General features: G+C 73.5%; 92 protein-coding genes, 5 tRNA genes and 1 pseudogene (1 of these 98 running past the window's edge). 53 read left to right on the forward strand and 45 right to left on the reverse strand.

The features are described from left to right. Positions 1-219: 219 nt before the first annotated feature. From ACFVHI_RS02255 to ACFVHI_RS02270, 4 genes are all read right to left on the reverse strand, one after another. Positions 220-894, reverse strand: coding sequence for a nucleoside/nucleotide kinase family protein (locus tag ACFVHI_RS02255; RefSeq protein WP_063349312.1), 675 nt, complete (start codon positions 892-894; stop codon positions 220-222). Positions 895-925: 31 nt separating this feature from the next. Continuing rightward, positions 926-1882, reverse strand: a complete 957-nt coding sequence (locus tag ACFVHI_RS02260; RefSeq protein WP_380334929.1) for an LD-carboxypeptidase — start codon at positions 1880-1882, stop codon at positions 926-928. A gap of 172 nt (positions 1883-2054) precedes the next feature. Then, positions 2055-3137, reverse strand: coding sequence for a tryptophan--tRNA ligase (gene trpS / locus ACFVHI_RS02265; protein ID WP_380334932.1), 1083 nt, complete (start codon positions 3135-3137; stop codon positions 2055-2057). A gap of 238 nt (positions 3138-3375) precedes the next feature. After that, the gene (locus ACFVHI_RS02270; protein ID WP_380334935.1) at positions 3376-4947 is read right to left on the reverse strand and encodes an APC family permease; all 1572 of its coding nucleotides are present in this window, start codon (positions 4945-4947) and stop codon (positions 3376-3378) included. A 321-nt stretch (positions 4948-5268) separates the two neighbouring features. Between ACFVHI_RS02270 and ACFVHI_RS02275 the strand changes: the two genes are divergently transcribed. Both ACFVHI_RS02275 and ACFVHI_RS02280 read left to right on the forward strand, forming a co-directional pair. Next, positions 5269-6384, forward strand: coding sequence for an ABC transporter substrate-binding protein (locus ACFVHI_RS02275; protein WP_380334938.1), 1116 nt, complete (start codon positions 5269-5271; stop codon positions 6382-6384). Between the two features lie 118 nt (positions 6385-6502). Continuing rightward, positions 6503-7726 carry a hypothetical protein gene (locus ACFVHI_RS02280; RefSeq protein WP_380334940.1) on the forward strand — a complete coding sequence of 408 codons (1224 nt, stop codon included), beginning with the start codon at positions 6503-6505 and terminating at the stop codon, positions 7724-7726. A gap of 126 nt (positions 7727-7852) precedes the next feature. On the opposite strand, the gene ACFVHI_RS02285 is transcribed toward ACFVHI_RS02280, so the two are convergent. Beyond that, positions 7853-8386: an NUDIX hydrolase gene (locus ACFVHI_RS02285; RefSeq protein ID WP_063349308.1), complete on the reverse strand. Its 534-nt coding sequence runs from the start codon at positions 8384-8386 to the stop codon at positions 7853-7855. A gap of 95 nt (positions 8387-8481) precedes the next feature. Between ACFVHI_RS02285 and ACFVHI_RS02290 the strand changes: the two genes are divergently transcribed. Continuing rightward, positions 8482-9435: an ATP-grasp domain-containing protein gene (locus ACFVHI_RS02290; RefSeq protein ID WP_380334943.1), complete on the forward strand. Its 954-nt coding sequence runs from the start codon at positions 8482-8484 to the stop codon at positions 9433-9435. 56 nt (positions 9436-9491) lie between these two features. On the opposite strand, the gene ACFVHI_RS02295 is transcribed toward ACFVHI_RS02290, so the two are convergent. Together ACFVHI_RS02295 and ACFVHI_RS02300 are read right to left on the reverse strand one after the other, a co-directional pair. Continuing rightward, on the reverse strand, positions 9492-13562 hold the full coding sequence (locus ACFVHI_RS02295; protein ID WP_380334945.1) for an ABC transporter transmembrane domain-containing protein: 4071 nt from the start codon (positions 13560-13562) through the stop codon (positions 9492-9494). A 345-nt stretch (positions 13563-13907) separates the two neighbouring features. Further along, positions 13908-14549 carry a TetR/AcrR family transcriptional regulator gene (locus ACFVHI_RS02300; protein ID WP_107452927.1) on the reverse strand — a complete coding sequence of 214 codons (642 nt, stop codon included), beginning with the start codon at positions 14547-14549 and terminating at the stop codon, positions 13908-13910. Between the two features lie 132 nt (positions 14550-14681). Between ACFVHI_RS02300 and ACFVHI_RS02305 the strand changes: the two genes are divergently transcribed. The 4 genes from ACFVHI_RS02305 to ACFVHI_RS02320 all read left to right on the forward strand — a co-directional run bounded on the left by ACFVHI_RS02305 (position 14682) and on the right by ACFVHI_RS02320 (position 21236). After that, a complete protein-coding gene (locus ACFVHI_RS02305) occupies positions 14682-16394 on the forward strand; it encodes a carboxyl transferase domain-containing protein (protein WP_380334948.1) in 1713 nt (570 codons plus the stop codon). Between the two features lie 187 nt (positions 16395-16581). Continuing rightward, a complete protein-coding gene (locus ACFVHI_RS02310; protein WP_380334951.1) occupies positions 16582-18891 on the forward strand; it encodes an acetyl/propionyl/methylcrotonyl-CoA carboxylase subunit alpha in 2310 nt (769 codons plus the stop codon). After that, positions 18888-19874: a hydroxymethylglutaryl-CoA lyase gene (locus ACFVHI_RS02315; protein WP_380334954.1), complete on the forward strand. Its 987-nt coding sequence runs from the start codon at positions 18888-18890 to the stop codon at positions 19872-19874. Before ACFVHI_RS02310 ends, ACFVHI_RS02315 begins: the two co-directional genes overlap by 4 nt. Positions 19875-20045: 171 nt before the next feature. Beyond that, on the forward strand, positions 20046-21236 hold the full coding sequence (locus ACFVHI_RS02320; RefSeq protein ID WP_063349303.1) for an acyl-CoA dehydrogenase family protein: 1191 nt from the start codon (positions 20046-20048) through the stop codon (positions 21234-21236). A gap of 170 nt (positions 21237-21406) precedes the next feature. Here ACFVHI_RS02320 and ACFVHI_RS02325 read toward each other — a convergent pair whose 3' ends face one another. Next, positions 21407-21886, reverse strand: coding sequence for a universal stress protein (locus ACFVHI_RS02325; protein ID WP_063351389.1), 480 nt, complete (start codon positions 21884-21886; stop codon positions 21407-21409). 72 nt (positions 21887-21958) lie between these two features. On the opposite strand from ACFVHI_RS02325, the gene ACFVHI_RS02330 reads away from it, so the two are divergent. Both ACFVHI_RS02330 and ACFVHI_RS02335 read left to right on the forward strand, forming a co-directional pair. Beyond that, the gene (locus ACFVHI_RS02330; RefSeq protein WP_380334958.1) at positions 21959-22522 is read left to right on the forward strand and encodes a hypothetical protein; all 564 of its coding nucleotides are present in this window, start codon (positions 21959-21961) and stop codon (positions 22520-22522) included. Between the two features lie 426 nt (positions 22523-22948). Continuing rightward, complete coding sequence (locus ACFVHI_RS02335; RefSeq protein WP_380334961.1) at positions 22949-24016, forward strand: HAD family hydrolase; 1068 nt, start codon at positions 22949-22951, stop codon at positions 24014-24016. 144 nt (positions 24017-24160) lie between these two features. Here ACFVHI_RS02335 and ACFVHI_RS02340 read toward each other — a convergent pair whose 3' ends face one another. Beyond that, complete coding sequence (locus ACFVHI_RS02340; RefSeq protein WP_380334963.1) at positions 24161-24961, reverse strand: GNAT family N-acetyltransferase; 801 nt, start codon at positions 24959-24961, stop codon at positions 24161-24163. 1015 nt (positions 24962-25976) lie between these two features. On the opposite strand from ACFVHI_RS02340, the pseudogene ACFVHI_RS02345 reads away from it, so the two are divergent. The 5 genes and pseudogenes from ACFVHI_RS02345 to ACFVHI_RS02365 all read left to right on the forward strand — a co-directional run. Then, a pseudogene (locus ACFVHI_RS02345) lies at positions 25977-26979 on the forward strand (helix-turn-helix domain-containing protein); the annotation flags it as partial. A gap of 907 nt (positions 26980-27886) precedes the next feature. Continuing rightward, the gene (orn, locus tag ACFVHI_RS02350; RefSeq protein WP_063349299.1) at positions 27887-28489 is read left to right on the forward strand and encodes an oligoribonuclease; all 603 of its coding nucleotides are present in this window, start codon (positions 27887-27889) and stop codon (positions 28487-28489) included. 127 nt (positions 28490-28616) lie between these two features. After that, positions 28617-28692 (forward strand) — tRNA-His (locus ACFVHI_RS02355). A gap of 133 nt (positions 28693-28825) precedes the next feature. Next, the gene (locus ACFVHI_RS02360) at positions 28826-29272 is read left to right on the forward strand and encodes a DUF4442 domain-containing protein (RefSeq protein ID WP_380334966.1); all 447 of its coding nucleotides are present in this window, start codon (positions 28826-28828) and stop codon (positions 29270-29272) included. A 109-nt stretch (positions 29273-29381) separates the two neighbouring features. Continuing rightward, a complete protein-coding gene (locus ACFVHI_RS02365; RefSeq protein ID WP_380334969.1) occupies positions 29382-30293 on the forward strand; it encodes a hypothetical protein in 912 nt (303 codons plus the stop codon). Positions 30294-30368: 75 nt separating this feature from the next. Here the strand turns inward: ACFVHI_RS02365 and ACFVHI_RS02370 are convergent, their stop codons facing one another. Together ACFVHI_RS02370 and ACFVHI_RS02375 are read right to left on the reverse strand one after the other, a co-directional pair. Then, complete coding sequence (locus tag ACFVHI_RS02370; protein WP_380334972.1) at positions 30369-31304, reverse strand: spermidine synthase; 936 nt, start codon at positions 31302-31304, stop codon at positions 30369-30371. Between the two features lie 154 nt (positions 31305-31458). Further along, positions 31459-31983, reverse strand: a complete 525-nt coding sequence (locus ACFVHI_RS02375; protein ID WP_208869100.1) for a hypothetical protein — start codon at positions 31981-31983, stop codon at positions 31459-31461. A 438-nt stretch (positions 31984-32421) separates the two neighbouring features. Here ACFVHI_RS02375 and ACFVHI_RS02380 point away from each other — a divergent pair, with 438 nt between their 5' ends. After that, positions 32422-34011 (forward strand): tetratricopeptide repeat protein, encoded by a 1590-nt coding sequence (locus ACFVHI_RS02380; protein WP_380334974.1) that lies wholly within the window; start codon positions 32422-32424, stop codon positions 34009-34011. Positions 34012-34032: 21 nt separating this feature from the next. Here ACFVHI_RS02380 and ACFVHI_RS02385 read toward each other — a convergent pair whose 3' ends face one another. Beyond that, complete coding sequence (locus ACFVHI_RS02385; protein ID WP_380334977.1) at positions 34033-34689, reverse strand: histidine phosphatase family protein; 657 nt, start codon at positions 34687-34689, stop codon at positions 34033-34035. Between the two features lie 287 nt (positions 34690-34976). On the opposite strand from ACFVHI_RS02385, the gene ACFVHI_RS02390 reads away from it, so the two are divergent. From ACFVHI_RS02390 to ACFVHI_RS02400, 3 genes are read left to right on the forward strand one after another with little or no spacing between them, the layout of a single operon-like run. Then, on the forward strand, positions 34977-36236 hold the full coding sequence (locus tag ACFVHI_RS02390; protein WP_380334979.1) for a hypothetical protein: 1260 nt from the start codon (positions 34977-34979) through the stop codon (positions 36234-36236). 55 nt (positions 36237-36291) lie between these two features. After that, positions 36292-37917, forward strand: coding sequence for a hypothetical protein (locus ACFVHI_RS02395; RefSeq protein ID WP_380334982.1), 1626 nt, complete (start codon positions 36292-36294; stop codon positions 37915-37917). Beyond that, a complete protein-coding gene (locus ACFVHI_RS02400; RefSeq protein ID WP_380334985.1) occupies positions 37917-39278 on the forward strand; it encodes an AAA family ATPase in 1362 nt (453 codons plus the stop codon). Before ACFVHI_RS02395 ends, ACFVHI_RS02400 begins: the two co-directional genes overlap by 1 nt. 30 nt (positions 39279-39308) lie before the next feature. Here ACFVHI_RS02400 and ACFVHI_RS02405 read toward each other — a convergent pair whose 3' ends face one another. After that, complete coding sequence (locus ACFVHI_RS02405; RefSeq protein ID WP_380334988.1) at positions 39309-39632, reverse strand: hypothetical protein; 324 nt, start codon at positions 39630-39632, stop codon at positions 39309-39311. Between the two features lie 250 nt (positions 39633-39882). Between ACFVHI_RS02405 and ACFVHI_RS02410 the strand changes: the two genes are divergently transcribed. The 3 genes from ACFVHI_RS02410 to ACFVHI_RS02420 all read left to right on the forward strand — a co-directional run bounded on the left by ACFVHI_RS02410 (position 39883) and on the right by ACFVHI_RS02420 (position 41127). After that, positions 39883-40257: a hypothetical protein gene (locus ACFVHI_RS02410; RefSeq protein ID WP_063349289.1), complete on the forward strand. Its 375-nt coding sequence runs from the start codon at positions 39883-39885 to the stop codon at positions 40255-40257. Positions 40258-40427: 170 nt separating this feature from the next. After that, the gene (locus tag ACFVHI_RS02415) at positions 40428-40985 is read left to right on the forward strand and encodes a bifunctional DNA primase/polymerase (protein ID WP_063349288.1); all 558 of its coding nucleotides are present in this window, start codon (positions 40428-40430) and stop codon (positions 40983-40985) included. Between the two features lie 68 nt (positions 40986-41053). Continuing rightward, positions 41054-41127, forward strand: a tRNA-Lys gene (locus tag ACFVHI_RS02420). 157 nt (positions 41128-41284) lie between these two features. On the opposite strand, the gene pgi is transcribed toward ACFVHI_RS02420, so the two are convergent. Continuing rightward, positions 41285-42946 carry a glucose-6-phosphate isomerase gene (gene pgi, locus ACFVHI_RS02425; RefSeq protein WP_380334991.1) on the reverse strand — a complete coding sequence of 554 codons (1662 nt, stop codon included), beginning with the start codon at positions 42944-42946 and terminating at the stop codon, positions 41285-41287. Between the two features lie 175 nt (positions 42947-43121). Beyond that, positions 43122-44705, reverse strand: a complete 1584-nt coding sequence (locus tag ACFVHI_RS02430) for a Na+/H+ antiporter (protein WP_167745871.1) — start codon at positions 44703-44705, stop codon at positions 43122-43124. Positions 44706-44898: 193 nt separating this feature from the next. On the opposite strand from ACFVHI_RS02430, the gene ACFVHI_RS02435 reads away from it, so the two are divergent. From ACFVHI_RS02435 to ACFVHI_RS02450, 4 genes are all read left to right on the forward strand, one after another. Further along, positions 44899-45807 carry an NADP-dependent oxidoreductase gene (locus ACFVHI_RS02435; RefSeq protein ID WP_380334995.1) on the forward strand — a complete coding sequence of 303 codons (909 nt, stop codon included), beginning with the start codon at positions 44899-44901 and terminating at the stop codon, positions 45805-45807. A 73-nt stretch (positions 45808-45880) separates the two neighbouring features. After that, positions 45881-45954, forward strand: a tRNA-Lys gene (locus ACFVHI_RS02440). A 140-nt stretch (positions 45955-46094) separates the two neighbouring features. Continuing rightward, positions 46095-47066: a GlxA family transcriptional regulator gene (locus ACFVHI_RS02445; protein WP_380334997.1), complete on the forward strand. Its 972-nt coding sequence runs from the start codon at positions 46095-46097 to the stop codon at positions 47064-47066. Then, the gene (locus ACFVHI_RS02450; RefSeq protein WP_380335000.1) at positions 47066-47701 is read left to right on the forward strand and encodes a DJ-1/PfpI family protein; all 636 of its coding nucleotides are present in this window, start codon (positions 47066-47068) and stop codon (positions 47699-47701) included. Before ACFVHI_RS02445 ends, ACFVHI_RS02450 begins: the two co-directional genes overlap by 1 nt. Here the strand turns inward: ACFVHI_RS02450 and ACFVHI_RS02455 are convergent. Together ACFVHI_RS02455 and ACFVHI_RS02460 are read right to left on the reverse strand one after the other, a co-directional pair. After that, positions 47698-48888, reverse strand: a complete 1191-nt coding sequence (locus ACFVHI_RS02455; protein WP_380335003.1) for an MFS transporter — start codon at positions 48886-48888, stop codon at positions 47698-47700. The genes ACFVHI_RS02450 and ACFVHI_RS02455 overlap by 4 nt on opposite strands. 62 nt (positions 48889-48950) lie before the next feature. Next, a complete protein-coding gene (locus ACFVHI_RS02460; protein WP_380335005.1) occupies positions 48951-50714 on the reverse strand; it encodes a chitinase in 1764 nt (587 codons plus the stop codon). 235 nt (positions 50715-50949) lie between these two features. Here ACFVHI_RS02460 and ACFVHI_RS02465 point away from each other — a divergent pair, with 235 nt between their 5' ends. After that, positions 50950-54153 carry a S41 family peptidase gene (locus ACFVHI_RS02465; RefSeq protein WP_167745870.1) on the forward strand — a complete coding sequence of 1068 codons (3204 nt, stop codon included), beginning with the start codon at positions 50950-50952 and terminating at the stop codon, positions 54151-54153. A gap of 36 nt (positions 54154-54189) precedes the next feature. Here ACFVHI_RS02465 and ACFVHI_RS02470 read toward each other — a convergent pair whose 3' ends face one another. Next, positions 54190-54423: a hypothetical protein gene (locus tag ACFVHI_RS02470; protein WP_063349281.1), complete on the reverse strand. Its 234-nt coding sequence runs from the start codon at positions 54421-54423 to the stop codon at positions 54190-54192. Between the two features lie 173 nt (positions 54424-54596). On the opposite strand from ACFVHI_RS02470, the gene ACFVHI_RS02475 reads away from it, so the two are divergent. The 3 genes from ACFVHI_RS02475 (at position 54597) to ACFVHI_RS02485 (ending at position 56286) form a co-directional block, all read left to right on the forward strand. Next, on the forward strand, positions 54597-55403 hold the full coding sequence (locus ACFVHI_RS02475; RefSeq protein WP_063349280.1) for a phosphoribosyl-dephospho-CoA transferase MdcG domain-containing protein: 807 nt from the start codon (positions 54597-54599) through the stop codon (positions 55401-55403). Positions 55404-55672: 269 nt separating this feature from the next. Beyond that, the gene (locus ACFVHI_RS02480) at positions 55673-56161 is read left to right on the forward strand and encodes a DUF5753 domain-containing protein (RefSeq protein WP_380335009.1); all 489 of its coding nucleotides are present in this window, start codon (positions 55673-55675) and stop codon (positions 56159-56161) included. Further along, the gene (locus tag ACFVHI_RS02485) at positions 56044-56286 is read left to right on the forward strand and encodes a DUF397 domain-containing protein (protein ID WP_380335230.1); all 243 of its coding nucleotides are present in this window, start codon (positions 56044-56046) and stop codon (positions 56284-56286) included. The genes ACFVHI_RS02480 and ACFVHI_RS02485 overlap by 118 nt, the downstream gene beginning before the upstream one ends. A gap of 163 nt (positions 56287-56449) precedes the next feature. Here the strand turns inward: ACFVHI_RS02485 and ACFVHI_RS02490 are convergent, their stop codons facing one another. Beyond that, positions 56450-57580, reverse strand: a complete 1131-nt coding sequence (locus tag ACFVHI_RS02490) for a protein-L-isoaspartate(D-aspartate) O-methyltransferase (RefSeq protein WP_380335012.1) — start codon at positions 57578-57580, stop codon at positions 56450-56452. A gap of 369 nt (positions 57581-57949) precedes the next feature. On the opposite strand from ACFVHI_RS02490, the gene ACFVHI_RS02495 reads away from it, so the two are divergent. The 3 genes from ACFVHI_RS02495 to ACFVHI_RS02505 all read left to right on the forward strand — a co-directional run bounded on the left by ACFVHI_RS02495 (position 57950) and on the right by ACFVHI_RS02505 (position 60229). Next, positions 57950-58486 (forward strand): hypothetical protein, encoded by a 537-nt coding sequence (locus ACFVHI_RS02495; protein ID WP_380335015.1) that lies wholly within the window; start codon positions 57950-57952, stop codon positions 58484-58486. Positions 58487-58564: 78 nt separating this feature from the next. After that, complete coding sequence (locus tag ACFVHI_RS02500; RefSeq protein WP_380335018.1) at positions 58565-59053, forward strand: hypothetical protein; 489 nt, start codon at positions 58565-58567, stop codon at positions 59051-59053. Between the two features lie 567 nt (positions 59054-59620). After that, positions 59621-60229, forward strand: a complete 609-nt coding sequence (locus ACFVHI_RS02505) for a multiprotein-bridging factor 1 family protein (RefSeq protein WP_380335021.1) — start codon at positions 59621-59623, stop codon at positions 60227-60229. Positions 60230-60431: 202 nt separating this feature from the next. Here ACFVHI_RS02505 and ACFVHI_RS02510 read toward each other — a convergent pair whose 3' ends face one another. The 4 genes from ACFVHI_RS02510 to snpA (ACFVHI_RS02525) all read right to left on the reverse strand — a co-directional run bounded on the left by ACFVHI_RS02510 (position 60432) and on the right by snpA (ACFVHI_RS02525) (position 65162). Continuing rightward, on the reverse strand, positions 60432-62507 hold the full coding sequence (locus ACFVHI_RS02510; RefSeq protein ID WP_063349278.1) for a phosphocholine-specific phospholipase C: 2076 nt from the start codon (positions 62505-62507) through the stop codon (positions 60432-60434). A gap of 207 nt (positions 62508-62714) precedes the next feature. Continuing rightward, positions 62715-63374, reverse strand: a complete 660-nt coding sequence (locus ACFVHI_RS02515) for a pentapeptide repeat-containing protein (protein WP_380335024.1) — start codon at positions 63372-63374, stop codon at positions 62715-62717. Between the two features lie 182 nt (positions 63375-63556). Next, a complete protein-coding gene (snpA, locus tag ACFVHI_RS02520) occupies positions 63557-64180 on the reverse strand; it encodes a snapalysin (protein WP_380335027.1) in 624 nt (207 codons plus the stop codon). Between the two features lie 340 nt (positions 64181-64520). Next, complete coding sequence (snpA, locus tag ACFVHI_RS02525; protein ID WP_063349275.1) at positions 64521-65162, reverse strand: snapalysin; 642 nt, start codon at positions 65160-65162, stop codon at positions 64521-64523. A gap of 260 nt (positions 65163-65422) precedes the next feature. On the opposite strand from snpA (ACFVHI_RS02525), the gene ACFVHI_RS02530 reads away from it, so the two are divergent. Continuing rightward, positions 65423-66397 carry a LysR family transcriptional regulator gene (locus tag ACFVHI_RS02530; RefSeq protein ID WP_244293453.1) on the forward strand — a complete coding sequence of 325 codons (975 nt, stop codon included), beginning with the start codon at positions 65423-65425 and terminating at the stop codon, positions 66395-66397. A gap of 136 nt (positions 66398-66533) precedes the next feature. On the opposite strand, the gene ACFVHI_RS02535 is transcribed toward ACFVHI_RS02530, so the two are convergent. Together ACFVHI_RS02535 and ACFVHI_RS02540 are read right to left on the reverse strand one after the other, a co-directional pair. Beyond that, positions 66534-67724: a low temperature requirement protein A gene (locus tag ACFVHI_RS02535; RefSeq protein ID WP_380335032.1), complete on the reverse strand. Its 1191-nt coding sequence runs from the start codon at positions 67722-67724 to the stop codon at positions 66534-66536. Between the two features lie 453 nt (positions 67725-68177). After that, complete coding sequence (locus tag ACFVHI_RS02540) at positions 68178-69881, reverse strand: ABC transporter family substrate-binding protein (RefSeq protein ID WP_363370159.1); 1704 nt, start codon at positions 69879-69881, stop codon at positions 68178-68180. A gap of 345 nt (positions 69882-70226) precedes the next feature. Between ACFVHI_RS02540 and ACFVHI_RS02545 the strand changes: the two genes are divergently transcribed. From ACFVHI_RS02545 to ACFVHI_RS02560, 4 genes are all read left to right on the forward strand, one after another. Beyond that, the gene (locus ACFVHI_RS02545; protein WP_063349271.1) at positions 70227-71207 is read left to right on the forward strand and encodes an ABC transporter permease; all 981 of its coding nucleotides are present in this window, start codon (positions 70227-70229) and stop codon (positions 71205-71207) included. 16 nt (positions 71208-71223) lie between these two features. Continuing rightward, positions 71224-72153 (forward strand): ABC transporter permease, encoded by a 930-nt coding sequence (locus ACFVHI_RS02550; protein WP_350882605.1) that lies wholly within the window; start codon positions 71224-71226, stop codon positions 72151-72153. Continuing rightward, the gene (locus tag ACFVHI_RS02555; RefSeq protein WP_380335036.1) at positions 72150-74222 is read left to right on the forward strand and encodes a dipeptide ABC transporter ATP-binding protein; all 2073 of its coding nucleotides are present in this window, start codon (positions 72150-72152) and stop codon (positions 74220-74222) included. Before ACFVHI_RS02550 ends, ACFVHI_RS02555 begins: the two co-directional genes overlap by 4 nt. Before the next feature lie 126 nt (positions 74223-74348). Further along, positions 74349-74422 (forward strand) — tRNA-Lys (locus ACFVHI_RS02560). A 101-nt stretch (positions 74423-74523) separates the two neighbouring features. On the opposite strand, the gene ACFVHI_RS02565 is transcribed toward ACFVHI_RS02560, so the two are convergent. Together ACFVHI_RS02565 and ACFVHI_RS02570 are read right to left on the reverse strand one after the other, a co-directional pair. After that, positions 74524-75405 carry an alpha/beta fold hydrolase gene (locus ACFVHI_RS02565; RefSeq protein WP_380335039.1) on the reverse strand — a complete coding sequence of 294 codons (882 nt, stop codon included), beginning with the start codon at positions 75403-75405 and terminating at the stop codon, positions 74524-74526. Then, positions 75402-76142 (reverse strand): DUF998 domain-containing protein, encoded by a 741-nt coding sequence (locus tag ACFVHI_RS02570; RefSeq protein WP_079136315.1) that lies wholly within the window; start codon positions 76140-76142, stop codon positions 75402-75404. The genes ACFVHI_RS02565 and ACFVHI_RS02570 overlap by 4 nt, the downstream gene beginning before the upstream one ends. A gap of 202 nt (positions 76143-76344) precedes the next feature. Here ACFVHI_RS02570 and ACFVHI_RS02575 point away from each other — a divergent pair. The 3 genes from ACFVHI_RS02575 (at position 76345) to ACFVHI_RS02585 (ending at position 80350) form a co-directional block, all read left to right on the forward strand. After that, positions 76345-76418 (forward strand) — tRNA-Lys (locus tag ACFVHI_RS02575). A 223-nt stretch (positions 76419-76641) separates the two neighbouring features. Beyond that, positions 76642-79077: a transglycosylase domain-containing protein gene (locus ACFVHI_RS02580; RefSeq protein ID WP_380335042.1), complete on the forward strand. Its 2436-nt coding sequence runs from the start codon at positions 76642-76644 to the stop codon at positions 79075-79077. Between the two features lie 187 nt (positions 79078-79264). Further along, entirely contained in the window at positions 79265-80350 is a 1086-nt protein-coding gene (locus tag ACFVHI_RS02585; RefSeq protein ID WP_380335045.1) for a DMT family transporter, read from the forward strand. On the opposite strand, the gene lepB is transcribed toward ACFVHI_RS02585, so the two are convergent. Continuing rightward, positions 80313-81122, reverse strand: a complete 810-nt coding sequence (gene lepB / locus ACFVHI_RS02590) for a signal peptidase I (RefSeq protein WP_079135864.1) — start codon at positions 81120-81122, stop codon at positions 80313-80315. The genes ACFVHI_RS02585 and lepB overlap by 38 nt on opposite strands. 157 nt (positions 81123-81279) lie before the next feature. After that, on the reverse strand, positions 81280-81615 hold the full coding sequence (locus ACFVHI_RS02595; protein ID WP_063349265.1) for a chorismate mutase: 336 nt from the start codon (positions 81613-81615) through the stop codon (positions 81280-81282). A gap of 279 nt (positions 81616-81894) precedes the next feature. Here ACFVHI_RS02595 and ACFVHI_RS02600 point away from each other — a divergent pair, with 279 nt between their 5' ends. Continuing rightward, the gene (locus ACFVHI_RS02600; protein WP_063351385.1) at positions 81895-82320 is read left to right on the forward strand and encodes an OsmC family protein; all 426 of its coding nucleotides are present in this window, start codon (positions 81895-81897) and stop codon (positions 82318-82320) included. 682 nt (positions 82321-83002) lie between these two features. Beyond that, entirely contained in the window at positions 83003-84934 is a 1932-nt protein-coding gene (locus ACFVHI_RS02605; protein WP_380335233.1) for a putative bifunctional diguanylate cyclase/phosphodiesterase, read from the forward strand. 88 nt (positions 84935-85022) lie between these two features. Here ACFVHI_RS02605 and ACFVHI_RS02610 read toward each other — a convergent pair whose 3' ends face one another. After that, entirely contained in the window at positions 85023-86114 is a 1092-nt protein-coding gene (locus tag ACFVHI_RS02610) for an LLM class flavin-dependent oxidoreductase (protein ID WP_063349264.1), read from the reverse strand. A 512-nt stretch (positions 86115-86626) separates the two neighbouring features. Between ACFVHI_RS02610 and ACFVHI_RS02615 the strand changes: the two genes are divergently transcribed. Further along, entirely contained in the window at positions 86627-87217 is a 591-nt protein-coding gene (locus ACFVHI_RS02615) for a DedA family protein (protein ID WP_244293667.1), read from the forward strand. Between the two features lie 377 nt (positions 87218-87594). Continuing rightward, on the forward strand, positions 87595-88875 hold the full coding sequence (locus ACFVHI_RS02620; RefSeq protein WP_063349262.1) for a hypothetical protein: 1281 nt from the start codon (positions 87595-87597) through the stop codon (positions 88873-88875). A 106-nt stretch (positions 88876-88981) separates the two neighbouring features. Here ACFVHI_RS02620 and ACFVHI_RS02625 read toward each other — a convergent pair whose 3' ends face one another. The 6 genes from ACFVHI_RS02625 to ACFVHI_RS02650 form a co-directional block, all read right to left on the reverse strand. After that, positions 88982-89887: an alpha/beta fold hydrolase gene (locus ACFVHI_RS02625; RefSeq protein WP_380335051.1), complete on the reverse strand. Its 906-nt coding sequence runs from the start codon at positions 89885-89887 to the stop codon at positions 88982-88984. Continuing rightward, the gene (locus ACFVHI_RS02630) at positions 89884-90969 is read right to left on the reverse strand and encodes a branched-chain amino acid ABC transporter permease (protein ID WP_347878547.1); all 1086 of its coding nucleotides are present in this window, start codon (positions 90967-90969) and stop codon (positions 89884-89886) included. Before ACFVHI_RS02630 ends, ACFVHI_RS02625 begins: the two co-directional genes overlap by 4 nt. Before the next feature lie 251 nt (positions 90970-91220). Further along, on the reverse strand, positions 91221-92087 hold the full coding sequence (locus ACFVHI_RS02635) for a branched-chain amino acid ABC transporter permease (RefSeq protein ID WP_063349260.1): 867 nt from the start codon (positions 92085-92087) through the stop codon (positions 91221-91223). Continuing rightward, positions 92087-92893, reverse strand: a complete 807-nt coding sequence (locus ACFVHI_RS02640; RefSeq protein WP_079136313.1) for an ABC transporter ATP-binding protein — start codon at positions 92891-92893, stop codon at positions 92087-92089. The genes ACFVHI_RS02635 and ACFVHI_RS02640 overlap by 1 nt, the downstream gene beginning before the upstream one ends. 59 nt (positions 92894-92952) lie before the next feature. Beyond that, positions 92953-93765 (reverse strand): ABC transporter ATP-binding protein, encoded by an 813-nt coding sequence (locus tag ACFVHI_RS02645; protein ID WP_380335056.1) that lies wholly within the window; start codon positions 93763-93765, stop codon positions 92953-92955. A 5-nt stretch (positions 93766-93770) separates the two neighbouring features. Then, the gene (locus ACFVHI_RS02650) at positions 93771-95045 is read right to left on the reverse strand and encodes a substrate-binding domain-containing protein (RefSeq protein ID WP_063349258.1); all 1275 of its coding nucleotides are present in this window, start codon (positions 95043-95045) and stop codon (positions 93771-93773) included. A 358-nt stretch (positions 95046-95403) separates the two neighbouring features. Here ACFVHI_RS02650 and ACFVHI_RS02655 point away from each other — a divergent pair, with 358 nt between their 5' ends. The 4 genes from ACFVHI_RS02655 (at position 95404) to ACFVHI_RS02670 (ending at position 101631) form a co-directional block, all read left to right on the forward strand. After that, positions 95404-96165 carry a CoA transferase subunit A gene (locus tag ACFVHI_RS02655; protein ID WP_363370186.1) on the forward strand — a complete coding sequence of 254 codons (762 nt, stop codon included), beginning with the start codon at positions 95404-95406 and terminating at the stop codon, positions 96163-96165. 4 nt (positions 96166-96169) lie between these two features. Further along, positions 96170-96889: a 3-oxoacid CoA-transferase subunit B gene (locus tag ACFVHI_RS02660; protein ID WP_079135861.1), complete on the forward strand. Its 720-nt coding sequence runs from the start codon at positions 96170-96172 to the stop codon at positions 96887-96889. Positions 96890-97512: 623 nt separating this feature from the next. Beyond that, positions 97513-99615 (forward strand): glycosyltransferase family 2 protein, encoded by a 2103-nt coding sequence (locus tag ACFVHI_RS02665; RefSeq protein ID WP_380335059.1) that lies wholly within the window; start codon positions 97513-97515, stop codon positions 99613-99615. A gap of 84 nt (positions 99616-99699) precedes the next feature. Continuing rightward, positions 99700-101631: a galactose oxidase-like domain-containing protein gene (locus ACFVHI_RS02670; protein ID WP_380335062.1), complete on the forward strand. Its 1932-nt coding sequence runs from the start codon at positions 99700-99702 to the stop codon at positions 101629-101631. 79 nt (positions 101632-101710) lie between these two features. Here ACFVHI_RS02670 and ACFVHI_RS02675 read toward each other — a convergent pair whose 3' ends face one another. From ACFVHI_RS02675 to ACFVHI_RS02690, 4 genes are all read right to left on the reverse strand, one after another. Continuing rightward, positions 101711-102808 (reverse strand): glycoside hydrolase family 6 protein, encoded by a 1098-nt coding sequence (locus ACFVHI_RS02675; protein WP_380335065.1) that lies wholly within the window; start codon positions 102806-102808, stop codon positions 101711-101713. 196 nt (positions 102809-103004) lie between these two features. Continuing rightward, positions 103005-103733: a uracil-DNA glycosylase gene (locus ACFVHI_RS02680; protein WP_350882645.1), complete on the reverse strand. Its 729-nt coding sequence runs from the start codon at positions 103731-103733 to the stop codon at positions 103005-103007. A gap of 78 nt (positions 103734-103811) precedes the next feature. Then, entirely contained in the window at positions 103812-105080 is a 1269-nt protein-coding gene (locus tag ACFVHI_RS02685) for a low temperature requirement protein A (protein WP_380335067.1), read from the reverse strand. 83 nt (positions 105081-105163) lie between these two features. Continuing rightward, positions 105164-105943, reverse strand: a complete 780-nt coding sequence (locus ACFVHI_RS02690) for an HAD-IIA family hydrolase (protein ID WP_063349252.1) — start codon at positions 105941-105943, stop codon at positions 105164-105166. A 186-nt stretch (positions 105944-106129) separates the two neighbouring features. Here ACFVHI_RS02690 and ACFVHI_RS02695 point away from each other — a divergent pair, with 186 nt between their 5' ends. After that, entirely contained in the window at positions 106130-107218 is a 1089-nt protein-coding gene (locus ACFVHI_RS02695) for a Gfo/Idh/MocA family oxidoreductase (RefSeq protein ID WP_380335070.1), read from the forward strand. Between the two features lie 98 nt (positions 107219-107316). Here the strand turns inward: ACFVHI_RS02695 and ACFVHI_RS02700 are convergent, their stop codons facing one another. Continuing rightward, on the reverse strand, positions 107317-107739 hold the full coding sequence (locus ACFVHI_RS02700) for a type II toxin-antitoxin system VapC family toxin (protein WP_380335072.1): 423 nt from the start codon (positions 107737-107739) through the stop codon (positions 107317-107319). Continuing rightward, positions 107732-108016 carry a type II toxin-antitoxin system Phd/YefM family antitoxin gene (locus ACFVHI_RS02705; protein ID WP_063349249.1) on the reverse strand — a complete coding sequence of 95 codons (285 nt, stop codon included), beginning with the start codon at positions 108014-108016 and terminating at the stop codon, positions 107732-107734. Before ACFVHI_RS02705 ends, ACFVHI_RS02700 begins: the two co-directional genes overlap by 8 nt. Before the next feature lie 209 nt (positions 108017-108225). On the opposite strand from ACFVHI_RS02705, the gene ACFVHI_RS02710 reads away from it, so the two are divergent. Continuing rightward, the gene (locus tag ACFVHI_RS02710; RefSeq protein WP_063349248.1) at positions 108226-108519 is read left to right on the forward strand and encodes a DUF6412 domain-containing protein; all 294 of its coding nucleotides are present in this window, start codon (positions 108226-108228) and stop codon (positions 108517-108519) included. 81 nt (positions 108520-108600) lie between these two features. Further along, positions 108601-109296 carry a YidC/Oxa1 family membrane protein insertase gene (locus tag ACFVHI_RS02715; protein ID WP_380335076.1) on the forward strand — a complete coding sequence of 232 codons (696 nt, stop codon included), beginning with the start codon at positions 108601-108603 and terminating at the stop codon, positions 109294-109296. A gap of 69 nt (positions 109297-109365) precedes the next feature. Here ACFVHI_RS02715 and ACFVHI_RS02720 read toward each other — a convergent pair whose 3' ends face one another. Together ACFVHI_RS02720 and ACFVHI_RS02725 are read right to left on the reverse strand one after the other, a co-directional pair. Next, positions 109366-110052 carry an HAD family hydrolase gene (locus ACFVHI_RS02720; RefSeq protein ID WP_380335079.1) on the reverse strand — a complete coding sequence of 229 codons (687 nt, stop codon included), beginning with the start codon at positions 110050-110052 and terminating at the stop codon, positions 109366-109368. 29 nt (positions 110053-110081) lie between these two features. Continuing rightward, on the reverse strand, positions 110082-110672 hold the full coding sequence (locus tag ACFVHI_RS02725; RefSeq protein ID WP_380335082.1) for an NUDIX hydrolase: 591 nt from the start codon (positions 110670-110672) through the stop codon (positions 110082-110084). Positions 110673-110933: 261 nt separating this feature from the next. Between ACFVHI_RS02725 and ACFVHI_RS02730 the strand changes: the two genes are divergently transcribed. Then, positions 110934-111701, forward strand: coding sequence for a CDP-alcohol phosphatidyltransferase family protein (locus tag ACFVHI_RS02730; protein WP_380335084.1), 768 nt, complete (start codon positions 110934-110936; stop codon positions 111699-111701). A gap of 31 nt (positions 111702-111732) precedes the next feature. Here the strand turns inward: ACFVHI_RS02730 and ACFVHI_RS02735 are convergent, their stop codons facing one another. Then, positions 111733-112128: an ArsR/SmtB family transcription factor gene (locus ACFVHI_RS02735; protein ID WP_380335086.1), complete on the reverse strand. Its 396-nt coding sequence runs from the start codon at positions 112126-112128 to the stop codon at positions 111733-111735. Positions 112129-112303: 175 nt separating this feature from the next. Here ACFVHI_RS02735 and ACFVHI_RS02740 point away from each other — a divergent pair, with 175 nt between their 5' ends. Further along, on the forward strand, positions 112304-112661 hold the beginning of the coding sequence (locus ACFVHI_RS02740; RefSeq protein ID WP_380335089.1) for a zinc-binding alcohol dehydrogenase family protein. 632 nt of this gene lie beyond the right edge of the window; only the first 358 of its 990 coding nucleotides appear in the window; it begins with the start codon at positions 112304-112306; its stop codon lies beyond the right edge, outside the window.

Genomic DNA, 112661 nt, shown 5'->3' on the forward strand with positions numbered 1-112661 from the left:
TGTCTTCTGCGGCTTGACGCCCCGTCCGACGTTTCAAACTCTAGCCGATCCCCGCTCCGAAAAGCGAATCGGCCGCAATCCAATAAAACGAGCACGCCGAATAGGAACCAAGCCGCGACAAGACGCGACCCAGCCCGAACCGGGAAATGGTGTTTCAAAAGGATTGGCCGCCCCGGGACCGTCCGCGCCGATGCGTGTCCGGTGCTCCCTGCCGAGCGACTAGAGAACACTACCCCTGGCCGGCGTCACGGGCAAGCCGCTGCCGGGGACGGTCCGGGTACACAGGGCGCGGCCGGCTTTCACGTACTCGCCGTTGGGGTGGTCGTTGCCGGTCACCCAGTGGCGGGCGGTGGCCTCGTCGCGGCCGCCGTCGCGGTGGCGGCGGAGCAGGCGCTCCTCGCGGAGGGCGTCGTCGGTGTCCACGTACCAGAGTTCGCGCAGCAGGCGGCGGGCCTCCGGCCACGGGGTGTCGGTGGAGGCGAGGTAGTTGCCCTCGGTGATGACGAGGCGGGTGTGCGGGCGGACGACGTGGCGGGCGGCGACCGGTTCGTCGAGGGTGCGGTCGAAGTCGGGGACGTAGATGTCCTGGAAGCGGTCGGCGGCGATGCGGCGCAGCAGGGCGACGTAGCCGTGGGCGTCGAAGGTGGCGGGGGCGCCCTTGCGGTGGGTCAGGGCGAGGCGGTCCAGCTGGGCGGCGGACAGGTGGAAGCCGTCGAGCGGGACGTACCCGGCGCTGCCGGGGCCTTCGGCGCGTTCGATCTCGGCGACGAGGTGCCGGGCCAGGGTGGACTTGCCGGCGGCGGGCGGGCCGGCAAGTCCGAGGATCGTACGGGCGTTGCTGCCCGGGCCCCGGAGGAAGCCGAGGGCGAGGGCGGTGAGGCGGTCCTCGTTCATGGCCGCACCCTACTCACCGCCGGCCCGGGCCTCACCGCTCGGCGAGGGCGGGCACTTCCAGGGTGAGGGTGCCGGCGTCGGCGTCGAGGACGGCGGGGACGCCGAGCGGGACGGTCAGGGTGGAGGGGCAGTGGCCGAAGCCGAGTTCCCAGATGACGGGTATGCCGAGCGGGCCGAGGCGGTCGAGCATGACGTCCCGGACGCGGTCGAGCCGTCCGCAGCCGTCCCAGGAGCCGAGCGCGATGCCGGCGACCCCGTCGAACGCGCCGGAGCGCAGGAACTGGGTGAGGAGCCGATCGAGCTGGTACGGGTGCTCGTTGACGTCCTCCAGGATCAGGATGCCGCCGGCGTAGGAGGGCCGGGCGGCGGGCGTGCCGCGCTCGGCCGCGAGGACGTGGACGCAGCCGCCCGCGGTGACGCCCCTGGCGCGGCCGGGGACGAGGGCGGTGGCGGTCGGTGAGGTGAGCACGGTGGTGGCCGTGGGCTCGAAGAGGGTGCGGCGCAGGTGCTCGGCGGTCGGTCCGTCGGCGATGAAGGAGCCGGCCGCGCTCATCGGCCCGTAGAGGGTGGCGATGCCGAGCCGCTGGGCGAAGGCCTCCTGGAGGGAGGAGACGTCGCTGAAGCCGATGAACGGCTTGGGCGGGGCGGCGCGCATGGCGTCCCAGTCGAGCAGGTCGACCATGCGGTGGACGCCGTAGCCGCCGCGGGCGCAGATGACGGCGTCGACGGTGGGGTCGAGCCAGGCGGACTGGAGGTCGGCGGCGCGGTCGGCGTCGGTGCCGGCGAGGTAGCCGAGGGTGGGGTGGGCGTCGAGGACGTGCGGGGCGACGGTGACTCGCAGGCCCCAGGAGCGGAGGATCGCGCAGCCGTCGGTGAGTCGCTGGGAGTCGATCGGGCCGCTGGGGGCGACGACGGCGATGTGGTCGCCGGGGCGCAGGTGCGGCGGGCGGGTCAGACCCTGGCCGGACGTGGTCGGGTGCTGGTCCATGGGTCGGGACGCCTTTCGGGGGAGGCCGGGTACGGGCGGCCTCGGTGTGGTCGAGGCCGCCCGGTGACGATATGCCCCCGTTTCGACGGGCCGATGTCCGCGAGCCGACGTCTTCGGGCCGGAGGTGCGCCGGAGGTACGCCGGAGGTGCCCCGACGGTGCGGGGCGGTTCTTCAGATCGCCCCCATCACCTTCCTGACCTCGTCGAGGGTGGCGTCGGCGACGGCGTTGGCGCGTTCGGCCCCGTCGCGCAGGACCTGGCGCAGGTGGCCTCGGTCGGCGGCGAGTTCGGCACGGCGGGCGCGCAGGGGGCGGAGGTACTCGTTGACGGAGTCGGTGACGGTGCGCTTGAGCGCGGCGGCCCCGCCGTCGCCGAGTTCCTCGGCGATCTCCTCGGGTGCGCGGTCCTGACAGAGCGCGGCGAGCAGGACGAGGCTGGAGACCTCGGGCCGGTTGGCCGGGTCGTAGTCGATCCGGCGGTCGGCATCGGTCCTGGCGCCGCGGATGATCCGGGCGGTCTCGTCCTCGGTGGCGCCGAGGGGGACGGAGTTGCCCCGGCTCTTGCTCATCTTGCCGCCGTCGGTGCCGAGCAGCAGCGGGGCGTCGGAGAGCAGTGCGCGGGGGGTGGGGAAGACGGCGCCGCCGTCGGCGTGCGGGTAGCGCTCGTTGAAGCGGCGGGCGATGGTGCGGGCGACTTCGAGGTGGGGCAGCTGGTCCTGGCCGACCGGGACGAGGTTCGCCTTGCAGAAGAGGATGTCGGCGGCCTGGTGGGCGGGGTAGGTGAACATCAGCCCGTTGACGGCGGACTGGCGGGAGTGCGCGATCTCGTCCTTGACGGTGGGGTTGCGGTTCAGTTCGGCGACGCTGACCAGGCTGAGGAAGGGCAGCAGCAGCTGGTTGAGGGCGGGGACGGCGCTGTGCGCGAAGATCGTGGCGCGGTCGGGGTCGAGGCCGGCCGCGAGGTAGTCGAGGACGAGGTTCTCGGTGTGCTCGGCGAGCCGGTCGGCGATGTCCCGGTCGGTGATGACCTGGTAGTCGGCGATCACGACGAACATCTCGACGCCCTGGTTCTGGAGCTGGACGCGGTTGTGCAGGGTGCCGAAGTAGTGGCCGAGGTGCAGCGGTCCGGTGGGGCGGTCCCCGGTGAGGACGCGGTGGCCGGCCGGGTCGGCGGTGAAGGTGGCGGTGGTGGCCACGGACGGGGTCGTCGAGGTCGTCGGGGTCGTCGCGTTGGTCGCGGTCGTCGCGGTGGTCATCGGGTTTCTCCTCGGTACGGCGGCGGTGGCGGCCGTCCGGGGCGGGGGCCCGTTCCGTGGGAAACGCGAAAGGGCCGTCCATTCCGGACGGCCCTGGTCGAGCGGGTGGGGTGGCCGTCCCTCAGGACGGCCACCAGCACTGGCCCGCGTAAAGCTTCATGCGGTCGAGGATAGCGTCGATGCCCGGCGGCGTGGTCGGTTTTCGGCGCTCCCGGTCCCCTCGGTCCTCCCGGTCCTCTCAGTCCTCGACGACCAGCGCGGGGGTGTCCTTGCGCAGCGTCTCGCCGCGGAAGAACTCCGGCCGGGCCAGCCCGTAGCAGGTCATCAGGACGGCGCCGAGCAGCAGGATGCCGACGCCGATGACGAACACCGAGCCGATGCCGAAGACGGCGCCGCTGCCGTAGTCCGGGCTCCAGGCGTCGGTGAGGGTCTGCAGGAAGACCCCGCTCAGCAGCACGCCGCCGAGCAGCGGGGCGATGCCCTTGAGGAACAGGTCGCGGGGGCCGGTGCGCAGCGAGCGGCGGAAGTACCAGACGCAGGCGAACGCGGTCAGCGCGTAGTAGAAGCAGATCATCAGGCCGAGCGCCAGGATGGTGTCCTGGACGACGTTCTCGCTGATCAGGCTCATGCCGACGTAGAAGACGGCGGTGGCGATGCCGGCCGCGACGGTGGCGTACCCGGGGGTGCGGAAGCGCGGGTGGACGGCGCCGAAGCGCGGCGGCACGGCGCGGTAGGCGCTCATCGCGAGCAGGGTGCGGGCCACCGGGATGAAGGTGGTCTGGAGGCTGGCGGCGGCGCTGGCGACGACGGCCAGGAAGAGCAGGACGCTCCACGGCGAGCCGAGGACCGGGCGGGCGAGCGCGGCGAAGACGTTGTCGGAGGTCTCCGGGTTGCTGAGGCCGGAGCCGGTGGAGCCGACGCCCGCGAACATCTGGGCGGAGATCGCGACCAGCAGGTACGAGCCGACCAGGGTGACCATGGAGACCATCGCGGCGCGACCGGGGGTCTTGGCGCTGCCGAGGGTCTCCTCATTCATGGTGAGGCAGGTGTCCCAGCCCCAGTACATGAAGATCGACAGCGACAGGCCGGCGGTGAAGGCGCTGAAGGAGCTGACCTGGAGCGGGTTGAGCCAGGAGAACGAGAAGCCGATCGAGTCGGGCAGGTCGCCGGCGGCGGCCTTGCCGATGGCGATGGCCGAGAAGAGCACCAGCACGGCGAGTTGGAGGCCGACCAGGCTGTACTGGAACCACTTGGTGGCGGTCATCCCCCGGTAGCTCATCGCGGTGGCGCCGGCGATCAGCAGGACGACGGTGAGCAGGTGGACGGCCTGGTTCTGGTCGAGTTCGGCGACCCAGCTCCTGCCGGTCATCTCGCCGAGCATCAGGTAGAGGAAGTCGGTCGCGACCCCGGCCAGGTTGGACAGCACGATGATGGTCGCGACGGTCAGGCCCCAGCCGGCCATCCAGCCGACCCGGGGGCCGAAGGCCTTGACCGTCCAGGTGAAGGACGTGCCGCAGTCCGGGAAGTCCTTGTTCAGCTCCTTGTAGGCGAACGCGACGAGCAGCATCGGCAGGAAGCCGGCCAGGAACACGGCGGGCATCTGGACGCCGACCGCGGTGACGGTCGGCCCGAGTGTCGCGGTCAGGCAGTAGACCGGGGCGACCGTGGAGACGCCCAGGACCACACTGCCCAGCAGGCCCACCGAGTTGCCCCGTAGACCCTTGTCCCCCGCTCCCCCAGCTGTCCCCTGGTCGGGGACTCCACCACTGATGCCACTGACCGGGGCACCCTGCGGAGCGTCGGGCGCCATTGCCCGGCCGCTGCTTCCGTGCTCTGAGAGCTGCTGATCAAACACCAGCGCACCCTAGGCGCGAGCATGGAAGGTTGAGTAGACCAACCCTTGGTGATCTAAACCACTTGCTTCGATTCGTTCTCGACGAAGGCCGTCAAGGTGCAGCATTAACGGCGCGTTAAGCGGTGTACCTTGGTTTCAAAGGATCAGGGTCAAGAGAATTTCTCCCTTATGTCAAGGTTTGAGATGGTTCGCCCTCGGCCCGGACGGGCCACTACGCCCCCCTCGGATGCTTCGGATAGGTTTGCCTCACCTAACCTCGATTCGAAGGAGCGTCGCGTGGCCCCCCACCCCGACGACCTGGTCCTCGTCCCCCGCACCCCCTCCCGCCGCAGGTTCCTCTCCGTCGGGATCGCCGGTGGGGCGGTCCTCGGCCTCGGCGGACTGCTCACCGCCTGCGGCAGCTCCGGCGGCTCGGGCGGCAACGGCGGCTCCGGCGGCGCGACCCCCGGCACCGGCGGCGCATCGCCCGACCAGAAGTCGGTCAAGCAGGGCGGCGACGACTACGCCACCGTGATCGAGAAGATGAAGGGCTTCGGCACCGACGCCGCCCCCGGCGTCTACCCGCGCACCGTCAAGCACGCCATGGGCGAGACCGTCATCCCCGCCAAGCCCACCCGGGTCGTGGTGCTGGACACCGGCGAACTCGACAACGTCGTCGCACTCGGCATCCAGCCGGTCGGCATCGTCTACACCGACGGCTCCAAGTCCCTGCCGTCCTACCTCAAGGACAAGGCCGGCAACCCGGCCAACGTCGGCACCATCAACAGCCTCAACCTGGAGGCCATCGCCGCGCTCAAGCCCGACCTGATCCTCGGCAGCCAGCTGCGCGCCCAGGACCAGTACGCGCAGCTGTCCAAGATCGCGCCGACCGTCTTCTCGCTGCGCCCCGGCTACCCCTGGAAGCAGAACTTCCAGCTCAACGCCAGCCCGTTCGGCCTGGAGGCCGAGGCCAAGACCCAGCTCGACGCGTACCAGGCGGCCGCCACCGCGATCGGCGCCAAGCTCGGCGACAAGCGGCCCACCATCACGCCGCTGCGCTTCATGCCCGGCCGGACCCGGCTGTACGCCGAGCTGTCCTTCATCGGCACCATCCTCACCGACATCCCGCTGCCGCAGCCCAAGATCGAACAGGTCAAGGAACTCGCGGTGGAGGTCAGCCCGGAACAGATCGACAAGGCCGACGCCGACTGGATCTTCTACGGCGTGTACGGCAGCCCCAGCTCCACCAACCAGGACGCGGTGCTCGGCGGCGCGCTCTGGAAGACCCTCGGCGCGGTCAAGTCCGGTCAGGCCCGGCCGGTTTCGGACGAGACCTGGTTCCTCGGGCTCGGTGTCATGGCGGCCAACGCGGTGCTCGCCGACCTCAAGGGCTTCGTCGCGCCCGGCACTTGAGCCGACACGGGGTGTAGGGGCGGGCAGTGGTCTCGCGCACACCCCCGGAATTGATGCTTGGAGCTGGTCGCGCGGTGCGGGAGGATCATCCGGACCGTCCGCCGAAGGGCCCGTGCCGATGACCTCGCTCCACCCCGCCGCAACCGACCCGTCCCTGCCCGGCCCGCCCGGGGACAGCGCCGGATCCGCGCCCCCGCACGCCGCACGCTGCTCCATCGCGACGGCCGCCGAGACCGGCCCGGCCGGCACTCCGGGCGCCGCCCCGTCCGGCACCGCCGGCGGGCCACGCCAGGCCGGCGGCTCACGCCACGACTCGGTGCCGCAGCCGCGCGGACGGGAGGACGGCGGGGCAGACGGCGGACTCGCGGCGGCGAGGGGCGAGGCGGCTGCGGACGATCCGACCACCTCGCGGCTGCGGGCGGCGCTCGCCGACCGGCTGCGGGCTGCCCGCGCCCAAGGCCGCTCGGTCGCCGACCTGGCGGCCGCGTGCCGGCGATCGGCTACGGAAGTCCGGGCGCTGCTGGGCGAGAGCGCCGAGGACGGGGACTGCGAGGACTGCGAGGACGGCGAGGTCCGTGAAGGCGGCGCGGGCGGCGAGGGTGTTGAGCACCGTGGAGACGTTCCGGGTGGCGGGGCCGAGACCGTGGGCGGGCGGACCGGGGCCGGGGTCGGCAGGTTCGGCCGGCCGGCCGTCGCGCCCGAGGGCGACCGGGCCGTGCCCGTGCTGCGCGCGGCGCGCGAGGAACTCCGGGCCGCCGGCTCCCGGCGCCCCGCGCCCTCGCGCCGGCTGCGCCGGATGCACCCGCAGGCCGACGCGACCGGGCAGGGGGCGGCCGCACGGGAGACGGCCGCGACCGAACCGATCGGGACAGCACCTACGACACCCGTGACCTCCGCCGCTCTCCCGGCCGAGGTCTGGGCGGCAGCCGCACCCGGTTCAGGTGAACTCATCGGAGGCACCGGGGCGGTGACGGCTCCGTCGGCCGCCGCCCCCGAGGCGGCGCGGGCCGAGACACCGCTCGGCATCCTGATCGGCGGCAGCCCGAACCAGCCCGAGGCCGTCGGCCGCCCGGAGGAGCGGGCGCCGGTCCGGGTGACGGCGGAACCGGTCCGGCTCGGCCGCGGCACCAGCCTGATCGTGCTGCCCTCCTGGCGCGCCGCCATCGCCGTCTCGGTGCCGACCGAGCAACTGCTGTCCGCCACCGGGCTCGCCTTCGAGCAGTTGGCCGACGCGCAACTGACCGTGCTGATGAACCCCTGCGCGCTGCACGACCGGGAGCTGGACCTGCACGGTTGGGAATCCGGCCCGGGCGGGCGGGCGCGACGCGGCGGGCGCCCGTAGGGGCGTGCGCTTGTAGCAGCGTGTGGCCGTAGCAGCGCGCTCTTGGGGCCCGCCGGTGACGGTCAGGAGACGGCGGTCAGGAGATCGCGGTCGGCCGTGCGTCGGGGAGCGGTCAGCGGGTGGCCGTCAGCGGGTGGCCGGGGCGTTCGGGATGAAGCCGAGGTCGACGGGTACCGGGGGGCGCCCATCGACGGCCCAGCCCTCGCGGACGGCGGCCAGCAGCTCCGGCAGCCGGGGCGGCCAGAGCGCGTCGGCGTGCTCGTCCGCCAGGTCGGCCGGGGTCCACCAGCGCCAGTCGAGGATCCGGTCCTCGGCGTGCACCGCGCTGACGTCACCGACCGGGCCGCGGTGCGGTCCGCCCGTGAGGTAGATGTGCTCGTGCTGACGGACCGGGGTGCCGTGCCAGGTGAAGTCGTGTTCCCAGGTACAGAGCAGCGGGCCCGGTTCGAGGTCACTCCAGCCCGTCTCCTCCCAGAGTTCGCGCCGGGCGCCGGTCCACGGGGTCTCGCCGGGTTCCAACCCGCCGCCCGGCATGGTCCAGTGGACGCCGACCTCGTCGTTGTCCGAACGGAGCAGGAAGACCGAGCCGTCCTCGTCCAGGACCACCGTGCGAGCCGCCTGCCGGGGGACACGTGTACGGAGTCTCAGCAGATTTCGCATCGGATCACTCTCCCAGCACCCGGCTGGGCCGTCGAGCGGGTTTGACGCGCCGAAAGCCGCCGACGCCGCCCCGCCCGGGCCTTACCCTGACGGCCATGCCCGTACCCGCGATCCTCTTCCCCGCCGACCCGCTCAACCCGCGCCGGCCCGACCCGCACTTCGCCTGGGAGGCCAGGCTGCTGCGGGAGTTGGGCGGCGAGCACCACCTGGTCGACCACGACGCGCTGCTCGCCGGGCACGCCGAGCAGGCGGTCCGGCGGGTGCCGCAGGACCGGGGTCCGCTCTGGTACCGGGGCTGGATGCTTCCGTCCGCCCGCTACGCCGGTTTCGCCACCGCGCTCGCCGCGCGCGGCTGCGCCCTGCTGACCAGCCCGGCCGGCTATGCGACGGCACACGAACTGCCGGGCTGGTACGACGTGTTCGAGGGGGCGACTCCGCCCAGTACGTGGATCCCCACCGCCGCTTCCGCGGTGCCCGGGCCGGAAGAGCTGGCGGCCGCCGTGGCCCGGCTCGGCGGGAGCGGGCCGGCGATCGTCAAGGACTACGTGAAGTCGCGCAAGCACGAGTGGCACGAGGCCTGCTACATCCCCGAGTTGGCCGATCTGGCGAGCGTCGGGCGGGTGGTGGCGCGGTTCGTCGAGCTCCAGGGCGAGTTCCTGACCGGCGGGGTGGTGCTGCGGCGGTACGAGGAGTTCGAGCGGCCGGCCGACGGGACGGGCGGCAGCTCGGGCGACGACTCGGGCGGAGGGTCGGATGACCGTTCGGGCCGTGGGAGCGGGCGGGCCGTGGAGGCGCGGGTGTGGTGGCTGGACGGCGAACCCGTCCTGGTCGGGCCGCACCCCGACGCACCCCACCACGGTGTCGAACCCGACCTCACCGGCGTCCGCCCCCTGGTCCGGATGCTCGGCTGCCGCTTCGTCACCACCGACCTCGCCAGCCGGGCCGACGGCTCCGGCTGGCGCGTGGTCGAGGTCGGGGACGGACAGGTCAGCGACCTGCCGCACGGGATCGACGCCACCGGCCTGCTGGCCTCGCTGATCGCCGCCTGACGATCAGCCTGGCGGGCCGTCGGCGACGACCCGCCAGGCTGATCGCGGGCAGTCGGCTACCCCGCGGCGACGGCCTCGACCGCCGGGTGGCCGTCCGCGATGAACGCCTGCCAGAGCCGGGCGTACGTGCCGCCCCGGGCGAGCAGTTCGGTGTGCGTGCCGTCCTCGACCACCCGGCCGTGGTCCAGCACGACGACCCGGTCGGCGCGCTCGGCGGTGGTCAGCCGGTGGGCGATGACCAGCGTGGTGCGGCCGCCGCTGAGCCGGTCCGCGGCCTGGTTGACCACCGCCTCGGTGGCCAGGTCGAGCGCCGCGGTCGCCTCGTCGAGCAGCAGGACGTCCGGATCGACCAGTTCGGCCCGGGCCAGCGCGATCAACTGCCGCTGGCCGGCCGAGAGGTTGCGGCCGCGACCCGCGACCTCGTGGTCGTAGCCGCCGGACAACCGGACGATCATGTCGTGCGCGCCGACCGCCCGGGCCGCCGCCTCCACCTCCGCCGGCGAGGCGTCGGGCCGGCCGTACGCGATCGCCTCGCGCACCGTGCCCGCGAACAGGTACGCCTCCTGCGGCACCACGCCCAGCCGGTGGCGGTACTGCGCCAGGTCGAAGCGGGTGAGGTCGACCCCGTCCACCCGCACGGTGCCCTCCGTCGCGTCGTAGAACCGGGCGACCAGCTTCACCAGCGTCGACTTGCCGGCGCCGGTCTCGCCCACCAGCGCCACCGTCTGCCCGGCCGGAATGTGCAGGTCCACACCGGTCAGCACGTTCGGGGCGCCGTCCGCACCGCCGTTGTAGGCGAAACCGACACCCTCGAAGGAGATCTCGCCGCGCAGCCCCTCGGGCACCGGCACGGGGTCGGCCGCCTCGGCCGTGGCGGTCGGGGTGCGCAGCAGCTCCCGGATCCGGCCGAGGCCCACCGAAGCCTGCTGGTAGCCGTCGAACACCTGGGACAGCTGGTTGACCGGCGCGAAGAACAGATCGATGTACAGCAGGTACGCGACCAGCGCGCCGACCGTCAGCGTCCCGGCGTCGACCCGGGCCGCGCCCACGATCAGCACCAGCGCGGCGGCCACGCTGGAGAGGAACTGGACGAACGGGAAGTACAGCGAGATGTACAGCTGCGCGCGCACCCGGGCCTCGCGGTAGGCGACGCCCCGGGCGACGAAGCGGTCCGTGTTGGTGTCCAGGCGGCGGAAGGCCTGGACGATCCGCATGCCCGCCACGTTCTCCTGGAGGTCGGCGTTGACGGTGCTGATGAGGTCCCGGGACAGCTCGTACTGGTCCCTGGACTTCCGTCGGAACACCAGCGTCGCGATCACCAGCAGGGGCAGCACCGCGAAGACCACCAGGGCCAGGCCGGCGTCGATGATCAGCAGCGCGGCGAAGATCCCGCCGAAGGTCAGCAGGCTGACCACGGCGGTGACCACGCCGGTCTGCAGGAAGGACGTCAACGAGTCCAGGTCGGTGGTCATCCGGGTCATGATCCGGCCGGACAGCTCGCGCTCGTAGTAGTCCAGGCCGAGCCGGTTGAGGTGGGCGAAGATCTTGAGGCGGAGCATGTAGAGCACCCGCTCACCGGTACGGCCGCTGACCCGGTTCTCGGCGCTCTGCACCAACCAGTCCAGCAGCACCACCACCAGCGCGGCGAGCGCGGCCACGGCGACCCCCGACATCAGGGCCTTGCTGACGCCCTGGTCGATGCCGTGCCGGATCAGCACCGGCAGCACCAGGCCGGAAGCCGCGTCGAGCGCGACGAGCAGCAGGGCCAGGGCGAGCGGGACGCGGAAGGGGCGCAGCAGGCGGCGGAGGGTGAAGTCCGGGTCACCGGCCTCGGCCTCGGCGCGCGGGACCGCCGGGGAGTCGGCGGCCGGCGGGAGGGCCGCGACCCTGGCCAGCAGGTCGGGGTCGGCGGTGCGGGCCGCCTTGACCAGGGCGGGGGTGGGGAGGTCGGGGGTGGCAGGGGCGGCGGGTTGCGAGGCGACGGGTTCCGGGGCAACGGGTTCCGGGGCCGGGGCCTGCGTGGGGGTCGGTTCGTCGACCTGCTCGGAGGTGGACCGCGCCTCGGTCTGCTCGGCGGCCTGCTCAGCGGTCTGCTGCTCGGGGGTCTGCTGCCCGGCGGGCTGCTCGAGGGTCTGCGGAGAGGTCTGCTCGACGGTCTGCGGGGCCTCGGACGACCGGGGTGTGCGGCCGGCCTCGGGGTCGGTGATCAGAGCCCGGTACTGGGGACATCGGGCGTCGAGTTCCTCGTGCGTGCCGATGTCCAGCAGCCGGCCGTGATCCAGGACGGCTATCCGGTCGGCGAGCTGCAGGGTCGAGCGGCGGTGGGCGATCAGCAGCGTGGTGCGGCCGGTCATCACCGAACGCAGCGCGTCGTGGATCTCCGCCTCGACCTGCGGGTCCACCGCCGAGGTGGCATCGTCCAGCAGCAGGATCCGGGGGTCGGTGAGGATCGCCCGGGCCAGCGCGATCCGCTGGCGCTGGCCTCCGGAGAGGGTCAGGCCCTGCTCGCCGACCTTGGTCTCGTAGCCGTCCGGCAGCGCGCGGACGAACTCGTCGGCCTGGGCGGCCCGCGCGGCCGCCACGACCTGCTCGTCCGTGGCGTCCGGACGGCCGTAGGCGATGTTGGTGCGGACCGACTCGGAGAACAGGAAGCTCTCCTCGGGGACGATGCCGACCGCCGACCGGACCGAGTCCAGGGTGAGGTCGCGCAGGTCGTGGCCGTAGAGGCGGACGGCGCCGGCCGCCGGGTCGTAGAAGCGCGGCACCAGCTGTGCCACCGTCGACTTGCCGGAGCCGGAAGCCCCGACCAGGGCGAGGGTCTCGCCGGGGGCCAGCTTCAGGCTGAGGCCGTGCAGGACGGGGGCGGGATGCTCGGGGTCGTAGCGGAACTCGACCTGGTCGAACTCCAGGGCGACATCGGAGGTTCGGGGGCCTGCGGTGGCACGGGTGTCTGCGGTGGCGCGGGGGCCTGCGGTGCTGCCTTCACAGACGCCGGTGGCGGCGCCTTCGCGGGTGCCGTCCCCGGTGAGGTCCAGGGTGAGCGCGTCCGGGCGCTCCTGGACCAGCGGGCGCTCGTCGATCAGCTGGAGGACGCGCTCCACGCCGGCCCGGGCCTGCTGGCCGACCGTGATGACCATGGTGAGCATCCGCACCGGTCCGGTCATCTGCGCGACGTAGGTGGAGAAGGCCACGAAGGTCCCGAGCGACACCTGGCCGTCGACGGCCAGCCAGCCGCCGAAGGCCAGCACCGCGACCTGCGCGAGCGCCGGGACGGCCTGCATCGCCGGGTTGTAGCGGGCGTTGAGCCGGATCGACCGGAGCCGGGCCGCGAACAGGTTGCGGGAGGCCCGCTCCAGCTTGTCCAGCTCCTGCGCCTCCTGACCGAAGCCCTTGACCACCCGGACACCGCCGATCGCGCCGTCCACCACACCCGCGACGGCGGCCGCCTCCTGCTGGGCGGCCCAGGTGGCGGGGAAGAGTCGCTTCCGACTGAGGACGGTGATCCACCACAGCGCGGGGGCCATCACCAGGGCTATCAGGGTGAGCGGCGGGGAGAGCCAGACCATCACGGCCAGCGACATGACGAACATCAGCAGGTAGCCGGTCATCATCGGCAGCATCGAGAGCAGGCCGTTGATCAGCTGGAGGTCGGAGGTCGCGCGCCCGACCACCTGGCCGGTGTCCAGCCGGTCCTGGCGGTGGCCGTCGAGCCGGCCGAGCGAGCGGAACAGGTCGCTGCGCATGTCGTGCTGGACGTCCAGGGCGAGCTGGCCGCCGTAGTAGCGGCGGACCTGGGTGCAACCGAAGACGACGACGGCGGCGAGCAGCAGCACCACCGCCCAGGGGACCAGCGAACGGGTGTGCGCGGTGATGACGTCGTCGATGATCAGCTTGGTGACCAGCGGCACCAGCGAGGTGACGGCCATGCCGACGAGCGAGGCGCCGAAGGCGAGCAGCACGCTGCGGCGGGAGCGCCAGCAGTAGCCGACCAGGCGGCGCAGCCAGCCGACGGCCTGCGGGTCGTTGCCGTCCGGCTGCTGGTGGGCGCCGTCCGGCTGCGGGCTCGCGCCGGGGGCCGGTGAGCCGCTCGGGGATTGCTCCACCGTGGATCCGTGAGTCTCAGGCATATTTAGGGATGCTAACCATTTCGTCGGGTGGCCGCCATGGCGTTTCCGGCCCGGATGGGGCCGGAGCGGGCCGGGGCGGCCCGGATCGTCCGGTCCGGCGGACTGGCCAACAGCCTGCGGCCTGCAGTGATTCCCGGCCGAACGAACGCACGGCCCGCCGACCCGCCCGCCTCCAGGGTCGCCCGCCTCCGGGGTCGCCTGCCTCCAGGGTCGCGGACGGGCCGCCGAAGGCCCAGCGGCCCGGGGCGGGCGGGCGCCGTCCTTTGGTCCTAGACCTCCGGCCTCGGAGCCGGAGCGCCAACCTTGGGCCTGGACTGCCGAGCGGGCCGTCCGGGCGCGCAGGACTCAGGCCTGCGCGGACACCGACTCGGCCGCCGCCGCGAAGGCGCCGTGGGCGAGGGCGTGCAGCAGGACGGCCATGCCGTCGCGCTGGAGGCCGGAGCGCTCGTCCTGGGCGGGGCCCGGGCCGAGGCTGTGCGGGGTCGAGTTGATCAGGCCGAAGACCGCGTGGACGGCGGCCCTGGCCACCGGTTCGGCGGCGGGGCCCGTCAGCTGCGGATAGACCTGCCGGACCACGTCCACCCAGAGCTCGACGTAGCCGCGCTGGAGCCTGCGGACGGTGCGGCGGTCCTCCTCCTTGAGGTTCAGCAGCTCACGGTCGTGGAGGGTGATCAGGTCGCGGTCGTCGAGGGCGAAGTCGACGTGGCCGCCGATCAGCGCGTCCAGCGCGGCGGCCGGACCGTCGCCGCCCCCCGCCCGGCGCCGCCCCTCCTCCAGCAGGCGCTCGCTGATGCCGATCAGCAGATCGGCGAGCATCGCGTCCTTTCCGGCGAAGTGGCGGTAGAGCCCGGGGCCGCTGATGCCGACGGCCTTGCCGATCTCGTCCACACCCACCCCGAGGAAACCCCGGGCCGCGAAGAGTCGCGCGGCCTCCCGACGGATCTGGTCGCGGCGTGGGAGCGCGGAGGCTGCGGGGACGTTCGGCATGCTGCCCATCGTAGACAGTGGGGTTATCGGCCGTTAACCTGGGCGCGTAAGTTAACGTTAATTAACGTGGGGTCCATGGGCGCACCGCATCCGGCCGCCCGCCTGGTGCCGAGGGCAAGGGAGCTCTTGGGAATGGTCATCTCAACCGCCGGTGTACCCACCGGCGTCCATGGCAGCACAGCGGCCGGCACCACGGCGGCGCCAGGTGCCGTACCGCCGGGAGCCGCTGCTCCCGCGCCCCGGCTCGGCACCGCGGCCGACCCGGGCTCCACCGCCTACCGCGCCAACACCGAGGCACACCGGGCCCTGGTCGCCGAGCTGCGCGAGAAGCTCGACGCGGCGGCCCTCGGCGGCGGCGCCAGGGCCCGCGCCCGGCACACGGCGCGCAACAAGCTGCTCCCCCGCGACCGGGTGGACGCCCTGCTCGACCCGGCCTCGCCCTTCCTGGAACTGGCCCCGCTGGCCGCCGACGGGATGTACGACGGGGCGGCGCCCGCGGCCGGGGTGATCGCGGGCATCGGCCGGGTCGCCGGGCGCGAGGTGGTGGTGGTCGCCAACGACGCCACCGTCAAGGGCGGCACCTACTACCCGATGACCGTGAAGAAGCACCTGCGCGCCCAGGAGGTCGCGCTGGAGAACCGGCTGCCCTGCGTCTACCTGGTGGACTCCGGCGGCGCCTTCCTCCCCATGCAGGACGAGGTCTTCCCGGACCGCGACCACTTCGGCCGGATCTTCTACAACCAGGCCAGGCTCTCCGCCGCGGGCATCCCGCAGATCGCCGCCGTGCTCGGCTCCTGCACGGCCGGCGGGGCGTACGTCCCGGCGATGAGCGACCAGGCCGTGATCGTCCGCAACCAGGGCACGATCTTCCTGGGCGGGCCACCGCTGGTGAAGGCCGCCACCGGAGAGGTGGTCACCGCCGAGGAACTGGGCGGCGGTGACCTGCACTCCCGCACCTCGGGGGTGACGGACCACCTGGCCGAGGACGACGCCCACGCCCTCTCCATCGTCCGCACGATCGTGGCCGGGCTCGGCCCGCGCTCGGCCAGGCCATGGCCGCTCACCCCGGTCGAGCCGCCAGCCGTGGACCCGGCCGGCCTGTACGGGGCCGTCCCGGTCGACCCGCGCACGCCCTACGACGTGCGCGAGGTGATCGCCCGGCTGGTCGACGGCAGCCGGTTCGCCGAGTTCAAGGCCGAGTACGGCGCGACCCTGGTCACCGGCTTCGCCCGGATCCACGGCCACCCCGTCGGCATCGTCGCCAACAACGGCGTGCTGTTCTCCGAGTCGGCCCTCAAGGGCGCCCACTTCATCGAGTTGTGCGACCAGCGCGGCATCCCCCTCCTCTTCCTGCAGAACATCACCGGCTTCATGGTCGGCCGGCAGTACGAGGCCGGCGGCATCGCCAAGCACGGCGCCAAGATGGTCAACGCCGTCGCCAGCACCCGCGTCCCGAAGCTGACCGTGGTGATCGGCGGCTCGTACGGAGCCGGCAACTACTCGATGTGCGGCCGGGCTTACTCACCTCGCTTCCTGTGGATGTGGCCGGGCTCGAAGATCTCCGTGATGGGCGGCGAGCAGGCGGCGTCCGTCCTCGCCACCGTCCGCCGCGACCAGTTGGAGGCCCACGGCGAGCAGTGGCCGGCCGAGGCGGAGGAGGAGTTCAAGCGCCCCGTCCGCGAGCAGTACGAGCGCCAGGGCAACGCCTACTACGCCACCGCCCGACTCTGGGATGACGGCGTGATCGACCCGATGGACACCCGCACCGTCGTCGGCCTCGCCCTCACCGCCTGCGCCAACGCCCCGCTCCCGCCGCCCGGCCCGTACGGGGTCTTCCGGATGTGACCCCGCCCCGGCGGGTGTGACCCGCCCCCTCCCACGCGACCTCTCCTCTCCTGTCGGTGTGACCCCGCTCCTGCGGGCGTGACTCCCGCGGCGCCGGCGCACCCGGGCCGGCGCCCTCCTCTCCACCGCCGCCACCCCGCCGCCACCTCCTTCGTACGGCTCCCCTCGACCCGGAGGAACGCCTCCCATGTTCGACACAGTTCTGGTCGCCAACCGCGGCGAGATCGCCCTCCGGGTGATCCGCACCCTGCGGCGGCTCGGCGTGCGCTCGGTCGCCGTGTTCAGCGACGCCGACGCCGACGCGCCGCACGTCCGCGAGGCCGACGTCGCCGTCCGGCTCGGCCCGGCCGACCGCAGCGACAGCTCGGCGGCCGAGACCTACCTGCGCACCGACCAGATCCTCGCCGCCGCCCGCCGCACCGGGGCCCAGGCCGTCCACCCCGGTTACGGCTTCCTCGCCGAGAACGCCGGCTTCGCCCGCGCCTGCGCCGACGCCGGCCTCGTCTTCATCGGGCCTCCTCCCGGTGCGGTCGAGCTGATGGGTGACAAGATCAACGCCAAGGAAGCCGTCCGAGCCGCCGGCGTTCCGGTGGTCCCCGGCAGCCAGGCCACCGCGCCCACCGACGGGGATCTCCTCGCCGCCGCCGACGAGATCGGCTACCCCGTCCTGCTCAAGCCGTCCGCCGGAGGCGGTGGCAAGGGCATGCGCCTCGTGCGGGACCGCGCCGACCTGCCCACCGAGATCGCCGCCGCCCGCCGCGTCGCCCGGACCGCCTTCGGCGACGACACCCTGCTGCTGGAACGCTGGGTCGACCGGCCGCGCCACATCGAGGTGCAGGTGCTCGCCGACGCCCACGGCACCACCGTCCACCTCGGCGAGCGCGAATGCAGCCTCCAGCGCCGCCATCAGAAACTGATCGAAGAGGCTCCCTCCGTTCTGCTCAATGCCGAGACCCGCGCCGCGATGGGCGCCGCGGCCGTCCGCGCCGCGGAGTCCTGCGGCTACACCGGGGCCGGCACCGTGGAATTCATCGTTCCCGGCATCGACCCGGACTCCCCCGCCACCGCCTCCACCGAGGGGGTGCGGGACTTCTTCTTCATGGAGATGAACACCCGCCTCCAGGTCGAACACCCCGTCACCGAACTCGCCGTCGCCGTCGGCGACGATTCAGCCCGACTCGACCTGGTCGAGTGGCAGCTGCGGATCGCCTCGGACGAACGACTCTCCTTCGATCAGTCCGACATCTCCTTCCTGGGCCACGCCATCGAGGCCCGGATCTGCGCCGAGGACCCGGAACGGGACTTCCTGCCCACCGGCGGCCGCATCCTCGTCCTGGAGGAGCCCCAGGGCGAGGGCGTGCGCGTCGACTCCGGAGTCGCCCCCGGATCCGTCGTCACCAGTGCCTACGACCCGATGCTCGCCAAGGTCATCGCGTACGGGCCCGACCGCCCGACCGCGCTGCGCCGGCTCCGCGCCGCGCTGGCCGACACCCGCATCCTGGGCGTCACCACCAACACCGGCTTCCTGCGACGGCTGCTCGCACACCCCGAGGTCGTCGCCGGCCGGCTGGACACCGGCCTGGTGGAACAGACGGCCCAACAGCAGCCCACCCTGCTCGCCTCGCCGTACTCCCCCGCGAACGCGCCGAACGGCGCGAACGAGACCGGCGAGGCCGACAAGGCCAACGAGGCCGATGACGCGCACGAGGCCGACGCCACAACTGCCGACCCGCTGACGGCCGAGACGCCACCACCTGCCCACCTCCTCTACTACGCGGCCGCGCTGGCGCGGCACCTGGACCTCACCCCGGCCGCCGACCCCGGCGGCTGGACCGACCCCTTCTCCCTTCCCTCCGGCTGGCGCCTGAGCGGCACCCCCGCCTGGACCACCCACCGACTCCGTACCCCCGGCCAGGATCCGGTCTCGGTGCGCATCCGTTCGATCACTGCGGGCAACGTAGCCGATGCCACTGACAATCCCGCCGAGCTCACCCGCGAGGTCGAGCTCCGGCTCGGCGCCGGGCCCGTCCACCGCGCCCGCGCGACCCGGACCGCCGACCGGCTGCACCTGACCGTCGACGGCCTGCAGACCACGTTCGCGCTGGCCACCGACGCCGCTCCCGGCCTCGCCGCCGGCCCGGTGACCTGGCTCGGCATCGAGGGCGACGCCTGGTCGCTGCACGCCCACGACCCGGTGGGCGAGCGCGCCGCCGGAACCGCCGCCCACCACGGCGCCCTGACCGCCCCGATGCCCGGAACCGTCACCGTCGTCAAGACCACGACGGGCGAGACGGTCCGCAAGGGCCAGCCCCTGCTCGTGCTGGAGGCCATGAAGATGGAACACGTGATCGCCGCCCCGCACGACGGCGTGGTGGCCGAGCTGCGGGCCACCGCGGGCGCCACCGTCGCGATGGAGGAACTGCTGGTCGTGGTCGCCCCGGCCGGGGACGGCGCCGACGAGCAGGCCGCCCCCGCGCCCGCCGGGGTGCGGTCATGACCGCACCCGCACGCGAGCCCGACGCGCTGGACCTGGGCCTGCCCGACCCCGTCCGCACCCCCGGCCTGCCCGAGGAGGTCCGGATCCACGAGGTCGGACCGCGCGACGGGCTGCAGAACGAGGGCTCCCTGGTGCCCGTGGAGGTCAAGGCGGAGTTCATCGCCCGGCTCGCGGCCGCCGGGCTGCGCACCGTCGAGGCGACCAGCTTCGTCCACCCGAAATGGGTCCCGCAGCTGGCCGACGCCGAAGAACTGATGCCCCGGCTCGCCGGCCTGCCGGAGCGCCACCCCGGCCTGCGGCTGCCGGTGCTGGTGCCCAACGAACGCGGCCTCGACCGGGCGCTCGCCCACCACGCCACCGACGTTGCGGTGTTCGCCAGCGCCACCGAGACCTTCGCCCGCCGCAACCTCAACCGCTCGGCGGACGAGGCGATGGCGATGTTCCGCCCGGTCGTGACGCGGGCGACCGAGGCCGGGCTGGCGGTCCGCGGCTACCTCTCGATGTGCTTCGGAGACCCCTGGGAAGGTCCGGTCCCGGTCTCCCAGGTGGTCGGGTACGGCGTGCGGCTGCTGGAGATGGGCTGCGCGGAGCTGAGCCTCGGCGACACCATCGGCGTGGCCACCCCCGGGCAGGTCGGCGCCCTGCTGGCCGGCTTCGCGCGGGCCGGGGTGCCGGCCGACCGGCTCGCCGTGCACTTCCACGACACCTACGGCCAGGCGCTCAGCAACACCCTGGCGGCCCTGCGCGAGGGGGTCACCACGGTGGACGCGTCGGCGGGCGGCCTCGGCGGCTGCCCGTACGCGAAGAGCGCCACCGGCAACCTGGCCACCGAGGACCTGGTGTGGATGCTGCACGGGCTCGGCATCCGGACCGGGGTCGACCTGCGCGCGCTGGTCGCCACCAGCGGGTGGATGGCCGAGCGGCTCGGCCGTCCGAGCCCGTCCCGCACCGTCCAGGCGCTGCTCGGCGCCGCCCGGGGCTGACCCCGCCCCACCACCGCTCCCCGGTGCCGGCCGCGCGGAATCCCGCCGCGGCCGACGCCGGGCACCACGTTCATCGTCCAACCACACCGTGCGACCGTCACACCGTCAGACGGACGCCGGTCGTCCCGCTCACGCCCGCGGCCACCCCGGCCGGGCTCCAGGAGGATCACCGTGTTCGACCACCGGCTCAGCAGCGAGTACGAGGAACTGCGGCGCACCGTCGCCGAGTTCGCCCAGGACGTGGTGGCGCCGAAGATCGGCGGGTTCTACGAGCGGGAGGAGTTCCCGTACGAGATCGTCCGCGAGATGGGGCGCATGGGCCTGTTCGGCCTGCCCTTCCCGGAGGAGTACGGCGGCATGGGCGGCGACTACTTCGCGCTGGGCATCGCCCTGGAGGAACTCGCCCGGGTCGACTCCTCGGTGGCGATCACCCTGGAGGCGGCCGTCTCGCTCGGCGCGATGCCGATCCACCGGTTCGGGACGGAGGAGCAGAAGCGCGAGTGGCTGCCCCGGCTGACCTCCGGCGAACTCCTCGGCGCCTTCGGCCTGACCGAGCCCGAGGGCGGCTCGGACGCCGGCGCGACCCGCACGACCGCGCGGTACGACGAGACCACCGACGAGTGGGTCATCAACGGCACCAAGTGCTTCATCACCAACTCCGGCACGGACATCACCGGTCTGGTCACTGTCACCGCACTTACGGAACCGATCGCTCGTTCGAGTGAAGAAGGCGAATTCCGCTCGCCAACGCGCGAAATCTCTTCCATCATCGTGCCCACCGGGACCCCGGGGTTCCAGGTATCGAAGAAGTACTCGAAGGTCGGGTGGAACGCATCCGACACCCGCGAACTGTCCTTTACCGACTGCCGCGTCCCCGCGGCCAACCTGCTGGGCGAGCGTGGCCGAGGCTACGCCCAGTTCCTGCGGATCCTCGACGAGGGCCGCATCGCGATCGCGGCCCTGGCCACCGGCCTGGCCCAGGGATGCGTCGACGAGTCCGTCAAGTACGCCGGCACGCGCCGGGCCTTCGGCCGGCCGATCGGTGCCAACCAGGCCATCCAGTTCAAGCTCGCCGACATGGAGCTGCGCGCCCACACCTCCCGCCTGGCCTGGCGGGACGCCGCCTCCCGGCTGCTGCACGGCGAACCGTTCAAGAAGGAGGCCGCGATCGCGAAGCTGTACTCGTCCGAGGCCGCCGTCGACAACGCCCGCGAGGCGACCCAGATCCACGGCGGGTACGGCTTCATGAACGAGTTCCCGGTCGCCCGTTTCTGGCGCGACTGCAAGATCCTGGAAATCGGGGAGGGCACATCGGAGGTTCAGCGCATGCTCATCGCCCGGGAGATCGGCGCCGGGTTCTGATCCGGCCCCACCGGAGCAACACCCCGCTCCTCAGGCGGCGTTGAGGAGCGCCCGACGCAGAGGAGCCGGTCGATGCCGACGGGGCGGTCGACACCGTCGGCGGCCGACCCCATCGGCCGACATCGGGGAGACGTCTCCGGGGGCGCGGAAACGCGGCGCCCGACGGAGCGTCAGGGAATCACGATCACCGGGCGGTTGGCCCGCCGCGCCAGCCGTCCGGAGACCGAGCCGAAGATCTTGCCGAGCAGGCCGTGCGTCGTGCCGACGACGATCGCGTCGGCGGCGTACTCGCGGCCGACCTCCTCGATCTCGTGGCAGATGTCGCCGCCCCGCTCGATCAGGATCCACGGCACCCCGGTGAGGAAGTCCGCGCAGGCGAGCTCCAGGCCCAGGACCTCGGTCCGGTGGTCGGGGAGGTCGACGAAGACGGGAGGTTCACAGCCCGCCCAGACAGTGGCGGGCAGGCGATTGGCGACGTGCACGATCACCAGGCCGCACTGCGAACGGCGCGCCATGCCCACCGCGTACGCGAGGGCGCGCTCGCTCGACAGGGAGCCGTCGAAGCCGACGACCACGCCGTGCTGGAAGACCGGGTCCAGGGAGCGCGCGGACGCGTCCCGGGCCGTGGACTCGGTGTGCGCGCCGGGCAGGCCGGACGCCTCCGGGCGCTCGGCGCCCGGGCCCAGGCGGCCCGTCACCGGAGACCCTGCAGGGTCGGCCGGGTGCCCGCCACGCCGCTGGCGAGGCCCTGGACGGTCGTGCCGGGCGAGGCCGCCCCGTCGGACCAGGCCGCACAGAGCGCGCACGAGGCCCCGGGGAGCACCCGGCTCCGGGCCGGCTTCCTCAGCGCCCGGGGTGTGATCGGCGGTACCAGCGACGCCCGAGGCACCAGCCGGCGCGTCGGCTCGCTGGGCGGCGGCGTCGCCAACCCGCTCGCCGGCGTGCTCGCCGACACGGTCATCAGCCCGCTCGCCCCTGCGCTCACCCCCGCGCTCGTCGGCCGGTGCGCAGCCGGGCTCGTCGGCTTGGGCGTCGACCTGGTCGTCGGCTCGGTCATCGGCCTGCCTGCTGGCGGGCAGGCGACCCGATACATCGGCGTGCCCGTCGGCTGGAGCGAGGTCCGCGCGGCCGCCGTCGTCCCCGGCGCCTGCGCCCACGCTGCGGGGCGCGTCCGGCTCCACCGGTCGGAAGGACTCAAAACCAGCCATGGCTCACGGCTCTTCAGGGGAGAGGGGCCGACAGGAGAGGACAACGCCGCCCGGGCAGCAGGCCCGCCCACGGGATGACGTCGGTCTGCGCCGCGCAGCACCGTATGTGACCTGTTCCTTTCAGAGTACGACGGGTGTGAGGCCCAGCCCAGCGGTGAGGCCTCGGAGCGGCATTGTTCCCGCGAAAGGAGGATGCGCCCGCCGTCGGCAGTGCGCCCCGCCCGCAGGCCACGCGCCCCCTCCAGAAAGGAGGTTCCCTGGAGCTTGACTGAGCGGACCGGGCGACGCAACAGGCCTGCCGGACACCGTGACCGGACTGTCATGGATCGGCGACGATCCGTTGCGACACGTCGCGAACCGTCACGCCCCGCCAGTCTCAGCCGGCCCGCCCGGACCCACCCGTACGCCAGGTCCTGGAACCCGTTTCAGCCACTACGTACGGCTTCGCGACGCGGTCTGGCATTTGCCAGGTGCATAGGCGCGGCCGCTGGCACCATGCTTGGCATGCCCCTGCTCCTGTTCGACCTCGACAACACGCTGCTCCCCAGGGACGCCGCTTTCCGGGCCTGGGCTCAGGATTTTCTGTCCGAGCGCGACCTGCCGCCCGGAGACCTCGAATGGTTCGTCACTCTCGACGGCGGCGGCTACGTGCCGCGCAGCACCGTACTGTCCGCCGTCCGGCGCCGCTACGGGTTGGACGTCTCCACCGAGTTCCTGCTCGCCCACTACCGACACGGCATCAACTCCCACATCCACTGCCCGCCCGGACACGTCGACGCGCTGCAGGCGGCACGGGCGGCCGGGTGGACGCTCGGCATCGTCAGCAACGGCGGCACCCGGCCGCAGTTGGAGAAGATCCGGCGGACCGGGCTGGGGCCGCTGGTCGACGGCTGGGTCATCTCCGAGGAGGCCGACTGCGTCAAACCGGATCCGCTGATCTTCGAGATAGCCGCCCAGCGGTGCGGCGTCGTGCCCACCGGGACGTGGGCCGCGCACACCTGGATGGTCGGGGACCACGCGCCCGCGGACATCGCCGGTGCCGAACTGGCCGGCCTGCGCAGCGTCTGGCTGCACCACGGCCGGCCCTGGGCCGAGAGCGGCTACCGGCCGACGCTGAAGGCGGCCGGCCTGCCGGAGGCCGTCGGTCAGGTGCTCGCCGCACGCGGCGCGCCGTCGGCCCGGCCGGGTCTGCGCGCGGGCGGGCCGGTCCAGCGGCGGTCCACCGGGGTGCCGGTGCGCGCGGGGGCGCTCCTCGGCGCGCGGACCGGCGCACGGCCGACGGAATCCGCCCCTGACGGCCCGTTCGCGCCTGCTGCCGTGAACGCCGGAACGGCCAGTGCCCCCGGTGGTTCGATGGCGGGGTCGCATGTCCGAAACCGCACCGGCGAGTTTGCCGTGGTCGCCGACAGCCGTCCTGGCCTGGTCCCGGGCGCGGGCCCGGCGACGGACCCGGGGGCGAGCGTGCTGCGCCCCGTCGCGGTGGCGCACCCAACGGCCGTCCGTACGACGGCGGATGGGGCGGGGCCCGCGCGGACCACGTTCGCCGTGGCGCCGGCGGCGGCCGCCCCGTAGTACCCCGCTTGAACGCGCCACCTCGCACACCCCGCCCCACACACGCACCGCACGCCCTTCACGCACCCCGCCGCACCGCACCCCACCGCAACTGGTGCCCCGCACCGCAACCAGCGACGACCCCGCCGCGGGGCGGCCCGGCCGTCAGCCGTGCGCGGAGGTCCGGGTCCACCAGCAGGTGCGGGCCTGCGCGGTGAACCCGAGCTTGCGGTAGAGCGGTTCGCCGAGCGACGTGGCGACCAGAGTGGCCGGGCGGTCGGGGTGCGCGTGGGCCAGGGCGGTCTGGAGGACGGCGCGGGCCACGCCCTGGCCGCGCCGGTCGGGCAGGGTGGCGACCCAGTACACCCCGGTGGCCTGGCCGTCGTCGTAGGTGAGGCAGGTGCCGGCGGTGGCGCCGTCGACGCGGCCCAGCCAGGCCCGGAGCCCGGGTTCGCGCAGGAGCTGTTCCGGGAGCGCTTCGCCACGGGTCCAGGGCTGCCGGGCGGGCAGCGGGAAGCCGTCCACGATCGCACGCTCGACCTGCGCGAAAGCATCGCCGTCCAGCGCCTCATCGACCGTCAGGGAGCCGCCGCCGTGCGCCTCCGAGAGCGAGGGGAGGACGGCCGGGACGCCGTCGACCGGGCCGGGTTCACGGGTCATCACCGGCATGACCGGCATCCGGGTGGCGCCGAACCGGGTCAGGTCGAGTGCGCCGTACGGGTCCTCCAGGGTGAAGCAGATGGTCTCCCACTCCTTCAGGAGGTCAGCCAACTCCCCTTCCACCAGCACTGGTTCGACATACGGACTGGTGACCACGAAGCGGTGCGAGTCTTCCGGGGTGCGGGCGCAGCGGACCGCCGTCAGGCCCGGGCGAGTGCGGAACCGCCAGCCGTGCACGCGGGCTTGGGCGAGCCAGAAGGCGGCGGCGTTGTCGTTGGCCTGTTCGAGCCGGCTGTTGGTGTTCACGGCAGGACGGTAACCCGGAGGTCGCGCCCCGGTTCCGCCGCCCCGGCCCTGGCCGGATGAAGCCTGGGAGGCGCACGAGCTCATTTCGTGCGCCCTCTCGTGCACCGCCGATTTTCGGTCAATTTCGCGCCGATCCCTCCCGCTTGGGCAAATCCGCAGCCCAGACCCGCCGACCGGGCGCGCGCGGGCCGGACGCCCCAGGACCGGCCCCGCGACAACCAGCCACCGTTGCACCGGCCCTCTTCCCAGAAGGGTCGACGGGTGCCACGCTTCGTGATCGAATGCATCACGCCAAATTGCCATGTCGACATAGCGTCGGATGGTGAACTTGTCACAACGGCAATGGTCCACCCGATAGATTTCGATCTTGGCGAGCAGCAGTGCCGCACCACCCACACCACACCACCGAGGGGGCTTGAGCGCCTTGAGCAGGGTGAGCAGGAGCGACGCGGGTCCTGACAGCGGCCAGGCGGCGGCCGGTATCGCGGCTCGGTCCGCGAGAAGCACCGGCACCTCCGCGACCGCCGCCACCACCCGCAACTCCGGCACCCCGGGCGCCGTCTCGCACTCCTCGTACCCCACAGTGCCTTCCCCCGGCACCGCCGCCACGGGCACCTCGGCGGCGGCCGCAGAGCACGGCGGAGCGGCACACGGCGGGCAGGCGTACGGCGGTCCCGCATACGGCGGGTCGGCACACGTCGGAGCGGCACACGTCGGAGCAGTGCACGGCGGGTCGGCACACGGCGGCCAGCAGGCGCACTCCGGACAGGTCGTCAGCCGAGGCACCGTCAGCCCGGCGCAGGCCTACGGCGCCGACTTCCCGGCCTATCCCGGCTACCCGGGGGCGGGCGGAACGATCGCCGCGAATGGCGCGATCGGCGCGAACGGCGCCCCTGGCCTGAACGGCGCCCCCACCGGCTCCCTGGGCGGCCCCCTCGCCGGCCTCCCCCTGGGCTCCCCCGGCCACGGCCCGCTGGGCCACGGCGGGCCGGGCGCGAACGGCTCGTCGACCCCGATGACGGTCTCCGCCCCGCGCAAGCTCTCCGGCCGCCGACGCCGGGAGACCGTCGCGGTGCTGATCTTCGGCGGCGCCCCGATCTTCGAGAGCTCGATCCCGCTGTCCGTCTTCGGCGTCGACCGCCAGGACGCCGGGGTACCGCGCTACCGGCTGCTGGTCTGCGCCGGCGAGGACGGCCCGCTCGCCACCACCGGCGGCCTCACCCTCTCCGCTCCGTACGGCCTGGAGGCCCTCGCCCGGGCCGGCACGATCGTCGTACCGGCCTGGCGCTCGATCTCGCAGCCCCCGCCGGTCGAGGCGATCACCGCCCTGCGCAAGGCCCACCACGAGGGCGCGCGGATCATCGGGCTCTGCACCGGCGCCTTCGTCCTGGCCGCCGCCGGCCTGCTCGACGGCCGCCCGGCGACCACCCACTGGATGTACGCGCCGACGCTGGCCAAGCGCTACCCCCGGGTGCACGTGGACCCGCGCGAGCTCTTCGTCGACGACGGCGACGTGCTCACCTCGGCCGGCACCGCCGCCGGCATCGACCTGTGCCTGCACGTGGTGCGCAGCGACCACGGCGCCGAGGCGGCCAACGCGCTGGCCCGTCGCCTGGTGGTCCCGAGCCGTCGCAGCGGCGGCGGACAGGCCCAGTACATCGACCAGTCTTTACCTGAGGAGATCGGCAACGACCCGCTGGCCGAGGTGGTCACCTGGGCGCTGGAGAACCTCAACCAGCAGTTCGACGTCGAGGTGCTGGCGGCACGCGCGTACATGAGCCGACGCACCTTCGACCGGCGGTTCCGCACGCTCACCGGCAGCGCGCCGCTGCAGTGGCTGATCACCCAGCGGGTGCTCCAGGCGCAGCGGCTGCTGGAGACCTCGGAGCTGTCGGTGGACGACGTCGCCCGCCGGTGCGGGTTCCGTTCGCCGGTGGCGCTGCGCGGGCACTTCCGCCGCCAGCTCGGGGTCTCGCCGGCCGCGTACCGGACCAGCTACCGGGCGCGCCGGCCCGGGCCGCAGTCGGCGGTGCCGACCGGTCCGCACGGCGGCGACCTGCGGCTGCCCGGCGCCCTGCCGCACGCGGCGGCCACGGCCGGGTCGGCAGCGGGCGCGGCGCTGTTCGGCGGGGCACACGGCAGCCAGCACGGCGCGCAGCCCGCGTACCCGTTCCCGGCCGGGAACGGCGCACCAGCGCAGGTCGGCCCGCACGGCCAGCCGCTGCCGCACGGCGCGTCGCCGGCCGCGGCGGGGCAGCCGGGCCCGCACGGCCAGCCCGGCCCGTTCGGTCCGGGGCAGGCCGGGACGCCGGCCGACCGGGCCTTCCACGCCCGGGCCGGGCAGCCGTACCCGCACCAGCAGGCCGCGCAGCAGCCGCACCCCGGGCAGCAGGGTGCGGGGCGCGGTCCGGTGCGGTCGCCGCTGGTGCCGCCGCAGGCCGGGTCGGGGGCGGGGCGTCCGCCGCGCACCGCGGAGCACGCGGCGGCGGAGGACGGCCACCCCCAGCCGGGGGCGCGCGGCCAGGGGCAGGGGCACCGCAGTGCGGTCGAACGGCCCGCGGACGAGCCGGGTACCGCGGCGGGCTCCGCCCGCGGTCACGGCTCGGCGACCGGCCGGGTGCCGGCCCCCGCTCCCGCCGGGCAGCCGGCGACCGGGGCGGGCGAGCTCCGGGGCCGGCAGGCGCGGGTGCCGCAGGCCCGTCCGCAGGGCGGCCGGGCGGCGGCGGCCGACGGTGCCCGGGCGGCGCGCGAGGCCCGTCCGACTCGGGACGGCCACGCGGTCCGGACCGGGCGGGAGGGCGAGCGGCCGGACGGCCACGGCCCGCACGGCGGCGCGGAGGAGCACCAGGCCGAGGGCTGTGCCCCGGAGCCCCGCTCGGCTCCGCCGGTCCCCGCGGCGCGTGATCGCGCCGTAGGGTGAGTTGTGTGAATGACCGTTTGGTATGGATCGACTGTGAAATGACCGGCCTCGACCTCGACCAGGACGCCCTGGTCGAGGTCGCGGCACTGGTGACGGACTCCGAGCTCAACATCCTCGGCGAGGGTGTGGACGTCATCATCCGCCCGCCGGCGGAGGCGCTGGCGGGCATGCCCGAGGTGGTGCGCGCGATGCACACCTCCTCCGGCCTGCTGGAGGAGCTGGAGCAGGGTGTGACGCTGGCCGAGGCGGAGGCGCGGGTGCTCGCGTACATCCGCGAGCACGTGCCGGAGGCCGGCCGGACGCCGCTGTGCGGGAACTCGGTGGCCACCGACCGCGGCTTCCTCGCCCGGGACATGCCGGCCCTGGAGAAGCACCTGCACTACCGGATCGTGGACGTCTCCTCGATCAAGGAGCTGGCCCGCCGCTGGTACCCGAAGGCGTACTACAACAGCCCGCAGAAGGGCGGCAACCACCGGGCGCTGGCCGACATCCGCGAGAGCATCGACGAACTGCGGTACTACCGCGAGGCGGTGTTCGTCCCGCAGCCCGGACCGGACACCGACACCGCGCGCGCCATCGCCGAGAAGTACCAGGCCCCGGAGGGCTGACCCGAGGAGCCCGGGGGAGGTGCCCGCGTTCGCCCGGACGAAAGCCTGGCGCGAGCACCCTCTCGGATCCTGTAGAGTTCTTCCTGTCGGAACGGGAACGCGGAAGCGGGAACGGACCGGACAGATGGTGGGTGTAGCTCAGTTGGTAGAGCACCTGGTTGTGGTCCAGGTGGCCGCGGGTTCAAGTCCCGTCACTCACCCCAGAGCCTGAGGGGCCGATCTCTTCGAGAGATCGGCCCCTCAGGCGTTTTCGCGTTCCCTCAACTCTCCACCGCGGTTCGGGTTTTCCCGGCGCAGGTCTGCCGCCAGAAGCTACCGGCTAGTAACATTCCTGCCATGACCACACCTTCGATCGGCCAGCTGCTCGACTCCACCGTGCCGATGGCGCACACCCTCAAGCTGGAGTACCTGGCGACCACCCCGGACCGCGCCGTGCTGCGACTGCCCGACCAGCCCGCGTACCACAACCACGTCGGCGGACCGCACGCCGGCGCGATGTTCACCCTCGCCGAGTCCGCCAGCGGCTGCATCGTGCTCGCCGCCTTCGGCGACCAGCTCTCCCGGGCCGTGCCGCTCGCGGTGAACGCCGAGATCGCCTACAAGAAGCTCGCCATGGGCGAGGTCACCGCCACCGCCGTCCTCGGCCGCCCCGCCGCCGAGGTCGTCGCCGAGCTGGACGCCGGCGGCCGCCCGGAGTTCCCGGTCACCGTCGAGATCACCCGCGCCGACGGCGCCGTCACCGGCGTGATGACCGTCACCTGGACCCTGCGCCCCAACTCCTGACCGCGCCACGGCCGGTGGCCCCGGGCAACCCGGCCCGGGGCCACCCGCGCGATGACTGTCCGTGACGGCGGGCGTGACCTCACGACCCGTCCGCTCGTTCTCAACTCACATGCGAGCCAATCACGCGACCAAGCCCCAGGAACCCGCCCCCCGCGGCGTCGGCGCACGGCGCGCGATCGGCCGGTGGCTGCCCCGCGTCCTCGCCGCCGGTGGCGCCCTCCTCGCCCAACTCGGGGGCTTCGGCGCGCAGGCCGCCTGCGCCGACCCGCTGCCGGACCAGACCCGGCCCGCCGTCCGCCGCACCCTGGCCGGCGGGCCCGCGCCCGGCCGGCTCGCCCAGGCCGGGCGGCCCGCGTACGACGGTCCGTCGGCCGAGCGGTCCGACGACCCCGGGCGCCCGGCGGCCGAGGAGGCCGAGCGCCCCTCCCCCGGGCTCGTCGGGGAACTGGCCGGCGCCGTCCCCGACGCCGGGATCGACGGCGCCACCGGCACGGTCGGCAGCGTCTTCCAGGACCGGATCCGAGCCGGCGGACTCCCCCTGCCCGGGCAACGGGCCGCCGTCCCCGACGCCTTCGCGATCGCCTCCGGCCTGCCCGACACCGTCCCCACCCAGGGCCGCCCCGCCGAGACCCGCGCCTCCCGGGAGGGCGGGCCCGCCGAACTGCCCGCCACCGCACGGTCCGGCGCCACCGGAGTCCGCTCCGCCGCACCGGCCGCCACCGCCCGCCCGTCCGGGGCGGCCGGTGCGCCCCCGGTCCAAGAGGCCACCGACTCGGAGGGGCGGAGCGCGGCCGGACCCGCCACGAGCCGTGACCGGACGGGCGCCACCACCGCCCTGCCGGTCGGGCCCGGCGCACCCGCCCAGCCGTCCGAAACCCTCGCGCTCGCCGACACCGCCACGGTGACGGCCGTGGGCGACGGTTCCGCCACCGCGACCGCCGTCCTCGCGCCGATCGCCGCCGGGCTGCTGCTGACCGGCGCGGCCATGTGCAAGCACCGCGGCCTGCCGCGCGGGCACTGACCGGACTCACGCTCCTGGCGACGGTTCCAGCGCCGGCCGCGGACGTTCACGCCCGGGGGCAACCCCTCGGGGTGGTCAGCGGAAGACGCCCGGGGGCGGGGCCGGGGAGGGGGCGGCGGTGGCGTCCGTGGCGGGGACGGCCCCGGCGGCGAACGCGGTGAGGGCGGAGCCGTGTTCGACCCGGCCGAGGGCGGCGTCGGAGGCGACGCGGCGGGTGAGGTCGGCGATCGGGAGGGGGGCGTGGGCGCCGGCGAGGACGAGGTTGCCGAAGCGCTTGCCCCGCAGGACGGCGGGGTCGGCGACCAGGCACAGTTCGGGGAAGACCGCACCGAGGGTGGCGATCTGGGAGCGGGCGAAGGGCAGCGCCGAGCCGTCGGCGATGTTGGCCGCGTACCAGCCGCCGGGGGCGAGGGCGCGGGCGGCGAGGGCGGTGAACTCGACGGTGGTGCAGTGGGCCGGGGTGCGGGCGCCGGAGAAGACGTCGGTGATAACCAGGTCGACGCTGCCCTCGGGGGTGCGTTCGAGCACGCTGCGGGCGTCGGCACCGCGCACCTTGATCTGCCAGCCGCGCTCCAACGGCAGCTCGGTGCGGACGAGTTCGGTGAGCGCGGTGTCGATCTCAGCGACCTGCTGGCGGGAGCGGGGCCGGGTGGCCGCGACGTAACGGGCCAGGGTGAGGGCGCCGCCGCCGAGGTGCAGCACGGTGAGCGGGCGGCCGGACGGGGCGACCAGGTCGATCAGGTGGCCGAGCCGGCGCTGGTACTCGAAACCGAGGTGGGTGGGGTCGGCGAGGTCGACCATGGACTGCGGGGCGCCGTCGATCAGCAGCGACCAGGCCGCGGGGCGGTCCCGGTCGGGCCGCAGTTCGGCGAGGCCGGAGCCGACCGGACGGGTGAGCGGGCCCTGGGCGTGGGTGCGGCCGCCGGGGCCGGTGACGTCCGGCCCGGTGTCGCGCTCGGTGCCGCGGCCCGTGCCCCGGGCTGCTCTGCTGCTTCGTCCCATGACCGCCATTATCGCCGCCGGGCGGGGCGGCCCCGCTGGTCAGGGAGGCCAGGGAGGTCAGGGAGGTCAGGGAGGTCCGGGAGGTCCGGGGGCATGCCAGGTGGATCCGGCCGGAGAGGCGGGCCAGGCTCGCGGGCCCGGCGGGATCCGCACGGCACGCCCGCTAGAACGGGCCGAGGCCGCCTGCGGTGAGCGTGCAGGCGGCCTCGCAGAGGGCGGAGCGGAGCACCCAGGCGTCGGTGGGGCGGGCGGCGCAGGCGGCGCCGGAGGGGGGCATCACCCACCGCGGGTCGGTGGCGGTCGGCAGCAGGGCGCCGGCGGTACAGGAGCTGCCTGGCAGGTGCCAGGTCTCGCTGGTGCCGACGGGGACGAGGAAGGTGACGGTGCTGCCGTTGCGGCTCTGCAGGACGGCCCCGCAGGCCCTGCGCAGCCGCAGGATGTCCACCGCCTCCAAGCCGTGCCGCAGGGCGACCGTCACGGTGTCGCAGCTGGTGACGAGGGTGTCCTGGTCCGGTCCGGGGCCGAGGCGGTGGCCGGGGTGCCGGCCGCCGCGGGGGGCGCGTCCGCCTTCGACCGGGCCCCGGCCGGGGATCCGGTCGTCGGCCGGGTCGGGGAGCAGGGCGGGGGCGGCGCCGGCGAGCACGCCGCCGGCGGCCGGTCGGTACTGCGACAGTCCGGTGGCCATCATGGGCCCTCCTGTACCTCGTCGGGTCAAAAGCGCCGCCGCCCGGGAGGTGGGGGCCGCGGGGACGGACGGCAGGCCGGGGCGACGGCCTGGGCTTCCACGTATCAGGACAACGCGGCGGACACCTCACAGGCCACGGGGCGCCTTACAGCAAGGCATGGCATTTCATGGCGGATAACCCGCAACCACGCCCGCTTTATACCGAATTGGGGGCACATCTCCCATAAACCGGCTGTGGTCGACCGGTCACGCCCGGTACTGTCGGTGGCGGGTCACGACGACCCCACCGGCCACACCGGGCCGTTCCCGCACCGTCGCGCACCACCGTGCCGACACCCGGACCGTACCCGCACTTCGCCCCCGCACCCGACACCCGCGCACCTCCGGCGCCGCCGGCCGCGCACCCGCACCACCACCCTCCGCACGACCACGGAGCGCACCATGGCAGCCACCCCACCGGCCGAGCCGAACCGCCCGTCACCCAACGCCGTGATGCGCGCACTGCGCGGCAACCGCTCACCCGGCGAGTTCGCCATGGCCGTGCGCCGGGCGGCCCGGGAGATCGGGGAGCACGTGTCCTGCGACGCCCGCTACGTCGGGCGGGTCGAATCCGGCGAGATCCGCTGCCCCAACTACGCCTACGAGCGGGTCTTCCGGCACATGTGGCCGGACCGCGCGCTCACCGAACTCGGCTTCTCCCCCCGGACCGCCGTCCGCCGCCGCCCGGTGGACGGCGCCGGCGGGAGGGCCCAAGCCCCCCCGCTCCACCCACCGTTCCCGCCCCCGCCCGCCCCGCGCTCACCACTCTCCACTCAACTCCCGTACGCTGCCTCGCCGTACGCGGATCCAGCCGCTCCGAACAGGCCCCCGTGGCCGAGGGCCGTCGCGGCGCCCCGGGGGCCTGATGGATCGCCCTATCTCGACGAGGAGAACGACGACGTGCGTCGCCGTACGTTCCTGGCCGGCGGCCCGACCGCGCTGGCCACCGTGATCGGCATCGACCGGCCGACCGTGGCCGCCGCCGCGGCCACCGGCGGTGCCGCCGCCGACCCCGCCACGCCGGTGCTGTTCGAGCCCGGCCCCGGCGCCTTCGTGCCCGGCCGCCCCGGGCCGGTACCGCCACCCCGCAAGGTCGGCGCCGCCGAGGTGCTCGGCGTCGAGCAGGCCGTCCGGGAGATCCGGCTGGCCGACGACGCGCACGGCGGCGACACCCTGTTCGAACGCGCCGGGCAGTCGCTGCGCACCGCCTACCTGCTGCTCAACGAGGGCGAGTACAGCGCGGAGACCGAACGCCGACTCCAGGCCGGGGCCGGCGAACTCGCCATCTCGGTGGGCTGGTTGGCGCACGACTCGAACCGGCTGGCGGACGCCCGCTCGCTCTACGCCGAGGCGCTCGCCACCGCCCGCATGGCCGGCGACGCCGCACTGGAGGCGCACGTGTTCTGCAACAGCGCCTTCCTCGCCCGGGACGCCGGCCGCCCCCGCGAGGCGCTGCGCGCCGCCCAGGCCGGGCAGGTCGCCGCCCGCCAGCTGGACTCCGCCCGGCTGCTCGCGCTGCTGGCCATGCGGGAGGCCGGCGGCTGGGCGCTGCTGCAGGACCGCGCCGCCTGCGAACGCGCGCTCGCCCGGGCGTACACGCTGTTCGACCGCGGCCGCGCCGAGGGGGATCCGGAGTGGATGTCCTTCTTCGGCGAGGCGGAGATCGCCGGCCTGCAGTCACAGTGCTGGTCCGCACTCGGCGACTGGGACCGCGCCAGCGAGCAGGCCGGACTGGCCATAGCGCTGCAGAAGCCGCACTTCGTCCGCAACCGGGTGCTGTACACCGCCGAGTTGGCCCACGACCGGCTCGGCCGGGGCGACTTGGCGGGTGCGGCGCACCACGGTTCGGCCGCCGTGGCGCTGTTCGGCGAGGTCCGCTCGGCCCGGATCCGGAGCATGCTGGCGGACACCGCCGAACGGTTGCGCCCGCACGCCGCCGTGACCGAGGTGCGCCACTTCCTGACCGGGTACGACCAGGCGGCGGCCGCCTGAGGCGCGGCTCCTGACGGTCCGTCAGTGACCGGCGGCCAGGCCCTCCAGGTGGGAGAGGTCGTTCCAGACCTCCACGGCCGGCGCGCCGTACTCCCAGGAGAGCACGCAGAGCGCGGCGGTGCCGAGCTTGAAGCGCTGGGCGAACTCGGGCGGCAGGCCCAGCCAGCGCACGGTCAGGATGCGCAGCAGGTGGCCGTGCGCGAACAGGACGACGTCCCGGTCCGCGCAGTGCATGACGGTGGTGTCCGGCTCGGGGACGCCGTGCTCCTCGTTGAGGCCGGCGAGGAAGGCGTCCACCCGGGCGGCCACCTCGGAGAGCTTCTCGCCACCGGGCACGCCGTCGCGCCAGATCAGCCAGCCGGGGTGGTCGGTGGCACGGATGTCCGCGCCGGTGCGGCCCTCGTACTGGCCGTAGTCCCACTCCAGGAGCTCCGGGCGCTCCACCGCCCGGTCGCCGAAGCCGGCCAGGGCGCAGGTCTCCTTGGCGCGGCCGAGCGGGCTGGTGTAGACGAGCGCGTCCGGCAGCCCGTTCCAGGGGGCCTTGGCGAGGCGGGCGCCGAGCGCCCGGGCCATCGCCCGGCCCTCCTCGGTCAGCGGGATGTCGGTGCGGCCGGTGTGGCGGCCGGTGGCCGACCATTCGGTCTCGCCGTGGCGGACCAGCACGATTCGGGCGGGCATGGCAGGCTCCTCGCAGCGGGGTGGTGGCAACGGTCGGTCTCACCCTTGAGCACCGGGTTCCATGATCCCTCACCCGGACGGCGGGCACGATCGCGGGCCGGTCCGAAACGGTCCGAAGGCGGCTCCGGATCGAAACGGTCCGGAGGCGGCGCCGGTCCGGAACGGTCTCGGCACCCGGGCCGACCGGGGCGCGAGGTGTCCCCCATCCGGCACGCACGCGCGGTTCAGGCCGGAACAGGCCGGTCCGCACCGCATTGTCGGACCCGGGTGCGACACTGGGCCGCACCATGAACGTCTCGACGAACGTCCCGTCCACCGGGCACGCTGAGCCGCTCGCCCAGCGGCTCGCCGAACTGCGCGGTCCCGCGCCGCAGCGCAGCCTGAACGCCCGTTCCCTCGCCGCGCTCGCCGCCAATCCGGGCTGCCACCGCCGCGCCGTGCTCGACGCTGCGGGGGTGGACAAGTCGACGCTGGCCGCCCGGCTCGGCCGCCCCGCGCCCTTCGGGCAGTCCCCGTTCGCGATCGCCCGCGGCGTGATCTTCGAGTCCCGGCTGAAGGCGGACGACTACGCCGCGCTGCTGGAGCCGCTGCGCGGCCACCTCGGCGTCCCGGCGGACGGCGGCACCCCCTTGCAGGTGCCGGATCTGCTGCACCGCTCCGGGCCCGCCGTCCGGGCCGACCGGACGGTCGAGGCGCTGGCCCGGGCCGCCGCCGACCCGGACGCCTGGACGCTGCTGGACCACCCGATGCTGCGCCTGGACGTGGCCGGCGGCACCGCCTACCTGGAGCCGGACGCGGTCGTGGTGCACGGCGGCCGGTGCACGGTGGTCGAGATCAAGTCCTTCCCGGTGCTGGACGGCGGCGCGGACCCGGCCAAGGTCGGCGCCGCCGCCCGCCAGGCCGCCGTGTACGTGCTGGCGCTCCAGCGGACCGCCGCCGCACTGGCCGGCCACCCGCTCGCCGACGACCCGTACACCGAGCAGCGGCTGCCCGGCAGCCCCCGGTCGAGCGTGCTGCTGGTCTGCCCGAAGGACTTCGGCAACCGGCCGACGGCCGTCGCCGTCGACGTCCGGCGCGAGCTCGCCACCACCCGCCGCCAGCTGAGCCGGATGACCGGCATCGACCGGCTGCTGGCGGAGCTGCCGGCGGGCGCCGACTTCGACCTGGCGGCCGACGAGGAGGGCGTGCCGGCCCGCTCCGCCGAGGAGCTGACCGCCTCGGTCGAGGCGGTGCCCGCCGCGTACGGCCCGGACTGCCTCTCCACCTGCGAGCTCGGCTTCCACTGCCGCGCCCAGGCCCGCTGCGGCGACCGGGTCGAGCAGCTCGGCCGGGGCGTGCGCGGCGAACTGGGCAGCATCCGGACGGTGACGCGGGCCCTGGCCGCCGCCGAAGCCGGCATCAGCCTGGACACTGACACTGACACCGTCGACGCGGACGCAGACGTGGACAAGGACGTGGACGTGGACGAGGCCGCCGAACGGCTGGCCTACGCGGCCGCGCTGCGCGCCGAGGCGCTGGGCAAGGCCCCGACGGCGGGTCACGCATGAGCGGGCGCAGCACGGCCGTGCGCGAACGCGGCGGGCCCGAAGCGGGGGCGCGCGCATGAGCTTGCTGACCACCCTCGCCCGGCTGGAGGCCGTCCGCAGCGGGCGGGCCGAGCCGCTGGCCACCGTCCGGCACCGGCACCTGTCCGACCGCCCGATGGTGGTCGTGCCGCTGACGGCCGCCGGTGAGGCCGGCGCGCCGCTGGCGGTGCTGCTGGGCACCGACCGGGACGCGCCCCGGCTGCACCTGGTGCCGCAGCCGCTCAACCGCACCCTGCGGTTCGACTTCCTGGCCGAGCTGGCCGCCGACCTGCTGCCGTACCTGGAGTCCTTCGCCGAGGACGTGGAGCAGATCGAGGGCTCCGAGAAGGACCCGGAGACCGGCGAGAAGACCCAGGTGTTCCGCGAGCTGTGCGCCGACGCGCCGCAGCTGATCGTGCCGAACGGCGCGGGCGTGCGGCACCTGGCCCTGCTCGGCCGCTCCACCCGGTTCCGCCGCACGGTCGAGGACGACGAGCCGGGGCCGTACCCCGCGCCGGTGCGGGTGCCGCTGCTCGGCCGCTGGCTGACCCACCTCACCGACCGCGCCCAGGTGCCCGGCACCAGCCTGCTGCTGCCGATGACCGGTTTGCTGGCCCGGCACTGGGCCACCGGCCAGAGCCACCTGGAGGACCAGCACCTGGCCGCCCACCTGGCCTGGCACGCCCCGCCGGGCGGCCTGACCGGTGCCGAGGCGGCCGAGCGCGCCGAGTCCGCCCGGGACGACCGGGGGCAGTTGCTGCACCCGCCGGCCGGCCCGGCCACCGATCCGCGCTTCGACGAGTTCGTGCTCGCCCCGGCGATCGCCCGCTACGACACCGCCACGGCCGCCCTTCAGCACAGCGCCGAGCAGCGCGACGAGGCCGCCGCCGAGCACGCCCGGGCGGCCGTCCGGGCGGCGGTCGAGCAGTTGCGCGAGGTGCTGGCGGCCGTGCTGCTGCCCACCTGGCGGGACGTCTGGCGCGGTCTGGACCTGTTGCGCGGGCTGCCGCCCGCCGGGCACCTGGCGGAGCGCTGGACCGGCGACCGCTGGTCCTACACCGGCCACCGGGACCGGCTGGCGGCCGGCGAGCCGCCGCAGCCGCGGCAGGACGACGCCGTCACGGCCGCCCGCAAGCTCGCCCAGCGCGAGCGCGAGCAGACCCGGCTGGACGTCCAGGAGGCGCTGGACGATCCGCTGGCGATGGCCGAACACCGGCTGTCCGGCGAGGCGTTCAGCGGCGTGGTGACCGAGGTGGTGCCGGACTACGACACCACCGGCCGCTCCCCAAAGCCGCGCCCGCTGATCACCCTGCGCACCGCCGACCGCCCGCACGCGGATCTCGGGCGGGAGGCGCACCGGGTGTGGGGGTCCCCCCAGCCGGAGGCCGGCGGCGGCCGGTCCCCGCAGAAGGCGGAGATCGCGGCGGTCGACCCGGCCGGGGGCACCATCACCCTGCGTCTGCTGTCCGGCATGGGGCGCAGGAAGGAGCCCGAGCCGGGCAGTCTGCCCGAGCCCGGCGAACCGGTCACCTTCACCCTGTTCGAGCTGACGGTCCGCCAGTCCGCGCCGCTGCCCGAGCCGGACGACACCCCGTGGACGCACGGCGGCCCGCCCGGCGCCGCCCCCGTACCCGCCCCGTCCGTCTCCGAGGAGTGGGAATGATGGCCGAGTTGAGCGCCGAGCAGGCACCGGGCGCGGCCGCCGACGCCGCCGTGGCCCGGATCCTGGCCGCGACCGTCCACCCGGCGGCCGGCGCCCCGCACGGCGTGGTGGTCGATTCCCCGCCCGGCGCCGGGAAGTCGACGCTGGTGGTGCGGGCGGCCCGGGAGCTGGTCGAGGCCGGCGAGCGGCTGATGATCGTCGCCCAGACCAACGGCCAGGTGGACGACCTGGTCGGCCGACTCGCCGAGAAGGCGCCGGGCCTGACGATCGGCCGGCTGCACGCCGCCGACGCCCGGCCCGGCCCGGAGGTGCTGAAGCACGCCAACGTCACGCCCTCCGACAAGGTCGCCGAGCTGGTCGAGCACGACGTGGTGGTCTCCACCTCGGCGAAGTGGCAGTGGGTGCGGGCCGAGGCGCCGTGGCGGCACGCGATCGTCGACGAGGCGTACCAGATGCGTTCGGACGCCCTGCTCGCGGTGGCCCGGCTGTTCGAGCGGGCGCTGTTCGTCGGCGATCCGGGCCAGCTGGACCCGTTCACCGTGGTCGGCACCGAGCAGTGGGCGGGCCTGTCGTACGACCCGTCGAGCAGCGCCGTGGTCACCATGCTGGCGCACAACCCGCAGATCGAGCCGCACCGGCTGCCGGTCTCCTGGCGGTTGCCGGCCAGCGCGGCGCCGCTGATCTCGCGGGCGTTCTACCCGTACACGCCGTTCCGCTCCGGCACCGGCCCGGACGACCGCCGGCTGACCGCCGCCGTCCGGCCGGACGGCGGCGCGCTGGACGCCGCGATCGACCGGGCCGCCGAGCACGGCTGGGCGCTGCTGGAGCTGCCCGCCCGGCACACCGTGCGGACCGATCCGCAGGCGGTGGCGGCCGTCGCGGCCACCGTCCGGCGGTTGCTGGAGCGTGGACTGACCGCCCGCTCCGAACAGGGCGAGGCCTCCCTCAGCGCGGATCGGATCGCGGTCGGCACCGCCCACCGGGACCAGGCCGCGGCCGTCCGCGCGGCCCTGCTCAAGGTCGGCGTCCCGGTGGACCAGGCGGCCGGCCCGGCCGTCACGGTGGACACCGCCAACCGGCTGCAGGGCCGCGAGTACGACGTCACGGTGGTGCTGCACCCGCTCTCCGGACGGCCCGACGCGACGGCCTTCCACCTGGAGACCGGCCGGCTGTGCGTGCTCGCCTCCCGGCACCGGCACGCCTGCATCGTGGTGGCCCGGGCCGGGATCGGCGAGCTGCTGGACGAGCACCCGTCCACCGAGCCGGTCCAGCTGGGCGTCCCGGTCGCCTTTCCGGACGGCTGGGAGGCCAACCATCAGGTGCTGCACCACCTGAGCGGCCACCGGGTGCGGCTGGGCTGAGCGGCTGGGCTGAGCGACCGGGCGGGCGGATCAGGCCTTGGTCTCGGTCTCGGTCTCGCAGGCGGCGTAGGCCTGGACGGTCCCGTGCCCGGCCCGCACCGCCCAGGTGCTCGGGTCGTCGGGGTTCGGCGCGTTGACCAGGACGGCGTCGCCGGAGCCGGCGGGCCGGAAGGCGTAGCCGCCCCCGGTGAGGTGGGAGCCTTCGGGGCAGGTCGCCGTCGACCAGCCGCCCGGGCCGCTCCACGGCCCGGTCACCACGGTGGTCGTCTCGGCGGCCCCGGCCACAGGTGCGGCCAGTCCGAGGGCCGGGGTGATCAGCAGGAGTCCGGCCGCGAGGCCCTTGCGTACGGGCATGGGTTCTCCCTGGGGTGGTGGATCGCTGGGACACCCGGGACAACGACGGCCCCGACGCCCCGACGCCGCCGCACGCGCCCGACCACCCGAAGGAGTAGCACGACCCCGGCGCGTACGGGGGAATAGCGCCCGCACGCGCACCGTTCCGTTACCGGCCGCCGCCGCGCGACAATGGACGGCGGCCACGGCCGTGCGGCGCGGCCCGGAGCAGCCGCCGCCCACCCTCACCGAGACCCGGAGGTGTCCGTCCATGCCCGACTCCCACACGAAGGCGTCCGACCACGGCGGTCAGGCCGACCCCGCGCGGCGTCTGCGTCCGGTGCAGCTGCTGTTCGAGCCGCAGTCCGCCGAGCCGGAGCCGGAACGATTCTTCGATCTGGAGTCGATCGACGACCCCACGGAGCTGCTGCGCCGCTCCACCGAGCTGGCCCTGGCCTTCCGGACGGCCGCCGAGCGGGCCACCGACTTCCAGGCGGTCGCCGCCGCGCAGCTGGCGGACCCGCGCCGCTTCGACGCGCTGTCCGACGCCGAGATCGCGCAGCGGGCGGACTGGACCCCCGACTACGCGGCCAAGATGATCGAGTACGGCCGCGGGCTGCTCCAGCCCCGCCGCCACGAGGACTGAGCGCCGCCGGGCACAAGGCGCCGGAGCGCCAGGCACTCGGCGCTCCGGTGCCCCGGCATCGGCCGCTGGCATATGCGCGAGCGGGGAAGGGTACGCCGTTCCCCGTCGTCCTGTCCGGCAAACCGTGCTTTCCCTCCCGTCCGGCCCCCGGACGGCACAGGCTGCTGTCCGTGGACATCTGGACGTATCAGTCGGTGGAGTACGTCACCGTGGCCGGCGAGGCCTGGCTCGCCTCCGCCAGCGAGTACCCGCGCAGCATGCGCGCCCTCTGGGAGGCCCGGCCGTGGGCGCCCTCGGTGCTGCCCTGCGGGCGCGCCTTCGACGTGATCAGCATGCCGTCGCTGTTCGGCCGCCGGGTGCTGGACGAGCTGTGGGCCTCCGGGCCCGGCTGCGGGCCGGTCGCCTCCTACCGGGGGCGGACGCTGCTGTTCGTCCAGCCCGGTGCGGGGCCCCGGCTGCGCCGGCTGCTGGCCTGGGAGGAGTGGGCCCGGGACGTGCCGCCCCTGCTGTGCCACGGCAAGGGCGACGCGGTGACCGTGCCACCGGTGCAGCGGATGGTGAACGGCCCGGACTCCCCCGGGCTGGGCTCCGGCCGGTGGATCGTCGCCCCGGAGGACCGGGAGCCGTGGCTGCCGGGCGCCTCGGTGGTGCTGTGGGCGTGCGTGCGGGCGGCCCGGGAGCCGGCCGCGGCCGTGCCGGCCGGCGCGGCGGCCGTGACCGGGGGGTGAACGGCGGACGGCCGGTATTCGATTTTGGCGCGGACCCCGGGCGCTGCTAAAGTCTTCTCTGTCAGCAGGCGCCGCTAGCTCAGTTGGTTAGAGCAGCTGACTCTTAATCAGCGGGTCCGGGGTTCGAGTCCCTGGCGGCGCACAGACAGCCGAGAGGCCCCTTGCGAAAGCGAGGGGCCTCTCGGCGTTTCCCGCGCGAACCGCGAACCGCGAACCGCGAACCGCGAACCGCGAGCCGCGCGCTGCGGACAAGGAAGCAGGACCGGGCCGCCCGCCGGAGCGGACGGCCCGACCGGGGCTCAGCGGCCGCGCAGCGCGCGGTAGCGGGCGACCAGCTCGGCGGTGGAGCTGTCCAGCTGCTCGGCGCCCTCGCCGGTCAGCAGCACCGGCTCGATCCGCTTGGCGAGCACCTTGCCCAGCTCGACGCCCCACTGGTCGAAGGAGTCGATGTTCCAGATCGCGCCCTGGACGAAGACCTTGTGCTCGTAAAGCGCGACCAGCTGGCCGAGCACCGAGGGGGTCAGCTCGGCGGCCAGGATGGTGCTGGTCGGGTGGTTGCCCTGGAAGGTCTTGTGCGGGACGAGTTCGGCGGGGACGCCCTCGGCCGCCACCTCCTCCGGGGTCTTGCCGAAGGCCAGCGCCTGGGTCTGGGCGAAGAAGTTGGCCAGCAGCAGGTCGTGCTGGGCGACCAGGCCCGGGAGCAGGTCGGCGACCGGCTTGGCGAAGCCGATGAAGTCGGCCGGGATCAGCTTGGTGCCCTGGTGCAGCAGCTGGTAGTAGGCGTGCTGGCCGTTGGTGCCGGGGGTGCCCCAGACCACCGGGCCGGTCTGCCAGGTCACCGGCGAGCCGTCGCGGGTCACCGACTTGCCGTTGGACTCCATGTCCAGCTGCTGGAGGTAGGCGGTGAACTTCGACAGGTAGTGCGAGTAGGGCAGCACGGCGTGCGCCTGGGCGTCGAAGAACGCGCCGTACCAGACGCCGAGCAGGCCGAGCAGCAGCGGGACGTTCTGCTCCGGCGGCGCGGTGCGGAAGTGCTCGTCGACCAGGTGGAAGCCGTCCAGCATCTCGCGGAAGGCGTCCGGGCCGATGGCGATCATCAGCGAGAGGCCGATCGCCGAGTCGAAGGAGTAGCGGCCACCGACCCAGTCCCAGAACTCGAACATGTTGTCGGTGTCGATGCCGAAGTCCCGCACGCCCTCGGCGTTGGTGGACAGCGCGACGAAGTGCTTGGCCACCGCCTCGGTGCCGGCGCCCAGCCCGGTGAGCAGCCAGTCGCGGGCCGAGACCGCGTTGGTGATGGTCTCGATGGTGGTGAAGGTCTTCGAGGCGACGATGAACAGCGTCTCGGCCGGGTCGAGGTCGCGGACCGCCTCGTGCAGGTCGGCGCCGTCCACGTTGGAGACGAAGCGGACGTCGAGGTCGCGCTTGGCGAACGAGCGGAGCACCTCGTAGGCCATCGCGGGGCCGAGGTCGGAGCCGCCGATGCCGATGTTGACGACGGTGCGGATCGGCTTGCCGGTGTGGCCGCGCCACTCGCCGCCGCGGACCCGCTCGGCGAAGCCGACCATCTTGTCGAGGACGGCGTGCACGGCGGGCACCACATTCTCGCCGTCGACCTCGATCACGGCACCGCGCGGGGCGCGCAGCGCGGTGTGCAGGACGGCGCGGTGCTCGGTGTTGTTGATCTTCTCGCCGCGGAACATCGCGTCCCGCAGCTCGGCGACGCCGGTGGCCGCGGCGAGTTCGCGCAGCAGCTCCAGCGTCTCGTCGGTGACCAGGTGCTTGGCGTAGTCCACGTGCAGGTCGCCGACCTGGAGGGTGTAGCGGCGGCCGCGCTCCGGGTCGGCGGCGAACAGCTCGCGCAGGTGCGTCTCGCCCAGCGCGGCCCGGTGCTTGCCGAGGGCGGCCCACTGCGGGGTGCGGTCGAGCGGGGTGCGGGCGTCGGCACGGGTCTCCGACATCGGTGGTTCCTCGATTCATCTGGGTGCAGAAACCGGCAGGGCCAGGCGGTGAGGGTCTCGCGAGGTCGTGCGGGTACTGGTGGTGCGCCGACTCCGTTGACGGCCTGCCCGGGCTCAGCCTATGCAACCGCGGAGCCGGTCGCGCACATTCCGCCCGGCGGGGCCGGACAGGCCGTCACTTGCGTTCCGAGCGCAGGTCCAGCCCCCGCAGCACCTGGTCGACCAGCTCCGGGTCGGCGCCGAGTTCGCTGCGGGCGGCGAGCATCTCGCGCCGGGAGGCGGCGATCATCTCCTGTTCGACCTCCCGGGCGGCCCGCCACTGGCTGAGCCGCAGCTTGGCCTCGGCGGCCTCCTCCTCGGCGTAGTTCTCCGGGCAGAGCCGGGCCAGCCGGTCGTGCTGACGGTCCCGCAGGCGGTCGGCGACCTCGGCGGGCAGCCGGTCCTGCTCCTCCAGTTCGCCCAGCCGCCTGAGCCCGGCCTTGGCGGCCCGCCACCAGAGCTGGCGCACGGCCTGCTCGTGCTTGTCCTGGTCGATGTCCAGTTCGAACCGCTTGGCCAGCCAGGGCAGGGTGAGGCCCTGCACCAGCAGGGTGAACAGCACCACGCTGAAGGCGATGAAGACCAGGCGGCCACGCTCGGGGAACTCCTCGCCGGAGTGCAGGGTGAGCGGGATGGCGAGGGCCAGGGCGACGGTGGCCACGCCGCGCATGCCGGACCACCAGAGGATCACGCTCTCCTTCCAGCTGAACGGGGTGTCCTCGTCGTCGCCGCTGCGCAGCTTCTTCGACAGCCAGCCGGCCGGCAGCAGCCAGAGCAGCCGGACCACCACGACCACGCCGATGACCACGGCGGCGTCGCCGATGAAACCGGTCCAGCCGCGGCCGGCCTCCTTGAGCACGGTGGCCAGCTCCAGGCCGATCAGGCCGAAGGCGACGCCGGTGATCAGGATCTCGACGACCTCCCAGAAGGCGTTGCCGACCAGCCGGAAGGAGACGGCGTCGGCGTCGGAGGCCCGCTCGGCGAGGTAGAGCGCGCAGACCACGACGGCGAGCACGCCGGAGCCGTGGATCTCCTCGGCGATGGCGTAGGCGGCGAAGGGCACCAGCAGGTTGAGCGCGACCTGCTGGGTCGGGTCGTCCAGGCGCTCGGCGAGTTTGGTGTTGACCCAGCCGAGGGCGATGCCGACGACCACGGCGAGCACCGCGGACAGGATGAAGCGCAGCACCGCGTGGCCGACCGAGAAGTCGCCGCTGACCACGGCCTCGATGGCCAGTGAGTAGACGACGATCGCGGTGACGTCGTTGAACAGGCCCTCGCTCTCCAGGATCGACACCAGGCGCCGGGGCAGGCCGACGCTGCCGGCCACCGCGACGGCGGCCACCGGGTCGGGCGGGGAGACCAGCGCGCCGACCGCGATCGCGGCGGCGACCGGCAGGGCGGGCAGCAGCCAGTGCACCGCCCCGGCCACCGCGGCCGTGGTGACCACCACCAGGGCGACGGCCAGCAGCAGGATCGAGCGGACGTTGGCCTTGAAGTAGCGCACCGAGGAGCGCCGGGCGACCGCGAAGATCAGCGGCGGCAGGACCAGCGGGAGGATCAGCTCGGGTTCGATGGTGACGTCCGGGATCTGCGGGACGAGCGCCATGACGATGCCGAGCAGGGTCATCAGGACCGGTTGCGGGACTCCGGTCTTGCGTGCGAGCGGCATGGTCACCACGGAGGCGAGCAGCACCAGGAAGAACAGGGGCAGCTGGCCCACGGAAACGTTCCTCTCGACAACGGACGGCTGAGCGCCGCCCAGGATAAATCTGACAATGCGCCCATCGGCGAAGACGCGCCGAACAGCGGGCCGAACAGTGGCTTGACCTCAAGCGGACTTCAGGTCCGAGGATCGGGGGCGGTCGAACAGTCAAGCAGTCGAATGTCGAACATTCGAGAGGGCGGGAGCAGACATGAAGGCGGTCACCGTGACGCGGTCCGGCGGTCCGGAGGTCCTGCGGGTCACCGAGGTGCCCGACCCGGAACCCGGGCCGGGCGAGGTGCGGGTGCGGGTCTTCGCCGCCGGGGTGCAGCCTGTCGACCTCGCGATCCGGGAGGGCTTCCGCCCGCCGGGGGCCGTCGTCGAGCCGCCGTTCGTCCTCGGCAACGAGTTCGCCGGAGTGGTGGACCGGCTCGGACCGGACGGCTCCGGCTGGCAGGTCGGCGACGAGGTGCTGGGCTTCCGCTTCCTGGACAGCCAGGCCGAGCTCGTCACGGTGGACGCCGCCCAGCTGGTGGCCAAGCCCGCCGGCATGCCCTGGGAGCAGGCCGGCTCGCTCTCCGCCTCCGGCCAGACCGCGCACCTGGCGCTCACCCTGCTCGCGGTCGGCCCCGGCGACACCGTGCTGGTGCACGGCGCCTCCGGCGGGGTCGGCACCGTCGCCGTCCAGCTCGCCCGGGCCTGGGGCGCCACCGTGATCGGCACCGCGAGCGAGCGCAACCACGACTACCTGCGCGACCTGGGCGCGATCCCGGTCGCGTACGGCGAGGGGCTGGTCGAGCGGGTCCGGGCGGTGGCGCCGCAGGGCGTGGACGCCGCCTTCGACGCCGCCGGGCGGGGCGCGCTGGCGGCCTCCGTCGAGCTGGTCGCCGACCGGAGCCGGATCGGCACCGTGGTCGACTACCCGGAGGCCGAGCGGCTGGGCGTCCGGGGGCTGCGGGGGCCGCGCACGGCCGCGCGGCTGACCGAGCTGGTGCGGCTGTGGGAGGCGGGCGGGCTGCGGCTGGAGGTCGCCGAGGCGCTGCCGCTGGAGCGGGCCGCCGAGGCCCACCGGCTGGTCGGCGCGGGGCACGTCCGGGGCAAGGTGGTCCTGGTGCCGTGACGCTGCGTGCGCGGCCGCCCGGGCCGATTGTGTGTTTCGGCTGCTGACCAGGTAATGTTCTCCGCGTCAGCAGGCGCCGCTAGCTCAGTTGGTTAGAGCAGCTGACTCTTAATCAGCGGGTCCGGGGTTCGAGTCCCTGGCGGCGCACAGACAGCCGGAAGGCCCTTCGCGAGAGCGAGGGGCCTTCCGGCGTTTCCGCGCTCCCCGCCGGCGTCCCCACCGACGGTGGCAGGAAAGGTGGGAAACGGGTCATTGCTGCCACTGCGACCCGGTGACAGGCTGGTCGCATGAGAGCGCGCAGCGTGGTCGTCGTCCTCTACGAGGGCGTGCAGAGCCTCGACGTGACCGGTCCCGTGGAGGTCTTCACGGGGGCGGGCGCGGCCGCCGGGCAGCCGGGGGCGTACCGGGTGACCACCGCCTCCCCGGGCGGCGGGCCGGTGCGCAGCCACAGCGGACTGCGGCTGCTGCCGGACGCGGACCTGGCCGAGGTCGGGCCGGTGCACACCCTGCTGGTCCCCGGCGGGCTGGGCAGCGATCTCCCGGACGGCGCGCTGATCGCCCGGATCCGGGAGCTGGCCGGCCGGGCCGAGCGGGTGGTGTCGGTGTGCACCGGGGCCTTCCTGCTCGCCGAGGCCGGGCTGCTGGCCGGGCGCCGGGCGACCACGCACTGGGCGTACTGCGAGGCGCTGGCCCGGCGGTTCCCGGACGTCGAGGTGGACCCGGACCCGATCCACGTCCGGGACGGGCACGTCGCCACCTCGGCCGGGGTCACCGCCGGGATCGACCTCGCGCTGGCCCTGGTCGAGGAGGACCTGGGACGCGACGCCGCCCTGCTGATCGCCCGCCATCTGGTGGTCTTCCTGCGCCGACCGGGCAACCAGGCCCAGTTCAGCACCCAGCTGGCCGCCCAGGTGGCGGCCCGGCAGCCGCTGCGCGAGGTGCAGCGGTGGATCGCCGAGCACCCGGAGGCCGACCTGTCCGTCGAGGCGCTGGCCCGCCGGTCGGCGCTGTCACCGCGGCACTTCGCCCGGGCCTTCGCCACCGAGGTGGGGGTGACCCCGGGCCGGTACGTGGACGGGGTCCGGCTGGAGGCCGCCCGGCGGCTGCTGGAGGACACCGCCGACGGCATCGAGGAGATCGCGCGCTCCTGCGGCTACGGCACCCCGGAGGCGATGCGGCGCGCCTTCGTCCGGTCCCTGGCCGCCTCGCCCGCCGAGTACCGACGCCGCTTCCGACCCGATCCTGTTGGAGGACACTGATGCGCATCGCCGTTCTGCTCTACGACGAGTTCACCGCCCTGGACGCCGTCGGCCCCTGCGAGGTGCTGTCCCGCATCCCCGGCGCCGAGGTGGTGTTCACCGCCGCGAAGCGCGGCCCGGTCCGCACCGACATGAAGACCCTGTCGCTGACCGCGGAGGCCGCCCTGGACGAGGTGGACGCGGCCGACGTGCTGCTCGTCCCGGGCGGGCCCGGGACGGAGGCCCGGCTGACCGACCAGGCCGTGCTGGAGTGGATTCGCGCGGTGGACGCCACCACCACCTGGACCACCTCGGTCTGCTCGGGCTCCCTGCTGCTGGGCGCCGCCGGACTGCTGGCGGGGCGCCGGGCCACCTCGCACTGGTGCTGCCTCGACGCGCTGAAGACATTCGGGGCGGAGCCGACCGGGACGGAGCGGGTCGTGGTCGACGGCAAGTACGCGACCGCGGCCGGGGTCTCGGCCGGGATCGACCTCGCGCTGACGCTGACCGGACTGATGGCCGGGGACGCGACCGCGGAGGCGATCCAGCTGGTCATCGAGTACGACCCGCAGCCGCCGTACTCGGCGGGCTCGGTCGCGACGGCCCGGCCCGAGCTGGTCGCCGAACTGCTGGCCAACGGGCTGCAGTTGCGCTAACCACGATCAGCCGGGAAGCCGTGGCGGCGGGCGGCGGTGGCCACCGCCAGGACGGGCAGCATCAGGGCGAGCACCGTCCAGGGCAGGGCCCCGGTGCCCAGGCGGCCCAACACCAGGCCGCCGACCACGCCGCCGCCCGCCATCGCGGCGTTCCACAGGGTGACCAGCACCGCCTGGGCGGCGTCCGCCCGCTCACCGCCCGCGTCACCGACGGCGGTCTGCAGCAGGGTCGGGGCGCCGCCCCAGCCCAGGCCCCAGAGCGCGGCGGCGGCGTACACCAGCGGTGTGCTGTGCGACCAGAGGCCGAGCAGGCCCGCGGTCAGGGCGACCAGCAGCGCGCCGCCGATCGTCAACTGCCGTAGCCGGCGGTGGATGTGGGCGCCGGTGAACCAGATGCTCGCCAGCGAGGCCAGGCCGAAGACCAGCAGCACGGTGTCGGTCGCGTCGCCGAGGCCGGTCCGGTCGAGGAAGGGCGCGATGTAGGTGAACAGGATGGTGTGGGCGAGCACGAAGAGCACCGTCACGGTGAGCACCGGCGCCACCCCGGGCACGGTGAGCGCGCTCCGCACCGGGGCGCGCTCACCGGCGGGTTGTCCGGGCTGGTCCGGCAGCAGGGCCGCGATCCAGCCGATCACGCCGAGCGCCAGTGCCGTCATGGCCAGGAAGGGCACCCACCAGGCGAGCGCCTGGCCGAGGAAGGTGCCGACCGGCACTCCCAGCGACAACGCCACCGGTACGCCCGCCATCGCCACGGCCATGGCCCGGCCCTGCTGTTCGACCGGCACCAGCCGGCGCGCGTACCCGGCCAGCAGCGCCCAGGCGAGGCCGGCCGCGACGCCCGCGAGGAAGCGGGCGGCCAGGGTGAGCGGGTAGTTCGTGGAGGCCGCGGTGACGGTGTTGGCGGCGGCGAAGCCGGCCATCGCGGTGAGCAGCAGCCGCTTGCGGCCCCAGCCGGCGGTGGCCGCGGTGAGCGGGATCGCGGTGGCGGCGGTCCCGAGCGCGTAGACGGTGACGGTCTGCCCGGCGGCCGACTCGCTGACGCCGAGGGCCCCGCTCATCCCGGGCAGCACGCCGGCGGGCAGGGTCTCGGTGAGCGCGGTGACGAAGACGGCGGTGGCCAGGGCGAGCAGGGCGGGCAGCGGGAAACCGTTGCGGATTGCGGGAGTCGGGAGCTGTGTGGTCGCCATGGGAACCATGCTCGATCCTCACACTGATGTCAGGTTCAAGCACGGTTCCCACCGGCGTCACCTCAGCGGCGGAAGTAGCCGTCGAAGTTCTTGGAGAACTCCCGGCCGCCGAACTGGTCCCAGTTGACGGACCAGGTCATCAGCCCGCGCAGGTTCGGCTGGGCGCCCGAACGCGGCATGTACGAACCGCAGTTGGCCAGCTTGGTGAGGCAGTCCAGGGCCTTGTTCACCTCGGCCGGGGCGACGTAGCCGTTGCCGGCGTTGGTGGTGGCCGGCATGCCGATGGCCACCTTGGAGGCGGGCAGCGGCGGGAACACGTTGTTCGTGTTGCCCGCCACCGGGAAGCCGTTGAGCAGCAGGTCGGTCATCGCGACGTGGAAGTCGGCGCCGCCCATCGAGTGGTACTGGTTGTCCAGGCCCATGATGGAGCCGGAGTTGTAGTCCTGGACGTGCAGCAGGGTGAGGTCGTCGCGCAGCGCGTAGATGACCGGCAGGTACGCCCCGGCGCGCGGGTCCTGGCCGCCCCAGGGGCCGGAACCGTAGTACTGGTAGCCGAGTTGGACGAAGAAGGTCTCCGGCGCCATGGTCAGCACGAAGCCCGGACCGTACTTGGCCTTGAGGGTCTTCAACGCGGAGATCAGGTTGACGATGACCGGGCTGGTCGGGTTCTTGAAGTCGGTGTCACCGGTGTTGAGGGAGAGCGAGTGCCCCTCGAAGTCAATGTCCAGGCCGTCCAGGCCCCACTTGTCGATGATCGCCGAGACCGAGCTGACGAAGGTGTCGCGGGCGGCGGTGGTGGTCAGCTGGACCTGGCCGTTCTGGCCGCCGATCGAGATCAGCACCTTCTTGCCCTGGGCCCGCTTGGCGGCGATGGCGGCCTTGAAGTCGGCGTCGGACTCCACGGTCGGGCAGTCGGTGACGGAGCAGCGGTTGAACCGGATGTCGCCGGAGGTGACGGAGGTGGGCTCGCCGAAGGAGAGGTCGATGAAGTCCCAGGAGTTCGGGACGTCGGCCATCCGGGTGTAGCCGGCGCCGTTGGCGAAGCTGGCGTGCAGGTAGCCGACCAGGGCGTGGCTGCCGGGCGGCGGCGGGGTGGTCGGGGTGCCGGTGGGAGTGCCCGTCGGGGTGCCGGTGGGAGTGCCCGTCGGGGTGCCGGTGGGAGTGCCCGTCGGGGTGCCGGTGGGGGTGCCCGTCGGCGTCCCGGTCGGCGTTCCCGTCGGGGTCCCGGTCGGCGTCCCGGTCGGGGTTCCCGTCGGGGTCCCGGTGGGCGTCGGCGTCGGGCTGGGGGCGCCCGGCCCGTCCAGCGAGACGTCGTCCGCGTAGTAGGTGCCCTGGCCGTACCAGCCGTGGGTGTAGACGGTGGCGCTGGTCTGGGTGGCGCCGGTGGTGAAGCTGACGCTGAGCTTCTGGTAGCCGCCGCCGGTGCCGGGGGTCCAGGTGCTGGGGCCGCCGCCGTCGACGCCCAGGTAGACGTACGAGCCGTTGACGTACGCGCTGAGCGTGTAGGTGGTGCTGGGGGCGACGGTGACGGTCTGGCCGCACTGGGCGGTGTCGCCCGCGGTGGCCGCGGCGGCGAGGGCGTAGCCGCCGCCGTGCACCGGGCTGGTGACGACGCTGCCGGAGTTGCCGGTGCAGCTCCAGGGGGCGAGCGAGCCGGATTCGAAGCCGCCGTTGACCAGGAACTCGCCGGCCGAGGCGGCGGGCGCCAGGCCCAGGGTGACGCCGACCAGGGTGGCCGCGGCGACGGCGGAGGCGGTGCCGGCGGCGAGCAGGGTGCGGGACTGCTTCCGGCGGGCGGGGGCGGGTGCGGGTGTGGTTCTGCGCATGCGGGGGCTCCTGCGATGGCGCGGTCGTGGGGGACGTCCGAGGGCACGCCGGAGCACGCGCCAGTGGGGGGGGAACGGCCCGGCCTGGCACCCAAGTTGGACTAGACCACTGAAGTGGATTCGGCACTGCGGTGTCAATGGTCCAGACCGGTCCGCGACCTACGCGCCGGCCGCCCGGCAGCCCCGACGGGCCGCCCCGGTTGCCGAGGGTGACACCCCGTCGAAGGATGGAGGGGTGACCCCGCCCGGCTACCTCCGCTACCCCCACCTGCACGGCGGGCTGCTCGCCTTCACCGCCGAGGACGACGTCTGGATCGCCCCGCTGGACGCCGACGGCGCCACCGGCCGGGCCTGGCGGGTCAGCTGCGACCGCACCCGGGTCAGCCACCCCCGCTTCTCCCCCGACGGCCGCACCCTCGCCTGGACCAGCTGGCTGAACCTGACCCCCGAGGTGTGGACCGCCCCCGTCGAGGGCGGCGAGGCCGAACGGCTCAGCCACTGGGGCAGCCAGGACACCCGGGTGCGCGGCTGGCTGCCGGACGGCGAAGTATTGGCCGTCACCTCCTACCACGAGCCGTTCGGCCACTACACCTGGGCGCACGCCCTGCCGCCCGACGGCTCCCCCGGCCACCGGATGCCCTGGGGCCCCGTCGGCGACGCCCAGATGAGCCGCGAACGCACCGTGCTGCTCACCGGTGCCGCCCCGCACGAACCCGCCGCCTGGAAGCGCTACCGGGGCGGCGCCACCGGCCGGCTCTGGGCGGACGGCGAACAGATCCTCGCCGACCACCCCGGCCACCTCGCCTCACCCATGCCCGTCGCCGGGCGGATCGCCTTCCTCTCCGACCACGAGGGCATCGGCAACGTCTACTCCTGCCGCCCCGACGGCACCGACCTGCGCCGGCACACCGACCACGCCTCCTACTACGCCCGCGAGGCCGCCACCGACGGCACCCGGATCGTCTACCAGCACGCCGGCGACCTCTGGCTGCTGGACAGCCTGGACGCCCCCGCCCCCCGCCGGCTCGCCGTCCCGCTCGGCGGCGCCCGGGCCGGCCGCCGCCCGTACCAGGTCGGCGCCGCCGCCCAGGTCAAGGACCTGGCCTGCGACCAGAGCGGCCGGGCCGGGGTGATCACTGTACGCGGCAGCCAGTACTGGCTCACCCACAAGGACGGCCCGGCCCGCGCGCTCGCCGACACCCCCGGGGTGCGGACCCGGCTGCCGGTGATCCTCGGACACACCGGCGAGGCCGCCTGGATCACCGACGCCGAGGGCGCCGACGCGATCGAGGTGATGCCGCTGCCGGGGCACGAGGAGACCGAGAAGCACCGCCACCGGGTGCTCGCCGCCGACCGGATCGGCCGCGTCCTGGAACTCACCGCCTCCCCCGACGGCGCCCACCTCGCCGTCGCCGCCTCCGACGGGCGGCTGCTGCTGGTCGCCGCCGACGACGGCGCCGTCCGCGAACTCGCCGCCTCCGGCTACGGGCCGGTCTCCAGCGCCCGCTTCTCCCCCGACTCGCACTGGATCGCCTGGTCCCAGCCGGTGGCCGGGCGCTCGCTGCGCCGGATCCGGCTCACCCGCACCGAAGCACCCGGGCCGGTCACCGAAGTCACCGACGGCCGCTTCGAGGACGAACAGCCGGTGTTCACCCGGGACGGCCGCTACCTGGCCTTCCTGTCCTGGCGCGGCTTCGACCCCGTCCACGACGTGCACACCGGCGACCTCTCCTTCCCGCTCGGCTGCCGCCCCTACCTCGTCCCGCTCACCGCCGACACGCCGTCCCCGTTCGCCGCGCCCGCCGAGGACGGCGCCCCGCGCGGCAACGGCGGCGGCGACGGCACCGTCCTCGTCGACCCGCAGGGCATCGGCGAGCGGCTGCTCCAGTTCCCGGTGATCGCCTCCAAGTACTCGGCCACCGACGCGGTGCGCGGCGGCCTGATCTGGCTGCGCTGGCCGATCTCCGGCACCCTCGGACAGACCTTCGCCAGCCCCGACGACACCTCCGGCCGCCCCTCGCTGGAGTACTTCGACCTCGCCCGGGGCACCCGCACCACCCTGGTCGACAAGCTGGACGGCTACGCCGTCTCCGGGGACGGCGGCTCCATCGCGGTCTACTCGGCCGGGACCCTGCGGATCGTCCCGGTCACCGGCGGCGCTGGCAGCACCGTCGACCTGCGACGGATCACCCACACCGTGCACCCCGCCGCCGAATGGCGCCAGGCCTACCACGAGGCCTCCCGGATCGTCCGGGACCAGTTCTGGGACGAGCGGATGTCCGGCCTGGACTGGCCCGCCCTGACCGCCCAGTACGAGCCGCTGCTGGAACGGGTCTGCTCACCCGACGACTTCGCCGACCTGCTGCGCGAACTCCTCGGCGAACTCGGCACCTCACACGCCTACGTCACCCCGTCCCGGCGCGCCGAAGGGCCCTCCCTCGGCCAGCAACCGCTCGGCCTGCTCGGCGCCAACGCACACCGCTCCCCCGACGGGCGCTGGCTGGTCGAACGGGTACTGCCCGGCGAGACCTCCGACCCGCGCGCCCGCGCCCCGCTCGCCGCCCAGGGAGTCCGGGACGGCGACGAACTGCTCGCCGTCGGCGGCCGCCCGGTGGACCCGGTGCGCGGCCCGCTGCCACTGCTGGCCGGCACCGGCGGCACCACCGTCGAACTGGCCCTGCGCGGCAGCCCCGACGGCCCGGTACGGCGGATCACCGTCACCCCGCTGACCGACGAACGGGCCGTCCGCTACCAGGACTGGGTGACCAAACGCCGCCTCCTGGTACGGGAGTTCAGCGACGGCCGGTGCGGCTACCTGCACATCCCGGACCTCGGCGGCTCCGGCTGGGCGCAGTTCAACCGCGACCTGCGGCGCGAGCTGGACAAGCCCGCACTCGTCCTGGACGTGCGCGGCAACGCCGGCGGCAACGTCTCCGAACTCGTCCTGGAGAAACTCACCCGGCACGTCCTCGCCTGGGACTTCGGCCGGGACCGCCAGCCGGTCCGCTGGCCCCGGCACGCACTGCGCGGCCCGCTCGTGGCGCTCGCCGACGAGGCGACCAGCTCGGACGGCGACGTGGTCATCGCGGCGATCAAACTGCTCGGCCTCGGCCCCGTCGTCGGCAACCGGACCTGGGGCGGGGTCGTCGGGATGACCGGGCGGCACACCCTCGGCGACGGCACCCGGATCTCGGTGCCCAAGAACGCCTCCTGGTTCGAAGGCGGACTCGGCTGGTCGGTGGAGAACCGCGGCGTCGAACCGGACGTGCACGTGCTGCGCACCCCGCGCGACTGGGCCCGCGGGCGCCACCCCGAGCTGGTCGCCGCCGTCCAGCTCGCGCTGGACCTGCTGGAGGACGCGCCCGCCGCGGCGCCCCCGCCGGAGGACACCCCCAGGCCGGACCTGCGGCGCCCGCCGCTGCCGCCGCGGGCGCGGTGACGGGGGGCTCGGGGGCTGGTGGGGTCTCCCGGGCTTTCAGCCCCAGGGGTCGCCCTCGGCCGTCATGTTCTCGGCCGCGCGCCGGTCGGCCTCCTCCTGGACAGCACGGGCACGCCGCTCCGACTCGCGGGCCTCCTGGGTCTCGCGGGCCCGCTCGATCTCCGGGCTGTACGCGTCCGCGGCCTCGTCGTGGGCGATGGCGGCACGCTCGGCGGCGTCCTGCCCGGTCGCCTCGTGCGCCTTGTGGCGGAACCTGTCGAAGATGCCCATGACTCCTCCTCCGAACGGATACCGGGCTTCCCCCACTCTCACACCGGGCACCCGGAGCCGCACGTTGAGCCTTTGGTCCCTGGTGAACGCGCCCAACGGCCGTGGCGCGGAGGCGGCCGCCCGGCGCAGATTGGAGCCGTCGGCCGAACTGACGCCACCGTCTGGAGCCCACCGTGACCGTCGTACCTTCCGCCCGCCAAGCCCGGCGCACCACCGAGGACCCCCACGACGGGCCGCGCCGGCGGGTCGGGCCGCTGGCCGCGCTGGACGGGCGACTGCCCGGCGCCCACGACCTGCTGCTGATGCAGTGCCCCAGTTCGCTGCACCCGCTGGCGGGCGGCGAGCTGCCGGACTGGGCGCGGGCCGTCCTGCGCGTGCACCCGTGGGTGACGGTCGGCCGGGCCCCCTCCCTGGTCGGCACCCCGGCGGACGTCCCACACCCGCAACGCTGCACCCGGGACCCGGAGGCCGCGCCCGAACAGTGGATCCCGGTGATCGTGCGCGGCCCCCGCCCCGGGCAGCGGCTGGACGCCCTGGCGCCCTGGGCCGCAGTCGCCCGGACACTGCGCCCCGAGCAGCTGGCCGGGCGGTGCGGACGGCTGGACCCCGAACGGGTCGCCGGAATCCCGGCGCTGGCCCTGCTGCCGGCGGTCGGCCGGATCGTCGCGGACCACCGGCTGTCTTGGGGCCCGATCGGCGCGGTCGGCTACGAACTGGGCACCGGCGTACCGGTCGCCGGGCCGCTGAGCCCGCTGCGACTGGTCCTGCGCACCCCGCACCCGATCAGCCGCCGGGACGCCCTGCAACTGCGGCGGGCGCTCAGCAGGCTGCCGGTCCCGGTCCAGGCCGAACTGGAGACCCGCTACGGCTCGGTCCAGCTCGCCGAGTACGCGGCCTCGCCGTACACCCTCACCCTGCTGACGCCGGACGGGCCCCGGGAGGTCCGCGACCCGTGGTTCCCACGCGGCCCGTTCGTCTGAGCTGTCCGCCACATCAGTTGAGCCGGTTGGGCGACCGGGAAGCCGCCGGGATGCGGAGTCCGGCCATCGCCCCGAACGGCTGGTTCGCCAGGTGGCCCGCCGACCAGGCGACGCCCCACCGGGCGCAGTTCGGGCAGTTCCACGTCCGTCCGGCCGCGTTGGCGTCGTTGAGCAGATCGACCGGGGCCGCAGCAGTCCGGTGCGGGACAGGCGGGAGGGTCGGTCATCGGCGGCGGTCCCGGCCGAGTCGCCGCCGGGCGGCCCGCCGGATGAGGGGCATCGTGCCAGGGCTGCTTCAGACGTTGGACTACGCGCGGGCCATCCCGGCGGGGGCAGTCCGCCGAGGCAGCATCACGCAGGACCAAGCCGAGGAGCGGGTCGCCTACCTTGCGCGCCGACAGGCGAACTTGCGCCGGGAGACCCCTCCACTGATCCACGCAGTTCTGGATGAGAGCCGCATCCGACGGCCGGTCGGCGGAAAGTCCATCATGGCTGCCCAGCCCGACGAGCTTGCAGCCTTCGTCCGGACGCCCAACACCGTTCTCCAGGTGGCTCCGTACGCCATAGGCGAGGAACGAGCGTTCGACCTCCCGGTCAACATCATCGCCCTTCCGGACCGATCGCTGATGTCCTACGCCGAATCAGCGCAGCAAGGGCACCTGGAACGGGACAGCGGCGCAGTACCGCCGATCCTCAGTGGTTCAAGTCTTCGTACAGCAGCAACGGAGGCGACTGCATCGAGGTCGCAGGGAACCTGATCGCGTCCGACACCGTCCCCGTCCGAGACAGCAAGGACACCGACGGCGCGACCCTCCTCTTCCCGACCGAGGCCTGGCAGTCCTTCGTCTCCGCCGTCCGCATTGGCGAGTTCGGCACCGTCTGACATCCGGTCCGAGCATCAGGGTCAGATCGGCAGGTTCCAGCCCGGCCCGTCCGCACTTCCTCCCGACGTGCTCACGAGTCGGATCCATCCTCCCGTTAGTCGGCGATGGCACGGGCAATCGCCGAAGCGGTGTCGACACCCTGCCGGGGCGCATTGGTCGAGGTCAGATCGCCTGGGCCGGGTCGTCCAGCCAGGCGTGCCAGCCGTCGGGGGTGACGGTGAGTCCGAGCCGGTCGACACCGGGCCGGCCCGCCTCCTGCCACCAGGCGAGAACCTGCTCGAACTCCTCCCACAGCCGCCGGCCACCATACTGGCGCACCTGGTGCACGGTGTCGCCGTCGCGACAGGTCGCGGCGGCCCACGCCGGGGTGGTGAGGGAGTACAGCCACAGGGTGCGGGATCCGTCGTCGTGCGGCTGGACGGCGTGTGTCACGTCCCGCAGGCGCAGTCCGGCGGCGAGCGGGAAGGGGTCGAACTTGCCGTGCGGCGGCGGGGTGGCGGTGGTGAGGTGTTCGACGACCGTGCCGCCGCTGGCCGGGCTCTCGGGGCGGACGAGGCGCTGGGAGCGCATCTTCATGAACTCGACCGGCTGGAGGAACGGGCCCGTGGCGGTGCCGTCGCCGGCGACGGTGAGGCGGACTAGGGCGTCGGCGTTGGAGTAGTGGGTGCCGAACGGGGCGAGGATGATGCCGCCGGGCCGGGTCTGCTCGACCCAGGCGTAGGGAACCTCGCGCAGGCCGTAGGTCGCGATGGTCCGGTCGTACGGGCCACCGGGCTTCCAGCCGAACCGGCCGTCGCCGCAGACCGTGGTGGGGCGGCGGCCGACGCGCTCCAGGGCTGTGCGAGCCCGTGCGGCGATCTGCGGGTCGATCTCGACGGTGACGACGTTCGCGTCGCCGAGGCGGTGGCCGAGCAGCGCGGCGTTCCAGCCGGTGCCGGTGCCCTGCTCGGTCACGCGCATCCCGGCCTCGATCTGGAGGTCGTCGAGCATGGAGGCGACCAGGGACGGCATGGAGGCGGAGCTGGTCGGCACCGTGCCCGGCTCCAGGCCCTGGTGCTGACCGTCGTCCCACTGCGTGACGATCGGGATGTCCGCGGCGGCGGCCTGGAGCCAGCCGGGCTCGTCCGCGGCACGGTCGACGGGGCGGCTGGTACCGGTGGCCAGGTCGTGCGCCCACACCAGGTCTGGGAGGAACAGGGAACGCGGGACGGCCTCGAAGGCCGACACCCAATCGGCGGCGACGGGGAAGGGCCGCCCGTCCGAGCGGCCCTTCTGCTCAGGTTCGAGCGTCACTTGCGGCGCCCGCCGTCGCCGGGCGGCGTGGTGCCGTCGGGGGTCGGCGGATCCGGTGGCGGTGTCCAGGGCGTCCCGGGGTGCCCGTCACCACCGTCCCCGCCGCCACCACCGTGCTCTCCACCGTCATGTGCAACCGACTCCATCACCGGCTCCTCTCCAAGGAATGGCTGCCGCGCCACGGGCCCAGGACCGGGATGCCCCGGCCCCCGTCCACGACGCGGCATCGACGACGTCATTTACCGTTCCGTCGGCCAGACGAGCCCGTCAAGGGCGCGTGGAAGCACATGCCCGCTCCCGGCGCCGGCCGTTGTTCCGGGATTCACCAATCGCCTTCCACCACCTGGTGGTTGGATGCACGATCGGTCGATGGACTTCTACACCACGGGCATGCCCAAGGTCAGCAGGGTGCGGGACTTCCCCTCGCTGTCCGACCCGACGGTCACCATCATGACGATCAGCGAGCACGGCTACGTGAGCCAGTACACCGGAAACGGTGAGCGCAAGCGCGGCCTGATCAGCAGCCACACACTGCGCCCCGGCGACCTGGTGCTGGCCATTCTGCCGACCATCCCGGCGACGGTGGCCGTGGTGGACGACCGGAAGGCGTTCTGCGAGGAGTTCGGCGCCAAGGCCACCGAGGTCACGACGCTGGACGTGGAAGCCGCCCTGGCGCGGGCCTGGCGGGCCTGCGCGGAGACCGGCTGCCCACAATGCGGGGTAGAGGCGTGGCAGTACTGCCGCAACGAGATCAAGGGCGCGATGTACGCCTTCAGGTTCCACCGCGGCCGCCAGGACGCCGCCGGAGTACGCGCGATCCTCAAGCCGGTGGGCCTGCCCGACAAGCACTGGCAGAACGGTGTCGGCCGCTGGGAGTGGGACGAACGCCTCCTGCGGCAGAGCTGAAGTGCCCGTCGCCCCACGCCGCGCGCCACCGCCGGCCACGCCTCCGAGATCTCAACAGTCCGCAACGAAAGGAAATCGATGAGTACCCTTCCTGAACCCGACACCACCGCCGACGATCTGAGCCCCGAGCGCAGGCAGGACCTCCTGGAGCTCGCCGAGTTCATCGGACTCGACGATGCCGCCGAAGGCCTGCGCGGCGACATGCGCACCGAGCGAATCCTCCCCCGGCTGAAGCGCGCGCTCGACCTGATCGGTCTGCCCATCAGCACCGGCCCCGACACGCCCGGCGTCGTCGTCACTCTGTTGGGAACGGCCGCCGCAAGCTGGCAGGCCGGATCCGTCGCGGTCGAGTGGAGGCCCAGCGCTGCCCTCATCACCCTGGACGACGAGGCCGACGCCGGCGACCCCGTCGACCACTTCACCAGGTCCGTCTACGAGACCCTCGACACCGCTCTCGCCGCCACCCTGCGCAAGGCCGGACTGCACGTCCTCATCGACTCCCAGTTCGGCGGCGTCATCATCGCGGACACCAGGCCCGTGGACCATCTCAACTCCTTGGGACTCTGACCGAGAACAGGCCAGTCCGGCCGCCTGGAGGTGCGATGGAAACCTCGTCCTTGGACTCGCTCTACCAGCGGGTTCGAGGAGCTCCGTCATGTCCCAGCTGCTGCAAGGTCCCTGAGGGAACCTCGCTCTTTCCACGGACGACGCTCACTTCCGCAGCCGTCTCCACCCCGTGACGGGCTCGCTGTGCGAGTACTTCCTGTACGAGTGCCTGCCCGGCTCGCGTGGGTGACTCTCGCCGAGATCCCCGGGTACGTGCCGTACGGGCTCTTCGAGCCGGTACAGAAGTACCTGGACAACGCGCTCAAGGGCTGACGGACCTCAATGGAGCGGCGCTGCGGGCTGTTACTCAGATCAAGACACACGACGAGGCCCCACTGCCTGGCGGGTAGTGGGGCCTCCGTTCTGCCCGGCGAGGGTGACCGCCGGCTGCCGACGCCGGCGCGTCCGGCTCCTCGATCTGCTTGGGGCTGTGGCGAGTTGTCCGGTCGGGGGGTAGGCTCCGGCAGCACTTGGTGGGCGGGTGAACGGCCAAGAGCGGAGGCGGGTTTGACGTCCTTCGGGCGCACGTTGCGGCTGCTGCGCCGGCGGGCGGGTATGTCCCAGCCGAGGCTGGCGGCGACGGTGTTCGTGTCCCAGTCGACCATCAGTCGTTTCGAGTCGGGCGACCGGATGCCGGATCCGGCGCTGGCCCGGTTGATCGATGGGGCGCTGGGGGCGGGAGGCGCGCTGTCCGGCCTGATTCCGGCCGATCCTGATCGGGCCGACTTCCAGGCCCGCAGGCCGGGTCTGGTGGACCGGGCGATGATCGTCGAGGCGGAGTCGGGGCTGGTCCAGTTGCGGAAGCTGGAGGACATCTCCTCCTCCGCGGATGTGACTCCGATGGTGGCGGCGCGGGCCGAGTTGGCCGTCCAGGCGGCCAAGGACGCGCCGTACGCCCTGCGGGCCCCGGCGATCGGTGCGGCCGCCATGGGGACCGCGTACCTCGGCTGGTGCCACTTCGTGGCCGGGCGGTACGCGGCGGCGGAGCAGGCGCTGGACCGCGCGGCGGCGCAGCAGAAGGCAGACAGGGCCGAGATCGACGTCCTCCGTGCGGCCCGCAGCCCGGGCGCGCGACCGGCGCCGTGCTGTTCACGTGTTCCCATGGCCGTTTCCCTGATCCTCCCCGCGCGGCCCTGACGCTTGAGCGGGGAATAGTCCGGAACTTCAGGCGCGATACCTTCTGCGCCTTGGGCTCACGGTCGGCAGGATCCCGGACGGCCATAAGGTCGGCAGGCGGATCGGAATACTATTCCGCGCCGATTCCGCGCCGAGTTGACGACCGATCAGATGCGGGTGGAGGCCCCGCCACCCGAGGGAGCGGGCAGCGGGGCCTGGGGCGTCAGCCGGTGATGCTGGGGGTGCCCGTTTCCAGGTGGCCGGTGAAGCGCTGGGACCAGGTGCTGTCGGCGTCGACCGTCACCGTGAAGTCGTACCAGCCGTTGTTGTAGGCCGCGGCGTTGAAGAAATCGGTGACGTTGCCGCCGGCGGGGACCTGGTACGTCCAGGGGCCGTCCGTGCGGTAGTTGTTCGACGCGATCGTGAAGGTCATGGGCGTCGCACCGGAGTTGGCGAGCTTGAAGTAGACGGCGAGCTTGCCGGTGCCCGGCTCGACCGCGTACGACGCCGTGACGGCCGCGTTCTTGCCGGCCTTGGTGGCGTCGCCCTTGAAGCGGCGCAGGAAGCGGTTGGGGCCGACGACCGTCAGGTCGTAGGGGCCGCCGCCGAAGTTGGTGCCGCAGTTGAAGAAGTCGCTGGTGGTGCCGCCCGGGTCGACGGTGTACTGCCAGGGGCCGCCGCTGCGGTAGGCGTTGGCGTAGGCGGCGAAGTGGGCGGACTTCGCCGCCGCCGTGCCCCCGTTGTCCATCGCGATCCAGACCTTCATGACCCCGCCGGAGCCGAACTCCAGGTGGTCCAGGTTGGCGTTCGGCTGGTACGGCAGGGCGCGGGCCGGCCGGGTGCCGGTCTCCTGGATCGGGAGCTGGTTGTTGACCGGGGCCGGGTTGGGCAGCGGGCCGCACGCCGACAGGCCGATGGTCTGCGAGGTGTCGGGCAGCCCGGGCAGGCCGTAGACCGGGTTGGCGAAGTCGAACGCGCTGGTCAGGTCGCCGCAGACGCGTCGGCGCCAGTCGCTGATGTTCCGGCATTGCGCGGGCGTGCCGAGGGCGGCGGTCCAGGTCTCCAGGAAGCGGAGCACGGAGGTGTGGTCGAAGGTCTCGGAGTTGACCCAGCCGCCGCGGGTCCAGGGCGAGACGGCGATCATCGGGACGCGGAAGCCGAGGCCGATGTTGGTGCCGTTGTAGAACTCGCCCGGGGTGCCGGCCGGGGCGGCCGGCGGCGGGACGTGGTCGAAGAAGCCGTCGTTCTCGTCGTAGTTGATGAACAGGACGGACGAGTTGAAGACGTTCGGGTCGGCGTTCAGCGCGTCGATCACCAGGTGGACGAAGTGCGCGCCGTCGGCGGGGGTGGCGTACGGGTGTTCGGAGGAGGCCTGGTCGGGGACGATCCAGGAGACCTGCGGGAGGGTGCCGTTCAGCACGTCGGCCTTGATCGCGGCGGCGATGTCGTCCGGGGTCCTGCCGGTGGCCTTGGGTACCGAGCCCATGCCCTTGACGGCCAGCGGGCTGCCGGCCGGGGCGCCGGAGAACTGGGTGAAGTACGCGAGGGCGTTGTCGCCGTAGTTGTCGGCGGCGTTCTGGTAGACCTTCCAGCTGACGCCGGCGCTCTCCAGTGCCTCCGCGTAGGTCTGCCAGCGCAGGCCCTTCTCGTCGCCGCCGTCGTACGCGGGGCCGCCGGCGCTGCCGGCCGGGTCGATCTGGCCGGACCAGTGGTAGGTGCGGTTGGGGCCGGTCGCGCTGAGCACGGAGCAGTGGTAGGCGTCGCAGATGGTCCAGTTCTCGGCCAGCGCGTAGTGGAACGGGATGTCCTGGCGGGTGAGGAAGCCGAGGGTGCGGACGTTGCCCTTGGCGGCGACCCAGGAGTCCATCTTGCCGCTGTTCCAGGCCTTGTGCTGATCGCTCCAGCCGTGGCTGAGGTCCCCATTGCATTGGGCGAGGCGCTCGGGGTCGGCGCCGCCGGCCGGCTTGGTCTGGCTGAACTGCCACGGGTACTGGCGGCCGAGCAGGCCGTTGGGCTGGTTGAAGACGCTGTAGCCGCCGGCTATCTGGATGGCGCTGCGGTCGGCGAAGCCGCGCACCCCGCGCAGGGTGCCGAAGTAGTGGTCGAAGCTGCGGTTCTCCTGCATCAGGATCACCACGTGCTGCACGTCGTTGATGGTGCCGGTCTGCTGGAGCGTGGCGGTGGAGGCCACCGCGGGTGCGCCGGGGGCGGCCCCTGCGGCGCTGGTGCCGGCCACGGCGAGTCCCGCCGCGGCGGCACCGGACAGCGTGACGAACTTCCTACGACTCAGCTCGGCCATCAGCCCGGCCCGTCCCTTCACTGGCGATCTGGCGATGTTGTGTACACAAGTCGGGGCTCATCGATCGCGCAGCATCTTCCACCCCGGCCGGAGGCGCCCACCAGATGCGCGCGGCAGGGTTGGCGGACTGTTCGTCCGGGTGTCACCGAGCGACGCCGGGCTGAACGGGCGGCGGAAACGGCGGGGAGGGACGGAGCGGGCGGCTGGTCAGCGGTCCTTGACCTCGATTCCCAGCGCGTGGGCGAACTGCGGTGCCAGCTCCAGCAGTTGGGTGGAGCTGATGACCGCGCCGCGCAGCCCCTGGTGGCCGTCCGCGAGGCCCAGCCGGGCGGCCCCGCGCAGGTCGGTCTTCTTCAGGGTGGCGCCGCGCAGCCGGACCTCCTCCAGCGTGGAGCCGGGGAAGGACACCTCGGTCAGCTTGGCCTCGCCGAAGTCCACGTCGCGCAGCAGGCAGTCCTCGAACACGACGTCCCGCAGCACGGCCGCCCGCAGGTTGACCGCCTCCAGCTTGCAGCCGCGGAACACCACCCGGCGCAGCGCCGAGCCGTATCCGGCGACCCCGGCCAGCACGCCGCCGACGAAGGCGCTGTCCTGCCACTCGGTGTCGCTCAGGTCGCAGGCCACCCAGCGGCCGGCCTGCACCCAGACCTCGTTGAACCGGGCCTGGCGCAGCTTGACCCCGCTGAGCGCGACCCCGGTGAAGGCGCATTCCAGGAACGCCGCCCCGGCCGCCGACTCGTCGGTGTGCTCGCCGCCGTCGAAGTGCGTGGTGTCGTACCGCTCGTCGCTGCGCAGCCGCCCGGCGTGGGGGCGGAGCAGGTCCGCGTACGGCAGGTCGGCGAGCTGGTCGGGGGCGGAACGCGGCATGGCGGTGGCACCTCACGGTCGGGGGCGAACGGGTCTCGCCCGCATGCTCGCACGCGGCACCGACAACGGTCAGGACGACGACCCGCCGGACGACCACCCACCGAAGGGCGACGGCCTCCGGACGACGGCGCCCCGGCCCGGCCGCTGCGGGCTGCGGCCGGGCCGGGGCGCCTGGCGGACGATCAGCCGCGCGCCCAGAGGGAGTTGACGCGGCTGCGCTCGGTGCCGTTCGGGTACGGGTTGGTGCAGGAGGTGCCGGGGCCGCCGCCGGACATCAGCTCGCTGCACGGGCCGGAGTAGTGGTCCGGCAGGCCGAGCACGTGCCCGGTCTCGTGCGCGGTCACCCGGACCGAGTTGTACTGCCGGTTCTGCTGGTAGTCGAGGAAGACGTAGCCGCGCCCGTGGCCGTCGGTGCTGGCGTAGGAGCCGCGGCTGTCGTTGCCCTCGTAGTAGGCGAAGTCGCCGCCCGAGCCGGACCGCAGCTGGACGTTGCTGACCGAGCTGTTCCAGATCTGCGCGGCGTTGGCGATCTGGGTGCGGAAGCTCGGTGCCGAGCTGGCGTCGTAGGTGACGACGACGGTCGCCAGGTTCGGGCTGGCGGCCTGCTTGGCCTTGGCGGAGGCCATCACGGCCTGGAAGAACGCCTGGTTGTTCGCGGCCTCGGCGGCCGAACCGGCGTACGTCGAGGCGGTGTAGCCCTGGACGCCTGGGCCGGGGGTGGCGGCGGACGCGGCGGTGGTGGGCAGCACGGCGAGACCGGCCGCGAGGGCCAGGCCGAGCGCGGCGGACAGCACGGATCGCTTCATGTGGGGGCTCCGATTCCGGTGGTGCCGTGGCCGGTTGGGGGCCGGCCCTGGGGGACACCTGGTCAGCGGGTGATGTCCCCAGAGCTTCGGGCAGCCCGGCGGGCGGGCGGATGATGTCAACCCGCGATAGCTTCGATCAATACCCCTTGCGGTAAAGCGATTTGAGATGTCTTTAACCGGCCTTGACTCGCGCGTGCCCCTGGCATTCCGCTCCACCGGCGGTTAGGCTCCCGATCGGGGAAGCAACCGAGCGGCGGGCCACCCGATTCCGGCCGGGCGGCCCGCCGCACCCGAAGGGCGTCGGCAACTTCCCTGTTTCAGCGGCGAGTTCGCGACTCCCCTAGTTCACGGAATCGACGCCGTTCGACCAGAGGCTGTCGACCTGGCCGCGCTCGTTGCTGTCGGGGTAGGGGTTGGTGCAGGACGGGCCGGGGCCGCCGCCGGACATCAGCTCGCTGCACGGGCCGGAGTAGTTGTCGGGCAGGCCGAGCACGTGCCCGGTCTCGTGCGCGGTGACGCGCAGCGAGCTGTACTGCTGGTTCTGCTGGTAGTCGAGGAAGACGTAGCCGTGGCCGTGGCCGTCGGTGCTGGCGTAGGAGCCGCGGCTGTCGTTGCCCTCGTAGTACGAGAAGTCGCCGGTGCCGCTGCTCGCCTGGAGCTGGACGTTGCTGACCGAGCTGTTCCAGATCTGCGCGGCCTGGGATATCTGGCTGGTGAAGGAGGGCGCGCTGGCGGTGTCGTAGGTGACGGTAACGGTCTGCAGCCACGGGTTGGCGGCCTGCTTGGCCTTGGCGGAGGCCATCACGGCGTGGAAGAACGCCTGGTTGTTCGCGGCCTCGGCGGCCGAACCGGCGTACGTGGAGGCGGTGTAGCCCTGGACGGCCGGGCCGGGGGTGGCGGCGGACGCGGCAGTGGTGGGCAGCACGGCGAGACCGGCCGCGAGGGCCAGGCCGAGCGCGGCGGACAGCACGGATCGCTTCATGTGGGGGCTCCGGATTCGCGGTACGCCGAACCGCCGGGGCCGGTGGGGGCCGGACACGGCTGCGGCGACGGTGGGGGCGCCCCGGTGGGGCCGGGGCGGTTTCGCTGCCCCTGAGCTTCGACCCGCCCGGGCCCGCGGCGGATGATGTCAACCGGCGATAGCACGGCCGCATACCGGCGGGGCCCACCACGTGCCCTCCTGCCGCGCTTTGTTCTGTCATGTCCTTGGCGATGTGGCCGGGTGGCGTCTATGCTCCGGGCGTGGAGCTCGACGTGAGACACCTCCGGGTGGTGTGCGCGATCGCCGACACCGGCAGCCTCCGCAAGGCCGCGCTCCAGCTCGGCATGACCCAGCCCTCCCTCACCACCCAGCTGCACCGCATCGAACGGGCCATCGGCGGCACCCTGTTCACCCGCGAGCAGACCGGCAGCCGGCCCACCGCGCTCGGCCACTCGGTGCTGTCCCGGGCCCGGCCGGTGATCACCGAGATGGCCGCGCTGGTGGCCGCCGCCCGCCAGGAGGCCCGCGACGCGGCCGGCCCCGGGCGGCAGCGCCGGCTGCGGATCGGCAGCGTCGGCAGCCGGGCGGTCGCGGCCTGGCTGCGCCGGGTGCACGAACGGCTGCCGGACACCGACACCACCATCCACGTCGACGTCTCGGCCAGCGCCCTGCTGCGGATGGTCGCCGCCGACCAGCTGGACGTGGCCTTCGTCTACGAGAGCGAGGGCTTCCCGCTACGGGTGCCGCCGGACGCCGAGCACCGGGTGCTGATGGCCCGTGAGCCGCAGTTCGTCGCGCTCGCCGCCGGACACCCGGCCGCCGCCCGCCCGGTCGTCCACCTGACCGACCTCGCCGAGGACACCTGGATGGTCGACCCGACCGCCGACCACGAGTACGCGGCGATGCGCCGGGTGTTCAGCGAGGCCGGGCTCAACCCCCGGGTGGTCCAGGTGCGGGACAACGCCACCGCCGCCGAACTGGTCGCCTCCGGCGAGGCCGTCCGCCCCTGCCAGCCGACCTCCGCCCCCGGGCCCGGCACGGTGGTGCGCCCCGTGCACGGGGACCCGCTGGCCGTCCGGCTGCTGCTCACCTGGCGCCCGCGCGCGCTCAGCCAGCCCGCGCTGGACGCGCTGTACGGCGAACTGCGCGCCGCCTACCTGGACCTGGCCAAGGTCAACCCGGCCTACCTGGCCTGGCTGGCCCGGCACGAGCCGATCCTGCTGGACTGCGCCTGAGCATCACCTGGCCGCCCGGCCGGCGGACGACGGCCAAGCGCCTGAGAGTCGCCGGGCGCCCCACGGCGGCCGGGCGCCCGAGAACCGCCAGGCGCCCCACGACGGCCGGGCACCCCAGCAACGTCAGGCGCCCCCGTCAGCCCTCCCGGCTGTGCAGCAGCACGCCCACCGCCACGGTCAGCGCGCAGACCAGGCCCGCCGCCAGCACGCCGGAACCGCCGAGCGCGGTGCAGGCCAGCACCAGCACCGCCCCGGTCGGGGCCAGCGCCTGCGCCGCGCCGGTCTTGGTGTGCCGGGAGTGCAGCAGCCAGACCGTGAGCAGGTAGAGCGCGGTGGGCACGGTGACCGTCGCGGTGGCGGCCGTCGCGGAGATCTCCGCCTGGTGCACGGCCGACTCCACGGCCACCTCCAGCCCGGTGCCGATCGCGGCGGCCGCGCCGAACACCAGGTAGTGGCCGTACCCCCAGGCGAAGGCCTGCCGGTTGGAGCGCAGGTGCTCGTGGACCGGCCGGGCGAAGTAGATCCACCAGGCCGCGAAGCAGATCAGCAGGCCGCCGATCGCCACCGGGAGCAGCCGGCCCAGCTCCTCGTGCTCGTCCACCGCCGACTGCACCGCGACCGTCGCGGCCGCCACCGTCTCGCCGAGCACGATCAGGGTGAACAGCCCGTACCGCTCGGCGATGTGGTGCGGGTGCCAGGAGGTCTGCATCCGCAGTTCGGCGACCACCGGCACGGCCAGCTCGCACAGCACCCCGAGCGGGATGACCACCGGCCGGACGGCGTCCGGCAGCAGCACCACCACCACCCAGCCCACCTGGCAGAGCGCGATCCCGACCGCGTACCGCACGGCGACCAGGCGCGCCTCGCCCTGCTCGGCGGCCGCCGCGCGCAGCCACTGGGTGACCATCGCCAGGCGCATCACCACGTACCCGGCGATCGCCAGCGTCAGGTCCTGGGTGGCGAACAGCCGTGGCACCCCGGCCGCGAGGACCAGCACCCCGGCGATCTGCACCAGCGTGGTGACCCGGTACGGCACGTCGTCGCAGTCGTACGCGGAGGCGAACCAGGTGAAGTTCATCCAGGCCCACCAGATCGCAAAAAAAGCGATCGCGTAGCCGCGCAGGCCGTCGCCGTAGTGGCCGGCCGCCAGGGAGTGGGCGAGTTCGCGCCCGGCCTGGCCGACGGCGACCACGAAGCAGAGGTCGAAGAAGAGTTCCAGCGGGGTGGCGACCCGGTGCGGCTCGTCCCGGGCGCGCGGGACCATCCGGCGCACCGGGGGCGGGTCGACGGGGCGCGGGTGGGGGGCGGCGGCGGATTCGCTGGCCATCGGTGCTGCTCCGGGTTCGGGAGGGGCTGGCTGTCCCGCGCATCCTGGCAGCGGCCCGGGCCCCGCGCACGCACCGGCGCGACGGGCGCAGCGGTTCGCGATCCCGGGGTCGATTGCGCCGTTCGTCCCCTTTTTTCCTTGCCGTCAGCCGTAGTTGACGCCCCGGTGCGCGAACCGGGTGACAGCGCGGCGGGTTTCCGGGCGCGCCCCGCGCGCTGCGCCGCGGCCGGCCGGACGGCCCCGCTAGATTCGTCCCCGGTTGGAAGCGAGCGCGGGCCTTGCGGGGCCCCACGACACGGGCGGCCTGCGGGCAACGCGGAAGGTCAAGGCCGGTGGCAGGAGAACGGGGGCGGCAGAGCCGACCTTCCCGTGTCCGTACCACCGGCCTCGTGATCACCGCGCTGCTCGCCAGCGCCTGCCGCCCGTTCGCTCTCGCCGCGTCCGCGGCGGGGGCTACTTCTCCCAGCCGACCTTGGCGTAGTCCTCCCCGGCCAGGCCGAAGGCACCGTAGTTGGCGAGGCCCTTGCGCGTCGCCACCACGGTCGGCCGCTGGTAGAGCTCGACGGTGTGGCCGAGCTCCCAGATCTTCGCGTCGGCCTGGTTGTAGAGCTTCGCGGCCTCCACCGGGTCGACCGTCCCGGCCGCCTTCTTGAGCAAGTCGTCGACCTCCTGGCTGCCGATGCGCGAGGGGTTGTTGAAGGTGTTGTCCCCCACCGGCAGACGGAAGTTGCCCAGGCTCTTGGAGAGCGGGAACGAGTCGGTGTTGCGCCAGCTCGCGATCTCGAACTTGCCCGGGTTCACGTACTTGGTGAAGAAGTCGTTGGCGGGCACCTTGTCCAGGCTCACCTTGACCCCGGCCTGCAGCCACATCGCGGCGGCGGCGGTGGCCAGGTCGATCTGGGCCTGCGGGGTGGACTCGTTGACCGTCCAGTGCAGTTGCAGTGACTGGCCGTCCTTGGTGCGCGGCTGTCCGGCGCCCGCCTCCTTCCAACCGGCGTCGTCCAGCAGCTTCTTGGCGGCGGGGACGTCGAACTTCGCCCACTCGCCCGAGTTGTCCTGGTAGCCGGTCTGGTTGGGCATGAAGATGTGGTTGCCGAGCGGCTTGAACTCCACCGGCACGCCATTGTTGGCGATCTTGATCAGCGCGGACCGGTCGAGCGCCTTGCCGAGCGCCTGGCGGACCTTCTGGTCCGCCAGCGCGCCGCCGGAGCCGAAGGAGATGTGCACCTCGTCCCACGGGCTGGCGGCCCGGATCGCGGTGTCCTTGGCGTCCTTGAGCTGCCCGTACGCGGCGGCGGTGCCGGCCGTGGCGAGGTCGATCTCGTTGTTGAGGTACGACTGGGTGGTCGCGGACTGGGTCATCACCCGGAAGGTGATCTTGTCCGCCTTGGCCTTGGTGCCCCACCAGGCCGGGTCCGGGACGAGGGTGAGGGTCTGCGCGGTCTTGTCCGCCACACCGACCTTCAGCGCGCCCGCGGTGATCGGGATCTTCTCCACCCAGCCCTTGTTGAAGTCGTCCGGGGTGGCGATGCCGGCCGCCGGGATCAGCGGGCGGAACAGGTTCTGCCAGTCCGCGTACGGCTCGGAGAAGGTCACCTTCACCTCGCTCGGGTCGGCTCCCTGCTCGACGGCGGAGATCTGCTCGTAGCCGGACGGGTCGGCGATGTTGTACGCCGGGTCCTTGCCGTTGCTGGCCTGCCAGTCGGCCTTGAAGTCCAGGTAGCTGAGCGGCTTGCCGTCCGACCACTTGGCCTTGGGGTTGAGCTTGTAGGTGATCACCTCGGGCGAGGTCGAGGTGACCTTGGCGTCCAGCAGGTAGTCGGTGTCGGGCTGGAAGGTGCCGGAGGCGTCCGTGTTGAAGAGCGACGGCTCCAGGGCGCGCATGATCGAGACCGCGTCGCCGTAGGTGCCGTCCACCTGGAACGGGTTCCACTGGGTGATCCACTGGTACAGCGGGAACCGCACCTCGCCGCCGTCCTTGACCTGGTCCAGCGGCTTGGCGTTGATGTCCTGGGAGTCCTGCCGGGGCGGCTCGCTCTTCGCCACCTTGTCGGCCGAGCCGCCCCCGCCCGAGGTGCACGCGGTGACCGCCAGCGCGACGGCGACGGCGAGGGCCGTCGCCCGGCCGAGGCGGCGGGCCGTGGTGGAAGCGTCCATGGAGTCCCCCTGGTGAGGTCTTCGAAACGGGCGGTAACGGGCAGTTGTGCCGCGCGAGGTGTGGCGGGGCTTGAGCGTGGGCAGCCAAGTCGGCACCGGGCCAGCAGAACGTAACAGCCGATCAGTTCCGTCACCAGGGGGAGGACCGCACACCTGATCCAGAAGTCATCTGCGGCAATACCGCCGCAACACCCCGGCCTCGCACCGGTGCCAGACTCTGACCTGCGCTTTCCCCGTACCGCCCCGTCCCCCTGCCGTCCGAAGGCCTGAACGGGCCCCGACCGAAGGCCACCACCCGATGCCCACCAGACGCGTCGGCCCCTCCCCCACCCCGGGCGGCCGTTGATGTTCCGTTACCTGGCGAAGCGCCTGAGCTACTACGCGGTGCTGCTGATCGCCGCCGTCTTCCTGGCGTACGCGATCTCCGCGACCGCCCTCCAGCCGCGCACCTACTTCGACGCCAAGGTCCCCCGCCCGGCCGCCGAGTCGGTCGAGCGCCAGCTCACCGCGCTCAACCTGAACGACCGCACCCCGGTCGTCGAACGCTTCGGCCACTGGGCCGACGGGCTGCTCCACGGCGACCTCGGCCGGACCATCCACGACACCCCGGTCACCGACGACTTCGGCCGCCGGGTCTGGGTCTCGCTGCGGCTGCTGCTGCTCGGCAGCCTGCTCGGCATCGTCCTCGGCATCGCCGCCGGGGCCTGGAGCGCCGTCCGCCAGTACCGGATCTCCGACCGGCTGCTCACCGTGCTCTCCTTCGTCCTGCTCTCCACCCCGGTCTTCCTGGTCGCGCTGTTCCTCAAGAACGGCGCCATCGCCGCCAAGGACGCGGCCGGCCACGACGTCATCCCGTTCACCGGCTACGAGACCCCCGGACTGACCGGCGGCCTCGGCGCCCACCTCGCCGACTGGGCGCTGCACCTGCTGCTGCCCACCATCTCGCTCGCACTCGGCGGCCTCGCCACCTACAGCCGCTACCAGCGCGGCACCATGCTCGACGTGCTCGGCTCCGACTACCTGCGCACCGCCGAGGCCAAGGGGCTCACCCGCCGCCGGGCGCTGGTCAAGCACGGGCTGCGGACCGCGGTGATCCCGATGTCGACCATGTTCGCCTACAGCTTCCTGGGCATCTTCACCGGCGCGATCTTCACCGAGACGATCTTCGGCTGGCACGGCATGGGCGAGTGGCTGATCCAGTCGATCAACGAACAGGACGTCAACTCGGTCGTCGCCGTCAACCTGTTCACCGCCGTGGTCGTCCTCGCCTCCGGCTTCCTCGCCGACACCCTGCACGCCGCCCTCGACCCGCGCGTGCGGTCCTGACCGGAGGTGAACTGACGTGACCACCGTCGCCGTGGAACCGGCCGCCCCGGCCGCCGCCCCCCGCACCACCGGCCGGGCCCGGCTCGTCCTCGCCCGGCTGCTCGCCGCCCGCGGGGCCGTCGCCGGAGCCGTGATCGTCCTGCTGCTGTTCGCGCTCGCCTTCGGCGGGCCGTACCTGACGCCCTGGGACTACGCCGCCCCCGACTTCGGCGCGCTGCACCAACCGCCGTCCGCCGAGCACTGGTTCGGCACCAACGGGATCGGCCAGGACGTCTTCGCCCAGACCGTCCGCGGCCTGCAGAAGTCGCTGGTCATCGGCCTGCTGGTGGCGCTGTTCTCCACCGTGCTGGCCTCCCTGGTCGGCGCCTGCGCCGGCTACTTCGGCGGCTGGGCCGACCGCGCGCTGATGTTCGCGGTGGACCTGCTGCTGGTCTTCCCCAGCTTCCTGATCATCACCATCGTCTCGCCCCGGCTGAAGAGCGCCGGCTGGATCGCCTTCGTGCTGCTGCTCGCCCTGTTCAACTGGATGATCACCGCCCGGGTGGTCCGCTCGATGACCATCTCGCTGCGCGAGCGCGAATTCGTCCGCGCCGCACGGTTCATGGGGGTGCGGCCGCTGCGGATCATCACCCGCCACATCCTGCCGAACGTCGCCTCCTTCCTCATCATCGACGCCACCATCGCGGTCGGCGGCGCCGTGATGAGCGAGACCGCGCTCTCCTACTTCGGCTTCGGCGTCAAACCGCCGGACGTCTCGCTCGGCACCCTGCTCGCCGCCGGTACCAGCGAAGCCCCGGTGTTCCCCTGGCTGTTCTACTTCGCCGCCGGCCTGCTGGTGCTGTTCGTCCTCGCCGTCAACCTGATCGGCGACGGGCTGCGCGACGCCCTCGACCCCACCGCCGGGGGCGCGCCCCGCCGCCGCTCCGCCCGGAGGAAGAAGCCGTGACCACCACCGTCGACACCCCCCTGCTCGCCGTCAGCGACCTGCGGGTGGACTTCGCCGGGCCGCACGGCCCCGTCCCCGCCGTCCGCGGGGTGGACCTCACCCTGCGGCGCGGCGAGACCCTCGGCATCGTCGGCGAGTCCGGCTCCGGCAAGTCCGTCACCGCGCTGTCCGTGCTCGGACTGCTGCCCAAGACGGCCGGCGTCCAGGGCTCGGTGCGACTGGACGGGCGGGAACTGGTCGGGCTGCCCGGCAAGGAGCTCGCCGCGATCCGCGGCCGCCGGATCGCCATGGTCTTCCAGGACCCGCTGTCCGCCTTCACCCCGGTCTACCGGATCGGCGACCAGATCGCCGAGGCCGTCCGCATCCACCAGCGGGTCGACCGGGCCGCCGCCCGCCGCCGGGCCGCCGAACTCCTCGACCTGGTGGGCATCCCGGCCCCCGAACGGGCCCTGGACAGCTTCCCGCACGAGTTCTCCGGCGGCATGCGCCAGCGCGCGATGATCGCCATGGCGATCGCCAACGACCCCGACATCCTGCTCGCCGACGAGCCGACCACCGCGCTGGACGTCACCATCCAGGCCCAGGTGCTGGACGTGCTGCGCACCGCGCAGCGGGAGACCGGCGCGGCCCTCGTCCTGGTCAGCCACGACCTCGGGGTGATCGCCGGGATGGCCGACCGGGTCGCGGTGATGTACGCGGGGAGGGTGGTCGAGACCGCCGGGGTGGACGAGCTGTTCGCGGCCCCGCGCCACCCGTACACGCTCGGCCTGATCGGCGCGGTGCCCCGGCTGGACGGGCTCGGCGGCCCGCTCGTCCCGATCCCCGGCGCACCCGCCCCGATGGCCGACCTGCCGCCGGGCTGCCCGTTCGCCGCCCGCTGCCCGCTCGCGGAGGAGCGCTGCTCGGCGGCGGAGCCGGAACTGGCCGGGGGCGACGGGCACCTGGCGGCGTGCGTCCGGTCGGCGGAGCTGGCCGAGCGGCGGCCCGCGCCGGCCGACGTCTACCCGGTGCCGGCGCTTCCGGCCCCGTCGGCCGCTCCGGAGGGCCGGGGGGACCGGGGCTCGCGGGCGCCGGTGCTGGCGGTGAGCGGCCTTGGCAAAACGTTTCCGCTCCTCAAGGGCACGGTGTTCAAACGCCGGGTCGGCGAGGTCTACGCGGTGGACGGCGTCGACCTGGACCTCCGGGAGGGCGAAACCCTCGGCCTGGTCGGGGAGTCCGGCTCCGGCAAGTCCACCACGCTGTTCGAACTGCTGAACCTCACCGCCCCCGAGACCGGCCGGATCGAACTGCTCGGCCACGACACCGCCAAGCTCTCCCGCGCCGAGGCCCACCGGCTGCGCGCCCGACTGCAGATCGTCTTCCAGGACCCGATGGCCAGCCTCGACCCGCGGATGCCGATCGGCGACATCATCGCCGAACCGCTGCGCGCCCAGCACGCCGCCCGCGAGGAGATCGCCCGCCGGGTGCCCGAACTGCTGCACCAGGTCGGCCTCGACCCGGACCACGCCGCCCGCTACCCGCACCAGTTCTCCGGCGGGCAGCGCCAGCGCGTCTCCATCGCCCGGGCCCTGGCCGTCCGGCCGAAACTGCTGGTCCTGGACGAACCGGTCTCCGCCCTGGACGTCTCCATCCAGGCCGGGGTGCTCAACCTGCTGCAAGCGCTCAAGGCCGAACTCGGCCTCTCCTACCTGTTCGTCTCGCACGACCTCTCGGTGATCCGGCACCTCGCCGACCGGGTCAGCGTCATGTACCTCGGGCGGACGGTCGAACAGGGCGAGGTCTCCGCCGTCTTCGACCGCCCCCGGCACCCCTACACCCGCGCCCTGCTCTCCGCCGTCCCGCTGCCCGACCCCGCCGCCGAGCGCGCCCGCGACCGCATCCTGCTCGCCGGCGACCCGCCCTCCCCCACCGAGCGCCGCACCGGCTGCCCCTTCCGCACCCGCTGCCCGGTGTACGCCCGCCTCGCCGACCCGGCCGCCCGCACGCGGTGCGAGCAGGAACGGCCGACGCTTCTCGGCGACACCCCGGCACAGGACCACCAGGCGGCCTGCCACTACCCGGAGCCATAACCGGCCGCCCGCGATCGCTGGGGGTGATCACTACGGGCGGTCACCATGGGCGATCACTACGGGTGACCACTCGAAAGCGATTCGGCGGATCGACCGGGCGCCGTGTAAAGTTCTCCGAGTCAGCAGGCGCCGCTAGCTCAGTTGGTTAGAGCAGCTGACTCTTAATCAGCGGGTCCGGGGTTCGAGTCCCTGGCGGCGCACATGGCAAGGTCTCAGGCCGCTCACTTCGGTGGGCGGCCTGAGGCGTTTCAGTGGGCCTTTCAGTAGGCGCCGCAGTAGGCGCCGCAGCGGGTGCCCGGCCTCAGCCGGTGTCCAGGACGGCGGAGGCCACCGCGTCCGGGCGGTCGAACATCACCAGGTGCCCGGCCGGGGCGGTGGTGCGGTAGTCCGCCCCGAGCAGCGCCGCGAGCTCCCGCTGGCCGGCCAGCCACTCCTCGGTACGGCGGCTGCGGCAGCCGTCGTCGGCGGCGAGCACGGTGACCGGCAGGCCCTCCGGCAGCGGCCGGGTGCGCCGCAGCCCGTCCACCTCGGCGGCCAGGTCGAGGTAGCGCGCGTTCTCCCGCAGCAGGGCGCGCAGGGCCCGGCCGGTGCGGTAGCAGTGCCGCACCAGCGGCGCCGGGGCGAGGTCCTCGCGGCAGACCGTGGACAGCCGGGCCGTCAGCCGGCGGGCGGCCGGGCCGAGCAGGTACGGCACGGCGACGGCGGTGGCGGCGCCCGCGAGCGCCCGGGCCGCCAGGTCGCGCGCGCCGGGGGCCGGGTACGGCCGGGCCGCCGGTTCGACACTGCTGTCCACCAGGACCAGCCCGGCGGCCCGGTCGGGGTGCAGCCGGGCGAAGGCCTCGACGTGGAAGCCGGCCAGCGAGTGGCCGACGACGGTGCAGGGCCCGCGCAGCCCGAGGCCGTCCAGCACCGCGCGGATCCGCTCGGCCTCGCCGGCGGCCGTCGGGGCGGGCCGCCCGGTGGCGGGCTCGGGGGCGCTCAGCCCGTAGCCGGGCCGGTCGAAGCGGACCACGGTGCGGTAGGGCGTGAGGAAGGGGACGACCAGGTCCCAGTCGAACCAACTGCTGCCGAGGCCCCCGGTGAGCAGGCAGACCGGGCCGCTGCCCTCGGTGCGGACGTGCAGCGGGACGCCGTCGACGCGCAGAAAGCGCGCCCGGGTGCGGGGGTCGTCGGGTGCGGTCATGCCGGCTCCCGGCCCGGGGGCCGTTCGGCCGACCGGGGCCCCCGGTGCGCCGGCGGAGAAGCGTCGGACCAGGTGGATTCGTCGCCCGGCGCCCCTGCGGGGAGGGCCAGGCTCACTGCCAGGACGGCCAGCCAGAGCGCCACCAGCAGCACCTGGAGCCGCTGGCCGGCCCCGAGCGCCCAGGTGCCGCGCCCGGCCTCGAAGGCAGCGATCGCGGCCAGGCTCCAGCCGGTGGCCAGCAGTTCGGCGCCGAGCAGCCAGGGCCCGATCCGGCGCACCGGCGGCCACCAGCCGTAGCGGCGGGCGGCGACGGTGAGTGCGGCCAGCCCGGTGAGCGCACCGAGCATGGCGAGGCTGCTGGTGACGGCGTGCGCGGTGTGGGTCGCGGGGACGAGCCCGGCGGTCTCGCGGGCGGCGCACATCTCGTCGCTGGTGGGGGCGCAGCTGAGCGGCAGCCGGGAGTCGGCGGCGGTCGCCGCGCCGAACAGGGCGAGCGCGGACCAGCCGACCACCGCCCACCCACGCCGGGCACCGCGCGGCCCGGCCTGCCCGCCGGCGAGGGCGGTGACAGCCGCGGCGAGCACGCAGAGCCCGGCGACCAGGTCGGTGGCCCGGAACAGGCCGCCCAGCGGCTGGTCCTCGGCCGCGAGTTCGCTGATGTACGCCTGCACCGGGTCGAGTCCGGTGCTCAGCACGACCTCCAGCACCCACGCGGTGTACGCCGTGGCGCTGAGCATCAGCAGCGCGGCGACCGCCTTCCGCGCGTTCGGGTGTCCGGGCTTGGGGCTGGGCACCGTTCCACCCTAACCGGCGGCGAACTGCACCCCAACCGGGCGGAAACGGACAGCTCGGCGGCGGGCCGGCTCCCGCGCGGATGCGGGCGGTTCCGGGCGGTTCGAGGCACCCGCCGGGACCGTGTATTGTTTTCCAGGTCAGCAGGCGCCGCTAGCTCAGTTGGTTAGAGCAGCTGACTCTTAATCAGCGGGTCCGGGGTTCGAGTCCCTGGCGGCGCACAGACATTTGGGGAGCCTCTCGCAGCAGCGAGGGGCTCCTCAATTTTTTGGCCTTCGACGTCCGTTTTGCGTGTGATGTCGGTCTCGATTGCCGTTCCGGTGGAGCCAATCGGCCCGCCCGGCTCGTCCAGGGCAGTAAACCGGAATCGGGACAAAGGTCCCTAACCACCGATGTCCCCGTCCGTGCAGGCTGACCCGGTCCGCCCGCAGGAAAGGCCGCGCCTTGTCCGAGAACGCCCAGAGCGGCCGTCGCACGCCGTCGACAGGCCTCCGACCGGTCAAACGCTTCCAGCGCGCCGCCCCCGCGACCGGCGGCAGGAAGCCCCGCCGTCCGAAGCGCACCGGCTGGCGCCGGCTGATCCCCACCTGGCGGATGAGCCTGCTCGGCCTCGCCGTGGCCCTGCTGCTCGGCGTCGGCCTGTTCGCGCTCGGGGTCACGCTGGTGAAGGTCCCCGACGCGCACGCCGCCGCGACCGCGCAGAGCAACACCTGGCTCTACGCCGACGGCTCCGTGATCACCCGCACCGGCCAGACCAACCGGCAGAACGTCAGCCTGGACAAGGTCTCCCCCGCCGCCCAGCACGCCGCACTGGCCGCCGAGGACCGCAACTTCTACCACGAGGGCGCCGTCAACGTGCAGGGCCTGCTCCGGGCCGCGGTCAACACCGCCAAGGGCGCGGGCACCCAGGGCGGCTCCACGATCACCCAGCAGTACGTGAAGAACACGTACCTGAACCAGAAGCAGTCGGTCACCCGCAAGGTGAAGGAACTGTTCATAGCCATCAAGGTGGACGCCACCGAGAGCAAGGACGACGTCCTCTCCGGCTACCTGAACACCTCCTACTACGGCCGCGGCGCCTACGGCATCCAGGCCGCCGCCCACGCGTACTTCGGCGTCGACGCCTCCGCGCTCGACCCCGCCCAGGGCGCCTACCTGGCCACCCTGCTGAACGCCCCGAGCGCCTACGACGTGGCCACCGCGACCCCGGCCGGCAAGCAGAACGCCGTCAACCGCTGGAACTACGTGCTGGACGGCATGGTCAAGGAGGGCTGGCTCTCCGCCGAGGAGCGGTCCGCCATCACGTTCCCGGACGTCAAGGACCCGCAGCCCAACCCGGGCCTGTCCGGCCAGACCGGCTACCTGGTGAACGAGGCCACCCAGTACCTCACCTCGAACCAGGTCATCAGCGAGACCGAGCTGGCCAAGGGCGGCTACACGATCAAGCTGAGCATCGACCCGGCCCGCCAGCAGGCCCTCCAGGACTCCGTCCAGGCGCAGCTGCGCGACACCCTGAACCCGGACAAGCGGAAGAAGGACGCGGCCGCCCAGGCCGGCGCCGTCTCCGTGGACCCGAAGACCGGCGCGGTCGTCGCCCTCTACGGCGGCGTCGACTACGTCAAGCACTACGTCGACAACGCGACCCGGCGGGACTACCAGGCCGGCTCGACCTTCAAGGCGATCGCCCTGGCGGCCGCGTTCGAGAACAACGCCAAGACCCAGGACGGCCGGACCGTCACCCCGCGCACCGTCTACGACGGCACCAGCGGCCGCAAGGTCCGCGGCGGCAAGGGCACCCCGTACGCGCCGCCGAACGAGGGCGACAGGAGCTACGGCCAGATCTCCCTCCAGCAGGCCACCGACTGGTCGGTCAACTCGGCGTTCGCCCAGCTGGCCCAGGACACCGGGCTCCAGAAGGTCAAGGACACCGGCATCGCGCTGGGCCTGCCCGGCAGCACCCCGGGCCTCGACCCGGTGCCGTCCATCCCGCTCGGCGCGGCCACCCCGAGCGTGCTCGACATGGCCGGCGTGTACGCGGCGTTGGACAACGGCGGCAAGCAGATCACCCCGTGGCTGGTGCAGTCCGTGGACCGCGAGGGCGAGGCCCTCCCGCTGCCCGCGCACAAGACCACCCAGGCGATCAGCACGGACACCGCGAACCAGGTCACCTCGATGCTCCAGGGCGTGGTGAGCGACCCGGGCGGCACCGGCTGGCGAGCCAAGGCACTGGGCCGCCCGGTGGCCGGCAAGACCGGCACCACCGACGACCAGAAGTCGGTCTGGTTCGTCGGCTACACCCCCGAGCTGGTCACCTCGGTGGCCCTGTTCGGCCAGGACCCTGGCAACGGGGCCCAGGTCAGTCTGAGCGGCGTCGGCGGGATCGACGGCGCGGCGGGCGGCCAGTTCCCGGCGCAGATCTGGACCAGCTACATGAAGGCGGCGCTCAAGGGCGTGCCGGTCAGCGACTTCCAGACCCCGGCCGACGGCGGCGACTCCTCCGGCGCCACCGATCTGCCGACGGCCCCGTCCTCGCCGAGCGCCACCCCGTCGACCGGGGCCGGCTCGAACGGCGGCTCGACCGCCCCCGCGGCGCCGACCACCCCGCCGAGCGACGGCGCTGGGGCCGGCTCGGGCTCGGGCTCGGGTCCGACCACGCCGGCCGGCGGCTCGAACTCCGGCGGCGGCGGCGTGACCAGCCCGCCGACCGCGCCCCCGGCCACCCAGCAGCCGACCGCCCCGCCGACGACGCGGCCCACCGGGCGGCCCACCGGCCGGCCGACGCCCTCCACCGGCCCGACCACGGCGCCGACCACGCAGCCGACCACCCAGCCCACGGGCGGGCCGGACACGCCCACCGGGGCGGGGGCGAACGCCGGGTAGCGGCGGCGGGGGGGGGCTTGGGCGGCAGGGGGCCCGGACGGCGAGGGGGCGCGGACGGCGAGGGGGCGCGGACGGCGCAGGGTCGTGCGCAGGCTGGGTGAGTGCGCCGCTGCGCACAGTTCCGTGCAGGACCAAATGACGGAATGGCACCTTACTGAACGCCCGGTATGACTGTCACAATGCGTCGGTGCACAGATCAACGGCCTCGCCCACCCTCCCCACGGGCAGAACCCTCGGCCTCAGCCTCGCGCTGGTCTCCGCGTTCGCCTTCGGCGGCTCCGGCACCGCCGCGAAACCGCTGATCGAGGCCGGCCTCTCACCGCTGCACGTGGTGTGGCTCCGAGTCACCGGCGCCGCCGTGGCCCTGCTCCCCATCGCCTACCGCCACCGTGACGCCGTCCTGCGCCGCCCCGGCCTGCTGATCGGGTTCGGCCTGCTCGCCGTGGCCGGCGTCCAGGCCTGCTACTTCGCGGCGATCTCCCGCATCCCGGTCGGCGTCGCCCTGCTCATCGAGTACCTCGGACCGCCGCTGCTCATCGGCTACGTCAAGTTCGTCCAGCGCAAGCCGATCAGCCGGGGCGCCGCGATCGGCGCCGGCGTAGCGGTCGCCGGGCTGGCCTGCGTGGTGGAGGTCTGGAACGGCCTGAGCTTCGACGCGCTGGGCGTGCTCTTCGCCCTCGGCGCGGCCTGCTGCCAGGTCGGCTACTTCGTGCTCGCCGACGCCGGCCGCCGGGGCGAGCGCCCGGTCGACCCGCTGGCGGTCAGCGCGTTCGGGCTGCTGATCGGCGCCGTCCTGCTCACCGTCTTCACCCGGCCCTGGCAGGCCGACTGGAGCACGCTCGGCGGGTCCGTGGTGATGAACGGGCACACCCTGCCCGCGCTGCTCCCGGCCGCCTGGATGATCCTCATCGCGACCGTGCTCGCCTACCTGACCGGCGTGATCGCCGTCGGGCACCTCTCGCCCCCGGTCGCCGGAGTGGTGGCCAACCTTGAGGCGGTCGTCGCCACCGTGCTGGCCTGGGTCCTGCTCGGCGAGCACCTCGGTCTGCCGCAGATCGCGGGCGGCCTGCTCGTGCTGACCGGCGCCTTCGCGGCGCAGACCGGCAAGCCGGCGGCCGCGGACGCCAAGGGTGCTCGGGATTCCCGGGATTCCCGGGACGCTCGGGACTCCCGGGATGCTCCGGACACCCGGGACGCTCCGGACTCTTCGGAGCGGGTCGCCGCCGAGCGGCAGGTCAGCGGCCGACCCAGCCGAACCAGTCGAGGTGATTGAGCGGCCACACCACGGCCGACACCGGCCCGACCACGTTGTCCACCGGCACTGCCCCGCCCCCCGGACCGCGCTGGTGGTAGCGGGAGTCCGCCGAGTCGCTGCGGTGGTCGCCCTCGACCCAGACGTGGCCCGAGGGCACCGTCACCGGCCCGAAGTCCAGGCCCGCGCAGGAGTCGTCGCCGGGGTGCAGGTACGGCTCGTCGACCTTCTTCCCGTCGACGGTCAGCGTGGTGCCTGTGCACTGCACGGTCTGGCCGCCGGTCGCGATGACCCGCTTGACCAGGTAGTTGTCGTCCTTCGGCGGCACCAGGCCGACGAAGCTCAGCACCGAGCCGGCCGCGTTGGTGAACGGGTTCGAGTCGACGGGCTGCGGCGGGAGCCAACCACCCGGATCCTTGAACACCACCGGCTGCCCGGGCTCCGGCTTCCAACCGGTCAGCGGCGCCAGCTTGTTCACGCCCACCCGGTCGCCGATCCGCAGCGTGTTCTCCATCGAGCCGGACGGGATGGTGAACACCTGGAACAGGCAGGTCTTGATCAGCAGCGCGACCACCAGGCCCACCGCCGCCATCGCCGGGATCTCGATCCACCAGGGCCGGGGCCGACGCCCGGTCCGCCGGGCCTTGCGGCCACGCGAACCGTGCGCACGGCGGCGGGCCTCGGCACGGCCTCCGGGCGCGTCAGGGGCCTCGGAAGCACCGGGGCCGCGTCCGGCGGCGGGGGCCGGACCGGACCCGGCATCGCTCGGCGTTTCGGGCAGGTTCACCGCCATCGTCGCTGCTCCACCTCTCCGGCTGGGGGAACCTGCACGCTACGCCAACCCCGGAGCCTCACGAAATCCGGCGTTTAGCCGCCCCCGACATGTCCGGGCCGGGCAGCTCCGGGGCCGTCCTCGACGGCTCACCACCGACCCCCTCGGGGGTGCGCTCTCAAGCGCGGGCGATGGCCTCGTGGTGCCGGATGACCTCGGCGATGATGAAAGTCAGGAACTTCTCGGCGAAGACCGGGTCCAGCTTGGCCCCGGCGGCCAGCTCCCGCAGCCGCTTGATCTGGTCGCGCTCACGCGCCGGATCGGCCGGCGGCAGCTTGTGCTCGGCCTTGAGCCGGCCGACCCGCTGGGTCGCCTTGAAGCGCTCGGCCAGCATGTGGACCACCGCGGCATCGATGTTGTCGATGCTCTCGCGCAGGCTGGTCAGCTCCGCCCGCACGGCGGCGTCGACCCCGTCGGTCAGGCCTGCGTCGGGGGTCGTGGGGTGGTCCGTCATCGGGGCGGCTCCCGGTGTCTGAAGTGGGCACCCGGCCGTACGGCGGCCGGGCTCGGGCCCGGGCAAATCTAACAGGGCCCCCGTGGTGGAGCCGCACCTTTTGGCGGATCCGTCCACAATCCGGACATTGCCCGCACCGCCCGGCACCCGGCGCCGATCCGGGCCCGCGCCGCCCCGGACCCGCGCCGCCCCGGGCCGAACGGGGGCCGCCCCGTAGGCTGGTGCGCGCATGACCGGAAGTGACGACTCAGCAGTCCCTCAGTAATGGAGGTACCGATCGTGGCAACCACCCGCACCGCCCGCACCGCTTGGGAAGGCAACCTGCTCGACGGCAAGGGGCAGGTGACCTTCGCCTCGTCCGGGATCGGCGAGTACCCCGTCTCCTGGCCGGCCCGGGCCGAACAGCCCAACGGCAAGACCAGTCCGGAGGAGCTGATCGCCGCCGCTCACTCCGCGTGCTTCTCGATGGCCCTCTCGCACGGCCTGACCGGCGCCGGCACCCCGCCCGTCAAGCTGGACACCCAGGCCGATGTCACCTTCCAGCCCGGCACCGGCATCACCGGCATCCACCTGACCGTCACCGGCGAGGTGCCCGGACTGGACGAGGCCGACTTCACCAAGGCCGCCGAGGACGCCAAGGCCAACTGCCCGGTCAGCAAGGCGCTCACCGGCACCACCATCACCCTCACCGCCAAGCTGGCCTGACGCCCCGACGGATCCCGTCGGACCCCGGCGGATCCCGGCGCGCTCCGGCCGCTCCGGGCGCGCGGTCGGCGCCCGGGGGCGCGATCTCGGCGCACGCGCCCCTGGCGCACATCATGTGATGTGCACCGGGGGCGTCTGCGCGTACCGCCGCACATGATCACAAAGCGGGCGAATCACCCTGGCGGCGGTCACCGCCCGTTGCCGCCGCGGCCTATGATCGGCCGCAGCGCCCTGTTCTTCACGCGGGTCTCCGCGCGACAGCGCCCCACGGCGGGCGCCCCGCACCGGACCGACTCCGAGGACCGCGACAGAGTGCGGAGCCGGCCGCCGGAGTCCCGATCGGCCGGCCGGACCAGCATCCAACGTCAGCAGCGGACGGGAGCATGCCGTGCCGGGCCAGAACGAGGGGGCCGACGCACACCACCCGGGCGTGCGGCACGAGGAAACACCGCACCACCGTCACCTCACAACACCCCTCCTGGGCCCGGACGTCAGCACCGTCGGTCCAGTCGGTCCGGTCGGTTCGGTCGGTTCGATCAGTCCAGTCGGTCCGGTCGGCGTCGTCGGTTCCGTCACGGCCGTCGGTGCTGTCGCGACCGGCGGCCGGGCCGTCGGCACGGCGAGTGCGGCGAGTGCGGCGAGTGCGGCGAGTGCGGCAGGAACCGTGCTGGACGACCCCGGGATGCTGCTCTGCCCCACCTGCTCGGCGCCGCTGACCGACGGCACCCACCGGAGCGCCGTCGACGGCCCCGGCCAGGAGAACGGCGGGAGCGACCGGCTGCTGGCCGCGCTGCGGGCCAGCGAATCCCGATTCCGGGCCGCCTTCTGCGACGCGGTCATCGGGATGGCCCTGATCGACCCCGAAGACCGGATCATCGAGGTCAATCCCGCCTTCGCCGCCCTGATCGGACGCAGCGTCGGCGAACTGGTCCGCACCCACCTGCACGAGATCATCGATCCGGAGGGCATGCCGCACCGGCTCTTCCCCGAACTCGTCCACGGCGGGCGGGAGCGGTTCCGCGTGGAGAAGCAGCTCAAGCACCGCGAGGGCCGCACCGTCTGGAGCAAGGTCACCGTCTCGCTGATCCGGGACGGCGCCGGCCAGCCGCTCTACACCCTCGCACTGGTGGAGGACATCACCGAGCAGCGCCGGCTCGGTGACCGTCTGGAGTACCAGGCCCTGCACGACCCGCTGACCCGACTGCCCAACCGGACGTCCTTCTTCGAGCGGCTCGACGCCGCCTGCGCCACGGCCACCGGGGCCACCGGGACTGCTGAGCCCGCCGAGGCTCCCGACACCGCCGACACCAGCGACACCGTCCTCGCGCCGGCGGACGGGCGCCGGGTCGGCGTCTGCTACCTGGACCTCGACGGTTTCGCGGCGATCAACGAGACGCTCGGGCACCACATCGGCGACCAGTTGCTGATCGCCGTCGCCACCCGGCTGCGCCGCGGGTTCTCCGGGCACGACGCCCACCTGGTGGCCCGGATGGGCGGTGACGAGTTCGCCGTCCTGGTCACCGACAGCCGGGGCAGCGACCAACTGACCGACCTGGCCGCCCGGATCCTCCAGGAACTGGAACACCCCTTCGACGTCGCCGGACACCGGCTGGTCATCACGGCCAGCGTCGGCGTCGTCGAACGGTCCGTGCACGAGACCACCCCGACCGACCTGGTCAAGGACGCCGACGCCACGCTCTACTGGTCCAAGGCCGACGGCCGCGCCCGTTGGACCCTCTACGACCCGGACCGCGGCGCCCACCAGCTGACCCGCCAGCTCCTCGCCACCGCACTGCGGCCCGCCCTGGAGCGCGGCGAGTTCACCATCGAGTACCAGCCGCTGGTCGGCCTGGCCGACGGAGCCGTCCACGGCGCGGAGGCCCTCGTCCGCTGGCGCCACCCCCGCTACGGGACGCTCTCTCCGGACCGCTTCATCCCGCTCGCCGAGGAGACCGGCGCGATCGTGCCCCTCGGCACCTGGGTACTGGAGGAGTCCTGCCGCCAGGCCCGGCAGTGGCTCACCGAGTTCCCCGAGACCGAGACCTTCGTGAGCGTCAATCTGGCCGCCCGCCAGATCTGGGACTCCGACGTGGTCGCCGACGTCGCCCGCGCCCTCGAACGCACCGGGCTGCCGGCCCGGCTGCTCCAGCTGGAGATCACCGAGAGCGCCCTGCTCGGCCCCGGCGGACGGCCGTTGCAGGCGCTCCAGGCGCTCGCGGACATGGGCGTGCGGATCGCGATCGACGACTTCGGCACCGGCTACTCCAACCTGGCCTACCTCTCCCGGCTGCCGGTGCACGTCCTGAAGCTCGACGGCACCTTCATCGAGGGGTTCCGCGACCCGGCCCCGGCGACGAACCCTTCGGAACTCCCCGAGCTCGGCTCCCGCCGCAGCGACGCCGACGAGCAGATCGTGGGCGCGATGGTGCAGCTGGCCCACACCCTCGGCCTGACCGTCACTGCCGAGGGCATCGAGAGCGCCGCGCAGGCCGAACGGCTGCGGCTGACCGGCTGCGACACCGCCCAGGGCTGGTACTTCGCCCGGCCGGGCGAGGCCGAGCTCGTCGCCGCCATACTCCGCAAGGACCGCCCCGGCCCGGACACCAGCCGGTAACCGGGGCCGGCCCCGCTGCGGACCCGGCGGCCGGGCCTCTCCGCCCAGGCCTTCCGTACTCAGGCCTTCCGTGCTCAGGCCTCGACCGTCAGGCTTCCGCCGTCAGGCCGTACGCCTCGGCGATCAGGCCGTAGGAGCGGAGCCGGGCCTCGTGGCCGTGGATGTGCGAAGTGACCATCAGCTCGTCCACGCCCGTCCGCTTGCGCAGGGCCTCCAGCCCGTCCGCGACCTCGCCCGGGGCGCCGAGCACCACGTTGTCGAGCCAGCTGTCGATGAACTCCGCCTCGGCCGGGCTGTACGGGTAGGCCTCGGCCTCCTCCGGGGTGGGGATCGGGCCGGGGTTGCCGCGCCGCAGCCGGAGCATGCCGAGGGCCGCGGAGCGGGCGAGGCGACGGGCCGCACCCTCGTCCTCGGCGGCGACCGCGCTCACACCGATCAGCGCGTACGGCTCGGCGAGCACCGCGGAGGGCCGGAAGGACTCCCGGTAGAGGTCGAGCGCCGGGACGGTGTTGACGCTGCTGAAGTGGTGGGCGAAGGCGAACGGCAGGCCGAGGCGGCCGGCCAGCTGGGCGCTGAAACCGGAGGACCCGAGCAGCCAGACCGGCGGGCGCCCGTCGCCCTGGGGGACGGCGGTCAGCTGGGCGTAGGGGTGGCCGGAGGGGAAGTCGCCGTCGAGGAAGTGGGTCAGCTCGGCGAGTTGCTGCGGGAAGTCGTCGGCGCCCTCGGCGCGGCCGCGGCGCAGCGCCCGGGCGGTGGCCGGGTCGGTGCCGGGGGCGCGACCGAGCCCCAGGTCGATCCGGCCCGGGTGCAGGGCCTCCAGCAGGCCGAACTGCTCGGCGATGGCCAGCGGGGCGTGGTTGGGGAGCATCACCCCGCCCGAGCCCAGCCGCAGGGTCGTGGTGTTGGCGCCGAGGTGGGCGAGCAGGACGGCCGGGGTGGAGCTGGCCACTCCCGGCATGCCGTGGTGCTCGGCCACCCAGAAGCGGTGGTAGCCCCACTGCTCGGCGTTGCGGGCCAGCGCGGTGGTCGCGGCCAGGGCCTCGGCGGGCGTGTAGCCGACGCCCACGGTGGCCAGGTCGAGGATGGAGAGCGGGGCGGGCGCCGTACCGCGGGCGGTGCCCCGGATCGCCGCGCCGGTCCGCGGTTCGGTCGGGTGCTCCTGCTGGTCCTCGGTGGTCATGCCGTCCGCCCTTCTGGCTTTCTTGAGCCGGCCCTGGTGGGCGACCGCGGGTCTCGGGTGGCCCGGCGGTCGCTGCTGCCGACCGGGGTCAACCACCGCGCCGGGCCGGCTGTTCCCGCATCCGGCACGTTCCGACCTGCACACCGACCACCGCGCCGACCTCACGCCCGCTCCACCGCGGCCCGTGCAGCGGCCCCGCTCCGGCCCGTACGCCGGCCCCGTTCCGGCCCCGCTTCGATCCCGCCCGGCGCCGGCGGGCACGGCCCGGTACGGTGCCGCCGACCGACCATTCGAATGACGGAGAGCCAGCGGGCGGACACTCCTGGCGACTTCATGCCGGCGCCGGAAGTCACCAGGCGAAGGGCTCGCGCTTTTGCGCAGGTCGGGGCCGAGGTCTGTGACCCGCGGCATACCGGGGTGCTTCATGGCATGAAAAGTCGAGGCGCTAGCGTTGACCTCAGCGGCCACCTGCTCCCCCGGGCGGCGTGGAGGGAGTACAGGCCTTGAACTTCGTGGCGGCGATCGGATCCTCGTGGATCTGCGCCCTGGCGCTCTTCGCCGTGCTCGGAGACGCCCTCCTGCCCTTCATCCCCAGCGGGACACTAGTCATCCTGGCGGTGCTCAAGACGGCGCGGATCGACGGCGCCCCGGTGCTGCTCGGCCTGGGCGTGGCAGTGGCCTCCTTCCTCGGCGACCTCCTCCTCCTGCACCTCGCCCGGCGCGGCGCCCCGCTGCTCCAGCGCCGGCTCGCCCGGCGCCCGGAACTGGCGGCCAGCGTGACCAGGGTCCAACAGGCCCTGGTCGAACGCCCTCACGGGGCGGCCGCGGCCATGGTGGTGGTCGCCCGGTTCGTCCCGGCCGGGCGGACCGTCCTGGACGTGGCCATCGGCCACTCCCCCGCCCACCCGCACCGCTTCCTGCACTGGTCGGCACTGGCGGCGCTGGTCTGGGCCGCCTACATCGTGACGCTGGGCTGGCTGAACAGCCACTGGTTCGACACCGCCTGGTTGAGCCTCGCGGTGTCCTGCACCGCTGCCACCATCGTCAGCACCGCGATCGCGCGAATAGTGCGCCGCAACCGACGACGGCTCGCCGCGCTCTGACCGCTGCGCCTCGGCCTGCGCCCCCGGCCCCGGACGTCCCGGTCGCCCCTCGCCTCGCCCCCGCCACAGGCGAGATCTGCCCGGACGGGCGACGAACCGTACCGAGCGCTGACGAACTCTGACCCGCCCCGCCGGACCGGCGGTACCGTACTCCCCTGGCGGCGCGAGGAGCGAAGCGTCACAGGACGGCAACAGACGACGAATCCTTGCAGCCCAGCCCGGCCCTGCTGACGTGTTGACTCTCGTAGAGGGCCGACGGCCTTGGTGGCCGCTGCGGCCACATGGCATGCTAACGGCGGAAAATTCATCAATTGCCCGATTTGACCGGTGCGGCCCCGGGCCGCCCTCACCACCGGCATCGGCACCCAGGGGAGACCATGACCAGCATCTCGCGCAGGACGGTGCTCAGTGCGACCGCTGCGACCGCGGCCCTCGGCGCGGTCGCGGCCTGTTCCAGCAGCGGATCCGGTTCGAGCCAGAACTCCTCCTCCCCCACGACCGGCGGCAGCCCCGGCACCACCCCGGCGGGCACGACCGACCCGACCAAGACGGGGGTGCCCAAGGGCACTCCGATCGGCGACGGTTCCAACGCCGACACCGGCCCGCAGCCGAACCAGCCGAAGCCCGAGAAGCTCAAGCCCGGTGAGCGGCCGCCGCAGTTCGTGGTGTTCTCCTGGGACGGCGCGGGTGGCACCGACGACGGCCAGTTCCCCCGCTTCCTCAAGCTGGCGGAGCAGTACAAGGCCACGATGACCTTCTTCCTCTCCGGTATATACGCCCTGCCCAAGGGCAAGGCCGACCTGTACCACCCGCCGAAGCACTCGGTCGGCGCCTCCGACATCCCGTACCTGTCGGACGGTGCGGTCAAGAGCACGCTCAAGCTCGTCAGCCAGGCATGGCTGGCCGGGCACGAGATCGGCACCCACTTCAACGGGCACTTCTGCTCCAGCCGCCCGGACAAGAACGGGGTCAACATGTGGACCCCGGAGGACTGGCAGAGCGAGATCGACCAGGCGATCGGCTTCGTGACCCAGTGGCGGACCAACACCGGCTTCACCGACGTCGACCCGCTCCCCTTCGATTACAAGAAGGAGCTCATCGGCGGCCGCACCCCCTGTCTGGAGGGTCAGAAGGCGCTCCTGCCGACGGCCGCGAAGCTGGGCTGGAAGTACGACGCCAGCTCCTCCGGCGGCCTGCAGATATGGCCGCAGAAGGTGCAGGACGGCAAGGTCTGGGACTTCCCGCTGCAGTCCATCCCGTTCCCCGGGCACACCTTCCAGGTGCTGTCGATGGACTACAACATCCTGGCCAACCAGTCCGCGGGCAGCACCAAGGGCGACCCGTCCAAGTACAACGACTGGCGCACCCAGGCCAAGGACTCCTACCTGGCCGGCTTCGACCGCGCCTACAACAGCAACCGTGCGCCGTTCTTCATCGGCAACCACTTCGAGCAGTGGAACGGCGGCATCTACATGGACGCCGTCGAGGAGACCCTCAAGACCATCGCGGGCAAGCCGGACGTCCGACTGGTCTCCTTCCGGCAGCTGGTCGAGTGGCTGGAGGTGCAGGACCAGTCCACCCTGCGCAAGCTGCGCACGCTCAACGTCGGCCAGGCGCCGAGCGGCGGCTGGGAGACCTTCCTCGGCGCTGCGGGCTGAGACGGGGCAGACCGAGACAGGGCGGGCCGGGACGGGGCAGACCGGGACAGGCGCGGCCGGCGGGGTGGACGGACCCCGCCGGCCGCCGTCGTCGGGGCCGGGCCCGCTACCCCGCGGCGGTGACGTCCGCGAGCAGGCCGCGGACGATGCACTCGGCCCCCGGCTCTCCCCAGAGGATCGAGTAGTGGTTGGTGTCCGGCACCAGCGAGGCCGGCACCCGGGCCTGGTCCAGCCCGGCCAGCCCGATCCGCTGGTGGTCGTAGAGGCCCTGGGGCTCGTCGAGCAGGCCGCGCTCGGCCCAGAGCAGTTCGGCCGGGCAGGGCAGCCGGTGCACTGCGGTGGCCGCGTCCCGGTCCAGCAGGACCTGGGCGCCGTCGGTCTGTACGGCCTCCAGCACGCAGGAGGAGCGCAGTTCGGGCTCGACACCGACCAGGTCGCGCTGGGTGTAGGCGTCGATCTCCGCCGACCAGGCCGTCCCGAAGGCCGGGTGCCGCTGCCAGAACTCCCGGTAGGCGTCCCGGTCCGGGAAGGTCATCGACAGCCGGGCCAGCGCGGGACCGAGCACCGCGGCCAGCGCGTCCTCCTCACGGATGCCCTCCGGCAGCGGGAAGGTCAGCGCGCCGTCCACCAGCAGCACCCGGCGGACGAGTTCCGGGTGCCGGACGGCGGCCAGGGCGGTGACCCAGGCTCCCATCGAGTGGCCGACCACGGTGGTCGGGCCCGTGCCGAGGGCCGTGATCAGTGCGGCCACGTCGTCGGCGTGCCGGGCCAGCCCGTACGGCCCGGCGACCGCGCGGCTCCCGCCGCGCCCCCGCAGGTCGGGCGCGAGCAGGGTGACCCGCCCGGCGAGTTGACGGGCGACCTCGTACCAGGCGAGGCCGTTGGCGGTGATGCCGTGCACCGCCACGATCGTCGGGGCGTCCGGCTCGGCGGCGGGCCAGCGCAGGACCGCCAGCTCCCCTCCGGGCACGGCGACGGTCAACTCCTCGGGCTTCAGGGGCGACTGGCTCACGCGGGGGTACCTCCGGTGGGACGGGCGGTCCGGGCAGCGGCCGGAGTGCGGACCGCACGGGCGGATCGGGCGGCGCGAATGCGGGCAGGCAGTCTAGCCAGGCCGCCGGGCAGCAGGTAGACCACCGCGACGAACAGGGTGCCCAGCAGGAAGAGGGGTTGGGAGAGCGGCACCCGCAGGACCGCGGGCAGGTCCGCGATCGTCGTCGAGTTGGCGAGGTCGCCGAGCCGGTGGCTGGCCCAGGTGTAGAGGACACCGCCGAGCAGCGGACCCCAGCGGGTCCCCGAGCCGCCGAGCACCACCATCACCAGCAGGGCGAGCGTGGCGTCGGAGCCGGCGGCCTGCGGGGTGGCGCCGCCGGTCAGCAGCAGGTAGACCACCCCGCCCAGCCCCGCGAGGCCGCCGGCGAGCACGAAGGCGACCAACTTGTAGCCGTAGGGGCGCAGTCCGAGCACCTCCACCCGGCGCTCGTTCTCCTTGATCCCCTCCCAGACCCGACCGGCCGGCGAGTTGACGGCCCAGTGGACCACGGCGACCGTCAGCACCAGGTAGCCGACGGCGATCCAGTAGAGGTTGGCGGTGTTCTCGATCCCGAGCAGGCCGGAGGGCAGCAGGTCGGCCGGGGCGGAGCGGCCCTCCTCACCGCCGGTGACGCCACCGGGGTTGCGCTGGACGAGGATCGAGCCGGCCTGGGCGAAGGCGAGGGTGACCATGGAGAAGCCGATGCCGGTGACGCGGAGGCTGACCGAGCCGAGCAGCAGGGCCAGCGCGACGGTGCAGGCGACGCCGAAGACCGCCGCGGCGGCGAACGGCAGTCGCAGTTCCAGCATGCCGAGGTCGGTGGCGTAGAGGCCGGTCGCGAAGTAGAGCGCGTGGCCGAAGGAGAGCAGTCCGGTACGGCCGAGCAGGAGGTCGTAGCCGGAGGCGAGGGCCCCGTAGAGCAGGCACAGGGCGAGCAGTTGCAGGCTGCCGGGGCTGCCGAGCGGGCCGTCGAGCAGTCCCGGGACGGGAAGCGCACTATATGGGGCGACAAGGAGCGTGATCAGCAGGGCGATCGGCCACCAGCGTAGCGCTCTGTGCACCGGTGTCCAGCGATTAGTGACTGAATCACCTGTTCGAGGGATGGCGCCGAGGTCGGTCGTGTGTTCACAATGGGTCTCGGCAAGGCTGGTGTCAGTCCCCCTTGCCACAGTGACGGTGTTGGCGGAGCTGGTGTCAGTCCCCTCTGCCAGCATGGCGGTCATGGCAGGGCTGGTGTCAGTCCCCCCTGCCATGGTGGCGGCGCTGCGGTCGGCCGCGGGGCCACCGGTGCTCGTGATCGGAGTTTCGGCGCTCACGCGAGCCTCCCGGTGAGTCCACGGGGTCGGACGAGAAGGAGCACGGCGAGCAGGACGACGACCGAGAGGTCGCCGAGCCCGGCGCCGGTGTAGTAGTTGGCGAACTGCTGGACGAGACCAACGCCCACGGAGGCGACGGCGGCCCCGGTGACGGAGCCCATGCCGCCCATCACCACGACGACGAAGGCGAAGATGAGCAGCCCGGTCCCCTGGCCGGGATTGACCGAACCGAAGTAGAGGCCACCGAGGGCACCGCCGAGCGCGGCGGCCGCCCCGCCGATGGCGAAGACGAGGGTGAACGCCTTCCGGACGTCGATGCCGAGCGCCGTGACCATGGCCCGGTCCTCGACGCCGGCCCGGACGATCAGCCCGTAGCGGGTACGGGCGAGGAACAACCGAAGAGCGAGCAGCAGCAGCGCGGCCGCGGCCACGAGCACGAAGCGGTTGACCGGGACGGTCGCACCGAGCACGTGCCAGGTGCCGGAGAGCACGGCCGGCTGGGGGAAGGGGCGGGCGTCCGCGCCCCAGACCCCCATCAGGAGGGCGGGCACGGCGAGCCCGACCCCGACGGTGGCGAGGATCTGATCGCGCGGCCGGCTGTAGAGCGGGCGGATCAGGAAGAGCTCCAGCAGGACGGCGGCGGCCGTTCCGACCAGGGTGCCGAACGGCACCGCGAGCCAGAAGGAGAGGCCGGCCTCGGTGCCGGCCCACCAGGTGGCGTAGGCGCCGATGGAGAGCAGGGCGCCGTGCGCGAAGTTGAGCACGTCCATCAGACCGAAGATCAACGACAGACCGGAGGCGACCAGGAAGTACAGCGCACCAAGACCTAGTCCGGTACAGGAGAGGAGGACGACGGTGTCCATCAGGGCTTCACCTCCGCGGTGACGACAGGGGTGGCCGGAGAAGCGGCGGGCCGGGGTCCGCCGGCGAGCGGGTGACGGGAGCCGACGCCGAGCAGGCGGCGGGCGGCCTCCTCGTCGGCCAACAGCTCGGCGGTGTCGCCCCGGTGGGCGGTACGGCCGTCGGCCAGGACGGCGCAGGTGCCGGCCAGCCGTCGGACGAGGGCGAGGTTCTGCTCGACCAGGAGAACGGGCACGGCCTCGGCCGCTCGCGCCAGCACCTCGGCCACCTCGGCGACGATCTTCGGCGCCAGACCCTTGGTGGGCTCGTCGGCGATGATCAACCGGTTGCGGTTGAGCAGCGTCCGGCCTATCGCCACCATCTGCTGCTGGCCGCCGGAGAGCGTCCCGGCCAACTGGCCGGCCCGCTGCTTGAGTTCGGGGAAGAGCTCGTGGACGAGCGGATAGTTCGGCTCGCCCGCCTCGCCCCCGCCCCGGACGGCGCGCTCGGCGAGGCGGAGGTTCTCGGCGACCGTCAGGCCGGCGAAGATTCCCCGGTCCTCGGGGGCGTAGCCGATGCCATGACGGACCACCAGATGTGTCGGAAGGGAGGCGAGTTCGACACCGGAGAAGCGGACACTTCCGGTGCGCGGCACCAGGCCCATCACGGCCTTGACGGTGGTGGTCTTGCCGGCGCCGTTGCGGCCGAGGAGCGCGGTGACCCCGACGGGGGCCACGTCGAGGTCGACACCGTGCAGGATGTGCAGCCCGCCGATGACCACCCGCAGATCGCGAACGGAGAGGAGAGGGGCGGCAGGAGACGTAGGCACGGCCGCGGAGGCAGCGGCAGCGGTGGAGGTAAAACCGGGCGAGGGGAGCGGAGAGGAGGTCACAGCGCCTCGCCCAGGTAGGCCTGTTGCACGGTCGGGTCGGACATCACGGCCTCGGGGGTGTCCAGCGCGAGCAGCGTGCCGTGGTGCATCACCGCGAGGCGGTCGGCCAGCCCGAGCAGGACGTCCATGTGGTGCTCGACCATCAGGACGGTCCGGCCCAGGTCGCGGTGCACGGACCGGATCAGCTCGGTGAGGGCCGGCACCTCCTCGGCGCTGACCCCCGCCATCGGCTCGTCCAGCAGGATCAGCCGCGGATCGGAGACGAGGAGGACGGCCAGTTCCAGTTTGCGCTTCTCGCCGTGCGAGAGCGCGCCCGCCAAGGTGTCCGCACGGTGGGTGAGTTCGGTGCGGTGGAGGGTCTCGGCCAGCTGCTCCTGGTACCGGTCGGCACGGCGCCAGAGCCGGTACGAGGCGCGCGGTCCGGCCGCCGCCTGGGCGGCCAGTCGGACGTGGTCGGCGACGGTCATCCCCGGCCAGAGGGAGGAGGTCTGGAAGGTGCGGCCGAGGCCGCGGCGCGCCCGGGCGTGCACGGCCTCGGCGGTGACGTCCACGCCGTCGAGGTGGAGGCTGCCGTGGGTCGCCGGATAGATGCCGGAGATCAGATTGAAGAGGGAGGTCTTGCCGGCGCCGTTGGGGCCGATGAAGGCGATGAACTCGCCTTCGCCGACCGAGAAGGAGACGTCCTCGACGATCGGCACCCCGCGGACGGACCAACCGAGTCCGTCCAGCCGCAGCACCGGGGCGGGCGAAGCCGTGGCCGTGGCCGGGGAACCGGCCGGGGAAGGAGTGGGGGCGGTGGGAGCGGGCATCGGGATCAGCCCGCCATCGGGGTGACCGGGGGCGCCACCTCGTCCGCGGTCAGGGCCTTCTCCACCGAGGGCTTGGCGGCGGCCCCGGTGCCGGTCAGCCGGGCCTGGAACATCGGCTGGAGGAGGGCGTGGTCCTCGGCGCGCACCGTGGTGCGCCCCTTCACCCCGTCGAAGCTCCAGCCCTCCAGCGCCTTGACCAGGGCCGACGTGTCGTCGGTGGAGCCGTGGTTGGCCTCGACGGCGTGCACGATCAGCTGGGCGGCGGTGAAGCCGTCGGGCGTGAAGATGTCGGTCTTCCCGCCGGCGGCGGTGACGGCCTCGTCCATGGCCTTCTCCACCGGGGTGCCGGCGGCGCCGCTGAAGTAGTGGTTCAGAAAGGAGATCTTCTCGGCCGCCGGGCCGAACAGCGGGTAGGAGGCGGCCAGATCCAGGCCGGTGACGACCTTGGTGTCGGCGAACACGTCCTGCTGGTTGAGCGCCGTCCACAGGGCCGAGGAGCTGTCGCCGGCCCAGGCGACGAACAGCAGGTCGGGCTTGGCGGTCTTGGCCTGGGTGGCGAACGGGGTGAGGTCGGTGGCACTCGGCGGGGCGAGCACCTGGTCGACCGTCGCGCCCTGGGCCCCGAGCACGGCCTTGACGGCAGCCACGTTGGCCTGTCCGAAGGCGTTGTCCTGAGCGAGCACGGTGACCTTCTTGCCCTTGGCGTCACCGATGAACGAGGCCGCGGTGCGGATGTCCTGGAAGGACTGGCGGCCGGAACGGAAGGTGTACTTGTTCAAACCGGTGACCTTGTCGGCGGCGGCCGGGCCGCTGACGAAGAGCACCTTGTTCTGGGCGGCGATCGGGCCCACCTGGAGGGCGACGCCCGAGGCGGTGGAGCCGGCCAGGACCTTGTAGCCCTTGCCGATCAGGTCCTTGGCGGCGGACACCGCCTTGGCCGGGTCGCCCGCGTCGTCCTGCTCCTCGAATTCGACCTTGTGCCCGTCGACCGCGCCGGTGCCCTTGGTCGCGTAGCTCAGCCCCGCCTTGAAGCCCTCCAGGTACTGCTTGCCGTAGGCGGCCAGCGGTCCGGTCTTGGAGTACACCAGGCCGACCTTGACCGGGCTCTTCGCACCACCGCCGTCCGCCGAGGCCGTCCCGGCGGTGCCGGCCTTGGCGCAGCCCGCGGCGAGCAGGACGCACGCCGCGACGGCGGCGAGCTTCCGGGCCGGGCCGCCGGTCAGGGTCTCGCCCGGGCGGGCGCCGGAGGCGGGCCGAGTGGGGGCTGTCGAGCTGCGCATGATGACCGACTCCTGAGGGTGCGGCGGGGTGGATGCCGGAACCGTAGGTGTGCGGTGGGACTGGCGACATGTGCCCGGGCGACGCATCGGCCCGCCGTGATGTGGCTCCAACCGACATACCACCCGGGCGGCGCCGCTCCCCGGACGTCCGGGTGTGGCCGGCCGACACGGGCTCGCACCCTCCCATGGCGGGAGCCGCCATGGCTGCGGCGGCCCGCGTCCGGTGACGGTGGAGGGGCTCGGCAGCCGTCCGGCGGCGGCCGCCGAGCCATCCCGCCGGGTCTTCCCGCCGGGCCCTCCCACCGGGCCCGACCCGAGCGTGCCCTCTCCCGTATCCCACTCCTCACGAGGTGATCCCTTGGACAAGGTCCTGGACTCCCCCGCCGACGCGGTCGGGGACATCCCCGACGGTGCGGTGCTGGCCGTCGGCGGCTTCGGCCTCTGCGGCATCCCGAGCACCCTGATCGGCGCCCTGGCGGACACCGGCACCACCGGCCTCCAGGTGGTCTCGAACAACTGCGGGGTGGACGACTGGGGGCTCGGCCTGCTGCTGCGGGCGGGCCGGATCGCCCGGATGACGTCCTCGTACGTCGGCGAGAACAAGGAGTTCGCCCGGCAGTACCTCTCCGGCGAGTTGGAGGTGGAGCTCACCCCGCAGGGCACGCTGGCCGAGCGGCTGCGCGCCGGAGGCGCCGGCGTCCCCGCGTTCTACACCCCGGCCGGGGTCGGCACCCAGGTCGAGGAGGGCGGGCTGCCCTGGCGCTACGCGGCGGACGGCTCGGTGGCACTGGCCTCACCGGCGAAGGAGGTCCGGGAGTTCGGCGGCCGCCGGTACCTGCTGGAGGAGGCCATCACGGCGGACTTCGCGCTGGTCCGGGCCGAGGTGGCGGACCGGCACGGGAACTGCGTGTTCCACGCCGCCGCCCGCAACTTCAACCCGCTCTGCGCGACCGCGGGCCGGATCACCCTGGTCGAGGCGGACCGGATCGTCGAGCCGGGCGAGCTCGCCCCGGACGCCGTGCACCTGCCCGGCGTGTACGTGGACCGGGTGGTGGCCGCCGATCCCGCGGACCGCCGCATCGAGCGCCGGACCGTCCGCCCCGCACTCCAGGAGGCCTGAACCGATGTCCACCCCGACCAGCACCCGGTCCCCCGCGCCCACCCCGCAGACCGCCCACCGACCGCAGGCCGTCCGCCACCCGCAGCCCGGCCTCGACCCGCGCAACGCCCTGGCTGCCCGAGCCGCCCGCGAACTGCGCGACGGCCAGTACGTGAACCTGGGCATCGGCCTGCCCACCCTGATCCCCAGTCACCTCCCGCCGGGCGTCGAGGTGGTGCTGCACTCGGAGAACGGCATCCTGGGCGTGGGCCCGTACCCGGTCGAGGGCACGGAGCACGCCGATCTGATCAACGCCGGGAAGGAAACGGTGACGGTCGCCCCCGGCGCCTCGTACTTCGACTCCGCTTTCTCCTTCGGCATGATCCGGGCCGGCCGGATCGACGTCTCGGTGCTCGGCGCCATGCAGGTCTCGGCTGCCGGCGACCTCGCCAACTGGATGATCCCCGGCAAGATGGTCAAGGGCATGGGCGGCGCGATGGACCTCGTGCACGGGGCCCGTCGACTGATCGTGGTCATGGAGCACACTGCCCGGGACGGCTCCCCGAAGATCGTCGAGGAGCTCTCACTTCCCGCCACCGGCCGAGGAGTTGTCAACCGGATCGTGACCGATCTGGCCGTGATCGACGTGACGCCGGACGGGCTGCGGGTGGTGGAGACGGCCCCGGGCACGGGGTTCGCGGACGTCCAGGCCGCGACGGGCGCCGCCCTCCTTCCACCGCTCTGACCGGACCGGGTCGACCGGACCGGCAAGCACCAACCGGACCGGACGTGCCGGCCCCGCCCCGCAGCAGCGGCCGGGCCTCCCGTCGGGGAGGTCCGGCCGTTCGCTTTGCCTCCGTGCCGCCGCTGCCGTCGCCCCGTCCGCCGAATTCGCTGCATTAGCACCACTGCGGTGCGGATTGGCCGGGAACCGTAGGATCTTCACGCTTGCGCGGTGATCATTTCCCAGACCGGTTGCGATCACGGTTGCCCTCCGGGAGAGTTGGGGGCGCCGTGGGTCCCGCGTGCCCGGAGGGGAAGCCGGGAGCGCGCCGGGATCCGCATTCGAAGTCCCCGCAGGCGCGCAATGAATTCCGCTCGCAAACGCCCACCGGCGCAAGCAGAAGCATGACGCGAATGACGGCCCGAAAACCGCTTGGAAACAACGGCGGTCCACCGGGCGGTGTTTCACGGGGACGGCTTTCGAGGCAAGAGGCAAGGCGAAGCAAAGCTCCGGGGGGAGCGGACCAGCCCCGCCGAACGCGGCCGGCCAGGCGCGCCACGGGACGGCGGATCGCATACCCCCGGTCTGAACACGCACCAACGGGCCCGCCGCCACGGCCGGGCCCCGGCCGGGGGGAGCAGACGATGACCACGCCGTTCGCGCGACAGAAGGACGCCGGGACGGCCCGCGGGCGAGGCGCCGGGCGGCGGCTCGACGACGACCTGGCCGCCGTTCCCGTACCCGAAGCCCCGTACGACTACGGTCACTTCAGCCGGCTGGCCGGCCCGGCGCACGACCCGGACGAGGAGGACGACCTCGGTGGCGGCGTCTACCGGCCCGAGCCCGCCCACCACGGAGCCCCGCCGTCACCCTGGCACGCGCACCAGGCCGCACAAGAGACTGTGCACGAGGCCGCGCAAGAGCCCGCCCCCGCCCCCACCGCCCCCTACCGCGTCCAGTACCGCAGCCTGCTGCGCCGCGAGCCGCACCGGATCCGCGCCGCCCTGCTGATGGTGGCGGCCCCGCTGGTGGAGGTGGTGCTGCTGGTGTGGCTGCTGCTGCCGGAGCACTGGCCGGAGCGCCCCGGCGAGACGCACACCCTGGTGCTGCTGGGCGACAAGGTGATGATCGGGATCATCGCCGTGGTCGAGGTGTTCCGGCTGGTCAACGTCGTGTCCAATACCCACGCCACGCTCGTCGCCCGCGATCCGATACCGGTGACGCCGGAGTCCGGCACCCGGGTCGCGTTCGTCACCGCCTGCGTGCCGGGCAAGGAGCCGGCGGAGATGGTGCGGGCCACGCTGGTCGCGGCACGCGCCGTCCGGCACGACGGCCCGTACGACGTCTGGCTGTTGGACGAGGGAAACGATCCTGCGATGCAGGCGCTCTGCACCGAGCTGGGCGTCCGCCACTTCAGCCGCTTCGGCCGCCCGTACTGGAACCAGCCCAAGGGCCGGTTCCGCACCGGCACCAAGCACGGCAACTACAACGCCTGGTTGCAGGCGCACGGCGACGACTACGACTTCTGGGTCTCGGTGGACACCGACCACGTCCCGCTGCCGGACTTCTGCGAGCGGATGCTCGGCTACTTCCGCGACCCCGACGTGGCATTCGTGGTCGGACCCCAGGTGTACGGGAACTACCGCAGCTCGGGATCGGCCGTCACCAAATTCTCCGAGAGCCAGCAGTACCTCTTCCACGCACTCATCCAACGCGCCGGAAACCGTTACGGCGCGCCCATGTTCGTCGGCACCAACAACGCCGTCAGAATCCGTGCGCTCCAGTCGATCGGCGGGTTGTACGACTCCATCACGGAGGATATGGCGACCGGCCTGGAGTTCCACCGGAGCCGGAACGCCGAGACCGGTGAACGCTGGAAATCCGTGTACACCCCGGACGTGCTCGCGGTCGGCGAGGGTCCGTCCTCCTGGACCGACTTCTTCTCCCAGCAGCTGCGCTGGAGCCGCGGCACCTACGAGACCCTGCTCACCCAGTACTGGCGGGTGCTCTGGCGGCTGTCGCCCGGGCGGCTGCTCAACTACTCGCTGATGGTGGGCTTCTACCCGATGGCGGCGCTCACCTGGCTGCTCGGCGGTCTGTCCAGCGTGCTCTACCTGGTGTTCGGCGCCTCGGGGGTCCACGTGTCCTCCGAGATCTGGATGATGCTGTACAGCGACGCCGCCGCGCTCCAACTGCTGCTCTACACCTGGAACCGCAAGCACAACGTGAGCCCGCACGAGCCGGCCGGCTCCTCCGGGGTCGCGGGCATGCTGATGTCCGCACTCTGTGGCCCGGTCTACGCAGCCTCGCTGGTGCAGGCGCTGCTGCGGCGGCGCAGCCGCTTCGTGGTGACGCCGAAGGGCCGTTCGGCCAGCGCGGACCGGGTGAGCACCTTCCGCTTCCACCTGTTCTGGACGCTGGTGTTCGGCGGCGCGATAGCGGCCTCCTTCTTCACCGGCTACGACCACGTCGCGATGCGCACCTGGGCCTGGATCGCCCTGGTCCTGACCGTGCTGCCGATCCTGGTGCTGGCCGGCGACGCCGTCCGCCGCCGGCGCACCCGGCCCACGGCCACGCTCACCGTCACCGGCGGTCCGGCGGCGACCCCGAGGGTCGTCCTGGAGAAGCGCCGCCCCCGGCACGCCCGCGATCCCCGGCACGGCCGGGCCGCACCGGTCGCCCCGGCCGCGCCGCCGGGCGTCCCCGCGGCACCCGACCGGGCGGAGCACACCACCACCACCCGCTGAAGCCGCCCGACCCGCCAGCACACCCGAACCGCCAGCCACCCCGAACCTCACGAGCTCCCGAACCTCACGAGGGGACCAACCACCGTGAAGATCCACAAGACCGGCCGGACCAAGCGCTTCGCCCTCGGCAGCACCGTCGCGCTGACCGTCGCCGGGATGAACGCGCCCGCCGTCCTCGGCTTCGCCAGCCAGCAGTACCACCAGTACGTGATCAACCGCCCCGACTACAAGGCGGAGTACGGCCACTGGCAGACCCTCACGCTCCCCGCCGAGTTCCGGGTCAACGCCGTCCACGCCACGCTGCTGCGCACCGGCAAGGTCCTCATCGTGGCCGGCTCCGGCAACGACGAGAAGCGCTTCGACGCGGGCAGCTTCCGCAGCCTGCTCTGGGACCCGGCCGCGAACACCTACAAGCTGATACCCACCCCGGCCGACATGTTCTGCGGCGGCCACGCCTCGCTGCCGGACGGCCGCGTCCTGGTGGCCGGCGGCACCCAGCGGTACGAGAAGCTGGCGGGCGTGGTGAAGAGGGCGGCCGGCGTCATGCGGGTGCGCAACGAGAGCCCCGAGCGCGCCAGGACGTTGCCCAAGGGCACCGTCTTCGTCGGCCCGAACGGACGCGAGTACGCCTCCACCGTGCCGGTGACCGTCCCGGCCGCGGTGAAGACGGGCACCGGCAAGCAGACCGTCGTCACCGCTGGCGAGCACCACGTGTTCGTCGAGGCGGTCGGCGAGGGCGCCGACTACGTCACCGACTCCCCCGCCCAGTACCGGATCAAGGGCCTGGCCGGGGTCGACGCCCGCAACCTGTACGGACAGAGCACCAAGCTGACCCTGGACAAGCAGGAGTACCAGGGCATCCGCTCCGCGTTCGAGTTCAACCCGGACACCGAGCTGTACGAGCAGGTCACCGACATGGCGTACGCCCGCTGGTACCCGACGCTCACCGGACTGGGGGACGGACGGGTGGTCACCGTCTCGGGCCTGGACGACACCGGGGAGATCCTCAACGGCAACGACAACGAGATCTACGACCCGAAGAACAAGACCTGGTCCAAGGGCCCGGACCGCTACTTCCCGACCTACCCGTCGATCTTCCTGACCGCCTCCGGCAAGCTCTTCTACTCGGGCTCCAACGGCGGCTACGGCCCGGCCGACAAGGGCCGCGACCCCGGGGTGTGGGACCTGTCGAACAACGGCTTCCAGCCCGTCCCCGGCCTGCGCGACCCGGCCCTCACCGAGACCTCGTCCTCGGTGCTGCTGCCGCCCGCGCAGGCCCAGAAGGTGATGGTGCTCGGCGGCGGGGGCGTCGGCGAGTCGCCGCTGTCCACCGCCCGCACCGACATCGTCGACCTCTCCGCCGCCAAGCCCGCCTTCACCCCGGGCCCGGACCTGCCGGCCGGCGGCACCCGCTACCTGAACAGCGTGATCCTCCCGGACGACACCGTGTTCACCACCGGCGGCTCCAGCGGCTACCGGGGCCGGGGTGCCAGCGACCTGCTCAAAGCGCAGGTGTACCACCCGGACACCAACAGCTTCAGCACCGCCGCCGAGCCCGCCGTCGGCCGCAACTACCACTCCGAGGCACTGTTGCTGCCGGACGGCCGGGTGGCCGTGCTCGGTTCCAACCCGCTGTTCGCGGACAAGGCCGAGACCACGCCGGGCGGCTTCGAGCAGCGCATCGAGATCTACACCCCGCCGTACCTGTTCCACGGCGACCGCCCACAGGTGGCCGCCGCGCCGGAGGCCGCGAAGCTCGGCACCACCGTGCGGATCGGCACCGCCCGGCCGGACGCGGTCGCCACCGCCAAGCTGATCCGGCCGAGTTCGGTCACCCACGTGACCGACGTCGAACAGCGGTCGGTGGCCTTGGACATCAGCGGTCGCACGGCCGACGGGGTCTCGCTCACGCTCCCCGCCAACCCCAACCTGCTGCCGCCCGGCTGGTACATGCTGTTCCTGACCGACGCCGCCGGCACCCCGTCGGTCGCGCGCTGGATGCAGGTGACCGGCTGAGCGACACCGGGTGCGTCACGGCCTGGTACGGACCCGGACCCGCACTGGTGCGGGCCGGCACTGGTGCGGATCGGCCCCCTCAGCGGGCGGCCTGCGCCAGGCCGAGCGCGTACGGCAGCCAGAACTCGCCCGCCCGGGGCTCGCCGCGCCCGCACTCGCCGTCCGACTCCCCCGGGTTCTTGATCCACAGGTAGGCGTCGACCCCGGCCCGGCCGGTGTCGGCGGTCGGCCGCTCACCGAGCGCGCGGCCGGGCGGGTTGCACCAGGCGTCGCCGCCCAGCGGGCCGTTGCCGTTGCGGCTGGTGTCGATGACGAAGTGCTTCCCGCCCAGGGCGGCGGAGAGCTGGCCGCCGTAGGCCGTGTTGCGGCCGGTGTCGTAGAAGTTGGCGACGTTCACCGCGAAGCCGTCCGCCGCCGCGATCCCCGACTTGCGCAGCGCGGTGGACAGTTCGGCCGGGTCCTGCGACCAGCCGGGGTTGCCCGCGTCCAGGTAGACCCGCACCTGCGGACGCTTCTTCAGCTCCTGCACGGCGAAGGCCAGCAGGCCGTACCGCTCGGCGGCCAGGTCGCCCTTGATCCCGCAGCTGTCCAGGGTGTGCGCGACGGCGTCCGGCTCCAGCACCACCCAGGCCTTGCGGTCGCCGAGGGCCTCCGCGACACCGCTGATCCAGGCCCGGTAGGAGGCGGCGTCGGCGGCGCCGCCGGCCGAGTACAGGCCGCAGTCGCGGTGCGGGATGTTGTAGGCGACGAAGACCGCCGTCCGGTCCGCCTCGGCGGCCCGGCGGCTGACCTGTTCGGCGATCTCCTTGGCGCCCTGCTCGCCGAGCCACTGCGAGGAGGGCTGGGCGGCGATCCGCAGCAGTGTGTCGGCCTCCGCCGGCCGGCCCTGGCCGCGCAGGGCGGTCACCTGCCGGGCGGCGTTGGTCTGGTCGGAGACGTAGAAGGCCTGGCCGGGGAGCTGGGCGAGGCTCGCGGGGCCGGTGCCCGGGTTCGCGGCGGAGGCGGTGGGCGCGGCTGTGGGTACGGCGGCGGTCCCGCCGGCCGCGGCACCGGCCGATGCGCCGCCGCCCGGGCCGCCGGGTGATCCCTTGGCCGATCCGGCGGTCGAACCGCTACAGCCCGCGGCCCCCGCCAACAGCACGACCAGGGCCGCCCCCACGGCCCGTCGGATTGCCACTACCCGTCCCACCCGGCGCACGTACCGCCCCTCCCCCCAGAGCCGGTCCGGCGACCGGTCGGCACCAGCTAAGCACACCGGCCACCGCCCGCCCGCGACGGGCGGTGAACGCCGGGTGGCCGTGAGCGGGCGGACGGGCGACCCCGCCCGCCCGGACCACCCCTCACCCAACTCCCGGGCGCTCAGCCCCAGGTGCTCAGCCCTGCTTCAGGTTGGGCACCTGCCAGTCGATCGGCTCGCCGCCGAAGCCGTCCAGCGCCGTGTCGATCTGCGAGAACGGGCGGCTGCCGAAGAACAGCTTGGCCGACAGCGGCGACGGGTGCGCCCCCTGCACGACCACGTGCTTGGACGTGTCGATCAGCGGCAGCTTCTTCTTCGCGTAGTTGCCCCACAGCACGAAGACCACCGGCTCCTCGCGCTCGCTCACCGCCTTGATCACGGCGTCGGTGAACTTCTCCCAGCCCTTCGCCTTGTGCGAGTTGGCCTCGTGCGCGCGCACCGTGAGCACCGCGTTGAGCAGCAGGACGCCCTGCTCGGCCCAGTGCATCAGGTAGCCGTTGTCCGGGGCGGGGATGCCGAGGTCGGCGTCCAGCTCCTTGAAGATGTTGCGCAGCGAGGGCGGCGTCCTGGTGCCGGGCAGCACCGAGAAGCTCATGCCGTGGGCCTGGCCGTCGTCGTGGTACGGGTCCTGCCCGAGGACCAGCACGCGGACCTTCTCGTACGGCGTGGCCTCCAGCGCGGCGAACTCCTGGCCGCTCGGCGGGAACACCTGGTGCTGCGCACGCTCGGCCGCCACGAAGGCCGCCAGCTCGGCGAAGTACGGCTTCTCCGTCTCGGCGCCCAGCACCGGGCGCCAGGACTCGGGCAGCTCCAGCCCGTCGCCCTCGCCGGCCTCCACCACGCCCGCCTCGACCGTGTCCGTCACGACATCTACCTCCCACACCGCGGCTGTTGTGCCGCACGCCCTCTTTCACCCCGAACGCTACACAGCCCCACCGACAACTCACTCCGCCGAAGCCGCAGAAGGCGCAGAAGGCAGCGCGGACCCACCAGGCAGCGGGGCCCCAGCGGGAACTACAGGCAGCGCCGACCCCGAGGGAGCCACCGGCGCGGGGTCCGAACCGGCCGCCCGCACCACCCGGACGTGCTCCACCACGTTGAGCGCCACCAGCAGCACCGCCAGTGCCACCAGCACCGCCAGCGCCGGCAGCCGCACCACCGCCGGCGCCAGCCCCAGCACCACCGCCGCCGCACCGAGCCGGGTCGTCGCCACCTTGCGGAACATCATCCAGCGGGTGTACCCGAAGGTCAGTAGGTACAGCCCGCACCCGCCGTACAGCAGCGCCACCGACCCCGGGCCGAGCGCCTGCCACGGGTCCGCGACGGTCTCCCCGAAGCCGACCGCCACCCCGATCACCCCGGCGGCCAGCGCCAGGTGCCCGTACTGGAAGATCCGCCGGACGACGTCCCGCCGGGAGTCGGCGACCTCGACGGCGTACCGCATGGCGTCCGCCGCGTACACGAAATATTGCCACCACAGCCCCGCCGAGATGGTGAACGCGGCGGCCACGGCGCCGAGTTCGGCCACGTCCAGCCGGGCGCCAGCCGCCGTCCCGCCGATGCCGACGATCGACTCGCCGAGTGCCACCAGCAGGAACAGCGCGAACCGCTCCGGCATGTGCGAGGGGTGGTACGCCACCGCCGCCAGCCGCCGCCGGAACACCAGCGGCGCGGCCAGGTCGCAGAGCGCTGCCGCCGCCCACAGGGCCAGCCGCGGCCCGTCCGGCAACAGCCCGCCCACGACCAGCAGCGGCCCGCTGACCAGCACGCCGGCGCCGTACGGGCCGCGCCAGACGCCCGGCAGGCGGATCAGCAGGAGCAGCAGCACCAGCCGGGCCAGCCAGTACGCGGCGCCGAGCAGCACGCCCCGCCCGCCGTACGCGCCCGGGACGGCGAGCGCCATGAACAGGCCGGCCAGCCCGACCGCCAGGATGCCGAGGCGGTCCCGCAGGTTGTCCACGTCCCGGATGTTGGCCTGCACGGTGGTGCCCACCCAGCACCAGTACACCGGCACGAACACCACCAGCGCCCGGACCAGCCCGGTGGCGTCGTGGTGGTGGTGCAGCAGCCCGGAGACCTGGGTGATCGCGAAGACGAAGACCAGGTCGAAGTAGAGCTCGGCCCAGGTGACCCGCTTCTCGTCGGCCTCCCCGCCGACGCCCCCGGCATCCCGCCGCGCCTCCGGCGGCCCCGCATCCCCCGTCGCACTCATTGCGCCGTTGCCTCCCCACAGGTACGAAACGGGCCCCGCCCCGGCGACCGACCGGAACGGGGCCCACGACAGCACCGCAGAGGCTAGACCAGCTCGACCAGGTCCGCGATCGACTTGACCACCCGGGTCGGCCGGTACGGGAAGCGCTCGACGTCGGCGGCGGCGGTCAGGCCGGTGAGCACCAGGATGGTCTCCATGCCGGCCTCCATGCCCGCGACGATGTCGGTGTCCATCCGGTCGCCGATCATGACGGCGGTCTCGGAGTGGGCCCCGGCGGTGTTCAGCGCCTCGCGCATCATCAGCGGGTTGGGCTTGCCGACGAAGTACGGCTCGACGCCGGTCGCCTTGGTGATCAGGGCCGCGACCGAGCCGGTGGCCGGCAGCACGCCCTCGGGGGACGGGCCGGTCTCGTCGGGGTTGGTGCAGATGAACCGGGCGCCCTGGTTGATCAGGCGGATCGCCTTGGTGAGCGCCTCGAAGCTGTAGGTGCGGGTCTCGCCGAGGACGACGTAGTCCGGGTTGTTGTCGGTCAGCACGTAACCGGCCTGGTACAGCGCGGTGGTGAGCCCCGCCTCGCCGATCACGTAGGCGGTGCCGCCCGGGCGCTGGCCCTTGAGGAACTTGGCGGTGGCCAGGGCGGAGGTCCAGATGCACTCCTCCGGCACCTCCAGGCCCATCCCGGCCAGGCGGGCGCTGAGGTCGCGCGGGGTGTAGATGGAGTTGTTGGTGAGGACCAGGAACGGCTTGCCGGACTCCCGCAGCCTGCGCAGGAACTCCTTCGCGCCGGGAATGGGCGTGCCCTCGTGGATGAGGACGCCGTCCATGTCGGTCAGCCAGGACTCGATGGGCTTGCGGTCTGCCACGTGCGTGTCTCCCGAAGTGTTGCAACGTCTGTCGAAGGCCCTGACGCGGCACAGCCTAATCCGCACGCCTGCTCGACGACAGCGCGTTCCGTCCCACGGGACCGGCACCACCGCCCCGCCCCGCCTCCCTGGCCCGGCCCCCTGCGAAACCGGGAGCAACCGGGCGCCTCGTGATTGAGTGGGCGCATGAGCGCCTCGACCCCCTCGTCCTCCCCGGACCGCCCGTTCCGCGTCGGCCTGATCGGCTACGGCCTGGCCGGCTCCGCCTTCCACGCCCCGCTCATCGCCACCACGCCGGGGCTGCGGTTGGACGCCGTGGTCACCGCCAGCCCCGAGCGCCGCGAGCAGCTGCGCCGCGAGCACCCCGGCGCCCGCGCCGTCGACACCCCCGAGCAGCTGCTCGCCGACCCGGACGCGCTCGACCTCGTCGTCGTCGCCTCGCCCAACCGCACCCACGCTCCGCTCGCCCGCGCCGCCCTGCGCGCCGGGCTGGCCACCGTCGTCGACAAGCCGCTGGCCGGCACCGCCGCCGAGGCGCTGGAGCTGTGCCAGCTCGCCGAGGCCCGGGGCACCCTGCTCTCCGTGTTCCAGAACCGGCGCTGGGACGGCGACTTCCTGACCGCCGCCCGGCTGGTCCGGGGCGGCGCGCTCGGCCGGGTGCACCGCTTCGAGTCCCGTTTCGAGCGGTTCCGCCCGAAGCCCAAGCCCGGCTGGCGCGAGCTCGCCGACCCGGCGGAGGTCGGCGGCACGCTGTACGACCTGGGCAGCCACCTGGTGGACCAGGCGCTGACGCTGTTCGGCCCGGTGGAGACGGTGTACGCGGAGGTCGACGTGCGCCGGGACGGCGCGGTCGTCGACGACGACGCCTTCCTCGCCCTCACGCACGCCTCCGGCACCCGCTCGCACCTGTGGACCAGCGCCATCACCCCGCTGATCGGCCCCCGGCTGCGGGTGCTCGGCGACGCCGCCGGGTACGTCAAGCCCGGCATGGACCCGCAGGAGGCGGAGCTGCGGGCCGGGCACCGACCGGACGGCGCCCGCCCGTGGGGTGCCGACCAGCCCTCGCAGTACGGCACCCTCGGCACCGACGAGTCCTCGATCGCGCTGCCCACCGAACCGGGCGACTACCCCGCCTTCTACGCGGGCATCGCCGCCGCCCTGGCCTCCCCGGGCACCCCGCCCCCGGTCGACCCGCGCGACGCGGTGGCCACCCTGGCCGTCCTGGAGGCCGCCCGGGCCTCCGCCGCCACGGGCACCACGGTCCGCCTGGGCTGAGCGGCTTCCGGGCCTGCCGCCCCCTCAATTCCACTTCTAAGCTGCTTAGATGATCGGCCGAAGGGGCGGCAGGCCACCAGCGCGAAGAGCGGCGGCCGTCACACCCCGATGACCTCCACCGCCGAGCCCAGGCCCCGGAAGTCCGCGACGTTGCGCGTGTACAGCGGCAGGCCGTGGGCCGAGGCCACGGCCGCGATCATCAGGTCGATCCGGCGCGGGCGCGGCTGCCGGCCGGCCGCGATGGTGAGGGTCACCAGCGTGCCGTAGCGGGAGGCCGCCGCCGCGTCGAAGGGCAGCGGGTCGAAGTCGGCCATCGCCGCGCCCAGCACCTCCAGCCGGGCCGCCCGGCTGACCGCGTCGCGGGCCATCGACACGCCCTGTTGCAGCTCCGCGAAGGTGATCGCGGTCAGCTCCGGCACGGCCGGCAGGTTCGCCGGGGAGAGCAGGGCCAGATCGATGTAGACACAGGTGTCGAGCACCCCGGCCGGCCGCCGCCGGGCTGCCCGCCTGCGCTCAGCCACGCCGCCGCTCGAACGGGTCGTCGCCCTCGTCGCCCACCAGTTCCTCCGGCCCGAAGTACTCCTCGGCCTCCTTGCGCATCTGCTGGTAGTCCACCCGCGGCAGCTTCACGTGCCGCGCCACCAGCTCCTCCGCCGTGAGCCGCCGCCGCCCGGACACCGGTCGCAGCTCCGCGACCTCGACCCCGTTCCTGGTGATGTGGAAAGTCTCCCCGGCCTCCACCGCATCCATCACCGCGGCGGAGTTGTTCCGGAACTCCCGCTGGGTAATCGTCTTCATCCCTCCACGGTAGCCCCGCGTAGCACCCTCGGCTACGCCCCTGCACCGCCCCACGAAAGCACCTCGGCGCGACGGGTGCGCCACGGGTGCGCCACGGGAATTCCGCGCCGGGCGGGAACTCGGCGGGCTCGGCGATCGTCCTGAACGTCTGAAGTCCGGCCCCGAGTCCGTGGGGCCCCAAGTCCGTCACGTCGAAGGAGGAGCAGCGCATGACCGTCGTCGCGATGCTCCTCGGGCTGCTCCGGGTGCTGACCGGGGAGCTGGTGACCGAGGGCGGGACGGTCGCGTCGGTGGCGGCGGTCGCCGCCGTGGCGCTGCTGGCCGGTGCGGTCGCGGGCACGCTGGCGGGGGCACGGCTGCTGGGCGCGCGGGCGCCCACGGCGGTGCGCAGCGGGGTGCTGCGGCGGCGCGCGTTCCGTACGGCCTTCCTCCCGCAGCGCGATCCCGATGCCCGGGGCAGGCGACGCCCGAGGGCGCCGGGTGCGGCCCCGGCGGCCGCGTAGCTTCGTCGTCTTCCGCCGTTCCACGCGGCCGTCCTCCGTCGACCACTCGTTTTCCGAGACCCCCGGAGGGCTCGCTCCACCATGTCCGTTCTCGCTGTTCTCGACCCGGCCGTCGCCGTCGCCCATGCCGCCGTCGCCGCGCTGGCCCAGGTACTGCCGACCGCGCTGGCGATCGTCCTGTTCACCGTCGCCGTCCGGCTGGCGTTGCATCCCTTCGCGCGCGCGGCGGCGCGGGGGGAGAAGTCGCGGGCGCGGCTGGCGCCGAAGGTCGCCGAGGTGAACCGGAGGTTCAAGGACCGCCCGGAGAAGCTGCGGGAGGCGCTCGCCGAGTTGTACCGGGAGGAGCGGGCTTCGCCGTTCGCGGGGTGCCTGCCGATGCTGGTGCAGGTTCCGTTCTTCTCGGTGATGTACCGCCTGTTCACCACCCCGAACGGCCTGCTGGACCACACCCTGTTCGGCGTGCCGCTCGGCCTGCACGTCGGGAGCGCGCACGGCGCCGGGCAGTTGGCGGTGTTCGGCCTGCTGTACGCCGGGCTGGCGGCGGTCGGGTACGTCAACTTCCGCCGGGCCAGGCGGGCAGCGGCCGCGCAGCCGACCCCTCAGCCGGGGGCGGGGCTGCTGCCTTACCTGTCCTTCGGGTCGGTGCTGTTCGCGATGCTGGTGCCGGTGGCCGCGGCGCTCCACCTGGTGACGACGAGCACGTGGACGGCCGCGGAGCGGGCCTGGCTGCACCGGGGTGGCGCACCGGCGCCGACGGCGGCGGCGCTCGCGCTGTGAGCCTCGCGCTGTGAACACCGCCGCCGAACCCGCCGATCTCGCCGAGGCCGCCGACCCCGCCGGCCTGCGTCAGAAATGCCGCAGCAGTTCGGGGAAGGCCGCCAGTTGCAGGGTCGCCTCGTCGGGGCCGAGGTCCTGGTGTTCCAGGACCCAGGTGTGCTGGTGCGGGATGAAGACCGTGCGCAGGCCGGCCCGGCGGGCCGGGGCGATGTCGGACTTGGGCGAGTTGCCGATCATCCAGGTCCGGTCGGGGTCGAGGCCGAGCTCGGCGCCGAGCCGCCGGTAGGTGTCCGCCGACTTCTCGGCCACGATGTGGACGCCGCGGAAGTGGTGGTCGATCGTGGAGGCCGTCACCTTGCGCTGCTGCTCGTCGAGGTCGCCCTTGGTGAGCAGCAGCAGGTGGTGGCGTCCGGCGAGGTCGGCGAGGGTGTCGGCGACGCCGGGGATCAGCTCGATCTCGCGGCTGCTGAGCGGAGTGAGGAGGCCGTCGATCCGGGCTTCTTCGGCCGGGGTGGGGGTGCGGTCGCCGTTCAGCCGCCGCAGGCAGTCGGCAAGGCTCTGCCGGAACACGGCGGCGCCGTAGCCGAGGGCGGCGGAGTTGGCGGCTTCGATCTCGTCGAGGACGGCCCTGGCGCGGTCGCGGTCGGCCGGGGTGGCGACCCAGTCCAGGAAGCCGTCGATGACGCGCTCGAAGAGGACGTTGTTCTCCCAGAGCGTGTCGTCGGCGTCGAAGATGAGGGTCTGGTCGGTGTGCATCCGGGTGTGCTCCAGCGGGGTTCGGAAGGTCAGGCGGGGTCGTCGAGCAGGCGGCCGGCCCGGTCGAGCGTCTCGCGGAGGTTCTCCTCGGTGGTCCGCTGCCGGGCCTCGGCGATGGTCAGCCACTCCAGCGGGGCGGCGGGGTTCTCCGGCCGCGCCCGCTCCGGGGTGCCGGTGGCCAGCAGGAAGCGCAGGTCGGCGTGTTCGTGGGCCGGTTCGGCGGGCGAGGCCGGGACGGGCACGACGGCGAGGTGGACGAGGGCGAGGTGGACGAGGGCGGCGTCGGGCCACGGGGTGAGGTCGGTGAGCCCGGTCTCCTCCAGGCCTTCACGCAGCGCGATGTCCAGCGGCCGGGTCTCCCCCGGGTCGCCGTGGCCGCCGACCTGGAGCCAGGCCTGCTGGCGGACGTGCCAGCGCAGGAGGACGCGCCGGGTCGGCGGGTGGACGATCAGCGCGGAGGCGGTGAAGTGCAGCGGCGTCCCGCGGTCCCAGGCGTCGGCGGCCCCGGTGAGGTGGCGGACGCGCTCGTGGTCGGCGGTCTCCGTCGGGCCCTGCGGCCGGTGGCCGGCCAGCAGTTCGGTCAGGCCCGGGCTGTGCGCCGCGCCGCCTGTGGTCACCATGATCAGCACTCCTCGTTGTGCTCCGGACCACGTCAACGTCAACCGGCTTGCGGGGGCGGGTGATCGGGGCCGGGGCTTCCGGTTCCGGCGAACCCGCGAAGCCTAGCCCCGGGGCCCTCCGGCGGCCCACCGGTTTTCCTCCCAGGGCCGCCCGGCAGCCGGCTCCCCCCTCTCCGGACGGCCACGAAGGGCCGGTCGGGGCGGCGCCCGGGAGGCCGTAGCCTGTGGTGATCGTTTCGGGACAGGTGGAGGGATGTCGTCATGGTGGCTGCTCCGGCGCTCGCGGACTTGCGCGAGGTGTGCCAGCCGCAGGCCAAGCTGCAGAGCCGCAACGGTGAGCACTGGGCGGGACGGCTGTACATGCGCCGCATCTCGCTGCGCACGACCCGGCAGTTGGTGCGCACCTCGGTGTCGCCGAACACCCTCACCTGGGTGATGGTGGTCTGCGGGGTCGGCGGCGGGGCGGCCCTGCTGATCCCCGGTCTGACCGGCGCCGTGCTGGCGGCGGTGCTGTTCCAGCTGTTCCTGCTCTTCGACTGCGTCGACGGCGAAGTGGCGCGCTGGAAGCGCCAGTTCAGCATGGCCGGGGTCTACGTGGACCGGCTCGGCGCCTATCTGGCGGACGCGGCGCTGATGATCGGCGCGGGCGTGCGGGCGGCCCGGGGCGGGTCGGAGCTGTGGGTGTCGGTGGGCCTGGCGGCCGCGCTGGGCGTGGTGCTGCTCAAGGCCTCGACGGACCTGGTGGACGTGGCCCGGGCCCGCAGCGGGCAGGCCCCGGCGGACGAGGAGTCCACCCAGCCGCGCTCGCAGGGCATCGCGACCGCGCGCCGGCTCGCCTCGGTGTTCAAGATCCACCGGGTGACGAACGGCATCGAGGCCTCCCTGGTGCTGCTCGCGGCGGCCGCGGTGGACGCGGCGCTCGGCAACCTGGACGCGACGCGGGCGGCGGTCGCGGGGATCGCGGTGATCACCTGGGGCATGGTGGTGGCGCACCTGGCGTCGATCCTGTCCTCCTCGCGCCTGCGCTGAGCGGGCCGCGCCGCTGCGCGCGGGCGGCTGCCTACGCGCGGGTTTCGGCCCGCGCGTAGGTCTCGGCCTGCGCGTGGGGCTCGGCCTGTACGTCGGCTTCGGCCCGCGCGTGGGCGGCGAGGATGGTGTCAAGGAGGCCGGGGAAGCGCTGTTCCAGGTCGACGGCGCGCAGGGCGGAGAACTTGCGGTTGGCCTCCTCGCGCTGGTGGATCAGGCCGGACTCGCGCAGCACCTTGAAGTGGTGGCTGAGGGTGGAGGGGGCGACGTCCACCGGGAAGGTGCCGCAGGCCCGCTCGGGTTCGGCGCGCAGGATGCGCACGATGGTCATCCGGGTGGGGTCGGAGAGCGCGTGCAGGACGTCGAGCAGGTCGATCTCCCCGGTCGCGGGGTGGGTGAGCGCCGGCCGGCGCCGGGTGCTGCGGGGCATGATCCGACCTCTCTGATCTGCGTTTGACCTGCGCCCGATCCGCGTCTGATCCACTTCTGATCAACATCTGATCTGCGCCTGATCTGCGATGTTCGACAATCATCGAAACTGCGTGGTACCACTGCCTCACGTCAATTTCGCCGTTCGTCGAACATCGTAGTCGAGGGGGACCGACATGCGCGCACTGGTGATGACCGCACCCGGTGGGGCCGAGCACACGGAGATCCGGGAGGTCGAGGCCCCGAGCCCCGGCCCCGGCCAGGTGGCGGTCGACGTCGCCTACGCCGGGCTGAACTTCGTCGACGTGATGGGCCGCCGGGGCGACGCCGGCTACGTCACCGCTTGGCCCTACCGGCCGGGCAAGGAGGTGGCCGGCACCGTCCGGGCGGTCGGCGAGGGCGTCACCGGACTGGCGGTGGGCGACCGGGTAGCGGCCGCGCCCGTCGGCGGCGGCCTGGCCGAGGTGGTGCTCGCCGAGGCCGCGCTCACCGTGCCCGTCCCGGACGGGCTGGCGCTGCGCGAGGCCGCCGCCG

Origin of the sequence: Kitasatospora sp. NPDC127121 (genome assembly GCF_042677305.1) — a bacterium.
Taxonomy (GTDB): Bacteria; Actinomycetota; Actinomycetes; order Streptomycetales; family Streptomycetaceae; genus Kitasatospora.

What these genes read in the sequence shown, in the direction of transcription:
- ACFVHI_RS02255 (WP_063349312.1), bottom strand. Translation starts at nt 894, where the DNA reads ATGAACGAGGACCGCCTCACCGCCCTCGCCCTCGGCTTCCTCCGGGGC.
- ACFVHI_RS02260 (WP_380334929.1), bottom strand. Translation starts at nt 1,882, where the DNA reads ATGGACCAGCACCCGACCACGTCCGGCCAGGGTCTGACCCGCCCGCCG.
- trpS (WP_380334932.1), bottom strand. Translation starts at nt 3,137, where the DNA reads ATGACCACCGCGACGACCGCGACCAACGCGACGACCCCGACGACCTCG.
- ACFVHI_RS02270 (WP_380334935.1), bottom strand. Translation starts at nt 4,947, where the DNA reads ATGGCGCCCGACGCTCCGCAGGGTGCCCCGGTCAGTGGCATCAGTGGT.
- ACFVHI_RS02280 (WP_380334940.1), top strand. Translation starts at nt 6,503, where the DNA reads ATGACCTCGCTCCACCCCGCCGCAACCGACCCGTCCCTGCCCGGCCCG.
- ACFVHI_RS02285 (WP_063349308.1), bottom strand. Translation starts at nt 8,386, where the DNA reads ATGCGAAATCTGCTGAGACTCCGTACACGTGTCCCCCGGCAGGCGGCT.
- ACFVHI_RS02290 (WP_380334943.1), top strand. Translation starts at nt 8,482, where the DNA reads ATGCCCGTACCCGCGATCCTCTTCCCCGCCGACCCGCTCAACCCGCGC.
- ACFVHI_RS02295 (WP_380334945.1), bottom strand. Translation starts at nt 13,562, where the DNA reads ATGCCTGAGACTCACGGATCCACGGTGGAGCAATCCCCGAGCGGCTCA.
- ACFVHI_RS02300 (WP_107452927.1), bottom strand. Translation starts at nt 14,549, where the DNA reads ATGCCGAACGTCCCCGCAGCCTCCGCGCTCCCACGCCGCGACCAGATC.
- ACFVHI_RS02305 (WP_380334948.1), top strand. Translation starts at nt 14,682, where the DNA reads ATGGTCATCTCAACCGCCGGTGTACCCACCGGCGTCCATGGCAGCACA.
- ACFVHI_RS02310 (WP_380334951.1), top strand. Translation starts at nt 16,582, where the DNA reads ATGTTCGACACAGTTCTGGTCGCCAACCGCGGCGAGATCGCCCTCCGG.
- ACFVHI_RS02315 (WP_380334954.1), top strand. Translation starts at nt 18,888, where the DNA reads ATGACCGCACCCGCACGCGAGCCCGACGCGCTGGACCTGGGCCTGCCC.
- ACFVHI_RS02335 (WP_380334961.1), top strand. Translation starts at nt 22,949, where the DNA reads ATGCCCCTGCTCCTGTTCGACCTCGACAACACGCTGCTCCCCAGGGAC.
- ACFVHI_RS02360 (WP_380334966.1), top strand. Translation starts at nt 28,826, where the DNA reads ATGACCACACCTTCGATCGGCCAGCTGCTCGACTCCACCGTGCCGATG.
- ACFVHI_RS02365 (WP_380334969.1), top strand. Translation starts at nt 29,382, where the DNA reads ATGCGAGCCAATCACGCGACCAAGCCCCAGGAACCCGCCCCCCGCGGC.
- ACFVHI_RS02370 (WP_380334972.1), bottom strand. Translation starts at nt 31,304, where the DNA reads ATGGCGGTCATGGGACGAAGCAGCAGAGCAGCCCGGGGCACGGGCCGC.
- ACFVHI_RS02375 (WP_208869100.1), bottom strand. Translation starts at nt 31,983, where the DNA reads ATGATGGCCACCGGACTGTCGCAGTACCGACCGGCCGCCGGCGGCGTG.
- ACFVHI_RS02380 (WP_380334974.1), top strand. Translation starts at nt 32,422, where the DNA reads ATGGCAGCCACCCCACCGGCCGAGCCGAACCGCCCGTCACCCAACGCC.
- ACFVHI_RS02385 (WP_380334977.1), bottom strand. Translation starts at nt 34,689, where the DNA reads ATGCCCGCCCGAATCGTGCTGGTCCGCCACGGCGAGACCGAATGGTCG.
- ACFVHI_RS02390 (WP_380334979.1), top strand. Translation starts at nt 34,977, where the DNA reads ATGAACGTCTCGACGAACGTCCCGTCCACCGGGCACGCTGAGCCGCTC.
- ACFVHI_RS02395 (WP_380334982.1), top strand. Translation starts at nt 36,292, where the DNA reads ATGAGCTTGCTGACCACCCTCGCCCGGCTGGAGGCCGTCCGCAGCGGG.
- ACFVHI_RS02400 (WP_380334985.1), top strand. Translation starts at nt 37,917, where the DNA reads ATGGCCGAGTTGAGCGCCGAGCAGGCACCGGGCGCGGCCGCCGACGCC.
- ACFVHI_RS02405 (WP_380334988.1), bottom strand. Translation starts at nt 39,632, where the DNA reads ATGCCCGTACGCAAGGGCCTCGCGGCCGGACTCCTGCTGATCACCCCG.
- ACFVHI_RS02410 (WP_063349289.1), top strand. Translation starts at nt 39,883, where the DNA reads ATGCCCGACTCCCACACGAAGGCGTCCGACCACGGCGGTCAGGCCGAC.
- pgi (WP_380334991.1), bottom strand. Translation starts at nt 42,946, where the DNA reads ATGTCGGAGACCCGTGCCGACGCCCGCACCCCGCTCGACCGCACCCCG.
- ACFVHI_RS02435 (WP_380334995.1), top strand. Translation starts at nt 44,899, where the DNA reads ATGAAGGCGGTCACCGTGACGCGGTCCGGCGGTCCGGAGGTCCTGCGG.
- ACFVHI_RS02445 (WP_380334997.1), top strand. Translation starts at nt 46,095, where the DNA reads ATGAGAGCGCGCAGCGTGGTCGTCGTCCTCTACGAGGGCGTGCAGAGC.
- ACFVHI_RS02450 (WP_380335000.1), top strand. Translation starts at nt 47,066, where the DNA reads ATGCGCATCGCCGTTCTGCTCTACGACGAGTTCACCGCCCTGGACGCC.
- ACFVHI_RS02455 (WP_380335003.1), bottom strand. Translation starts at nt 48,888, where the DNA reads ATGGCGACCACACAGCTCCCGACTCCCGCAATCCGCAACGGTTTCCCG.
- ACFVHI_RS02460 (WP_380335005.1), bottom strand. Translation starts at nt 50,714, where the DNA reads ATGCGCAGAACCACACCCGCACCCGCCCCCGCCCGCCGGAAGCAGTCC.
- ACFVHI_RS02470 (WP_063349281.1), bottom strand. Translation starts at nt 54,423, where the DNA reads ATGGGCATCTTCGACAGGTTCCGCCACAAGGCGCACGAGGCGACCGGG.
- ACFVHI_RS02480 (WP_380335009.1), top strand. Translation starts at nt 55,673, where the DNA reads ATGAGGGGCATCGTGCCAGGGCTGCTTCAGACGTTGGACTACGCGCGG.
- ACFVHI_RS02495 (WP_380335015.1), top strand. Translation starts at nt 57,950, where the DNA reads ATGGACTTCTACACCACGGGCATGCCCAAGGTCAGCAGGGTGCGGGAC.
- ACFVHI_RS02500 (WP_380335018.1), top strand. Translation starts at nt 58,565, where the DNA reads ATGAGTACCCTTCCTGAACCCGACACCACCGCCGACGATCTGAGCCCC.
- ACFVHI_RS02510 (WP_063349278.1), bottom strand. Translation starts at nt 62,507, where the DNA reads ATGGCCGAGCTGAGTCGTAGGAAGTTCGTCACGCTGTCCGGTGCCGCC.
- ACFVHI_RS02515 (WP_380335024.1), bottom strand. Translation starts at nt 63,374, where the DNA reads ATGCCGCGTTCCGCCCCCGACCAGCTCGCCGACCTGCCGTACGCGGAC.
- snpA (WP_380335027.1), bottom strand. Translation starts at nt 64,180, where the DNA reads ATGAAGCGATCCGTGCTGTCCGCCGCGCTCGGCCTGGCCCTCGCGGCC.
- snpA (WP_063349275.1), bottom strand. Translation starts at nt 65,162, where the DNA reads ATGAAGCGATCCGTGCTGTCCGCCGCGCTCGGCCTGGCCCTCGCGGCC.
- ACFVHI_RS02535 (WP_380335032.1), bottom strand. Translation starts at nt 67,724, where the DNA reads ATGGCCAGCGAATCCGCCGCCGCCCCCCACCCGCGCCCCGTCGACCCG.
- ACFVHI_RS02540 (WP_363370159.1), bottom strand. Translation starts at nt 69,881, where the DNA reads ATGGACGCTTCCACCACGGCCCGCCGCCTCGGCCGGGCGACGGCCCTC.
- ACFVHI_RS02545 (WP_063349271.1), top strand. Translation starts at nt 70,227, where the DNA reads ATGTTCCGTTACCTGGCGAAGCGCCTGAGCTACTACGCGGTGCTGCTG.
- ACFVHI_RS02565 (WP_380335039.1), bottom strand. Translation starts at nt 75,405, where the DNA reads ATGACCGCACCCGACGACCCCCGCACCCGGGCGCGCTTTCTGCGCGTC.
- ACFVHI_RS02570 (WP_079136315.1), bottom strand. Translation starts at nt 76,142, where the DNA reads ATGCTCAGCGCCACGGCGTACACCGCGTGGGTGCTGGAGGTCGTGCTG.
- lepB (WP_079135864.1), bottom strand. Translation starts at nt 81,122, where the DNA reads ATGGCGGTGAACCTGCCCGAAACGCCGAGCGATGCCGGGTCCGGTCCG.
- ACFVHI_RS02595 (WP_063349265.1), bottom strand. Translation starts at nt 81,615, where the DNA reads ATGACGGACCACCCCACGACCCCCGACGCAGGCCTGACCGACGGGGTC.
- ACFVHI_RS02605 (WP_380335233.1), top strand. Translation starts at nt 83,003, where the DNA reads ATGCTGCTCTGCCCCACCTGCTCGGCGCCGCTGACCGACGGCACCCAC.
- ACFVHI_RS02610 (WP_063349264.1), bottom strand. Translation starts at nt 86,114, where the DNA reads ATGACCACCGAGGACCAGCAGGAGCACCCGACCGAACCGCGGACCGGC.
- ACFVHI_RS02620 (WP_063349262.1), top strand. Translation starts at nt 87,595, where the DNA reads ATGACCAGCATCTCGCGCAGGACGGTGCTCAGTGCGACCGCTGCGACC.
- ACFVHI_RS02635 (WP_063349260.1), bottom strand. Translation starts at nt 92,087, where the DNA reads ATGGACACCGTCGTCCTCCTCTCCTGTACCGGACTAGGTCTTGGTGCG.
- ACFVHI_RS02645 (WP_380335056.1), bottom strand. Translation starts at nt 93,765, where the DNA reads ATGCCCGCTCCCACCGCCCCCACTCCTTCCCCGGCCGGTTCCCCGGCC.
- ACFVHI_RS02650 (WP_063349258.1), bottom strand. Translation starts at nt 95,045, where the DNA reads ATGCGCAGCTCGACAGCCCCCACTCGGCCCGCCTCCGGCGCCCGCCCG.
- ACFVHI_RS02660 (WP_079135861.1), top strand. Translation starts at nt 96,170, where the DNA reads ATGTCCACCCCGACCAGCACCCGGTCCCCCGCGCCCACCCCGCAGACC.
- ACFVHI_RS02665 (WP_380335059.1), top strand. Translation starts at nt 97,513, where the DNA reads ATGACCACGCCGTTCGCGCGACAGAAGGACGCCGGGACGGCCCGCGGG.
- ACFVHI_RS02685 (WP_380335067.1), bottom strand. Translation starts at nt 105,080, where the DNA reads ATGAGTGCGACGGGGGATGCGGGGCCGCCGGAGGCGCGGCGGGATGCC.
- ACFVHI_RS02695 (WP_380335070.1), top strand. Translation starts at nt 106,130, where the DNA reads ATGAGCGCCTCGACCCCCTCGTCCTCCCCGGACCGCCCGTTCCGCGTC.
- ACFVHI_RS02705 (WP_063349249.1), bottom strand. Translation starts at nt 108,016, where the DNA reads ATGAAGACGATTACCCAGCGGGAGTTCCGGAACAACTCCGCCGCGGTG.
- ACFVHI_RS02710 (WP_063349248.1), top strand. Translation starts at nt 108,226, where the DNA reads ATGACCGTCGTCGCGATGCTCCTCGGGCTGCTCCGGGTGCTGACCGGG.
- ACFVHI_RS02715 (WP_380335076.1), top strand. Translation starts at nt 108,601, where the DNA reads ATGTCCGTTCTCGCTGTTCTCGACCCGGCCGTCGCCGTCGCCCATGCC.
- ACFVHI_RS02720 (WP_380335079.1), bottom strand. Translation starts at nt 110,052, where the DNA reads ATGCACACCGACCAGACCCTCATCTTCGACGCCGACGACACGCTCTGG.
- ACFVHI_RS02725 (WP_380335082.1), bottom strand. Translation starts at nt 110,672, where the DNA reads ATGGTGACCACAGGCGGCGCGGCGCACAGCCCGGGCCTGACCGAACTG.
- ACFVHI_RS02730 (WP_380335084.1), top strand. Translation starts at nt 110,934, where the DNA reads ATGGTGGCTGCTCCGGCGCTCGCGGACTTGCGCGAGGTGTGCCAGCCG.
- ACFVHI_RS02735 (WP_380335086.1), bottom strand. Translation starts at nt 112,128, where the DNA reads ATGCCCCGCAGCACCCGGCGCCGGCCGGCGCTCACCCACCCCGCGACC.